At 65.4% G+C, this 113,971-nt stretch carries 102 protein-coding genes; 51 read left to right on the top strand and 51 right to left on the bottom strand.

The window, feature by feature from the left end; genetic code table 11:
• The 13 genes from BLU17_RS23365 to BLU17_RS23415 all read right to left on the bottom strand — a co-directional run.
• Nucleotides 1-164: type VI secretion system baseplate subunit TssG (locus BLU17_RS23365; protein WP_425434136.1), on the bottom strand; the 164-nt coding region annotated here is incomplete at its 3' end.
• Nucleotides 165-312: 148 nt separating this feature from the next.
• The gene (gene tssL, locus BLU17_RS23370) at nt 313-1,608 is read right to left on the bottom strand and encodes a type VI secretion system protein TssL, long form (protein WP_092002001.1); all 1,296 of its coding nucleotides are present in this window, start codon (nt 1,606-1,608) and stop codon (nt 313-315) included.
• A 93-nt stretch (nt 1,609-1,701) separates the two neighbouring features.
• A complete protein-coding gene (locus BLU17_RS23375) occupies nt 1,702-1,956 on the bottom strand; it encodes a PAAR domain-containing protein (RefSeq protein ID WP_092002004.1) in 255 nt (84 codons plus the stop codon).
• A 49-nt stretch (nt 1,957-2,005) separates the two neighbouring features.
• Entirely contained in the window at nt 2,006-2,377 is a 372-nt protein-coding gene (locus BLU17_RS23380) for an ankyrin repeat domain-containing protein (RefSeq protein WP_092002007.1), read from the bottom strand.
• A gap of 124 nt (nt 2,378-2,501) precedes the next feature.
• Nucleotides 2,502-2,966: a DUF6714 family protein gene (locus BLU17_RS23385; protein WP_092002010.1), complete on the bottom strand. Its 465-nt coding sequence runs from the start codon at nt 2,964-2,966 to the stop codon at nt 2,502-2,504.
• Entirely contained in the window at nt 2,963-3,205 is a 243-nt protein-coding gene (locus BLU17_RS33290) for a hypothetical protein (protein ID WP_176929178.1), read from the bottom strand. Before BLU17_RS33290 ends, BLU17_RS23385 begins: the two co-directional genes overlap by 4 nt.
• Nucleotides 3,124-3,624, bottom strand: a complete 501-nt coding sequence (locus tag BLU17_RS34285) for an RHS repeat-associated core domain-containing protein (RefSeq protein ID WP_342713857.1) — start codon at nt 3,622-3,624, stop codon at nt 3,124-3,126. The genes BLU17_RS33290 and BLU17_RS34285 overlap by 82 nt, the downstream gene beginning before the upstream one ends.
• Before the next feature lie 29 nt (nt 3,625-3,653).
• Complete coding sequence (locus BLU17_RS32610) at nt 3,654-3,896, bottom strand: hypothetical protein (RefSeq protein WP_143189326.1); 243 nt, start codon at nt 3,894-3,896, stop codon at nt 3,654-3,656.
• 8 nt (nt 3,897-3,904) lie between these two features.
• Nucleotides 3,905-4,543, bottom strand: a complete 639-nt coding sequence (locus BLU17_RS23395; protein ID WP_245746990.1) for an RHS repeat-associated core domain-containing protein — start codon at nt 4,541-4,543, stop codon at nt 3,905-3,907.
• A gap of 18 nt (nt 4,544-4,561) precedes the next feature.
• Nucleotides 4,562-5,707: a Wadjet anti-phage system protein JetD domain-containing protein gene (locus BLU17_RS33925; protein ID WP_245746991.1), complete on the bottom strand. Its 1,146-nt coding sequence runs from the start codon at nt 5,705-5,707 to the stop codon at nt 4,562-4,564.
• Entirely contained in the window at nt 5,704-9,405 is a 3,702-nt protein-coding gene (locus tag BLU17_RS23405) for an SbcC/MukB-like Walker B domain-containing protein (protein WP_092002017.1), read from the bottom strand. Before BLU17_RS23405 ends, BLU17_RS33925 begins: the two co-directional genes overlap by 4 nt.
• On the bottom strand, nt 9,402-10,073 hold the full coding sequence (locus tag BLU17_RS23410) for a DUF4194 domain-containing protein (RefSeq protein ID WP_092002020.1): 672 nt from the start codon (nt 10,071-10,073) through the stop codon (nt 9,402-9,404). Before BLU17_RS23410 ends, BLU17_RS23405 begins: the two co-directional genes overlap by 4 nt.
• Nucleotides 10,070-11,497: a Wadjet anti-phage system protein JetA family protein gene (locus tag BLU17_RS23415; protein WP_092002023.1), complete on the bottom strand. Its 1,428-nt coding sequence runs from the start codon at nt 11,495-11,497 to the stop codon at nt 10,070-10,072. The genes BLU17_RS23410 and BLU17_RS23415 overlap by 4 nt, the downstream gene beginning before the upstream one ends.
• A gap of 523 nt (nt 11,498-12,020) precedes the next feature.
• Here BLU17_RS23415 and BLU17_RS23425 point away from each other — a divergent pair.
• From BLU17_RS23425 to BLU17_RS23435, 3 genes are read left to right on the top strand one after another with little or no spacing between them, the layout of a single operon-like run.
• Complete coding sequence (locus BLU17_RS23425; RefSeq protein ID WP_060293093.1) at nt 12,021-12,221, top strand: ribbon-helix-helix domain-containing protein; 201 nt, start codon at nt 12,021-12,023, stop codon at nt 12,219-12,221.
• 14 nt (nt 12,222-12,235) lie between these two features.
• Complete coding sequence (locus tag BLU17_RS23430) at nt 12,236-14,890, top strand: TrlF family AAA-like ATPase (RefSeq protein ID WP_092002255.1); 2,655 nt, start codon at nt 12,236-12,238, stop codon at nt 14,888-14,890.
• A gap of 2 nt (nt 14,891-14,892) precedes the next feature.
• Nucleotides 14,893-16,137 carry an RNA-binding domain-containing protein gene (locus tag BLU17_RS23435; RefSeq protein WP_245746993.1) on the top strand — a complete coding sequence of 415 codons (1,245 nt, stop codon included), beginning with the start codon at nt 14,893-14,895 and terminating at the stop codon, nt 16,135-16,137.
• A 319-nt stretch (nt 16,138-16,456) separates the two neighbouring features.
• Here BLU17_RS23435 and BLU17_RS23440 read toward each other — a convergent pair whose 3' ends face one another.
• From BLU17_RS23440 to ribA, 6 genes are all read right to left on the bottom strand, one after another.
• Complete coding sequence (locus tag BLU17_RS23440; RefSeq protein WP_245746994.1) at nt 16,457-17,002, bottom strand: DUF6880 family protein; 546 nt, start codon at nt 17,000-17,002, stop codon at nt 16,457-16,459.
• Between the two features lie 110 nt (nt 17,003-17,112).
• Complete coding sequence (locus BLU17_RS34435; protein ID WP_342713852.1) at nt 17,113-18,321, bottom strand: DEAD/DEAH box helicase family protein; 1,209 nt, start codon at nt 18,319-18,321, stop codon at nt 17,113-17,115.
• Nucleotides 18,322-18,372: 51 nt separating this feature from the next.
• Nucleotides 18,373-18,663, bottom strand: a complete 291-nt coding sequence (locus BLU17_RS34440; protein WP_342713853.1) for a hypothetical protein — start codon at nt 18,661-18,663, stop codon at nt 18,373-18,375.
• A 24-nt stretch (nt 18,664-18,687) separates the two neighbouring features.
• Nucleotides 18,688-19,476: a TOTE conflict system archaeo-eukaryotic primase domain-containing protein gene (locus tag BLU17_RS34445; RefSeq protein ID WP_342713854.1), complete on the bottom strand. Its 789-nt coding sequence runs from the start codon at nt 19,474-19,476 to the stop codon at nt 18,688-18,690.
• A complete protein-coding gene (locus tag BLU17_RS33545; protein WP_245746995.1) occupies nt 19,469-19,921 on the bottom strand; it encodes a hypothetical protein in 453 nt (150 codons plus the stop codon). The genes BLU17_RS34445 and BLU17_RS33545 overlap by 8 nt, the downstream gene beginning before the upstream one ends.
• A 597-nt stretch (nt 19,922-20,518) precedes the next feature.
• Nucleotides 20,519-21,166, bottom strand: coding sequence for a GTP cyclohydrolase II (gene ribA, locus BLU17_RS23455; protein ID WP_092002029.1), 648 nt, complete (start codon nt 21,164-21,166; stop codon nt 20,519-20,521).
• 280 nt (nt 21,167-21,446) lie between these two features.
• Here ribA and BLU17_RS23460 point away from each other — a divergent pair, with 280 nt between their 5' ends.
• Entirely contained in the window at nt 21,447-21,890 is a 444-nt protein-coding gene (locus tag BLU17_RS23460) for a CBS domain-containing protein (RefSeq protein WP_092002032.1), read from the top strand.
• A gap of 323 nt (nt 21,891-22,213) precedes the next feature.
• On the opposite strand, the gene BLU17_RS23465 is transcribed toward BLU17_RS23460, so the two are convergent.
• Together BLU17_RS23465 and BLU17_RS23470 are read right to left on the bottom strand one after the other, a co-directional pair.
• Entirely contained in the window at nt 22,214-22,558 is a 345-nt protein-coding gene (locus tag BLU17_RS23465; RefSeq protein WP_092002035.1) for a DUF4148 domain-containing protein, read from the bottom strand.
• A gap of 183 nt (nt 22,559-22,741) precedes the next feature.
• Nucleotides 22,742-23,356 carry a DNA-3-methyladenine glycosylase gene (locus tag BLU17_RS23470; protein WP_245746996.1) on the bottom strand — a complete coding sequence of 205 codons (615 nt, stop codon included), beginning with the start codon at nt 23,354-23,356 and terminating at the stop codon, nt 22,742-22,744.
• 207 nt (nt 23,357-23,563) lie between these two features.
• Between BLU17_RS23470 and BLU17_RS23475 the strand changes: the two genes are divergently transcribed.
• The gene (locus tag BLU17_RS23475; protein WP_092002041.1) at nt 23,564-23,956 is read left to right on the top strand and encodes a thioredoxin domain-containing protein; all 393 of its coding nucleotides are present in this window, start codon (nt 23,564-23,566) and stop codon (nt 23,954-23,956) included.
• 18 nt (nt 23,957-23,974) lie between these two features.
• On the opposite strand, the gene prpR is transcribed toward BLU17_RS23475, so the two are convergent.
• Complete coding sequence (gene prpR / locus BLU17_RS23480) at nt 23,975-26,026, bottom strand: propionate catabolism operon regulatory protein PrpR (RefSeq protein WP_092002260.1); 2,052 nt, start codon at nt 26,024-26,026, stop codon at nt 23,975-23,977.
• Nucleotides 26,027-26,272: 246 nt separating this feature from the next.
• Here prpR and prpB point away from each other — a divergent pair, with 246 nt between their 5' ends.
• The 4 genes from prpB (at nt 26,273) to prpF (ending at nt 32,352) form a co-directional block, all read left to right on the top strand.
• On the top strand, nt 26,273-27,163 hold the full coding sequence (gene prpB, locus BLU17_RS23485) for a methylisocitrate lyase (RefSeq protein WP_092002044.1): 891 nt from the start codon (nt 26,273-26,275) through the stop codon (nt 27,161-27,163).
• Nucleotides 27,164-27,198: 35 nt separating this feature from the next.
• Nucleotides 27,199-28,371 carry a bifunctional 2-methylcitrate synthase/citrate synthase gene (gene prpC / locus BLU17_RS23490; RefSeq protein ID WP_092002047.1) on the top strand — a complete coding sequence of 391 codons (1,173 nt, stop codon included), beginning with the start codon at nt 27,199-27,201 and terminating at the stop codon, nt 28,369-28,371.
• 133 nt (nt 28,372-28,504) lie between these two features.
• The gene (gene acnD, locus BLU17_RS23495; RefSeq protein ID WP_218137042.1) at nt 28,505-31,102 is read left to right on the top strand and encodes a Fe/S-dependent 2-methylisocitrate dehydratase AcnD; all 2,598 of its coding nucleotides are present in this window, start codon (nt 28,505-28,507) and stop codon (nt 31,100-31,102) included.
• A 59-nt stretch (nt 31,103-31,161) separates the two neighbouring features.
• Nucleotides 31,162-32,352, top strand: coding sequence for a 2-methylaconitate cis-trans isomerase PrpF (gene prpF / locus BLU17_RS23500; RefSeq protein ID WP_092002054.1), 1,191 nt, complete (start codon nt 31,162-31,164; stop codon nt 32,350-32,352).
• Nucleotides 32,353-32,444: 92 nt separating this feature from the next.
• On the opposite strand, the gene BLU17_RS23505 is transcribed toward prpF, so the two are convergent.
• A complete protein-coding gene (locus tag BLU17_RS23505) occupies nt 32,445-33,287 on the bottom strand; it encodes a peptidoglycan DD-metalloendopeptidase family protein (RefSeq protein ID WP_092002057.1) in 843 nt (280 codons plus the stop codon).
• A gap of 671 nt (nt 33,288-33,958) precedes the next feature.
• Between BLU17_RS23505 and opgC the strand changes: the two genes are divergently transcribed.
• Together opgC and BLU17_RS23515 are read left to right on the top strand one after the other, a co-directional pair.
• Nucleotides 33,959-35,056: an OpgC domain-containing protein gene (opgC, locus tag BLU17_RS23510; protein ID WP_092002263.1), complete on the top strand. Its 1,098-nt coding sequence runs from the start codon at nt 33,959-33,961 to the stop codon at nt 35,054-35,056.
• Between the two features lie 124 nt (nt 35,057-35,180).
• The gene (locus tag BLU17_RS23515) at nt 35,181-36,035 is read left to right on the top strand and encodes an alpha/beta hydrolase (protein WP_092002060.1); all 855 of its coding nucleotides are present in this window, start codon (nt 35,181-35,183) and stop codon (nt 36,033-36,035) included.
• Nucleotides 36,036-36,092: 57 nt separating this feature from the next.
• Here BLU17_RS23515 and BLU17_RS23520 read toward each other — a convergent pair whose 3' ends face one another.
• A complete protein-coding gene (locus BLU17_RS23520; RefSeq protein ID WP_092002063.1) occupies nt 36,093-37,160 on the bottom strand; it encodes an AI-2E family transporter in 1,068 nt (355 codons plus the stop codon).
• A 358-nt stretch (nt 37,161-37,518) separates the two neighbouring features.
• Here BLU17_RS23520 and BLU17_RS23525 point away from each other — a divergent pair, with 358 nt between their 5' ends.
• A complete protein-coding gene (locus BLU17_RS23525; RefSeq protein ID WP_092002265.1) occupies nt 37,519-37,809 on the top strand; it encodes a DUF3331 domain-containing protein in 291 nt (96 codons plus the stop codon).
• 162 nt (nt 37,810-37,971) lie between these two features.
• On the opposite strand, the gene BLU17_RS23530 is transcribed toward BLU17_RS23525, so the two are convergent.
• A complete protein-coding gene (locus tag BLU17_RS23530) occupies nt 37,972-38,481 on the bottom strand; it encodes a thioesterase family protein (protein ID WP_245746997.1) in 510 nt (169 codons plus the stop codon).
• A gap of 199 nt (nt 38,482-38,680) precedes the next feature.
• Here BLU17_RS23530 and BLU17_RS23535 point away from each other — a divergent pair, with 199 nt between their 5' ends.
• Nucleotides 38,681-41,260 carry an adenosylcobalamin-dependent ribonucleoside-diphosphate reductase gene (locus tag BLU17_RS23535; RefSeq protein WP_092002066.1) on the top strand — a complete coding sequence of 860 codons (2,580 nt, stop codon included), beginning with the start codon at nt 38,681-38,683 and terminating at the stop codon, nt 41,258-41,260.
• A gap of 10 nt (nt 41,261-41,270) precedes the next feature.
• Here BLU17_RS23535 and BLU17_RS23540 read toward each other — a convergent pair whose 3' ends face one another.
• Nucleotides 41,271-42,182, bottom strand: coding sequence for a LysR family transcriptional regulator (locus BLU17_RS23540; protein WP_092002069.1), 912 nt, complete (start codon nt 42,180-42,182; stop codon nt 41,271-41,273).
• 163 nt (nt 42,183-42,345) lie between these two features.
• Here BLU17_RS23540 and BLU17_RS23545 point away from each other — a divergent pair, with 163 nt between their 5' ends.
• The 3 genes from BLU17_RS23545 to BLU17_RS23555 all read left to right on the top strand — a co-directional run bounded on the left by BLU17_RS23545 (nt 42,346) and on the right by BLU17_RS23555 (nt 46,744).
• Entirely contained in the window at nt 42,346-44,106 is a 1,761-nt protein-coding gene (locus BLU17_RS23545; RefSeq protein ID WP_092002071.1) for an acyl-CoA dehydrogenase family protein, read from the top strand.
• A gap of 11 nt (nt 44,107-44,117) precedes the next feature.
• Complete coding sequence (locus BLU17_RS23550; protein ID WP_092002075.1) at nt 44,118-45,350, top strand: CaiB/BaiF CoA transferase family protein; 1,233 nt, start codon at nt 44,118-44,120, stop codon at nt 45,348-45,350.
• A 77-nt stretch (nt 45,351-45,427) separates the two neighbouring features.
• Nucleotides 45,428-46,744: an MFS transporter gene (locus BLU17_RS23555; RefSeq protein ID WP_092002078.1), complete on the top strand. Its 1,317-nt coding sequence runs from the start codon at nt 45,428-45,430 to the stop codon at nt 46,742-46,744.
• A 40-nt stretch (nt 46,745-46,784) separates the two neighbouring features.
• On the opposite strand, the gene BLU17_RS23560 is transcribed toward BLU17_RS23555, so the two are convergent.
• From BLU17_RS23560 to BLU17_RS23570, 3 genes are all read right to left on the bottom strand, one after another.
• Nucleotides 46,785-48,830: an EAL domain-containing protein gene (locus BLU17_RS23560; protein ID WP_092002082.1), complete on the bottom strand. Its 2,046-nt coding sequence runs from the start codon at nt 48,828-48,830 to the stop codon at nt 46,785-46,787.
• A gap of 223 nt (nt 48,831-49,053) precedes the next feature.
• Nucleotides 49,054-49,986, bottom strand: a complete 933-nt coding sequence (locus tag BLU17_RS23565; RefSeq protein WP_092002085.1) for a 2-hydroxyacid dehydrogenase — start codon at nt 49,984-49,986, stop codon at nt 49,054-49,056.
• A 66-nt stretch (nt 49,987-50,052) separates the two neighbouring features.
• Entirely contained in the window at nt 50,053-51,030 is a 978-nt protein-coding gene (locus BLU17_RS23570; RefSeq protein ID WP_092002088.1) for an AraC family transcriptional regulator, read from the bottom strand.
• A gap of 200 nt (nt 51,031-51,230) precedes the next feature.
• Between BLU17_RS23570 and BLU17_RS23575 the strand changes: the two genes are divergently transcribed.
• Together BLU17_RS23575 and BLU17_RS23580 are read left to right on the top strand one after the other, a co-directional pair.
• Nucleotides 51,231-52,283, top strand: coding sequence for an NAD(P)-dependent alcohol dehydrogenase (locus BLU17_RS23575; RefSeq protein WP_092002091.1), 1,053 nt, complete (start codon nt 51,231-51,233; stop codon nt 52,281-52,283).
• Between the two features lie 274 nt (nt 52,284-52,557).
• Complete coding sequence (locus BLU17_RS23580) at nt 52,558-53,514, top strand: LysR family transcriptional regulator (protein ID WP_092002094.1); 957 nt, start codon at nt 52,558-52,560, stop codon at nt 53,512-53,514.
• Between the two features lie 11 nt (nt 53,515-53,525).
• Here BLU17_RS23580 and BLU17_RS23585 read toward each other — a convergent pair whose 3' ends face one another.
• Nucleotides 53,526-54,167, bottom strand: coding sequence for a C39 family peptidase (locus BLU17_RS23585; RefSeq protein WP_245746998.1), 642 nt, complete (start codon nt 54,165-54,167; stop codon nt 53,526-53,528).
• Between the two features lie 326 nt (nt 54,168-54,493).
• Between BLU17_RS23585 and BLU17_RS23590 the strand changes: the two genes are divergently transcribed.
• On the top strand, nt 54,494-55,348 hold the full coding sequence (locus BLU17_RS23590) for a helix-turn-helix domain-containing protein (protein WP_092002100.1): 855 nt from the start codon (nt 54,494-54,496) through the stop codon (nt 55,346-55,348).
• A gap of 28 nt (nt 55,349-55,376) precedes the next feature.
• Here BLU17_RS23590 and BLU17_RS23595 read toward each other — a convergent pair whose 3' ends face one another.
• Both BLU17_RS23595 and BLU17_RS23600 read right to left on the bottom strand, forming a co-directional pair.
• A complete protein-coding gene (locus BLU17_RS23595) occupies nt 55,377-57,263 on the bottom strand; it encodes an ATP-binding response regulator (protein ID WP_176929181.1) in 1,887 nt (628 codons plus the stop codon).
• Nucleotides 57,264-57,273: 10 nt separating this feature from the next.
• Complete coding sequence (locus BLU17_RS23600) at nt 57,274-57,483, bottom strand: hypothetical protein (protein WP_143189327.1); 210 nt, start codon at nt 57,481-57,483, stop codon at nt 57,274-57,276.
• Nucleotides 57,484-57,710: 227 nt separating this feature from the next.
• Here BLU17_RS23600 and BLU17_RS23605 point away from each other — a divergent pair, with 227 nt between their 5' ends.
• On the top strand, nt 57,711-58,655 hold the full coding sequence (locus tag BLU17_RS23605; protein ID WP_092002105.1) for a phosphoribosyltransferase: 945 nt from the start codon (nt 57,711-57,713) through the stop codon (nt 58,653-58,655).
• An 11-nt stretch (nt 58,656-58,666) separates the two neighbouring features.
• On the opposite strand, the gene BLU17_RS23610 is transcribed toward BLU17_RS23605, so the two are convergent.
• A complete protein-coding gene (locus BLU17_RS23610) occupies nt 58,667-60,343 on the bottom strand; it encodes an ATP-binding domain-containing protein (protein WP_092002108.1) in 1,677 nt (558 codons plus the stop codon).
• A gap of 214 nt (nt 60,344-60,557) precedes the next feature.
• On the opposite strand from BLU17_RS23610, the gene BLU17_RS23615 reads away from it, so the two are divergent.
• Entirely contained in the window at nt 60,558-61,184 is a 627-nt protein-coding gene (locus tag BLU17_RS23615) for a glutathione S-transferase family protein (RefSeq protein ID WP_092002110.1), read from the top strand.
• 94 nt (nt 61,185-61,278) lie between these two features.
• Complete coding sequence (locus BLU17_RS23620) at nt 61,279-61,875, top strand: Fur family transcriptional regulator (RefSeq protein WP_092002111.1); 597 nt, start codon at nt 61,279-61,281, stop codon at nt 61,873-61,875.
• A gap of 126 nt (nt 61,876-62,001) precedes the next feature.
• On the opposite strand, the gene BLU17_RS23625 is transcribed toward BLU17_RS23620, so the two are convergent.
• The 3 genes from BLU17_RS23625 to BLU17_RS23635 all read right to left on the bottom strand — a co-directional run bounded on the left by BLU17_RS23625 (nt 62,002) and on the right by BLU17_RS23635 (nt 65,067).
• The gene (locus BLU17_RS23625) at nt 62,002-62,412 is read right to left on the bottom strand and encodes a response regulator (protein WP_092002114.1); all 411 of its coding nucleotides are present in this window, start codon (nt 62,410-62,412) and stop codon (nt 62,002-62,004) included.
• Nucleotides 62,413-62,693: 281 nt separating this feature from the next.
• Entirely contained in the window at nt 62,694-64,229 is a 1,536-nt protein-coding gene (locus tag BLU17_RS23630; protein ID WP_092002117.1) for a cryptochrome/photolyase family protein, read from the bottom strand.
• Between the two features lie 136 nt (nt 64,230-64,365).
• Nucleotides 64,366-65,067: a TetR/AcrR family transcriptional regulator gene (locus BLU17_RS23635; protein ID WP_245746999.1), complete on the bottom strand. Its 702-nt coding sequence runs from the start codon at nt 65,065-65,067 to the stop codon at nt 64,366-64,368.
• A 98-nt stretch (nt 65,068-65,165) separates the two neighbouring features.
• Here BLU17_RS23635 and BLU17_RS23640 point away from each other — a divergent pair, with 98 nt between their 5' ends.
• Nucleotides 65,166-66,698: an MDR family MFS transporter gene (locus tag BLU17_RS23640; protein ID WP_092002123.1), complete on the top strand. Its 1,533-nt coding sequence runs from the start codon at nt 65,166-65,168 to the stop codon at nt 66,696-66,698.
• A 108-nt stretch (nt 66,699-66,806) separates the two neighbouring features.
• Here BLU17_RS23640 and BLU17_RS23645 read toward each other — a convergent pair whose 3' ends face one another.
• Nucleotides 66,807-68,225 carry an aminotransferase-like domain-containing protein gene (locus BLU17_RS23645; protein WP_092002126.1) on the bottom strand — a complete coding sequence of 473 codons (1,419 nt, stop codon included), beginning with the start codon at nt 68,223-68,225 and terminating at the stop codon, nt 66,807-66,809.
• Nucleotides 68,226-68,340: 115 nt separating this feature from the next.
• On the opposite strand from BLU17_RS23645, the gene BLU17_RS23650 reads away from it, so the two are divergent.
• The 4 genes from BLU17_RS23650 (at nt 68,341) to kch (ending at nt 72,122) form a co-directional block, all read left to right on the top strand.
• A complete protein-coding gene (locus BLU17_RS23650; RefSeq protein ID WP_092002128.1) occupies nt 68,341-69,264 on the top strand; it encodes a DMT family transporter in 924 nt (307 codons plus the stop codon).
• Between the two features lie 135 nt (nt 69,265-69,399).
• Nucleotides 69,400-69,942 (top strand): GNAT family N-acetyltransferase, encoded by a 543-nt coding sequence (locus BLU17_RS23655; RefSeq protein WP_092002131.1) that lies wholly within the window; start codon nt 69,400-69,402, stop codon nt 69,940-69,942.
• 129 nt (nt 69,943-70,071) lie between these two features.
• A complete protein-coding gene (locus tag BLU17_RS23660; RefSeq protein ID WP_092002133.1) occupies nt 70,072-70,944 on the top strand; it encodes a mechanosensitive ion channel family protein in 873 nt (290 codons plus the stop codon).
• Nucleotides 70,941-72,122 (top strand): voltage-gated potassium channel protein, encoded by a 1,182-nt coding sequence (gene kch, locus BLU17_RS23665; protein WP_092002136.1) that lies wholly within the window; start codon nt 70,941-70,943, stop codon nt 72,120-72,122. Before BLU17_RS23660 ends, kch begins: the two co-directional genes overlap by 4 nt.
• Before the next feature lie 29 nt (nt 72,123-72,151).
• Here the strand turns inward: kch and BLU17_RS23670 are convergent, their stop codons facing one another.
• Entirely contained in the window at nt 72,152-72,721 is a 570-nt protein-coding gene (locus BLU17_RS23670; protein ID WP_092002139.1) for a putative glycolipid-binding domain-containing protein, read from the bottom strand.
• Nucleotides 72,722-73,043: 322 nt separating this feature from the next.
• On the opposite strand from BLU17_RS23670, the gene BLU17_RS34600 reads away from it, so the two are divergent.
• The 5 genes from BLU17_RS34600 to BLU17_RS23690 all read left to right on the top strand — a co-directional run bounded on the left by BLU17_RS34600 (nt 73,044) and on the right by BLU17_RS23690 (nt 77,109).
• Entirely contained in the window at nt 73,044-73,307 is a 264-nt protein-coding gene (locus tag BLU17_RS34600) for a hypothetical protein (RefSeq protein ID WP_092002142.1), read from the top strand.
• A 317-nt stretch (nt 73,308-73,624) separates the two neighbouring features.
• The gene (locus BLU17_RS23680; RefSeq protein ID WP_092002145.1) at nt 73,625-75,082 is read left to right on the top strand and encodes a cytochrome ubiquinol oxidase subunit I; all 1,458 of its coding nucleotides are present in this window, start codon (nt 73,625-73,627) and stop codon (nt 75,080-75,082) included.
• Nucleotides 75,083-75,119: 37 nt separating this feature from the next.
• Complete coding sequence (gene cydB / locus BLU17_RS23685; protein WP_092002148.1) at nt 75,120-76,124, top strand: cytochrome d ubiquinol oxidase subunit II; 1,005 nt, start codon at nt 75,120-75,122, stop codon at nt 76,122-76,124.
• Nucleotides 76,099-76,257: a hypothetical protein gene (locus BLU17_RS33295; protein WP_176929179.1), complete on the top strand. Its 159-nt coding sequence runs from the start codon at nt 76,099-76,101 to the stop codon at nt 76,255-76,257. The genes cydB and BLU17_RS33295 overlap by 26 nt, the downstream gene beginning before the upstream one ends.
• A 72-nt stretch (nt 76,258-76,329) precedes the next feature.
• The gene (locus BLU17_RS23690; RefSeq protein ID WP_092002150.1) at nt 76,330-77,109 is read left to right on the top strand and encodes a hypothetical protein; all 780 of its coding nucleotides are present in this window, start codon (nt 76,330-76,332) and stop codon (nt 77,107-77,109) included.
• A gap of 21 nt (nt 77,110-77,130) precedes the next feature.
• On the opposite strand, the gene BLU17_RS23695 is transcribed toward BLU17_RS23690, so the two are convergent.
• Nucleotides 77,131-77,808 carry a methyltransferase family protein gene (locus BLU17_RS23695; protein WP_092002272.1) on the bottom strand — a complete coding sequence of 226 codons (678 nt, stop codon included), beginning with the start codon at nt 77,806-77,808 and terminating at the stop codon, nt 77,131-77,133.
• Between the two features lie 59 nt (nt 77,809-77,867).
• The gene (locus tag BLU17_RS23700; protein ID WP_092002152.1) at nt 77,868-78,734 is read right to left on the bottom strand and encodes an arylamine N-acetyltransferase family protein; all 867 of its coding nucleotides are present in this window, start codon (nt 78,732-78,734) and stop codon (nt 77,868-77,870) included.
• A gap of 306 nt (nt 78,735-79,040) precedes the next feature.
• Here BLU17_RS23700 and BLU17_RS23705 point away from each other — a divergent pair, with 306 nt between their 5' ends.
• The 6 genes from BLU17_RS23705 to BLU17_RS23730 all read left to right on the top strand — a co-directional run bounded on the left by BLU17_RS23705 (nt 79,041) and on the right by BLU17_RS23730 (nt 86,926).
• Nucleotides 79,041-80,555: a carbohydrate porin gene (locus tag BLU17_RS23705; protein WP_092002154.1), complete on the top strand. Its 1,515-nt coding sequence runs from the start codon at nt 79,041-79,043 to the stop codon at nt 80,553-80,555.
• Nucleotides 80,556-80,664: 109 nt separating this feature from the next.
• Complete coding sequence (locus tag BLU17_RS23710; RefSeq protein WP_092002158.1) at nt 80,665-81,825, top strand: NHL repeat-containing protein; 1,161 nt, start codon at nt 80,665-80,667, stop codon at nt 81,823-81,825.
• Between the two features lie 2 nt (nt 81,826-81,827).
• Nucleotides 81,828-83,126, top strand: a complete 1,299-nt coding sequence (efeB, locus tag BLU17_RS23715) for an iron uptake transporter deferrochelatase/peroxidase subunit (protein WP_092002161.1) — start codon at nt 81,828-81,830, stop codon at nt 83,124-83,126.
• A gap of 32 nt (nt 83,127-83,158) precedes the next feature.
• Complete coding sequence (locus BLU17_RS23720) at nt 83,159-84,178, top strand: iron ABC transporter substrate-binding protein (protein ID WP_092002164.1); 1,020 nt, start codon at nt 83,159-83,161, stop codon at nt 84,176-84,178.
• A gap of 55 nt (nt 84,179-84,233) precedes the next feature.
• Nucleotides 84,234-85,880 carry an ABC transporter permease gene (locus BLU17_RS23725; RefSeq protein WP_092002275.1) on the top strand — a complete coding sequence of 549 codons (1,647 nt, stop codon included), beginning with the start codon at nt 84,234-84,236 and terminating at the stop codon, nt 85,878-85,880.
• A complete protein-coding gene (locus BLU17_RS23730; protein ID WP_092002166.1) occupies nt 85,877-86,926 on the top strand; it encodes an ABC transporter ATP-binding protein in 1,050 nt (349 codons plus the stop codon). Before BLU17_RS23725 ends, BLU17_RS23730 begins: the two co-directional genes overlap by 4 nt.
• Here the strand turns inward: BLU17_RS23730 and BLU17_RS23735 are convergent.
• Nucleotides 86,914-87,783: a LysR family transcriptional regulator gene (locus BLU17_RS23735; protein WP_092002171.1), complete on the bottom strand. Its 870-nt coding sequence runs from the start codon at nt 87,781-87,783 to the stop codon at nt 86,914-86,916. The genes BLU17_RS23730 and BLU17_RS23735 overlap by 13 nt on opposite strands.
• 121 nt (nt 87,784-87,904) lie before the next feature.
• Here BLU17_RS23735 and BLU17_RS23740 point away from each other — a divergent pair, with 121 nt between their 5' ends.
• Nucleotides 87,905-88,831 carry a DMT family transporter gene (locus tag BLU17_RS23740; protein WP_092002174.1) on the top strand — a complete coding sequence of 309 codons (927 nt, stop codon included), beginning with the start codon at nt 87,905-87,907 and terminating at the stop codon, nt 88,829-88,831.
• Nucleotides 88,832-88,851: 20 nt separating this feature from the next.
• Here BLU17_RS23740 and BLU17_RS23745 read toward each other — a convergent pair whose 3' ends face one another.
• Nucleotides 88,852-90,153: an MFS transporter gene (locus tag BLU17_RS23745; RefSeq protein WP_092002177.1), complete on the bottom strand. Its 1,302-nt coding sequence runs from the start codon at nt 90,151-90,153 to the stop codon at nt 88,852-88,854.
• A gap of 280 nt (nt 90,154-90,433) precedes the next feature.
• On the opposite strand from BLU17_RS23745, the gene BLU17_RS23750 reads away from it, so the two are divergent.
• Genes BLU17_RS23750 through mdcH form a run of 8 tightly spaced genes read left to right on the top strand, consistent with a single transcriptional unit; the run spans nt 90,434 to nt 97,356 of the window.
• Nucleotides 90,434-91,138 carry a GntR family transcriptional regulator gene (locus tag BLU17_RS23750; RefSeq protein WP_425434135.1) on the top strand — a complete coding sequence of 235 codons (705 nt, stop codon included), beginning with the start codon at nt 90,434-90,436 and terminating at the stop codon, nt 91,136-91,138.
• On the top strand, nt 91,122-92,795 hold the full coding sequence (gene mdcA / locus BLU17_RS23755) for a malonate decarboxylase subunit alpha (protein ID WP_092002183.1): 1,674 nt from the start codon (nt 91,122-91,124) through the stop codon (nt 92,793-92,795). The genes BLU17_RS23750 and mdcA overlap by 17 nt, the downstream gene beginning before the upstream one ends.
• 6 nt (nt 92,796-92,801) lie before the next feature.
• On the top strand, nt 92,802-93,764 hold the full coding sequence (locus BLU17_RS23760) for a triphosphoribosyl-dephospho-CoA synthase (RefSeq protein ID WP_092002185.1): 963 nt from the start codon (nt 92,802-92,804) through the stop codon (nt 93,762-93,764).
• A complete protein-coding gene (locus tag BLU17_RS23765) occupies nt 93,752-94,054 on the top strand; it encodes a malonate decarboxylase subunit delta (protein WP_092002189.1) in 303 nt (100 codons plus the stop codon). The genes BLU17_RS23760 and BLU17_RS23765 overlap by 13 nt, the downstream gene beginning before the upstream one ends.
• Entirely contained in the window at nt 94,051-94,932 is an 882-nt protein-coding gene (locus BLU17_RS23770) for a biotin-independent malonate decarboxylase subunit beta (RefSeq protein ID WP_092002192.1), read from the top strand. Before BLU17_RS23765 ends, BLU17_RS23770 begins: the two co-directional genes overlap by 4 nt.
• Nucleotides 94,929-95,744 carry a biotin-independent malonate decarboxylase subunit gamma gene (gene mdcE, locus BLU17_RS23775; protein WP_092002195.1) on the top strand — a complete coding sequence of 272 codons (816 nt, stop codon included), beginning with the start codon at nt 94,929-94,931 and terminating at the stop codon, nt 95,742-95,744. The genes BLU17_RS23770 and mdcE overlap by 4 nt, the downstream gene beginning before the upstream one ends.
• A gap of 44 nt (nt 95,745-95,788) precedes the next feature.
• Nucleotides 95,789-96,421 (top strand): malonate decarboxylase holo-ACP synthase, encoded by a 633-nt coding sequence (locus BLU17_RS23780; RefSeq protein WP_342713856.1) that lies wholly within the window; start codon nt 95,789-95,791, stop codon nt 96,419-96,421.
• Entirely contained in the window at nt 96,418-97,356 is a 939-nt protein-coding gene (gene mdcH / locus BLU17_RS23785) for a malonate decarboxylase subunit epsilon (protein WP_092002202.1), read from the top strand. Before BLU17_RS23780 ends, mdcH begins: the two co-directional genes overlap by 4 nt.
• Nucleotides 97,357-97,494: 138 nt before the next feature.
• Here the strand turns inward: mdcH and BLU17_RS23790 are convergent, their stop codons facing one another.
• Together BLU17_RS23790 and BLU17_RS23795 are read right to left on the bottom strand one after the other, a co-directional pair.
• A complete protein-coding gene (locus BLU17_RS23790) occupies nt 97,495-98,091 on the bottom strand; it encodes an alpha-ketoglutarate-dependent dioxygenase AlkB family protein (protein WP_092002205.1) in 597 nt (198 codons plus the stop codon).
• Between the two features lie 90 nt (nt 98,092-98,181).
• Entirely contained in the window at nt 98,182-98,505 is a 324-nt protein-coding gene (locus tag BLU17_RS23795; RefSeq protein ID WP_092002208.1) for a hypothetical protein, read from the bottom strand.
• A 431-nt stretch (nt 98,506-98,936) separates the two neighbouring features.
• On the opposite strand from BLU17_RS23795, the gene BLU17_RS23800 reads away from it, so the two are divergent.
• Nucleotides 98,937-100,094 (top strand): metallophosphoesterase, encoded by a 1,158-nt coding sequence (locus BLU17_RS23800; protein ID WP_092002212.1) that lies wholly within the window; start codon nt 98,937-98,939, stop codon nt 100,092-100,094.
• A gap of 93 nt (nt 100,095-100,187) precedes the next feature.
• The gene (locus BLU17_RS23805; RefSeq protein WP_092002215.1) at nt 100,188-101,279 is read left to right on the top strand and encodes an AI-2E family transporter; all 1,092 of its coding nucleotides are present in this window, start codon (nt 100,188-100,190) and stop codon (nt 101,277-101,279) included.
• Between the two features lie 21 nt (nt 101,280-101,300).
• On the opposite strand, the gene BLU17_RS23810 is transcribed toward BLU17_RS23805, so the two are convergent.
• The 6 genes from BLU17_RS23810 to BLU17_RS23835 form a co-directional block, all read right to left on the bottom strand.
• A complete protein-coding gene (locus tag BLU17_RS23810; protein WP_092002218.1) occupies nt 101,301-102,740 on the bottom strand; it encodes a heavy metal sensor histidine kinase in 1,440 nt (479 codons plus the stop codon).
• Nucleotides 102,737-103,426, bottom strand: coding sequence for a heavy metal response regulator transcription factor (locus BLU17_RS23815; RefSeq protein WP_092002221.1), 690 nt, complete (start codon nt 103,424-103,426; stop codon nt 102,737-102,739). Before BLU17_RS23815 ends, BLU17_RS23810 begins: the two co-directional genes overlap by 4 nt.
• Before the next feature lie 228 nt (nt 103,427-103,654).
• Nucleotides 103,655-105,193, bottom strand: a complete 1,539-nt coding sequence (locus tag BLU17_RS23820) for an efflux transporter outer membrane subunit (RefSeq protein ID WP_092002224.1) — start codon at nt 105,191-105,193, stop codon at nt 103,655-103,657.
• The gene (locus BLU17_RS23825) at nt 105,190-106,437 is read right to left on the bottom strand and encodes an efflux RND transporter periplasmic adaptor subunit (RefSeq protein ID WP_092002227.1); all 1,248 of its coding nucleotides are present in this window, start codon (nt 106,435-106,437) and stop codon (nt 105,190-105,192) included. The genes BLU17_RS23820 and BLU17_RS23825 overlap by 4 nt, the downstream gene beginning before the upstream one ends.
• Nucleotides 106,438-106,456: 19 nt before the next feature.
• On the bottom strand, nt 106,457-109,684 hold the full coding sequence (locus BLU17_RS23830) for an efflux RND transporter permease subunit (protein WP_092002230.1): 3,228 nt from the start codon (nt 109,682-109,684) through the stop codon (nt 106,457-106,459).
• A 232-nt stretch (nt 109,685-109,916) separates the two neighbouring features.
• Nucleotides 109,917-110,960 (bottom strand): LysR family transcriptional regulator, encoded by a 1,044-nt coding sequence (locus tag BLU17_RS23835; RefSeq protein WP_092002233.1) that lies wholly within the window; start codon nt 110,958-110,960, stop codon nt 109,917-109,919.
• A gap of 208 nt (nt 110,961-111,168) precedes the next feature.
• Between BLU17_RS23835 and BLU17_RS23840 the strand changes: the two genes are divergently transcribed.
• Together BLU17_RS23840 and BLU17_RS23845 are read left to right on the top strand one after the other, a co-directional pair.
• Entirely contained in the window at nt 111,169-111,876 is a 708-nt protein-coding gene (locus BLU17_RS23840) for an MgtC/SapB family protein (RefSeq protein WP_092002235.1), read from the top strand.
• Nucleotides 111,877-112,062: 186 nt separating this feature from the next.
• Nucleotides 112,063-112,314 carry a GlsB/YeaQ/YmgE family stress response membrane protein gene (locus tag BLU17_RS23845; RefSeq protein WP_092002239.1) on the top strand — a complete coding sequence of 84 codons (252 nt, stop codon included), beginning with the start codon at nt 112,063-112,065 and terminating at the stop codon, nt 112,312-112,314.
• 82 nt (nt 112,315-112,396) lie between these two features.
• On the opposite strand, the gene scpC is transcribed toward BLU17_RS23845, so the two are convergent.
• Nucleotides 112,397-113,923 carry a succinyl-CoA:acetate CoA-transferase ScpC gene (gene scpC / locus BLU17_RS23850; RefSeq protein ID WP_092002242.1) on the bottom strand — a complete coding sequence of 509 codons (1,527 nt, stop codon included), beginning with the start codon at nt 113,921-113,923 and terminating at the stop codon, nt 112,397-112,399.
• Between the last annotated feature and the right edge of the window lie 48 nt (nt 113,924-113,971).

Consider the following 113,971-nt stretch of genomic DNA (forward strand, 5'->3'; position numbering starts at 1 on the left):
TCGCTCGGTGCGAATATCAGGCTTGGCTTCTGGCCGAGACTAAAGGGTTCTGCCGACGGCAACTGCGCCTTGCCGATCGGATCAATGCGCGGATTCGCGCCGATGCGCCGCATCAGGCTCAGGAAACCGAAACGCCACGGCTGCTGTTGCAGCCGCTCGATCATGTCGGCCGACAACGACAGCAAGTCTTCGGGTAGAACCCCGATCGGCGAAACTTGTTCCATCAACTCACCTCGTAACCAGTGGCACGACAAGACCGTGCGCGAACTGCTGACTGTTGCCGTTCGGGGCGGAGTTTTGCGGGCTTCGCTGTCATGGCGTCACCAGAATTTCGACACGGCGGTTCTGCGCACGGCCCTGCGGTGTGCTGTTGTCTGCCACCGGATCAGCATCCCCCTTGCCGACAACTTCGAGACGGCTGGCTGACACGCCGTCGGATTGCAGCATCTGCATGACCTGTGTCGCGCGATCTTCGGAAAGTGCCTGATTCGACGCAAACTGGTTGCTGTGGATCGGTTGGTTGTCGGTATAGCCCTGCACCGTCACCTTGCCCGGCACCTTCGCGATCTCGCCCGCGATTTTTGCGATCAGCGGCCCCATCGACGGTTGCACCGAAGCCCCACCGGGCGCAAACATCGCGTCGCCGCGGAAGGTCACGGCACTGTGATGCGTATCCTCATCCACGCTGACCGTACCGGCTGCGATCTCATTCTCGAGCAACGTTTTCAGATGCAGGACAGGCGGTGCGGGCGGTGGCGTCATGCGCACGATGTCGCCGATCTGCTTCTGGATTTCCCCGGCTCGCGTCACCAGTTCGTATTTGTAGTAGCCCCACATCGCGAGCAGGACAAGCGACAGCAGAGTCACCGTGATCCATACCGGGAAGTCATAGAAGGAGGCACGCTTCGGACGCGCGGTGCTTTTCGCGTTGGGCGACAACGCGGCAGGCACCGGCTCGCGCCCCGCCATGACCTCGTTGTAGATGCGCTGGCGCACCGCCTCATGGCGGCGGTGGCCATCGCTGCCGTGGGCGTAGCGGCCAAGGAAGCCAAAACTAAGGATGCGGTAAATCACCTCAAGCAGGTCCCGGTGCTCGTTCGAACCCTGCATCAGTCTGCCGGTCAGCAGATAGACCTTGTCCCCGCCCTTGGTGTCTTCGTGAAAGATGGTGGCGAGTGCATTGCCAGCCCATGTGCCGACATTATTCTGGCCGCCATGATTCGAGAGCGCACGCATCGCGACCTCATCGAGTGCCGTACACAGGCAATAGCGCGCGGCGAGCGTGTGGTCGCGCCGGATACTGGCCTGCTCGCAGAGCCGCTGGAACGCCCGGACTTCTGTTGCGATCACGTTGCGCAACAGATCGCCGGTGAGCTGGTCCAGCTTTTCGGGCATGTCTGCGAGTGCTCTCAGCAACGGGCGGGCGGCTTCGAGCAACGGATTGCGGTCGAGCCGGATTTTTGCCAGCCACTCAGCATCTGGCTCCCCGGGCGGAACCGAAAAGGCCGGTTCAGACCGGGCAGGTTCACCGGGGGTGGGGTCCACTTTCGGAACGGGAGGGGGAAGCTTGCGCGGTTCCGCGCCGGGCTCTTGGGGAACGTCGTTCATTCAGATTTTCGTTTGGGTCGCATTCTGAGGCATACAATGCCGTTGCAATGTATGTGGTCAACGGCGTGGCCATGTCGGCGGGTGCGGACTAACTCACACGGTCGGGCCTGCGCCGGGCACGATGAGCGTCGCGCCACAACTGGTGCTGCTGCCATGATGGGCAACCTGTCGGCCGTTGATCGTGGGCATCGAGCCGGACGTAATCACACCGGTTCCGTGCATGGGGCACACGGTCTGATCGCCCACGCAGGCGGCGAAGCGGCCATCAATGACCGCTCCGGCAGCGCAGGAGACGACAGCGCCGCCGTGTGTGGTTGGAGTACCCAAGGTTGCTATAGATGTTGACATTTCAATTGGAAATGGGAGGAACGGTGAGCGTGAATCATTCAGCCACCAACTATCTCTTAAAGAGGCGAATTACCTCTTCACGACCACTGAGTTCTGCAACATCCATCGGCGTCTGATCAAACTCATTGCGCAAATCTGTTCTCGCTTTAAGTTTAAGTAATAGTTTCACAGCTTCAACCTGCCCCATCATGGCTGCCTGATGAAGCGGTGTATTACCGAGGTCGCCGATAATGTTGATGTCCGCGCCCGCACTCACTAGAAGTTGAATATCGGCAATCGCGCCCGTCCGAGCAGCCAGATGCAGCAACGTATCGTCAACTGCACCACGCTGGTTTGGATCGGTTATTTCAACTCCCAAAAACTCTGGGTGTCCTCGATATTTCTCGATCAGAGATGCCAACTGCCTAATTTTTTTGGACATTTCTGAGTGCACTTTCTGTTATGTTCGTCTTTTAAATTCTGGAGCCGGTTTTTCCAACCTGCAATTTTTTCGGTATGCCGTCGTACGGAGCGAAGTGCTGAGTGCTCCGCGTCGGAAAAGTCGATTAAAACTTCTCCCGAAGAAGCCTTGCGGCCTCTGCCGCCAGATCAGGATTCTGGTATCCCCATTCAATTCGGCTCATCTCATCGAGAAATTCTACGACAATGTCGCGCTGGTCCTTTGAGTACGTCCTCAGGATTTCTTCCCGCCAGTTGTCGGCTCCACCTGTTGCCACTCTGTGCAATTTGTAAACGAGAGAGTCTGGGATATTGTCTGCCTCGTTGTAGTCGCAAATTGCCAGCTTCACGAACAAAGGTAGAAAGAATACGAACGCTTCGGGTTCCATGAAAGAGAGGCAGGCGGACTCGTCGCACTCGTAGTCCTCCCTCAATTCCTTAAGTGTTGTCTCGAAGCGTTTCCTTCCTCGGAAAAAATCATCCACAGCACACGATTCGATCCCCGATCTGTTGGTGATCGCCTTACCCATGGGGAAGGGGTCATTGGAAAACAACGAAAAATCCAGGCTCATTTCAGCAATCCCTCACACTTCACAACATTCGCCCAAGCTTCAAGTGCTTCGTTGCGATGGTTAGCATCTCCGCCTGCAAAGCATTTTTTATTGATTAAATCTCTTGCCATGGCGCATTCACGATTGTTCTGTTGCATCTGCAATATTGTCGGCTGATTCATGTTGGCTTTACACGCCCTCGGCCGTTTGCATGCTCGGTTAACTTCGTCTTGAAGACTTCGCTGCTGCCCGGCGAGCAATTGCCTGGAGGTTGTAGCGTGTCTGCGATCGGGCTAACCTTGTTTCCGGCTTTGTCCGTAGATATGGAAGACGCCATCCAGACCATCACCCCGATACCTGCGGCTGCTCCCAGCACACCGCCGATAATCGTGCCAACTCCCGGGACAATGGAGCCTCCAGCAGCGCCTAATTCAGCGCCAGCAACAATCGCGGCCAACCCCACTGGGTCGATAGCCGTCGTGGGCCTGTTCTCCGCATAGGCATAGCTATTTGGCCCACCCAACAAGCCAATTGGATTCTGGTTAATGTAACGCCCTGCTTGCGGGTCATAGTACCGGAAACGGTTGTAGTGCAGCCCGCTCTCTTCATCGTAATACTGGCCCGGAAACCGGATCGGGTTGTCGATTTCGTGCTTCAGGTAGTGCCGTTCCTGCCATATGCACTCTGATCAGCCGCCCTCTGGTGAGGCTAGCGCCTTACTATAGTTTCATCCTCTGTTTCATAGTGAATTAATCCATATTTTTTAGTCTTTACCAATATCCCGCGTGAGGGAATGCCGTCAACCGTAGAGTCATCATTTGTGATCCAATCTTCATACCCGGATATACACAGCTTCCTGTCGAAATCGCAAACAACGGTCCCCTCAGCACCATCCTCAACAGAAACGGAATCTCCAATTTGAATCTCATACCCAGTTTTGGTGTATTTCATAGCCAATCTCAATTGACAAATTCTTCCACAGGAACCATGGCGCTGGTCAGTTGCCCAGGCTTGAGAACATATTTTTGCTTTGCCCAGAAACATTGACAGTTGTTTGGATTCTGGTTTGCCACGAATATATTGTGATGCGAGCCGTAGACTCCATGCTGCATCTCGTTGTCCGGAATGACGTCTAGCGGACGATATCCAACGGTCCCTCGCGCGACGATCCGTCCGGTCACCGTCTTGCAGGGGGGGCAGGCTTTCTTGTTTGATGGGCAATCGACTTTTGTTTCCGACGACTCAATCACCTTTGACGCGAACAACAACACGCCGAAACCAATCAATCCACCAACTATCGCCCCCGCCGCCGCGCCAATGGGACCGCCAATGCTTCCGATTTCAGCGCCAGTGCCTGCTCCCGCCGCGATGGTTGCAAGGCCGAGCGGGTCTATCGCACCGGCAGGCTGATTGTCCGCGTAAGTATAGCTATTTGGCCCACCCAACAAGCCAATTGGATCCTGGTTAATGTAACGCCCTGCTTGCGGATCGTAGTAGCGGATGAACCGCCGCGCACCGTCTTGTCGCGTGAACTCATCCAGATCGTCGCGCCACAAGCGGAAGCGCAAGGTCACTGAAGAAGTGGCCGACTTGACCACGATGGTGAGCTTGTGGCCCTACGGCATGAATAGTTCTTGGTCTACAAAACGGCGTGTCTCACCGAGCGCAGGCACGAGCTGGCCATCGGCGTACGCGCAACCGGTTTCCGCGAGGATCTTTTGCCCTTGCTTCTCGGCTGCTTCCGGCGAGTGCCCATGGCCCTCTCGAAGAACCTGCAACATGGCCGCATAACCAGTTTGCCACGCAGTCAGCCCGGAGAAACTGGCTCTCATGGCTGCGAGGATTCGCATACCAGCCCAGTCCAGGTCACCCCAAAAGTACGCCGGCCGCGTTTCTTTCCCGAAGAGCCAAGACTTGAATCCGTCACGCAGGTCGCGCGTGTCGCCGCCTTGATCAGAGAAAAACAGCGAGCATCCCTCGGGCGTACGCAGCCGCTGAGCGCTACCCTTAAAGCCGGATGCGAACGCCAAGGCCAGCCCCTCGAAGGCAGCGCTACCAGACCGCATCGCCCGGTCGTAGGTCGTCAGGTTTTCGATGAAGAGAACGCCGCGGAAGCCTGCTGGCGGTAGGAACACTTGAAGCTGCACCGGCGACTCCGGGAAAGGGCAGTCATCAAGCTCGAGCAGCGCGGCAACCAACGCCTGGCGCTTATCCAGAACCTTGGACATGCCCCAGAACAGCCGGGAGGAGACCTCGCGAAGAAGCAAGGGCTCGTGCTTCAACACCTGAAGTTCGTTCAGGCGGGCCACGACCTCGGACATCGCTCGGTCAGGCATGTCGATACAGAATTCACTGACCTGACGCTTGACCTCATTCGAGGCGGCCAAGTCAGCGAAGACAGCTTCCCGCCAGAGTTCCGCGGGGCTGCGGACCCGCTCTAGACGACCAACGGCCGCGCGCAGTGCGGGTTCGTCAAGAACGGTGACACGCGGGGCCCGGTCGTAGCCGGAGCGCTCCTTTGCAACGTCCTCAGGCTTGACAGCCAGCCAGCCCCAATGCACTAGCTCGCCAAATTGCTCCCAAAGCATCTCTTTGGTGGACTCGAACGGCGCCTCATAAAGAGCCGGCCAAGTTTTGGGGCCAAGAGCCACCGATTGTGCGCGCGTGCCTCGCTGGTCTGCGCTGTCGAGCCTGTCAACCAGCAGATTGAGCAGCCGCTGCATGTCGGCACCCTGCAGCCACAGAGGCGCTCGATCGATCACGGGACTGTCTCCATGGAACTGGCCGGCGCCGCATCGGCAAGGGCATCTGACAAGAACAAGTCGCCAGGTGAAGCCTGCGGGACTTCCGACGGCGCCGGCTCCTTCGCCTCGAATGCCAGCCTCGCTTGCTCCCGGACCTTCTCGCGGTGTGCCTCCCACATCTCACGCATACGGTCCTTTTTGAAGTGGCGCTCGTCGCACTCAATGATGAAGTCCAGCTCGCCATTCATCTCGTCGACGCCGGCCCTGCTGTAACTGAATTCACGATCGAACTCCGGTCTCAAGCCGCCCGCGCCGCGAGTTGGCATGGCGCTAATCAGTTGGAGGCCCAGGCTGTCGCGCAGATACCGAAGCACCGCTCGGGCGCGCAGCTCGTCCATTCGGGAGAACGATTCGTCGCTCACCAGCAGCTTCAGACTCGGCCCCTTGTCAAAAAGCTTCATCCGGTTCGTCACTACGGCGGCACGAACGATGTATGCCGGCGTCTCCAGCTGGCCGCCGGAGCCCGTTCCCCAGATGGACAGTGCGATGCGGCCACCGCTATCAGACTCATTCCAGATTTCGTAGCGGCGATAGTTCCGGTAATCCGCGATGCGCAACAGGTCTCGCTCGGCGCGCTCCTGGTCCTTGTCCAGAAGCAGCTTCACCAGCCGGTCGCGTACTGCCCGATGCTTGTCGCTCAGCGTTGTCTCTGCAAACAGGTCGACCGTGTCCGGTGAGTCAGCCAGCTCCGCCACGGCCTTGAAAAAACCGTAATAGTCTTCGAACTCTGGTTCCCACCTGGACCAGTCGATAGTAAAGCGGTCGGTGCCGAACTTGAGATTCTGGAGCTCTGCGTTCATTTGCCGCAAGGTCCGGATGCCGTCGTCGACCTTGGCTTTAATTTCGACGCAAAACTGTTTGGTAAAAACGTCGTGGAAGGACCGCTCTGCCTTTCCCACCTCATTGCGGTTGTTGTACAGTCCCACGCCCTCGAGGTCAGCGTGCATCGCGCCCACCGCGCGCCCGAGCTGCGCCAACGGGCCATAACAGGGGTCGAAGCCATCTCCTTCGTGCAGATAGGGTAGGTGCACTTGAAAGCGCTCCTCCGTCTTGGCTTTAATGTTGTGCTCGCTCAATTGTTCACGAACTTCGCCCACACGCAGAGCTGGAAGGCTGCCTAGCTGATCACGGCGAGTCGTCACCTCCGCCACCGTTGCGGCGGACAGCAGGCCCTCGACCTGTTCCGACATGACCGTGTAGGTGCGTTCGGGGTTCACTTCGCAGAGCTGTTTCAGTCTCCCTATCTGCCGTTGGAGCTCGCGCAGTCGCTCGTCGCGGCGGCCGGTAATGCCCTTGATTACCTCCTCAGACTTCTCTGTCCTCTCCTGTGCCAGGTGAATGGCCCGATGCGCGTCGTTGCGGTCCTGGTCGACGTCGCCGAGTTGCCGCTGCAACTCGGTCAAGCGGGTCCCCAGTTCGTTCACTTCGCGCAGGTCCAGCTGGTTCAGTGCACTCTGAGCCTGGTCAATCTCCCCCGCGTAATTGAGCAGGGGGTCGGGGTCGAAGTTGGGCTCGCGAACGGCTGACAGCAGTGACCTGACATCGGAGAGCGTCTTCTTGAGCGCCTGAAAGTCGGCCAAGCGGCCTTCTGCCTCATCCAGCTGAGCGGTCGTTCGTCGGAGCGCGTTCTCACGGGCCGCACGTCCAAATACCAACTCATAACGCTCAGTCACGAACATGGTGCGCGAACCACTGCCCTTCCCGTCCATCGTCAATCCGCGAGCAACGTCACGTAGCTGGTTAGATGTGTCGACCTTGATGACAGAGCCATACTGTTCGACGAGGTACGCCCGCGCGATGGGATGATTGGTGTGCAACTCGTGGATGATGGACTCACGTGGCACACGGCTCATGTCAGCCTTGTCCAGGCAACGCTTCCCCTGCACCACCTTCGCCTTCGAGCCCCATGTGTGCAGGAAGTCGATGGTCCTTGCCTCCCACTCGGGCTTGACAATGAGGTTGAAGCGGGCGTTGCCCATATAGCCTTCGATGGCCGGCTGCCACTTCTCGGACGCCGGCTCGACGAGATCGCACAGCACCAGCACCGATGCCTCGGGCAGCGTTTCCCGGATGCGGGCGACGGCCATTGCTGTCGGCGAGTCGTAGTTGCCGCCCCCGGATGCCAGCCGTGCCTTGGTGCTCGCCAGGTCTCGAACCGTTCTCTGCTCAGTCTCGATACGAGTGGTCAACGACGCTTCATCGGCGGCGATGGCCATAGAGACACTGTCCACAGGGCCTACTAAGGTCTTGAACACCTCAGCAAGTCCCTGGTTGAGCCCCTCGAACTGGCCGGAGAGTTCCAGGAGTTCGTCAGGTACGAACGACGGCGCCTGCAACACGCGGTGCACGGCGCGCACAAGATCCGCCAAGTGCTCGAGTTCGGTCTTTGCAAACGCCCTGGCAACAACCTCGACGGCCGGCAGGAGTCGGGTGAATTCCTTGGGCACCACCTTGCCCGCAAGCTGCCGAGCCACCTGGTCGAGATTCGCCGCGGACCGGAGTCCCTTGGCCAGCTCGTCCAGTACCTTGCGCGCGTTGCTCGTTGCGTTTCGCAGTTGAAGCTCCAGCCGCTCCTTGACACCGTGAGCCTCGATGCCTTGAAGGGTTGCAGTCAGCTGGACGCGGCTGCGGTCGAGGTTTTCCCATTGCCCGGTGAGCGTCCGGATGAGAGCGAGGTTGCGCGTCTCAATTTCGCCATCGGCGGCAATCTTCCGACGTTCTTCCGCCACCCGCGTTTCGTCATCGCGCAGATGAATCTTTGCCCAAAGGAGGTCGTACTGCACCTGCTGCTCGAAGGCCACGGCTGTTTCGTCAATGGCCCCCTTCAGCAGCTTCAGTCGGTTGACAGTAGCAGTCAGGCGCTCGCCTTCCTCCCGCAGACTGGTCACCTGGCGCATCAGCTCGCTGATGCGCGAGATGCTCTCCTGCAGCAGCTTGCCGTCGAATTCAAGGATGTCGTCGCGCACCAGATCATGCACCGAGCCGATGGGCTTGTAGGCAATGGACTGGCTCCACGCCTTGGCAGCGTTGGAGGTCTCATCCCACGTCACCGACGTGCGACCGCGGAACCGACCATACAAAGCGCAGAGATAATCCTTCTTGTGGCTACCGAATGAGGTGACCTTGCGGTAACGCGACTTCAACCGCTTGACCAGATCCTCGACCGCGACCCACTCGCTGTGACTAGCGTCCTTCAGGAAGTCGGCGACGCTCAGGGCTTCCTCATCAACGATGATGAGTTCCAGTCGTTCAAGGCGGGCGACCCGGCGTTCTCCCTGCCCATCCACCCGGGCGGCTGCGGCGACGACCGCGGTGAACAGCTTGGCCGTCGGCTCACCATCCTCAGGGCGAAAGATCGCGGCCACACAGCCGTGGGCGCCATCAGGACGCGAGAACAGACTGTACTCAGCACCACAGATGAACGACTCCAGCGTGCGCCGGGTCTTGCCGCGACGTTGAGTGCCGTGAGTCTCCTCCTGGCCCGGGTTGTAAGCCACGATGCCTTGATAGGACGCCGTCATCACGGTCTGCAAGCCGTCAAGCATGGTCGACTTGCCAGCGCCGGTGGGGCCGGTGAGCAACGTCATGTTGCCCAGCTCGTAGTCGCCGGGAGGCAACTGCCCCCAGTTGACGAGCACCAAGCGGTCCAGCTTCATTCCGCCTCCTCTCCGACAGTCGTCTCCTGCTCGACAATGCCATCCGTATCGAGCGCGGCGGTCATCGCATCATTGGAGACGATGCCCAAGATCGTGGGCCGGATGGCCAGAAGCGCGTCTTCGTCGGCGATGCTGAAGGTCGTCGAGTAACTCAGCAGCCGATGCTTGCGCAATTCTGCCAGCAACTGCATCTTTTCGGTGACGCCGTTCGGCAACGAACGCTTAAGTTGAGCCTGCAACGCCACCGCTAGATCCTCGAAGCTGATGAGCACTTCGCCCTGGGGCTGGATGTCACCTGAATTCAGCTTGTTCTGGTACAGGAAGCGCAGCGCCAAGGCTGCGGCGACGAAATCGGTCGAAACGCGAGCGCGCAGTGAAGGCACAGGCTCAAGCGTGTCCTCCGGCAGTCCGTCGACCACGGCGCCTGGAGCATAGAGACGGTAGAACTGATTCGTCGTGTCGTGGTGAAGCAGGAAGCCGGCGAGATCGAAGTAGTCTTCTAACAGTTGTTGGATGCGCCTGGCGTCGTCGTACAGCGCCTGCTCGGTGCGGTCCTCGTCGCGGACGATGACGCCATAGGAAAAAAGCCGAATGACCAGTTCCCGGAAGCGCTCCTGCTTCATGTTGATCAGCGCCAGTTGGTCGCGAATGACGGAGGACAAGTTCATTTTTTCAGTTCAATTTCGTAGTCACTGCCGGAATAAGCCGGATTATCTAGGCGCGTGGGCAGCCTGCGCACCAGGAAGTCATCACCACTGGCCCGCGCAGCTTCGACAGCCTGCATAGCCTTGAGCACATCTTCCGCGCTTTCGGCTGGAAGGGCTGAGAGCCTCACGGGATGCCGGAAGATGCGCAGGTCCGCGCGGAGGCCTTCGGCCACAAGTTCGTTCGGGAGTGAGAAAGCCTCTGCCTCTGCGCGTGCGAGAACGGCGGCGAGGCGTTCCTCTCGCGTAGTCCGCGGTCGAATGGTCACGGTGACAGCCTTACGGCGCTGCGTCGCGGTACGCAGCTTGAAGCTGGCCGGGTCGAGCAGCCGGACCTCAGCATTGGTGAGGTAAGCGCCGTAGTGCCGGAGAAGCCGGTCCTGCTCCTCCCTGTCTTCAGCCTGCGACACGCGCTGGATGCCCTGCAAATAGGCATGGCGGGTCTGACCTGCTCGCAGCATCAGCGATTGCATCGCCAACCCGTTGATGCGCTTCAGGTAGGTCTCCATCGCCTTGAGGAAGCCGGGCTGCTTGGTCTCACAGGCGGCGTCGACGATGGCCTCTATGCGACCGAGGAGCCACTCGTAGACCGAGGCACCGGTGTGCTCCTTCACTGCCCAGTGTGCAATGTCGTGAAGCTGCTCGTCCATTCGGCTGAACTTCGTGTCGTTTACCTGGCGAAGCCTGTCCAAGTTTTGGCGGATGGCCTGCCGGTTTAGCATCGCGTTGTCCGCGGTCAACTGCTTGGAGTACTCCCGCTGGAACCGGTCGAGGAACTCGACGAACTCGCCCCACTGGCGCTGCGCCGATGCCGCCTGCATCAGGTGGCGCACAAGCTCCTGGAAATAGTCGATGCCCTCAGTCAGGTCCTCGATGACCTTCTCGGCGTATTCATAAGCGTCGACCAGGTCATGGGCGTCACCGCGAGGCTGCAGGGCCGCTTCCAAGGCGTTTCGGCAACCGCGCATGTTTCGCTGCCGGCTTCGGCTCGGGCGGTCCAGCGTCCACAGCGCCTCGGCGAAGAGCTTGCCCGGGCGCGAGAACCGGAACGCCGTGACCAAGCCCTCTCGGTCGGCGAACTGTTCGAGCCAACCGTCGGTAAGCAGCGTCCTCATCACGAGGTTTGTCAGTTGCAGAGGCTCACCGTCAGCGATACTGAACTCGTCAGCTTCTGCTTCTGTGATCAATCTGTCGGGGTTATCTCGCACGACTGCCATGAGCAGCTCGCGCAGCGAATCTCGCGTCATCGTATGCGCGTAGTCAGCGGCCGGCCCGTGCAGGCGCTCGTACAGGGCACGAAGGCAAGCGACGACGAACTCCCTACGGGAGCTGTTCAGGGGCCGGAAGAAACGCTTGCGCTCAGCCTCGAAGAACGAGGGTTGACTCATGGAATGGTTGCCCCGGGGTATGGTGCCATGCCGGCCATGGCTGCTCAGCTCCCACTATGATAAAGCTCAATAGCCGCTGTCACGAACGGTAACTCCCGTTGGGTCCTATGTGGTCGCTGTCGAACACGAACATCTCGTCTGCCTCGATGATCTTGGCCCAGGCCTCGGTGAACCAAGGGTTAGTGCGGTGTCCCGACGCGAGGCATCTTGTTTCTTGATACTCGCCGCCATGCTCCATGTTGTACTGATTCAATAGCGAAAGAAGGTAGCTTTCCGTGACTCCGGGTTTGGCATGCTGGCGCATCTGGCCTATCGCGGGGCTCGATGCTCAATCTGCGGCGTTATCGGTTCTAGGCGGCCTCGCCATCGCGACTTTTGCCCGCCGGGTCAACGCAATGCATCCACAGTTTTGCTCCGGTCCCGCCGCGGCCCGACGCACCCATCTTCTCCTGCGATTCCAGCGCCCGGTGCAGCACATTTGCAGTAAAATTATGCGACCTGATGCAAGTTGCAGCAATCAAAAATGACCCGTCCAATCGACCCGGAAATCAAACGCGTGACCGTCACGCTGCCCAAACACCAACTCGATGCTCTGCAGGCGATTGCGCAGCAGGAGGATGTTAGCGTTGCATGGCTCGTGCGCAAGGCCGTGGATAAACTTCTGCGTCAGGGTCCGGCAGCCCCTTTGACCAACTACCGCTCGGAAGGCAAGGCGCGCCCATGAAAAACGAGGTTCTCATGCCTGCCCAGTACACGATGGCGCGATTCTGGCGCTGCGCCCTGCAGGTCAATCCGTCGGGCTACCAGGCACGATATCGCGGCAGCGACCACGGGCTGAGCGAAGCTGACTACAACCAGCAGTTGCTTGACCAGTGTTTCGCCCGGGGGATAAGGGTTGTCGGTCTCGCCGACCATGGCAACGTGGATGCTCTCGATGGTCTGCGAAACTTTCTCGAGCCGCAAGGCATCGTCGTCTTTCCCGGGTTCGAGATCGCCTCGAGCGAGAAGATCCACATGGTGTGCCTGTTCCCGGAGGGTACTACCCGGGATCAGCTTAACCGCTATCTGGGCAAGCTCGATCTCACCCAAGTGCAGGACACCGTGGCACCATCACGCAAGACTTGCCTAGATCTTGCCCAAACCATTTTTGATCTCGGTGGGTTCTGGTATGCCGCACATATGACGGGGAGTAACGGCCTGCTGCGGCTTAATCAGGACGGCGGAGGCCTGTCGCACGTTTGGAAAGACGAAATGCTGGTCAAGGCGGGACAAATACCGGGGCCGACCACTGACCTGCCTGTCAACTACCGCGACATCATCCTGAACCGGAACCCGGATTATCGCCGCGTACATCCCATCGCCGTGCTTAACGCGAAGGATGTCGCCAAACCGGAAGATCTCGCCGTCCCAGGCGCGACCTGCTGGATCAAGATGACGCGACCGGGCTTCGAAGGCTTCGTGACAGCATTCAAGGATCCCGAGTCACGCATCCGGCTCGGTCAGTTGCCCGAAGCTCACTACTCGCGAATTGAGCAGATCAATTTTCATGGGGGATACCTCGACGGCATCGCAATAGCCCTATCTGCGCACCTGAATACCGTGATCGGCGGTCGCGGAACCGGTAAGTCCACGCTGATCGAATGTCTGCGGTACGCGCTCGATCTGCCACCGCGTGCCGCCACGGCACGCCGGCAGCATGAGGACATTGTCAAGGCCAATCTCGGCGCAGGTGGTCGCATCGAACTGTCGATATGCTCGCACGCACAGAACGGTCGCGGATATCTCATCTCCCGCCGCTATGGAGAACCACCCGTCGTCAAGGATGACGATGGGCAGATGTCGACCCTGCAGCCGCATGACCTACTGCCCCGCATCGAGATCTACGGCCAGAACGAGATTTTCGAGCTCGCACGCGACCCTGCCAGCCAGACGGCGATTCTCAACCGCTTTATGCCCAGCGGCATTGCATTGACGGGCGAGCTTCACGCGGTCGGCAGGCGACTGGCAGAGAACCGGGAAAAACTGCTGGCAGCCGCCCGGCAGAAGGATGATCTGCAGGCCCAGGTCGCACGTCTGCCCAAACTCATGGAGCAGGTCCAGCAATTCCAGTCACTCGGACTCGAAGACAAGCTCGCGCTGGTGCCAAAACTTGAGCGCGAGCGGCAGCTTTCCCTGCGGGCAAGTGAAGAAATGGATCGCGTCGCAGAAGGTCTGTCCGTTCTCGAAGGTAACCTTCCAGACACTGCCTTCCTCAGCGAAAAGGCTCTGGAAGGAATGCCGCATGCGGACATACTCGGCCGGATTCGCCATGCACTTGATACCCTGCGAACGCAGATCGCACAGCAACTGGTGAATTTGCGCACACTCCATGGTGAAAGCAACGTAGCCATCAGGGCGCAGCAGACGGAACTCAATGCGCGGCTCGCCGAAGAGTCGGCGAGCCTCGAAAAGGTTTTTGCCAACCTGCCCGCCTTTGCTGGCAAACCAGGTCGCGATGTCGGGCGCGCCTATCAGGAACTGCTGCGCGAAATCGAAACTATCCGCCCGGGTGAAGCCCGCATGGCGACAGTCGACAGACTGCTGGAAGAACTCGAAGCCCAGCGACGTAACCTGCTGGACGAATTCGCCCAAGTGCGCGACAGACGTAGCGACGAACTACGCACCGCCGTCAAGAAGCTCAATCGCAAGCTTGATGGCAAACTACGGCTGAATCTCAAGATTGGTGGTCAGCGTCGGGCGCTGAAAGAACTGCTGCTGCAGCTACCCGGTCTCGGTGAAAAGAAGCTCGCTTGGATCGACCAGTCCAGTGATGAGCTGACCATCCCTGCCCTCGTAAAGGCCATCCGGGAAGGGGAATCCGCGCTCAAGACGTTGACCTACGACTGGGGCATGCAGAACTCAGTCGTCGAGGCCCTCGCGCGACTCGACCGTGGCCGCGTACTGGAACTCGAAGAGATCGACCTACAGGACAGAATCCTGATCGAACTGAATGTCGCCCATCAGGGCGAAATATTCAAGCCGCTGGATCAGCTATCCACGGGACAGCAATGCACGGCAATCCTGCACCTGCTGCTGCTCGACAACGATGATCCGCTCATCATGGACCAGCCCGAGGACAACCTGGACAATGCATTCATCGCCGAGCGAATCGTGACTCAGTTGAGGGAAGCCAAGACTGAGCGCCAGTTCCTCTTTGCCACCCACAATGCGAACATCCCCGTCTTCGGCGACGCAGAGTGGATCGGGATATTTTCGGCATCCGAGGCGCAGGCACAGATGTCCCCTGATGCGCAGGGTTCCATTGACGTCCCGCAGATCCGCGAGCGCGTGGCCAACATTCTGGAAGGCGGTCGCGAGGCATTCTCCCAGCGCAAAGAGAAATACGGATTTTAGGAATGACCATGCTCAAGACGGAATTGCTGGAGATTGTCGCCAACGGAGAGAATTCCGGCGTCGAATTTAAGCGCGACGACCTGCGCCCCGAAGCGCTTGCCCGTGAAATTGTCGCGATGGCAAACCTGCGCGGCGGCATGATCCTGCTGGGCGTAGATGATGACGGAACGATCTCCGGCATCCAGCGCGAGGACCTCGAAACCTGGGTCATGAATGCGGTGTTTGCACACGTGCATCCGATGCTGCTGCCCTTCTATGAAGTGGTGACCATGGACGACGGTCTTCGTGTCGGTGTCGTGTCCTTCACGATGGGCACAAGTAAACCCTATGTGCTTCGCCACAATAACCGGGAAGATATCTACATTCGCGTCGGCAGCACGTCCCGGCTCGCGGATCGTGAGACCCAAGCCCGCCTCTTTGCAACGGGCAGCCTCTTTCACAGCGAAACCTTGCCGGTATCCGGCGCCGCACTCGACGCACTCGATCGCGCGCGGCTCGAAGATTACCTCCTGACTTTTGCCGGTGACCGTGAATTACCGCAGACCGATGACGCGTGGCTGCAGCGCCTGGTAGGGCTCGGTTTCATGACCGACGTCGAGGGCCGTACACCGGTCTGCAGCATCGCCGGACTGGTGCTGTTCGGACGGTCACCGCGCCGTTTTCTGCGCCAGGCTGGCATCCGCTGGATGGTGTTCAATGGCATCGACAAGGGCTACCAGGCACTCGACGACACGCTGCTGGATGGTCCACTCGTCGGGCGGTTTGCACGCCGCGAAGGTGGCGGACTCGGCGAAGTCGTCGAAAACGGTCTGATAGAAGATCTGCTGGACCGTATGCAGGGTCAACCTCTCGTCAGTACCGAAGGGGAAGACCTGGGAGACGGGCTGCGGCGCGAGCGCATCTGGCACTACCCACCTGATGCGCTTCGCGAGGCGATTGTCAATGCACTCGCGCATCGCGACTGGACTCGCAATCTCGAAGTCGAGATCGTTGCCTACACCAATCGCCTGGAAGTACTCAGCCCGGGCGCCTTACAAAATTCGATGACCGTGGAAAAGATGCTTGCCGGACAACGCTCGCCCAGGAACACCACAATCGTCGGCGTACTGCGCGACTACGGCTACGTGGACGCGAGAGGTATGGGCGTGCGCAACAAGATCGTCCCGCTGGTGCGGGCCGCAGCCGGCATCGAACCCGCCTTCGAAGCAACGGAAGACCATGTGCTGGTGGTCTTGCCGCGTGCCTGAGTAGCCCCGACAGGCATTTTTTTACCCGTTGCCTACAAAATGTATGGCGGATACTGCGATCAAGCAAGCTCGTGCACGGGGCACGTTGGATTATGCTAACCCCGCCGCCGCAATTGAGATTGCCGCACGTCGAGCGCGTCCATCTCGCTGCTTGGGGCAGCCATCGATGCGACAATCGCCGATCGGTCTAGGTTACAGATGGGGAATCGAGTTCGCGTAAGGTGCGCCGCAAGGCATGGCCCCGCTCGCTGTTCGGGCTTCCGTGCGACTTGAGCGGCTCGTCCAGCAATCGCTGAAGCAAGTCCTTGATCTCGGAAACTTAGGCGGACGCACATGACTGAGCGGCAATAGCCCGAATCAGGGCACCATACTCTCCGTAATGGTTGGAACTCGTTGCAGCGACAGTTTTCTTCGCAAACACCTTGGGCTCGATATCTGCGTCGACGCTCATCTTGACCAGATCGGAGCAGGCCTGATCGAAAACGAGGCTGACTTCCCATCCCTCTTCCGTCGTGCGCTCAAATATAGTTCCGGCCAACGTGAAGAGTTGCCACATCAGATCCGGCGCAAGCTTCGGCGCAGCCGGGCAAACATTCGAGACAATGGCAACCCGCATGGCGTCGAGTTCCCGTGCAGATTCGCCGACCTGCTCTGCGTCGAGGAGCGACGTTTGTTCGCCTAATTCGCTGATCCATTGGTGAACGGCGTTGGGCATGCTTTCGCCTTTTTGCGCGGACAGTTCGAATTGCAAGCGACGCCGCATGCACGAATTCGTCATCGCCACCTCAGCCAGCAATGTCGCCAGGCGTTCTGGTCCGAGGGCTACCAGGCTGTTGACATTGATCGGATTCTCATCATTCGACATCGCTGCTCCTTCTGAATGAAAACCTCTGAGACCGCGATCGGCCGGAATAGTCCGCCCCTCCCCCCCGGTACACCGAATCCAATCGGCAAACCGCATCTCCATATCGACGATCATTCTCCGTTGGTCGAAGGACTGGTTATGCGATAGCCCATCGCCCTATAGCCTCGTTGCCGCTTATCCCACATCCGCAGCAGAACTGGGTAACCTGCGTCGACGAAATCGATAATGCGCACGTCGGTCTTATCCGCATGCTCGCGATGCAAGCGTCCAGCGTATTGCTGCAGGGTACCTTTCCACGAAACCGGCATTGCAAGTACTAAGGTGTCGAGCGGCGGATGGTCGAAACCTTCGCCGACCAGTTTACCTGTGGCCAGCAGAATGCGAGGCGCATCGGAGGGCAAGGCCTCCAAGTCGGTTATCAGCGCCGCTCGTTGCTTCTTGGACAGCCGACCATGCAACACAAACGGTGCAGGCACCACGCCTTCGAGCGCGCGAAAGATGGCGGCGATATGCTCGGTACGCTCGGTCAGCACAAGAACCTTACGACCACCTTTGACGGCCGCGCCGATCTCGGCGGCAATGGCCTCGGTTCGCGTCTGGTCGTTGGCGAGGTGCCGAAACACCTCTTGAATGCCTGCATCAGCCGGCAAATCGATGGAAGCAGACACCGAGCGAGGCACCACCTCCAAGTCGTGAGGCGCACCGGTCGGCTTGGCTGCTGTGTATCGGATCGGTCCGCATTGCATGAAAATAATCGGCTGCTGCCCGTCGCGGCGAATGGGCGTCGCGGTGAGGCCCAGCACGAACTTCGCCTTTGTTCGCTTCAGGATGGCATCGAACGACACGGCACCGACGTGGTGACACTCATCCACGATCACGTGCCCATAGTTCTCCACCAATGGCTTCACCTCGCCCTGCCGCGACACCGACTGCATTACCGCGATATCGATCACGCCCGTAGGTCTGGCCTTGCCGCCACCAATAGTGCCAACGACGCCTTTGCCGGCACCCAGGAATGCCTGCAGGCGCTCCTGCCATTGCTTGAGCAATTCAGCGCGATGCACAAGAACCAACGTATTCACACCCCGACGGGCGATCGTCGCAGCGGCCGTGACGGTCTTGCCAAACGCTGTCGGTGCGCAAAGCACACCGGTATCGTGGTTCAGCATTGCCGAGACTGCCGCCTCCTGATCGAGACGCAGCGCACCAGTGAAACTGACATCAATCGGCGTGCCGGCGAACCGTTCGTCGGTCAAATCGCAGCGGATGCCGTTACCTGCCAGCAATTCCGCGACGGCCCCGAAACAGCCACGCGGCAAACCGATGTGCTGCGGATAATTCTCGGCGCACCCAATGACGCGGGGCTTATCCTACACCGACATCCGCATCGCTTGCGCCCGATAGAACTCGGGGTTCGGAAAAGCCGCAAGCCTGATCAAGCGGTTGGCCAGAGACTGCGGCAACTGCGCCTTCTCGAAATAGACTTGGTTGGCGAGCGTCACCGTCAACGACTCCGGCATCTTCCCGGCCAGTTTCATCGTGGGCGTGCTGCTCCGATTCCACGGCGTGAGCAAGTCCTCATCGTCAATGAACGTGACATCCAACGGATGGGTACTTCCGATAGCTCGCAGAATTGTCGGCTCGATATCTTCAGGTGCCATCGGCTCGATCGAGGCGAGGAACGCCTATTGATCAGTATAGGGATGCAGATCGATATCGACGAATACACTGCATCCGCTCTCACGCGACCGTTTCTGCAACGGCAACGCGATCAGGTTGCCGAAGCCGCCCTTTGGCATCGTGTCCTGATTCGGGAACAAGCGATCATAGGACGAAAGCTGAAGCTGCCGAGTACGCGAGCAGGTGTGACTGATGACGGCCGACCCTAAGCGGCGCGCATCGCGGGCCGACACCTTGGCTGAGAAGAAGATCCACGCGTGCGCCCCTCGCCCTGAGCGCGAAATCTCAAACGCCACGGGCACGCCCAATTCATGGCAGGACAGCACGAACGCCCGCGCGTCGTCCCGCCACTCGGCCTCGTCGAAGTCCACTGCCAGAAAATGGCAGGTGTCATCCTCAAGCAAAGGATAAACGCCGACGGTGTGCCCGCCAGCAAGATGATCGTAGATGACCGCGTCGGAAAGCGGTATCAGGATGCGGTTGCCGCAATCGCCGCACTTGATGCGCGGCTTCACGCACACTCCAGCGCGCCACTCATTCGCACAAGCCGGCGTGTAGCCGGACTTGCCGGTGGTCTTGCTCTCCCATCGCACCGGATATACGTCGGTGCGGCCACGAAACAACTTGCGGAAGAGCGTCAGTTTTTCATCGGTGGACAAGCGCGAAAACTCCACCGTCTTGGGGAGGTTCACGGTTTGAGGTGGCAGACGCCATTCGATGCCGTGGGCATCCAGTAGCGCGATCAGACGAGCGTTCTCCGCTTGCAATGCCGCCAAGAGATCGCGGTCAGTCATCGACCTCATGCTCGGCAAGCAACTCGTCCATGGCGTCGCCGACGCCATACCCAAAGTTGTGGCTCATGCGACGGACTCCGTCCAACCGAGCAAGAAGTGGCGGTCGGCCGCCGTCAGGTAGTGCGCTGACGGCCTTTAGCGCCTGATCGAACATGCGAACAAGCGCGTCAAAGTAGCCCTCATCCTGCAAGCCGACGTCATCGCTGAAACCAGCGGCGCACTCACAGTAGAAAATCATCAGCTCCGCCAGCCCCTCGGGCTGGCCGATGGCTTTCTTGTAGTCAGAGATCGCCTTCTTAGCCTTGGCGACTGAGGTGTCCTGATTCTTGAACACATCCGGCCACAGCCAGCGATCGACCACGGCCTTGTAAGGCTTCAGCACATCGCCGCCCGGCGCGAACCGTGCATGGAGAAAAGCCTGGTTCTCCTTGCTGGCAGCGTACAAGTCCTGAATCAGTCCAAGCAGGCCTGAACGATCGAAGTCAGTGAGTTTCGACTTGACGTCAGTCCATGTCGGTTTGGCTTATTGGATGCGCTCAATACTCAAACTCTCTTGTGTAGGCTGGGTGCTGGCTCCGGACGGATTCTACTCGCAACGAATCGGACGTGAGTCCGTACAGCGTCGGTTGATCTCCAGTCCGCGGAATGCAATGAGCCCTTCGTCAACGAGCAGCGTCCTGGCGATGCGCGGAAGATAGCCGATCCGATTCTCGGCGTAGGTTTTTTGGAAAAAAGGAAACATGGCGTAGGTTTTTGTTCAACGAGGAAAAAACCTACGCCAGCGTCGTCCACAAAACATAGGAGCGTGGACGGAAATCCATCGCCCAAGCGCTTAGATCTGAGCAACGGACCCTTTCAAATCAATCGACTACGAACGACGAGCGCGCCGCTTTTCACGAAGCGGGCATTACTCTCGGTCATTATTGTAGGAATGGGAAACGCTCGTGCGTCCAGATCACCCACATTGAAGAAAATCGTTATAAATCAAACAACTACGGCGCAACATCCAAGCCCAGATGGACTGTTTCCATCCAAACCAACACTACTCGTTCTCTTCGAAGTAGTGCCCGAATTTCGCCTGCTTGGTCCGAATATACCGTTCGTTTTCCTCGCGCATGGGAATCGCGAGCGCAACGCGCTCGATTACGGGCAGACCGTGATGCCTGAGCGTGTCGAACTTCTTTGGATTGTTGCTCATCAGCCGCACCGACGAAACCTTCAGGAGCCGCAGGATCGCCGCCGCCGAATCGTATTCGCGCGCGTCGTCGGGCAGGCCCAGATCGAGGTTCGCCTCGACCGTGTCGCGGCCCTGTTGCTGCAACTGGTACGCGCGGATCTTGTTCGACAGGCCGATGCCGCGGCCTTCGTGGCCGCGCAGATAGAGCAGCACGCCGCGGCCCTCGGCCGCGATGTAGCGCAGGGCGAGGTCGAGCTGCTCGCCGCAGTCGCAGCGGTACGAGCCAAGCACGTCGCCGGTCAGGCATTCGGAGTGCAGACGCGTCAGTACGGGCTCGCCGCTTCCCACGTCGCCCATGACGAGCGCGAGATGCTCGGCGCCGCCGTCCTTCACCCGGTACACATAGGACTCGAACGTGCCGTAACGGGTCGGCAGCGTAGCGGTCGCGTCAAGCACGACGCATTCGTTGGCGTTATCGCCGTCCGCACAGGACGACTCAGGAAGCGTAGGCATGGTCTGGAGCAAAAGACTGGCAAATACCGGCGGGGGCCGGGTCGAAGTTCGGAACCGGAGTTTACCGCCATTTGGCCCGCCCCGCCGCCCGGCCGCTTCGAGCGTTCCCGCCGGCCATGTACCCGCCGCATACATGGTGCGACCCCGCGCATACCCCGACGACGCGCGGCACGTCATCCGCCTATACTGGAATAGCTTTCCAATGGCTTGCCGGGCAGCGCGCCCGGCAAGCCGCGCCGCGCAATGACTGGAAACCAGCAGGACGAGGAGGCGTCGCCCTATGACAAGCGTTGCACAGGTACTGAAATCGAAGCCGGAGCAGGTGGTCTATACGATCGAAGCCTCCGATTCCGTCTACAACGCAATTCGCCTGATGGCCGAAAAGCAGATCGGCGCGCTGCTCGTGACCGACGGTTCGGCGATCGCCGGGATCGTCACCGAGCGCGACTACGCGCGCAAGATCGTGCTGATGGACCGGTCGTCGAAAACGACCGCCGTGCGCGACATCATGAGCACGCACGTGCGCTTCGTCGAACCCGAGCAGACGACCTACGACTGCATGGCGCTCATGACCGAGCGCCGCATGCGCCACCTGCCCGTCATGGACGGCGGCAAGCTCGTGGGCATGGTGTCGATCGGCGACCTGGTGAAGGAAATCATCGCCGAGCAGAAGTTCACGATCGAGCAGCTCGAGCACTACATCACCGGCGGACCCGGCTCCTGACGCCGAACGAGGAATGCGAAAAAACGCCCAATCCCTACGGGGGGTTGGGCGAAGCCACCTTTCGGCGGCGGAGGTTCCACGCATGAAAATTCGCGCGTTGGGTTGCGCGGGGCGTGCGGCAAAAGCGGAAGTCGTATCCGCCTTCGCCTGAATCGGTCAGAACCTTGCCGGTGTGTTCCTGCCCCATGCGCCTGACTCCCGCTAACACGGACGCCAGCGCGATGGCCGTCTTGCGGCCGCCGGTTGCACGAATGCTAAACGGGGCACCGCAGTCACACTGCGCGCCCCGTTTAGCCTAGCCGCACTCCGCGCTCAATCGGCACTTAATTGCCGAAATACACCGACTGGGACGGGCGCACGGTGGGCGGCTGGCCGCCCGACTGCGCCGATCCCGCAGTCGCGGGGCCGTAGCCGCTCGTGTCGGCGGCCGGCGCCTGCGCGACGCCTTCTTGCTGGGTCACGCGTGCTTCGGCAGCCTGAATGTCGCTCGGATAGGTGGCATCGTCAGCCGTTGCGGGGTTGTAGCCGGCTTTTTCGAGCTGGATCAGTTCGGCCTTCACTTCGGCGCGGGTCTTCGGGCCATTGTTCTGGACCTGCGCGAACGACAGGGCCGGTGCCGCCGCCAACGCGGCGATCAACGCGGCTTGAATCAGGGTACGGGACTTCATGGTCATTACCTCCATCACTTGTTTTATGCCAGCGCCGGGTTTCGCATCGCCGGACCGATGATTTCAGTCTATTGAGACGAGAGACCAGGGGAAACCCTGAATTGGAGAAAATACAGTTTCAGCGGAGGCAACAATGCTTCGCGCATGGCGGCGGTGCGCCACAGAAACGCGCCGCGCGATTCCTCAGAGCGCGACGATGCCGCCGTCCAGCAGCTTGCGAGGCCCGCTCACGAAACGGCTGCCCAGTTCGTAGAAGCGCAGCGGCCGGTCCATTTCACGCGACAACCCGATTCGCGTCGTCACGCCCACCGGCCGCGCCGGTTCGTCCGCATACCCGATCCACAGCCCGTGTCCGAGGCACAGGTCGACGCCGTCGAACGCCGCGCCGATGCCGTAGGCCTGCGTGAGCCGGCCCGGACCGCGCGCGAGATCGCGCAGCGGAACGCCCGGGCGCTGCGCCGCCATCGCCGCGCGTCCTTCGAGCGGCTCGACGGCGCGAAACAGCACGCCCGCGCCCACGTCCAGGGCCTCGCTCGACATGTTGAGCATCCACGCGCTGCCATAGGTGAGACGCACGTACGCATGGCCGCGCTCGAGGAACATCGAAGTATTCCAGGCGCGCCGCCCAAGGTAGGCGTGGCTCGTGGAGTCGCCCACGGGATACGCCTCGACCTCGACGAGCCGCCCCGCCATGCGCCCTCGCGAGAGATCGCGCACGAGATACTTGCCGACCATGAAGCGCGCCAGCTCGGCGGTATCGAGCGGCAGGTCGTCGCGGCGCAGCGGCAGAATGGTCATCGAAGGGGTCTCGTGTTGGACTGGGTCGGCGTCGCGCCATGGCGAACCGGCGGAGTGTAGCGCCGCCACCGAACGCGCTGCGCATGGCTGCGCCCGCCTCGCGCATTGCGCTACCATCGTTCAATACCCGCGCGACAGGCTCGCGCCACCTCATGATCCGGTGCGCGTCGAGCGGCAGGCGGCGCGCTTTCACGAAGGAGCCGCACGATGAACGAACAAAGCGCGATTCAATTCCTCTCCAACGTCCGCAAGCCGCTGCTCACGCTTCACAAGGCGATTCTCGACCATGAGCGCGCCGGGTACGAACGCGAATTTGGGCCGGTCACACCGGCAGCATTCCTTCAAGTGCTCATCAACGGCTCGGGCTTTCGCTGGCTCATGCCGCTTTCCACGGTCATCGCCAACGTGGACGAAACGCTCGACGCGAAAAACGCCAGCGCAGAAGACCGCATCGGCGCCGTGCAGGGCGTGGCCGCGCTCTTTTCCGGCGAGGAATCGGCTGAGTTCTACGAGCGCTACCAGGCGTTGTTGCAGGCGAGCCCCGAGATTCTGCATCTGCATGGGACCGTCGCGCCGCTTCTCAACGCGCTGAAGAACTGACGAGCCGCGCGCGGCGCTTCAATCGCGCGGCGCTTTGCGCGGCGCGGTCGAAACGCCCGCTTCGCCCGCCGCCGCCTTGTTGCGGCTCGCCTTCGCGGCGGAAAGGCGCCGCCAAAGCGTCGTCTTGCTGATGCCGAGCATCTCGCACGCACGATCGCGGTCGCCGTGGCAAGCGTCGAGCGCGGCGCGGATTTCGTCGGCTTCCACGTTGAGGCTGCGCTCGCGCAGCGTCAACGCGCTTCCGGCCGCCGCGCCGTCGTCGCCCGCGTTGTCGCCCGTCCTCGCATGGCGCGGCTCGAACACCTCCGGCGCGATCGAGCGCAGCACCTCCGGTGTCAACACGTCGCTTTCCGAGTCCGCCAGCTCCACCACCATCCGCTCGACCACGTTTTGCAGCTCGCGCACGTTGCCGGGCCACGTGTGGCGCGCCAGCGCGCCGCTCAACAGCGCGAGCGCGCGCGCCGCGTCATCGGGCGTGCGGATGCGCACGGCCACGCGCGGCTCGCGGCGCGAGGCCTGGAACAGCAGTTCGCCGGCAAGCAGCGCGACGTCCGCGCCGCGTTCGCGCAGCGGCGGGATCGCGAGATTGAGGATGTTCAGGCGATAGAAGAGGTCGGCCCGGAACTCGCCCGCCTCGATCTGCTCGGTGAGCGCGCGGTGCGTGGCGGCGACCACGCGCACGTCCACGCGCGTCGGCTCCGTCGCGCCGAGGCGCACCACTTCGCGCTCCTGCAGCACGCGCAGCAAGCGGCTCTGCAACGGCAACGGCATCTCGCCGATTTCGTCGAGAAAGAGCGTGCCGCGGTGCGCAGCCTCGATGAGCCCCACCTTGCCGCCGCGCCGCGCGCCCGTGAACGCACCCTCCTCATAGCCGAACAGCTCGCTTTCGAGCAGCGCCTCCGGAAACGCGCCGCAATTGATGGCGACGAACGGGAAATCGCGCCGCGCGCTCTCGCGATGAATGCCCTGCGCCACCATCTCCTTGCCGGTGCCGCTTTCGCCGCGGATCAGCACGGTGGCGTCCGACTTCGCATAGCGCCGCGCAAGCTGGCGCACGCGCTCGATGCCGGGCGTTGCGCCGCTCAGATCGTCGAGGCGATAGCGCGCGACGAACTGCTGCGTGCGCTGGCGCGAGCGCAAGGTACGGTCGAGCCGCTCCACCGCGCGCGACTCCTGGAACGTGAGCACGGCGCCCGTCGTCACGCCGTTGTCGACGAGCGGTCCGCGATGCACGACATAGCTCACGCCGCGCACGGTTTCGAGCGATTCGCCGTCGGCTTCCGGTAACGAGAAGGCGATGTCGGGCGCGAGCGCCGCGAGAGACTGCCCGGCCGCCGCCGCGGGATCGATGCCGAGCACGGCCGCGAGACGCTGGTTGATCGCCTCCACGCGGCCACGGGCATCGAGCGCCACCACGCCGTCGCGCAGATGCTGGAGCACGCTGTCGAGGCGCTGGCGGCGCAGCGTTTCGCGCCATGTGGCCTGCACGAGTTCGAGCGCGTTGTCGAAGGCCGCGCGCACCGAAGGCCGCGAATAGACGAAGAACGGCACGAGCCCGAGACGCGCCGCGAGATCGTTGACGAGCCCGGGACCCACGACCGCGCCCACGCCACGGTCGCGCAGGTCGAGCACGCAGGCTTCCGCGTCCTGGACCGTGCGGTACTGGCCGAACACCACGTCGAGGCCATAGGCGCTCGCGAAGCGGCGCACCTCGACGGGCGTCTCACCATAGGTGACGAGCGCCACGAGGTCGGCTTCGCGCCGCGCGCGGGCGAGCGCCTGCATCACGTCGAAGCCGGTGGGCTGCAGGAGCACCACGGGCAAGTCGATGCGCGCCTTCAGGTAGGTGCCGTTCGAGCCTGCCGCCACGACCACGTCGGGCCGCTGGTTCGGCCCCGCGGCGGCGATTTCGGCCACCGCCTCCTCGAAACCGCGCGGCACCACGCGCAGATCCGCAAGTTCGTCGTATTCTCGGGCGATATCGCGAAAAAGGTCGCGCAGGCGGCTGATGCCCATCGCCCAGACACGCGGGCGCATTGCAGGAGAAGCGGGAGCGGGAAAACGGTTCATGATGTCCAACGATGCGGCCACGGCGCGGTAAAGGTACGGCCTGGTCGCGGCCTGAAAGCCGGACGTCAGCCCGATTCCGCATTATCGCGCGATGATTTCATTTTTGAAACTGCGATTTCATTCCGGAAATACGGGGGTGCAACAAACCCCGGAAAAACCGGCGCAAAATCAAGGCGTTAGCGAGGCCGAAGAGACCTGGCACGCTACCTGCAGTATGAACTGGCGACTCAATCGGAGACTTCACGCATGAACACCAAATCCCCCGCAAGCGCCGGCGCGAAATTCCGCGCCGCCGTCGCCGCCGAGCAACCGCTGCAGGTCGTCGGCGCCATCACCGCATATGCCGCCAAGCTCGCGCAGGCGACCGGCTTCAAGGCCGTTTATCTGTCGGGCGGCGGCGTGGCCGCCAACTCGCTCGGCGTACCGGATCTGGGCATCAGCACCATGGACGACGTGCTGATCGACGCACGCCGCATCACCGACGCCGTGGACATCCCCCTCATGGTCGACATCGACACCGGCTGGGGCGGCGCCTTCAACATCGCCCGCACGATCAAGTCGTTCATCAAGGCGGGCGTCGCGGCCGTGCACCTCGAAGACCAGGTGGGCCAGAAGCGCTGCGGCCATCGCCCGAACAAGGAAGTCGTCGCGACCGACGAAATGGTGGACCGCGTGAAAGCGGCCGTCGACGCGCGCACCGACGACCAGTTCGTCATCATGGCGCGCACCGATGCCGCCGCCGTGGAAGGCATCGACGCGGCGATCGAACGCGCGATGGCCTACGTGGAAGCGGGCGCGGACATGATCTTCCCCGAAGCGATGAAGACGCTCGACGACTACCGGCGTTTCCGCGCAGCCGTAAAGGTGCCGATCCTCGCGAACCTGACCGAATTCGGCTCGACGCCGCTCTTCACGACCGACGAACTGAAGAGCGCCAACGTGGACATCGCGCTCTACTGCTGCGGCGCGTATCGCGCGATGAACGCGGCCGCGCTGAACTTCTACGAGACCGTCAAGCGCGACGGCACGCAAAAGGCCGCCGTCTCCACGATGCAGACGCGCGAGGACCTCTACAAGTACCTCGGCTATCACGCGTACGAAGACAAGCTCGACGCGCTCTTCGCCGCGAAGAAGTAAATCCGTCCAGACACATACATAGAGAGGAAGACATCATGAGCGAAGCAGAAAACAGCACGCAATCCACAGCCGCAGGCGGTTTCAAGCCGAAGAAGTCCGTCGCGCTTTCGGGCGTGGCGGCGGGCAACACGGCGCTGTGCACCGTGGGCCGCACCGGCAACGACCTCCACTATCGCGGCTACGACATTCTCGATCTCGCCACGGCGTGCGAATTCGAAGAAGTCGCTTACCTGCTCGTGCACGGCAAGCTGCCGAACACGGCCGAACTGGCCGGCTACAAGGCGAAGCTGAAGGCGCTGCGCGGCCTGCCCGCCAACGTGAAGACGGCGCTCGAAGCGGTGCCCGCCTCGGCTCACCCGATGGACGTGATGCGCACCGGCGTCTCGGTGCTCGGCACCGTGCTGCCCGAAAAGGACGACCACAACCTGCCGGGCGCGCGCGACATCGCAGACCGCCTGATGGCCTCGCTCGGCTCGATGCTGCTGTACTGGTATCACTTTTCGCACAACGGCAAGCGCATCGAAGTGGAAACCGACGACGACTCGATCGGCGGCCACTTCCTGCATCTGCTGCACGGCCGCGCGCCGTCGAAGTCGTGGGTCGACGCGATGCACGTGTCGCTCAACCTGTACGCCGAGCACGAGTTCAACGCCTCGACGTTCACGGGCCGCGTGATCGCGGGCACGGGTTCGGACATCTACTCGGCCATCACGGGCGCCATCGGCGCGCTGCGCGGTCCGAAGCACGGCGGCGCGAACGAAGTGGCGTTCGAAATCCAGTCGCGCTATGAAAACGCCGACGACGCAGAAGCCGACATCCGCGCGCGCGTGGAAAAGAAGGAAGTCGTGATCGGCTTCGGTCACCCTGTCTACACGATCTCGGACCCGCGCAACAAGGTCATCAAGGAAATCGCGAAGAAGCTCTCGAAGGAGCAGTCGAACATGAAGCTGTTCGACATTGCCGAGCGCCTCGAATCGACGATGTGGGAAGTCAAGAAAATGTTCCCCAACCTCGACTGGTTCAGCGCCGTGTCGTATCACATGATGGGCATTCCCACCGCCATGTTCACGCCGATCTTCGTGATCGCGCGCACGGCGGGCTGGAGCGCGCACATCATCGAGCAACGCATCGACAACAAGATCATCCGCCCGAGCGCGAATTACACGGGTCCGGAGAATCTGAACTTCGTGCCGATCGGCAAGCGCTGATCGAAGCATGCCAGTCGTCCGGACGGAACATGACGTCCGGACGACTGGGAGTCGGCGGCGCGTGCGCGTAACGTGAGGGCATCGCTCACGGCGCACCCCGCCGCAACCCCACTACACCATGGGTCCCCAAGCCGTGAATACCGCCTACCGCAAGTCCCTCCCCGGCACCCGGCTCGATTACTTCGACGCGCGCGAAGCCGTCGAGGCCATCCAGCCCGGCGCCTACGACACGCTGCCTTACACCTCGCGCGTGCTCGCCGAAAACCTCGTGCGCCGCTGCGACCCGGCCACGCTCACCGCCTCGCTCAAGCAACTCATCGAGCGCAAGCGCGACCTCGACTTTCCGTGGTTTCCCGCGCGCGTGGTCTGCCACGACATCCTCGGGCAAACCGCGCTCGTCGATCTCGCGGGCCTGCGCGACGCCATTGCCGACCAGGGCGGCGACCCCGCCAAGGTCAACCCGGTCGTGCCGGTGCAACTGATCGTCGACCACTCGCTCGCCGTGGAATGCGGGGGCTTCGACCCGGACGCGTTCAGGAAGAACCGCGCGATCGAAGACCGCCGCAACGAGGACCGCTTCGACTTCATCAACTGGACGAAGAAAGCGTTCGAGAACGTCGACGTGATCCCGCCGGGCAACGGCATCATGCACCAGATCAATCTGGAGAAGATGTCGCCCGTGATCGGCGTCAGCGGCGGCGTGGCCTACCCCGACACCTGCGTGGGCACCGACAGCCACACGCCGCACGTCGACTCGCTCGGCGTGATCGCCGTCGGCGTGGGCGGCCTCGAAGCCGAGAACGTCATGCTCGGCCGCGCCTCGTGGATGCGCCTGCCCGACATCGTCGGCGTGGAACTCACGGGCAAGCGCCAGCCCGGCATCACGGCCACCGACGTCGTGCTCGCGCTCACCGAATTCCTGCGCAAGGAAAAGGTCGTGGGCGCATACCTCGAATTCCGCGGCCCCGGCGCGTCGAGCCTCACGCTCGGCGACCGCGCGACGATCTCGAACATGGCGCCCGAGTACGGCGCCACGGCCGCGATGTTCTTCATCGACGACCAGACGCTCGCCTATCTGCGCCTCACGGGCCGCGAGGAAGAGCAGGTGAAGCTCGTCGAGACCTATGCGAAGACGGCGGGCCTCTGGGCCGACACGCTCGCGCACGCGCAATACGAGCGCACGCTCACCTTCGATCTTTCGAGCGTCGTGCGCAATATGGCCGGCCCGTCGAATCCGCACAAGCGCCTGCCGACCTCGGCGCTGGCCGAACGCGGCATCGCGGGCAAGTGGGAAGACGTGCCGGGCCAGATGCCCGACGGCGCGGTCATCATCGCCGCCATCACGAGCTGCACGAACACGAGCAATCCGCGCAACGTGATCGCCGCCGCGCTGCTCGCGCGCAACGCGAACGCGCGCGGCCTCACGCGCAAGCCGTGGGTGAAAAGCTCGCTCGCGCCGGGATCGAAGGCCGTCGAACTCTATCTGGAAGACGCGAAGCTGCTGCCCGAACTCGAAAAGCTCGGCTTCGGCATCGTCGCGTTCGCGTGCACCACGTGCAACGGCATGTCGGGCGCGCTCGACCCGAAGATCCAGCAGGAGATCATCGACCGCGACCTGTACGCTACCGCCGTGCTGTCGGGCAACCGCAACTTCGACGGCCGCATCCACCCGTACGCGAAGCAGGCGTTCCTCGCCTCGCCGCCGCTCGTCGTCGCGTATGCGATTGCGGGCACGATCCGCTTCGACATCGAAAAGGATTCGCTCGGCACCGACCCGGACGGCAAGCCCGTGTACCTGAAGGACCTCTGGCCGACCGACGAGGAAATCGACGCCATCGTCGCGCAGAGCGTGAAGCCTGAGCAGTTCCGCAAGGTCTACGAGCCGATGTTCGCGGCCACCGCCGCGAGCGGCGAGACGACCGACCCGCTCTACGACTGGCGCCCGCAAAGCACCTACATCCGCCGCCCGCCGTACTGGGAAGGCGCGCTGGCCGGCGAGCGCACGCTCAAGGGCCTGCGCCCGCTCGCCGTGCTCGGCGACAACATCACGACCGACCACCTCTCGCCGTCGAACGCGATCCTGCCGAACAGCGCGGCCGGCGAATACCTGGCGAAGATGGGCCTGCCCGAAGAGGACTTCAACTCGTACGCGACGCACCGCGGCGACCACCTCACGGCGCAGCGCGCGACCTTCGCGAACCCCACGCTCATCAACGAGATGGCCGTGGTGGACGGCGCCGTGAAGAAGGGCTCGCTCACGCGCATCGAGCCGGAAGGCAAGGTCACGCGCATGTGGGAAGCCATCGAAACCTACATGGAACGCAAGCAGCCGCTCATCATCGTCGCGGGTGCGGATTACGGCCAGGGTTCGTCGCGCGACTGGGCGGCCAAGGGCGTGCGTCTCGCGGGCGTGGAGGCGATCGTGGCCGAAGGTTTCGAGCGCATTCACCGCACGAATCTGATCGGCATGGGCGTGCTGCCGCTGGAGTTCAAGGCGGGCACGAACCGCACCACGCTCGGCATCGACGGCACGGAAACCTATGACGTGACCGGCAAGCGCACGCCGCGCGCCGACCTCACGCTCGTGATCCACCGCAAGAACGGCGAACGCGTGGAAGTGCCGGTGACGTGCCGCCTCGACACGGCCGAAGAAGTCTCGATCTACGAAGCGGGCGGCGTGCTGCAGCGCTTCGCGCAGGACTTCCTCGAGTCGTCGAAGACGGCGGCCTAAACAGGAACGGGCGGCGCGGGGGTGACACCCACGCGCCGCCCTTCGCTTCAGGACAACACATGGCACACGTACCCCAGATCAAGATTCCCGCCACCTACATCCGCGGCGGCACCAGCAAAGGCGTGTTCTTTCGTCTGCAGGATCTGCCCGAGGCGGCGCAGCAGCCCGGCGCCGCGCGCGACAAGCTGCTCATGCGCGTGATCGGCAGCCCCGACCCGTACGGCAAGCAGATCGACGGCATGGGCGGCGCGACGTCCAGCACGAGCAAGACCGTGATCGTGGCGAAAAGCAGCAAGCCCGGCCACGACGTCGACTACCTGTTCGGCCAGGTCGCCATCGACAAAGCCTTCGTCGACTGGAGCGGCAACTGCGGCAACCTCTCGGCGGCCGTCGGTCCGTTCGCGATCAGCGGCGGCCTCGTCGATGCGAGCCGCGTGCCCGACAACGGCGTCGCCGTCGTGCGCATCTGGCAGGCCAATATCGGCAAGACCATCGTCGCGCACGTGCCGGTCACGAATGGCCAGGTGCAGGAAACCGGCGACTTCGAACTGGACGGCGTGACGTTCCCCGCCGCCGAAGTGCAGCTCGAGTTCATGGACCCCGCCGCCGAGGAAGAAGGCGCGGGCGGCGCGATGTTCCCCACGGGCCATCTCGTGGACGACCTCGAAGTGCCCGGCGTCGGCACGCTCAAGGCGACGATGATCAACGCGGGCATCCCGACGATCTTCGTGAACGCCGAGGCCATCGGCTATACCGGTACGGAACTGCAGGACGCGATCAACAGCGACGCCGAAGCGCTCAAGAAGTTCGAGACGATCCGCGCGTACGGCGCGCTGCGCATGGGCCTCATCAAAAACCTCGACGAGATCGCCACGCGCCAGCACACGCCGAAGATCGCGTTCGTGGCGAAGCCGCAGGCCTACACCGCATCGAGCGGCAAGCGCGTGGAAGCGGGCGACGTCGATCTGCTCGTGCGGGCGATGTCGATGGGCAAGCTCCATCACGCCATGATGGGCACGGCGGCCGTGGCAATTGGCACGGCGGCGGCCATTCCGGGCACGCTCGTGAATCTCGCGGCGGGCGGCGGCGAGCGCCAGGCGGTGCGCTTCGGCCACCCGTCGGGCACGCTGCGCGTGGGTGCCGAAGCGAGCCTCGAAAACGGCGAGTGGCTCGTCAAGAAGGCGATCATGAGCCGCAGCGCACGCGTGCTGATGGAAGGCTGGGTGCGAGTGCCGGGCGATTCTTTCTAGGCATCCCGAGCGCCACGCGTCAAACAAAACAAGGCCGCCCCGGCGCATCGCAGCGCCGGGGCGGCTTTTCGGCTTTCAGACGAGCAAAGCGCTCAGCTTTGCGGCGACGACGGCAAATACGGCATCGGATCCACCGGCTTGCCGTCGCGACGTACCTCGAACAGCACCGCCACGCGGTCGTTGTTTTCGCTGCCCATCTCGGCGATCTGCTGGCCCTGGTGCACGGTGTCGCCGGTCTTCACCAGCAAGCGACGGTTGTGCGAATAAGCTGTCAGGAAGTCCTTGTTGTGCTGGACGATGATCAGGCTGCCGTACTCGTTCAGGCCCATGCCCGCGTACATGACCTTGCCGTCGGCGGCGGCGATCACCGGGTCGCCGGCCTTGCCCGCGATCTCGATGCCGCGCGTCGCGCCCGGCGCGAATAGCTCGACCACACGGCCGTGCGCGGGCCATACGAGCGTGACGCTGTTCGCGTGGCGCGCCACCTCGGCGGCGACCTCGCGGCTTCCGGCTGCGTTCGCGGCCGAGTTCGCCGCGCCGCCGGCCTGCACGGCGATCGTCTGCTTCGAAACGAGCTTGATCGACTGGCCCGCACGCAAGTGGCCGTTCGGCTTCAGGTGATTCCAGGCGCTCAGGTCCTTGACCGAAGCGCCGTGCTTTTGCGCGATGCGCTGGAGCGTGTCGCCACGGCGCACCCGCACATACGTCGTTTTCGTGACCACACGCGTCACGGGCGCAGTCGCGACCGGTTGCTCGCTCGCGGCATTCGCGCCCGCGGCATCCGAAGATGGGCTGGCCGCTGCCGCCGTATCGGGCTCCGGCTGCTGTTGCTGCTGGCCCATATCGGCGCAGCCTCCCAGCAAGACCGCCATTGCCAGCACGGCCCAGAATCCCTTGAGACCGTTGGTGCGCTGACCGATCCGATCTTCGAACATAGCGTTACCTCCCTGGTGCTCGCGGCTGCGCGAACCCGCGAACAGAGGCCCCGGACGGTGTGCTGCGTATGCCGCGCTCCCGCTTCCCGAAGCCCGTCTCGCTTTCGGGCCGCGTCGATCCGCATCTAAATTGATTGCATTTCGAACGATAAACATCTAACGCACGCCATCGTCAACTTAACGAACGAACGTGCCATCTCAAAATCGATCCGGCATTGTAAAGCGCAATCCCCCTCGATCAGCCCAGGGACAACACTCTGATACAAATGTTAATTACGCGAATTCGTGCCCCATTAAAACGCTGAAAAGGGCGCAAAGAACGCTCTGCGCCGACCCGATCACGCCCCTTTCCGGCTTATCGGCATGCCTCACGGAAACTTGAAGCGCAGGCGTGCGCACTGAAAGCCATTTGAAATTGCGGTAGTATCGCCCCCGTCAAGCGCAAGCCCCGGCTTACGGGAACCCTTGCATATTCATCAGGTCTTTTCCTGGGCTTGTCATGCGGCCACTCCGGCGGCCGCTTCACGGTTCCAGCCCCGGCGACTCGCGAACTCCCCGAATTCTGATTTCCTGGTAGGCACCCCCAGCGTCCGCCCGTCCGGTCCATCGGCAGCATCGAGCTGCCTTGCATGCTTCATGCGCCCCGTGCCGGCCTGGCCTGCTGCTTCAACATGTCACAGTCATCCAAGCGTCTAGTCGAACTCGATTTCTTCCGCGGCCTCGTCCTGCTCATCATCGTCGTCGACCACATTGGCGGCAGCATCCTCTCGCGCGTCACGCTGCACGCCTACGCGCTGTGCGACGCCGCCGAAGTGTTCGTCTTCCTCGGCGGCTTCGCCACGGCCACCGCGTGGGCCGCGCTCTGCGCGCGCCGCACCGAGGCCGCTGCCCGGCAGCGCTTCATCAAGCGCGCATTCGAGATCTATCGGGCATTCGTCGTCACCGCCCTTTTGATGCTGCTCGTCACCGCGCTCCTCGTCGCGTGCAACGTGGACGCGCCCAATCTCGCCACCACCGATCTCGACGATCTCACGCTCGCGCCCGCCGCCGCGCTGCGCGACATCGTGCTGCTGCGCCGTCAGCCGTATCTGGCCGGCGTGCTGCCCATGTACGCCTGCTTCGCCCTTGCCGCCCCGCTCGCACTGCCGCTCGCCCGCGCGCGGCCGTGGCTGCTGCTGGCCGCGAGCCTCGCGCTCTGGGGCGTCGCACCGCACGCTGCGCCGTGGCTGCCGCACGTCGAAGACGTGCAATGGGACTTCAACCCGTTCAGCTGGCAACTCATGTTCGTACTGGGCGTGATCGCGCAGGCGCAGCCCGTGTTCCAGCGCGTGAGCGCGCACCGTCTCGGCTCGCTCGTCACGCTCGCCGCGCTCATGGTTGTGGCCGGCGCCGCCATCTATCGCCTGCAGCTCGGCAACGTCGTGCTCGACGGCGACTTCAAGCGCAACCTCGCGTGGTTCCGCGTGCTCAACTTCGCCGGCATCGGGTGGCTCGCGGCGCACGTCGTCCGCCTCGGCTGGGCGAAGCGGCTCGCGCTTGCGCTGCCGTGGGTGGGCCTCGTCGGACGCAAGGGGATGCTCGCGTTCGTGGCTGGCGCCGTGATTTCGCTCACGGTCGACTCGGTGCTCTACTGGTACACCGACGGCTATCTGGACGTGCCGGCCGGCCTCGTCGCCGACGCCGTGGCGATCGGCGCACTGTTGCTCGTCGTGCGCGCGTCCGACCCGCTCAGGCGACTGCTGCCCTCGCGCGCCAAAGCCTCCGCCTGATACGCACAGCGCGCCTCGCCGTCGCCTGCGCGCCACCGTGCGCAACGGCTTCCGGCGCGCACGGACGGCTGCTAGCATGATGACCCCGCGCCGCCGGCGCCCTCCTCGACCCGACGCACCTGCCATGCGCAGATTCCTTCGAACCGCGCTGCTCCCGCTCGCGCTCTCGTACGCGGCGCTCGTCACGCCGGCCGCGCCAGTTGCGGCGAGCACGATCGCGGTCCGCACGTTCCATGCGCGGGCGCTCAATCGCGACTGGCCCTACGTGGTGTACCTGCCGAACGGCTATCGCGCGGACCAGGGCCGCTATCCGGTGCTCTATCTCCTGCACGGCAACAACGGCGCGCCGATGGACTGGGTCACGCAGGGCCAGATCCAGACCACGGCCGATACGCTGATCGCCCGCCGCGAAATACCGCCCGTGGTCATCGTGATGCCGCAAGGCGGCACCGACTGGTATGTCGATCGCAAGGAAAAGATGGAGACGGCGTTCTTCCAGGACCTGCTGCCCGAAATCGAGACGCACTTCACGGTGGCCGAGGGTCGTGACGGACGCGCGATCGGCGGGGTGTCGATGGGCGGATTCGGCGCGCTGCGCTACACGCTGGAGCACCCGGACATGTTCTGCGGAACGCTGCTGCTCTCGCCCGCGGTCTACGCGGGCGACCCGCCGCCGAGTTCGGCGGCGCGCTCTGTGGGTGTGTTCGGCGATCACCAGTTCGACGCGCAAATCTGGCGCACGCTCAACTATCCGGCGCTCTGGCGGCCGTATTTCGCCCGGCCCTGGCGCGTGCCGTTCTTCATCGCCGCCGGCGACGACGACCTCGTAATCCAGGCCGAGGCGTCGCTGCTCTACACGCGGCTGCGCGAGGCGGGCAATCCGGCGGCGCTGCGCATCGTCGACGGCGGGCATGTGTGGCCGGTCTGGCGCGAGCTGCTGCCGGCCGCGCTCAAGTACACGCTCGCCTGCGTGCGCTGAGCGGGTCGCGAGGCGCGCCCGGCGCGGTCGGGCCGCCCCGCCTGCAACCGGAAACGCTCACTCGGCCCAGTTCGCCCAAAGCACCATCAGCACGGTCATGAGCGCCGGGCCGATGAAGATGCCGATGAGCCCGAAGGTCGTCGCCCCGCCCAGGATGCCGAACAGCACGAGCAGGAACGGCAGGCGCGTCGAATTGCCGATCAGCACGGGCCGCACGAAATGCTCGGCGACGAACACCACCACGACGCCCCAGACCGCGAGCACAGCGGCCGCGACCAGCGAGCCCTGGATGACGAGCCACAGCGCCGCGGCGCAGAACACAATGGGCGCGCAGAACGGCAACATGGCCGCGATGGCGGTGACGGTGCCGAGCAGCGCCGCGTGCGGCACGCCGGTCGCGATATACGCCGCAGCCAGCAGTATGCCCTCGCCCAGCCCGACGACCACGAGCCCCGTGACCGTCGCGCGCACGGCGGCGGCCATGCGCTGCAGCAGTTGCGCGCCGTCGGCGCCGAACGCACGGCGCGCGCCGCGCATTACCGTCGCGGAAAGGCGCGGGCCCGCCTGGAAGATCACGAACAACGTGACGAGCATGAAGCCGAACGTCATCGTGGCGTGGGCGGCGCGCGCGCCGAAGTGCCGCCCGAACGAGACGATGGTGTCGCCATGAAGGCTCTTCATCGCCGGGGAAGCTTTGAGCGGCTGGGCCAGGTTCGCCTGCCACCAGTCGCTCACCTGGCGGCTGCCCACAGGCAGGCGAGCAACGAAGTCGGGCACCGGCACGCCATTCTCCTGGGCGTCGTGCAACCAGAGGTAGAGCTCGTGCGCCTCGCCGCCGGCCCGGATCGCCGTGACCGCGATCGGCAACAGCACGAGCAACCCGACCGCGACCGTGAGCAACGTGGCGATCAGCGTCTTGCGGCCCCTGAACCACGCACGACGCTCGATCGCCTGATAGGCAGGCCACAGCACGATGGCGAACACGCTCGCCCATGCAATGGCGGGCAGGAACTCGCGCACGATCCACAGCGCCAGCAGCACGAGCGTGGCGAACAGCACCGCGGAAGCGGCGCGCTGGATTTTCTGTTCGTTTGCGGAGTTCGGAGCAGGCGGACGATGAATCATGTAACCTCGGGAAAATTCAAAAACAGGCGCTCGGATTGAGAGGCGCCGCAGTGCGGCAACGATGCCGCGCCGGCCAGCTTTTCTTCAGATCCCCATCCGCGCCGGCCGTTCCGTCCCTTCCTCGAAGGCCCCTCCAGGCGGCCGTTTTCGCTGCCTCCGATGTCTCGCCATGCACAACAGTGCGTTGCACAAATTCGAGATGTCGCACCCGATCGGCCGCAAACCCCCATTCCTTCGTGAATCGCAACGTCTCGCAGGGCAATTGTTGCCGATTATGGAATGGTGTTTCAACGGCGACACAATGGCACTTGTCAGCGCGCAGGACTACATTCGCGGCAACCCACTTTCGGAGCCGACAATGAAGAAAGAAGCGTGCCTCTCGCTTGACGGAGCCAACGGTGAGCGCATCGAAATACTCGAACAGACGGACACGGCGCTCGTGATCCGCTGGGTCGAACCGGGGCGCTGTCATTATGGCGAGCAGCGCTGGCGGCGCCGCTCGGCGCATTCGTCGGGCACCTGCGCCGTGTCGCGCCGCAAGATCCGCCGCGGCGACGCCGTGTTCAAGCCGGCCGAACGTCCTGCGCCGCTGAACGCCTCCGTGATGATCGCGGCCGAAGTGTTCGGCGACCTCATCGCAGCAGACTGAACGACCCCGCAACCCGACGCCGCCTCGCGAAGCCGACGACCCGGGACGAAAAGGGCCGCAAAGGCTCGGCGCAGTGTACCGAAGCCTTTGTGCGCCTGCACGCGCGACGGCGTTTGCGCCCGGAAGCCACACCCCCATCGCGCAGATTGTGCGCCCGGCGCCTCACCGGCCCGCGCGAGGCCCGAGGGCGATGACCCGCGCGGCATGGCGCGGCGTGAAGTCCGCCGACGCGGCGCATAACGCCGCCACGCGCGCGAGCACGTCGGCGTCGAAGGGCGCAGCGCGCGGGCCCGAGCGGTCCACATGCAACAACAGTTGCTCGCTCGCCGAAACGGGCACCGCGCCCTGACCGGCGAGGTCGTCGGCGAACATCTCCAGATACACGCGCACGCGCTTCGCATCGTGTTCGATCACCCGGACTTCGACGCGCACCGGCACGCCCTCCTTGATCTCGTGCAGATAGTTCAGGTGGGCCTCCAGCGTGTACATCGAGCGGCCGCGCGCCTCGCGCTGCGCCGCGTCGAGCCCGATGGCGTCGAGCAGCGCGTCGGTCGCGTAGCTGTAGATCAGCATGTAAAAGGCGTCGCGCAAGTGGCCGTTGTAATCGACCCACTCCGCGCGCACCGTGTCGCGGTAGATCACGGGCGCCGCCTGCGCCATCTCGTTCGTCATCCTCTCTCCTCGTTGCGAGCGCGCCTCTACGGGCGTAGCAGTGTAACCGCAGACCCGCACCCGGCGCCGCCATGTCCACACGCACCGTCTGCGCCCATGCGCCGCCGTGCACGCCGCCCGCCGCTGGGGTAAGGTTGAGCGATCGCGGCATCGCCGCCGCGCGTCAACCGCCGCCCGCGCGGCGCTTTCTGAGGCCGACATGGCAGAAAACACGCCCCCGCTCCCGTTTCCCCCGCAGCAGTTTTCGCTCGACGTGATGCTCGAAAAGTACGCGAAAGGCGACGAGCAGACCGCCGACGACATCTATCGCCGCGTCGCGCGCGGCGTCGCGCAGGTCGAGCCGCCCGAACTGCGCGCCGAGGTCGAGGCGCGTTTCGTCGACAACCTGCGCAACGGCGCGCTCGGCGCGGGCCGCATCATGAGCGCGGCGGGCGCCGGCATCGAAGCCACGTTGATCAACTGCTTCGTGCAGCCCGTGGGCGACAGCATCCAGGGCGTGGACGATCAGGGCCGCCCCGGCATCTACGTCGCGCTGCTGCAGGCCGCCGAGACCATGCGGCGCGGCGGCGGCGTCGGCTACAACTTTTCGGCCATCCGGCCGCGCGGCGCGTTCGTGAAATCGACGGGGTCGAGCGCCTCCGGCCCGTGCAGCTATATCGACGTGTTCGACGCCTCGTGCCGCACCGTGGAAAGCGCGGGCGCGCGGCGCGGCGCGCAGATGGCCGTGCTCGACTGCGATCACCCGGACCTGCCGGAATTCATCGAGGCCAAGCATTCGAAGGGACGCTGGAACAACTTCAACGTCTCGGTCGCGGTAACCGACGAATTCATGCGCGCCGTGGAAAACGACGCGCCCTGGCAACTCGTGCATCGCGCAGAACCGTCGCCCGCGCTGCGCGCCTCGGGCGACCTGCATCGCCGCGACGACGGCCTGTGGGTCTACACCGAAATGCGCGCCCGCGCGCTGTGGGACGCCATCATGCGCTCGACCTACGACGTCGCCGAGCCGGGCGTGGTGTTCATCTCGCGCATGAACGAGGACAACAACCTGCGCGCGATCGAAGCCATCCGCGCGACCAACCCGTGCGGCGAGCAGCCGTTGCCCGCCTATGGCTGCTGCAACCTCGGGCCGCTCGACCTCTCGCGCTTCGTGATCGAGCCGTTCGCGCAGTTGCGCGGCGGCGAACGCAAGAGCGCGGACTTCGACTGGAACGCGCTCGCCGAGCGCACGCGCACCCAGGTGCGCTTTCTCGACGACGTGCTCGACGCGACGCTCTGGCCGCTGGCCGAGCAGCAGGCGGAGGCGGCGGCCAAGCGGCGCATCGGCGTGGGCTTCACGGGGCTCGGCGACACGCTCGTGATGCTCGGCCTCCGCTACAACTCGCCCGAGGGCTGCGCATTCGGCGCGCGCGTGGGACGCACGATGCGCGACGCCGCCTATCGCGCCTCGGTCGAGCTCGCGCGCGAGCGCGGCGCGTTCCCGCTCTTCGACGCCGATACCTACCTCGAAGAAGGCACGTTCGCCTCGCGTCTGCCCGACGACCTCAAGGCTGAGATTCGCGCGCACGGCATCCGCAACAGCCATCTGCTGTCGATCGCGCCCACGGGCACCGTGAGCCTCGCATTCGCCGACAACGTGTCGAACGGCATCGAGCCCGCGTTCTCGTGGACCTATCAGCGCACGCGCCGCATGGCCGACGGCAGCCGCGAGACGTTCAATGTCGAGGACCACGCCTGGCGCGTATACCGCGAGCTGGGCGGCGACGTGAACGCGCTGCCCGCGTATTTCGTGAGCGCGCTGGAAATGAGCGCGCAGGAGCACGTGGCGATGATGGCGGCCGTGCAGCCCTATGTCGACACGTCGATATCGAAGACCGTCAACGTACCCGCCGATTATCCGTTCGAGGACTTCGAGAATCTCTATCTCGACGCATGGCAGCGCGGCCTTAAAGGTCTCGCGACCTACCGGCCGAACGAAACGCTCGGCGCGGTGCTGCAAACGCTGCCGCCGGTCGCGACGACGCCCGACGACGCGCTCGGCGACGCGCTGCTCGACCCGCTGCGCGTGGCGATCGACCATCGGCCCAAGGGCGAGCTGCCCGCGGTGATCGAGAAGATCGAGTACATCACGCAGACGGGCAAGGTGTCGCTCTATGTGGCCGTGTCGTTCCTCGAAGTGACGGGCCAGGTGGGCGGCGAACCCGTGACGATCGAGCGGCCCATCGAGTTCTTCATTCCCGTGGGCCAGCGCGACGAATCGCAGCAATGGATCACGGCGACCATGCGCTCGCTTTCGCTCGCGGCGCGCGGCGGGTTCGTCGCGCGCAATCTGCAGGACTTGCGCAAGGTCTCGTGGGACCGCGGCCAGGTGCGCTATGGCGAGACGCAGCGCCTGGATGGGCGTCGCATACCGCTGTGGCACGACTCGGAAGTCGCGGCCATCGCCTATGCGATCCAGCAGATCCTGCACCGTCGCGGCTTTCTCGACGCCGAGGGCCGCCAGGTGCCGTCGAGGCTGCTCGCGCAGCGGCGCGACGGCGCGCTTGCCTCACCGTTTGCCGGCGACGCCCAGACAGCTAGCGTGGACACGACGCGCCCCGCGCGGCATCACGGCGACCCGGTGCTGAAAAGCGACAACGCGCTGCCCGCCGACGCGCGGCACGCCGTTCCTCACGCGATGCTCGGCCGCAAGTGCGGCTCGTGCGGCGCAAATGCCGTAATCCGCAAGGACGGTTGCGACTTCTGCACGGCTTGCGGAGAAATCGGGTCTTGCGGTTGACGTTTCGACCTCATTTGCGAGGCGGGGCGGCGCCGGCCCCGCCTTCCTCGCGCCCCGCGAGACAAGACGCAAACCCCTGCGCCAGCGCATTGGCCTCGCCGGCGCGCACGAGCCTGAGCACCTGCGATTCGTAAGGATTGCTGGCCAATGGCCGGAACACCACGCGCGCGCCGCCGGCGGCCCCGAGCGCGGCCGGCACGAGCGCAATGCCCATGCCGAACTCCACCATCGTCACGACGGTTTGCCAGAGCCGCGCCTCGTGACGGATCTGCGGACTGAAGCCCGCCTCCACGCAAGTCGCGATGATCTGATCGTGATAGTGCGGCGACACCGAGCGCGGAAAGAGAATGAACGGCTCCCGCGCGAGCGTCGCGAGTTCGATGCGCCGCTTGCGTGCGAGCCGATGCCCCTCCGGCAAACAGCAAAGGAAGGGCTCGGAAAACAGCACATCCGACCGCACTTCCGCCGGGAAACGCCCCCAATGCGCAAAGCCAAGATCGATTTGCAAACGCTGCAGCGCCTGTACCTGCTCGGCGGTGTTCATTTCGCGCAGCACTACCTCTACGGCCGGATGATCGACTTCGAAACGCCGTACCGCCTCCGGCAGCCCGCGATAAAGCATCGAATTGACGAAGCCGATGCGCAACCGCCCCGCAAGCCCATGTGCGGAGCGCGCCGCGATGCACCGGACCTCCTCGGCCTGCTCCAGCAGCCGCCGCGCTTCTTCCAGCAATACATTGCCCGCATTCGTCAGCGCGACGGCCCGGTTCGTGCGCTCGAGCAACTGCACGCCTAGCTGCTCCTCGAACTTGCGGATATCGAAACTCAGCGCCGGCTGCGAAATGAAGAGCCGGCGTGCGGCGCGGCCGAAATGCAGTTCCTCGGCGACGGCCACGAAATAGCGCAGTTGCTTGAGCTCCATGGCGGGTCCTTCTGCCGGGTTATCGATAGATGGTGCTTATCGTACATGAGATCGGTTGTATTGGACCGTTATCGATGCCGCGCCTAAGCTACGCCGAATCGCACTGCCGCCCGCTCGCAAGAGCCGAGGCCGCAGGAACCAATCCAAACCGGAGACACCCCCGATGAGCGATCGTCCCGCCTTCGCCACAGCGGCTTGCGGCTCGGCTAACATTCCCGACAGCCGCGGCATCAACTTCTACACGAGCGACCCCGGTTTCGCGCCCCTTCTGCGCAGCTACCTCGGCGACGCCGCTTTCGGCGCGATCGAAACGCAACTCGTCGCGCTCGGCCAGCGCGCCTCGGACGAACTCGACGCGCTCGCCCTCGTCGCCGACAAGCATCCGCCCGCGCTCGAGCAGCGCACGCGCCGCGGCGAAGCGACCCAGCGCATCGCGAAGCATCCCGACTACGTCGCGCTCGAACGCGTCGCTTACGCGGAGCTCGGGCTCGCGGCCATGAGTCATCGCGAGAACGCGCCGGCGCCGCTCGTCAAATACGCGCTCACCTACCTGTTCGTGCAGGCGGAATTCGGCCTGTGCTGCCCGGTGAGCATGACCGACTCGCTCACGCGCACGCTGCGCCGCTTCGGTTCGCCCGAACTCATCGCGCGCTATTTGCCGGTGCTCGCCTCACAGGACTTCGACTCGCTCTATCAAGGCGCGATGTTCATGACGGAGCAGGCGGCCGGCTCCGACGTCGCGCGCATCGCCACGCGGGCGGTCCGCACGCAGGACAAACGCGGCGAGGACGTCTGGCGTCTCTACGGCGACAAGTGGTTCTGCTCGAACGCCGACGCCGATCTCGCGATGGTGCTCGCGCGCCCCGACGACGCGCCCCCCGGCATCAAGGGCCTCGCGCTCTTCCTGCTTCCGAAGACGCTGCCCGACGGCACGCGCAACACGTATCGCATCGTGCGCCTGAAGGACAAGCTCGGCAGCCGCTCGATGGCAAGCGGCGAGATCGTGCTGGAAGGCGCGCAGGCGTATCTGATCGGCGAAGTGGGCCGCGGCTTTCATCAGATGGCCGACATGATCAACATGTCACGGCTTTCGAACGGCGTGCGCGCGGCCGGTCTCATGCGCCGCGCGGTGACCGAGGCGCTGCACGTGGCGCGCAATCGCGAAGCCTTCGGCCGCAAGCTGATCGAAATGCCGTTGATGCAGCGCCAGTTGCTCAAGATGATGTTGCCCGCCGAGCAGGCGCGCTCGATGTTCATGCGCATCGCCATGCTGCTGGCGCGCGCCGATCAAGGCAATGAGATCGCGGCCAGGTGCGTGCGCATCCTCACGCCGCTCGTCAAGTTCCGCGCCTGCCGCGACGCCCGCCGCGTAACCGGCGACGCCATGGAGGTGCGCGGCGGCGCGGGCTATATCGAGGAATGGAGCGACCCGCGCCTCGTGCGCGACGCACACCTCGGCTCCATCTGGGAAGGCACGAGCAATATCGTTGCGCTCGACGTGGCGCGCGCGGCGAAACGGGAAGGCGCGCTCGACGCGCTCGCGCGGTACGTGCACGCGGAGCTAGACGAAAGCGGGCTGCCGGAAACGAGCGCGGCGCTGCTGGGCGGCGTGTTCGACCGCGCCGGCGAAGCGCTCACGAGCGTGGCCGAATGCGGCCGCGACGAATCGGTGCGCCAGGCCGCGAGCGCGCTTTATCACGCCACCACGGCGGCCTTCATGGCTTGCGAGGCGGCACGAATTTCTCGCAGCGACGCCGACTACCGCCGCCTCGCGCTCGCGCATCTGCTCGTGCGTCACAAGCTGCTTCCGCGCGATCCGCTAGCGTTGGACGAGCGCGATTCACACGCCGCAACGCTGCGCGCGCTCGTGGACGAGCGGGCGCTGCAACTGGATCAGGCCATGCAACTGATGCCCGCACGGTGAGGCCGCACACGATGAATATCATCAAGGATGCCGAATCGATCAAGGTGACCGGTGCGCTGCACGGCCTGCGCGTGATCGACCTGAGCCGCGTGCTCGGCGGCCCGTACTGCACCCAGGCGCTCGCCGACCACGGCGCCGAGGTCATCAAGCTCGAACCGCCCGACGGCGACGAAACGCGAGGCTGGGGCCCGCCCTTCGTCGGCCACACCGCCTCGTACTACGTGGGCGTAAACCGCAACAAGCGGGGCATCGCCGTCGATCTTTCGCGTGAAGAAGGCCGCGCGATTCTCTGGCAACTGCTCGAAGGCGCCGACGTGCTCGTCGAGAACTTCAAGCCCGGCACGCTCGCGCGCTGGGGAATGGATTACGAGCGCGACCTGCGCCCGCGTTTTCCGCGCCTGATTCATTGCGCGATTTCCGGCTTCGGCGCGGACGGCCCGCTCGGCGGTCTGCCCGGTTACGACGCCGTAATCCAGGCCATGGCGGGCCTCATGAGCGTGAACGGCGAGCACGACGGCCCCGCGCTGCGCATCGGCCTGCCGATCGTCGACATGGTCACGGGGCTAAACGCGCTCGCCGGCATTCTGCTCGCGCTCGCCGAACGCGAAAAAAGCGGCCTCGGGCAGTCGGTGGACATCGCGCTCTACGATTGCGGGGTGTCGCTGCTGCACCCGCATCTGCCGAACTATTTCGGCAACGGGCGCACGCCGCAGCGCAGCGGCAACGCGCACCCGAACATCGCGCCCTACGACAGCTACGCCACGGGCGGCGCGCCCATCTTCCTCGCCGTCGGCAACGACCGGCAGTTCGCCAAGCTCTGCGCGCACCTGGGCGTGCCCGATCTCGCCGCCGACCCGCGCTTCGCCGACAATCGCAGCCGCTGCGCGCACCGGCCCGAACTCAAGGCAGCGCTCGAAGCACGGCTCGCCGCGTACGACTGCGAGCCGCTCGCGCGCGACCTGATCCAGGCCGGCGTGCCGTGCGGTCCGGTGCAGACCGTCGATGCCGTAGCGGCGCATCCCCATACGCGGCACCGCCGCATGATCGTCGAGATGGAAGGCTATCGCGGCACCGGCGCGCCCGTGAAGCTCTCGCGAACGCCGCCGACCTATCGCACGCGCCCGCCCGCACTCGGCGCCGACACGCGCGCGGTCATGGACGCACTCGGCATCGACGCCGCGACCCAGCAGCGGCTTTTTGAAGCCGGCATCGTCAAGGATACCGAAACGAGTGTAAGCGCATAGCGTTTCATCAAACCGCAACGTAACACCGGAATACAGACCGGCCCAAGCCGGCTCAACCCGAGATCAAGGAGACACGCATGACCAGCCAAACCGGCACCGCCGCGCGCCAGCCCGCCCGCGCCTCGCTCGCCGCCTTCGTCGGCACCACGATCGAGTGGTACGATTTTTATATCTATGCGACCGCTTCGGCGCTCATTTTCGGCAAGCTGTTCTTCCCTTCCCATGAGCCGTTCTACAGCACGCTCGCTTCGTTCGGCACCTTCGCCGTGGGCTTTTTCGCACGACCCTTCGGCGGCCTTGTGTTCGGGCATCTGGGCGACCGTATCGGCCGCAAAAAGGCGCTCGTCGCCACGCTTTTGATCATGGGCGTCGGCACCGTCGGCATCGGATTCCTGCCGACCTACGCGAGCGCGGGAGCGCTCGCGCCTGCGCTCCTCGTGCTGCTGCGCATCGCCCAGGGCATTGCGATTGGCGGCGAATGGGGCGGCGCGGTGCTGATGGCGGGGGAGCATGCTCCGAAAGAAAAACGCACCTTCCTCGCCTCCTTCGCGCAGCTTGGCAGCCCTGCGGGACTGATTCTCGCGTTGCTCGCGTTTCGCAGCGTCGCGCACCTTGACCAGGACGCGCTCTTTTCCTGGGGCTGGCGCTTGCCGTTCATCGCGAGCGCGGTGCTGCTCGTGGTGGGCCTGCTGATCCGCTCGGGCGTGAACGAGTCGCCCGAATTCGAAGCCATCAGAACACAGCGCCGCACCGCTTCGATGCCGATTCTCGAAGTGCTGCGCGACTCGTGGCGCGTAGTGCTGCTGTGCCTCGGCGCGAACGTGATCGGCGTGGCGGGCGCGTGGTTCGTCAACACTTTCATGCTGAACTACACGACGCAGACCCTCGGGCTCGACCGCGGCCTGATTCTCGACTGCCTGTTCGTCGTCGCGTTCATCCAGCTGTTCACGCAGCTCTTTTCCGGCTGGTTCGCGCAGCGTGTGGGCGCGGGTCGCTTCCTCGTCGTCGCGGCCGCGCTCGCGATGATCTCGCCTTACCCGATGTTCGTGCTCGTTTCGACGGGGCGACCGGTAGCGATCGTGGTTGGCATTGCGATCGCGGTGATGTGCATGTGCAGTTCCTACGCGGTCATGGCGGGCTTCATGACGAATGCGTTCCCGGTGCGCGTGCGGTATTCCGCTATTTCGGTTTCCTATCAATGTTGCGCGGCGCTTGCCGGTGGTCTCACGCCGCTAATCGGCACGCTGCTCGCGCACGACTACCCCGGCGCGTGGTGGCCGCTCGCGCTGTTCTATAGCGCCCTCGCGGCCATCTCGCTCGTCTGTATCGCCGTCCTGCAGCGCAAGCAGTCGTCGGCCACGCAAGCCGATGTCGCATTGGCGTTGCCGGAATAGCGCTGGCGCGTAGGGGCGAGCGGCGCTCTGCCGCCCGCCCCTACGCGGTCGCGGCGATGGCCTCGATCAGCCCGCGCAGCGCATTGCGCCATGCTTCGCTGTTGGGGCCTTCGGTCAACAGCGCACCCACAACCTCTCGACGCAACGCGTCGCGCTGCTGTCCGGCGGGCAGGATGCCGTCCAGTCCGGACAGCGATTGCGCGATCGGGACACTGTCGCCTTCGCCGGCGTCCCGCGTCAACGCGTGCAGTACCTCTTGCGCCGCCTCGGGAACGGCGGCGATCATGAGCATGCGCTCTTCCCAGATCAGGAAGCGCGCAAGACGTGCAAGCAGGCTCTCGTCCCAAGGGTCGCGTTCGGCATTCGCAAGCGCCAGAAACGGCGGCGTCCGGTCGAGCCATTCGAGCAGGCGCGCGCCTTCCATCGGCTTCGCAATGCAATAGCCCTGCGCGCCATCCACGCCGAGAATGGCGAGCGCATGGAGCAGGTCGAGCGTGTCGATGCCTTCGGCGAGCACGAGCCTGCCCAGCGAATGCCCGAGGCGCGTCAACTGGTAGATCACGCGGAGCGTGTCCAACGCGTCGCGGCCGCTCACCTTCACCATCTCGCGGTCGAACTTGATCCAGTCGAACGGCAGCTCGCGCAGGCGCGCGAGGCCGCTATGCCCCGCGCCGAGATCGTCCTGAGCGAGCAGTACGCCGAGGCCACGAAACTTCGCGAGAATCGCGCGCCGCCCATGGCTCAGCGAAAATGATTCGTTCTCCAGAACTTCCAGCGTGAGCTTGGCCGGCGGACAAGCGTGCGCCGCAAGCGCGGTGCGGGTGGCCTCGAAATAGCGGATGTCGTTTAGCGCCGCCGGCGGCAGATTGATCGACACCTCCAGTTGGTGGCCCTCGGCGCACCAGCGCGTGCGGTCCGCGAGCGCCTCGTCGATGCCGCGCGTGAACAACGCCAGCAGATCGTCAGAGGCAAGCGCCGAGAGAAACTCGTCGGGCACCAGAAGGCGCTCGCCGTCGCGCAGGCGCGCCAGCGCTTCCACCTTGACGGTCTTGCCCGTCGCGAGATCGATCAGCGGCTGATAGTGCATTTCCAGCGCGCCGGTACGCACGAGCGCCGCCCGGTGCTGCCGCACGCTTACCGGCACTGCGGCGCTCATGCCGTCGTGGGCCGGAATGCGCGTCGCGGCGCACCCCAGCAACGTCTGCAGGAGGTCGACAAAGGCCACCTGATCCGGCCCGACGAAGCCGCCCGGAAACGCACTGTACAGACTCAGCACGGCGAGCGGCGGCTGGCCGGGCGCCGCCAGCGGAATCGCCACCGCCGAGCGCACGCCCTCGCGCGCCGCGAGACCGCGCCAGGCCGCGACCAGCGGATCGGTCTGGTAGTTGACCACGCGCTCGGGCTTGCCGCTGCGCCACGCGCGCCCGATGGCCCCCTGCCCCTGCGGATGATCGGCGCGCACGCTGATTTCCTGGTCGTGCGCGGTGAGCACGTTCAGCATGCTGCCTGTCTTGCCGCCCGTGCCTGCCTCGAAGTGAAAGATGCCGGCTTCGTCGGGGCGGCCGATGGCGCAGGCCGCGACTTCGTCGTGCGCCGCCAGCGTTGCGATCACCTGGTCGATGAAATTCGTGTAGCTGCCCGCTTCCCACACGAGGCGCGTGATGCGCAACAGCGCTTCCTGCTGCGAATCCTGCACGCGCTGATAGGCCTTCAGTTGCCACGCGAGATCGGAGGTGAGCCGGCGCGCGTAAAGTGAGAGTTGCTGCGCGCTCACGGCGCGGCCGACCGCCGCGTACAGCAGTTCCTGAAGAATGCCGCGGCTGCGCACGAGCTCTTCCTTGTCGAGCCCGACGATTGCATGGATGCGGCCGATACGCTGCGCCATTTCCGCTTGATCGTGCGCGGTCAGGCGAAGATCGGCGAGCGCGAGGAGGTTCTCGATCTGGCGCGCCTTCAAATGCGCGAGTTCCACGCCCGAGAGCATTTCGAGAATGCGACGGGACTTGGGCAGACGGCCCAGCTCCTCGTAAAAGCGGTTCACCACGTGGGCTGCATGCGCATGCAGCGCCCCGATCAGCGTATCCATTTTCGAGCCCTCGAAATCCCCGCCTGGTTTTCGTGCTCATGTGTGGAGGGCACGCTCTCGCGCCAGGTTCATGGCCGTTCTCGCCGTTCGCAGCCGCGCCAGCGGCGACTCTCGCTCGCATAGACCGGATGATACGGCATGCGCCGACGTCCCCCTTGCGCGGTGGCAGACACAAAACGGCAATGAAGTTGGCCGTGACCGCCGAAAAGACGACGGCGCGCGTTCAAAGCGGCGTGAGCAACGCCTCGCCCGCGAAATGCCGCGCCGCGTTTTCGGCGAAATGCCGCACCGTGGCCGCGCGCACGTCGGGCGACGAGCCAGCCACATGCGGCGTGAGCACGACGTTGTCGAGCCCGATGAGCGCGGCGGGCGGCTGCGGCTCGCCTTCGTACACGTCGAGTCCCGCGCCGCCCAGCGCGCCGTTCTTCAGCGCCACCGCGAGCGCGGCCGTGTCGACCACACTGCCGCGCGATATGTTGACGAGAAAGCCCTGCGGCCCGAGCGCGTCGATCACGGCGCGATCGATCAGATGCTTCGTCTGTGCGCCGCCCGGCGTCGCGATGACGAGAAAATCGCTCCACTGCGCGAGCGTCAGCACGCTCTCGAAATAGCGCGCCAGCGCGTCTTCGCGCGGCTGGCGGTTGTGATAGCCGAGCTCCATGCCGAAGCCCGCCGCGCGCCGCGCCACCTTCTCGCCGATGTGCCCGTAGCCGACAATTCCGAGCCTGCGTCCCGTCACCGTCGGGCGCATCGGCAGCGCATCGCGCCAGACGCCCGTCCGGCACGCCGCGTCGAACTGCGGCACCGCGCGCACCGCGGCGAGCAGCAGCGCGAGCGCATGATCGGCCACGCAATCGGCGTTGACGCCCGCGCCGTTGCACAGCGCGATGCCGCGCTCGCGCGCGTAGTCGAGCGCGAGATTTTCGTAGCCCGCGCCGAGCGCGCCAGCGAGCTCGAGCGCGGGCAAGCCATCGATTTCTTCGGCAGTGAGGCCGGTCGTGCCGTTCGTGAGGACGACGCGCACGTCCTTGCCGCGCCGCGCGAGCGCTTGCGCACGCGCATCCGGATCGGGCGCGTAAATGACCTCGAACCGCCCGTCGAGTTCGGTGCGGTCGCTTTCGGTCAGCGGGATCAGGACCAGCAGGCACGGCTTCATGGCGTTGTCATCCTCCGGTCATTGCTTCGACGTACGAAGCGGGCGCCGCAGCGGGCGCGGGAAACATCACACTGCCGTCACGTAGCGCGGCGCAACGGTCTCCACCCGCGGCGCGGCTGCCTGCGCGGCGGCGCGTGCGCGGCGCATTTCGTCGGCGGGGCTCATGCCGAACAGGCGCTTGAACTCGCGGCTGAACTGCGACGCGCTTTCATAACCCACGCGGGTTGCCGCCGCGCTCACGTTCATGCCGTCGTGCGTGATGAGGAGGCGCGCATGATGCAGGCGCGTAGTCTTCACGTACTGCATCGGCGATGTCGAGGTGACGGCCTTGAAGTGCGCATGAAAGACGGCAAGGCTCATGCCCGCTTCGGAAGCGAGCGTTTCGACGTCGAGGTCGCCGTGGTAGTCGGTGTGAATGCGCCGCAGCGCCTTCGCAATACGCCCGAATTGATGCTGATGCGTGAGCGCCGCGCGGATCGCGTCGCCCTGCTCGCCCATGAGCACGCGATAACAGATCTCGCGCACGATCGACGGCCCGAGTATGCGCGCCTCATAAGGCTGCGCGAGCGCTTCGAGCAGCCGCAGCACGGCGTTCGAGAGCGTTGCGTCGAGCGGCGTGGCGTAGATGCCCGACGGCTCGGACACGGCGCGGCGCGGGTCGTCGAGCGCCATGAGCAGCTCGGCGACCGTCGTGAGATCGATGCGGATCGATATCGCGAGGATCGGCTTCTCCGGGCTCGCCTCGGTTTCGCACTCGAAGGGCATCGGCACGGAAAGGACCAGATATTGCTGCGCGTCGTAAATGAACACCTGGTCGCCGAGAAAGCCGCGCTTGCGCCCCTGGCAAACAATGAAGATGCTCGGCTCGTACATGACGGGCTGGCGCGGATGGCTTTCGCTCCCGCGAAAGAGCCGCACGCCTTCGATCGGCGTGGCGTGCACGCCGTCGCGCTGCGTGATCTGCATGAGCAGGTCGACCGTGCGGGCCTGGGCGGCGGCCGCCGGCGCTATGGCCGGCGCCGCAAGGGTTTTGACGTAGACCATTGCGGTTGTACCCCAAAAGAATGGATCAGGCAGAGAAACAGGCTTGCCAATCTATCACCGAACCCGCAGCCGTGCGGCGCGCCAGGAGAATCAGGCAAGTCTTCGATAGATTCAGGTATTCCCTGGGTGGGCCCCGATCCTTACGATGGGAACCCTGCCGCAACACCCATGCAAGACCCCTGCACCATAGGAGCCAACCCATGTACCCAACTTACGGATATGCCGCCCGCGACGCCGCTTCGCCGCTCGCCCCGTTCGAATTCCAGCGCCGCGATCTGCGCGAGCTCGACATCCGTATCGACGTGCTGTTCTGCGGCGTGTGCCACTCCGACCTGCATCAGGCGCGCAACGAGTGGCGCAACACGATGTACCCCGTCGTGCCGGGCCACGAGATCGTCGGCCGCGTCGCCGAAGTCGGCAAGGGCGTGACGAAGTACAAGGTGGGCGAGCTGGTCGGAGTGGGCTGTCTCGTCGATTCGTGCCGTACCTGCCCGAGCTGCGCCGAAGGCCTCGAACAGTATTGCGAGAACGGCTTCGTCGGCACCTATAACGGCAACGACCGCGTGAGCGGCGACGTCACCTACGGCGGCTACTCCACGCAGCTCGTGGTGGACGAAGCCTTCGTGCTGCGCGTGCCCGAAAACCTCGATGCGGCCGCGGCCGCCCCGCTGCTGTGCGCGGGCATCACGACGTATTCGCCGCTGCGCACGTGGGGCGCGGGCCCCGGCAAGAAGGTGGGCATCGTGGGCCTTGGCGGCCTCGGTCACATGGGCGTGAAGCTCGCGCATGCCATGGGCGCGCACGTGGTGCTGTTCACCACGTCGCCTTCGAAGATCGAGGACGGCAAGCGCCTCGGCGCCGACGAAGTCGTGATCTCGAAGGACCCCGAGCAGATGAAGGCGCACGCCAACAGCTTCGATCTGATCGTCAACACGGTGGCCGCGCAGCACGACCTCAATCCGTTCATCGAGCTGCTGCGCCGCGACGGCACGATGACGCTGGTGGGCGCGCCCGAGCACGATCACCCGTCGCCGCAAGTGTTCAACCTGATCTTCAAGCGCCGGCGTCTCGCGGGCTCGCTGATCGGCGGCATTGCGCAAACGCAGGAAATGCTGGACTTCTGCGGCAAGCATGGCATTACGTCGGACATCGAAATGATCACGATGCAGGACATCAACAACGCCTACGAGCGCATGCTCAAGAGCGACGTGAAGTACCGCTTCGTGATCGATCTCGATTCGCTGCGCAAATAAGCGGCCCCGCATTCCGACCGCACGCCCTGCCCCGCCGGGTCGTCCGTTCCGGACGGCCCGCCAGCCCTTCCGCTTCGAGGCCTCTTTTTTCGGCCTTGCGTAGTCGAGCCGGCGCCATGTGCGCCGCCACACAACTGTCATCGACGTTTGACTGCCGCGCGTCGCTTTCCGCGAGACGCCGGCGCCGCGCAGCGCTTCACGCACTACGCGGCTCACCTGTTCCTGTTGCAGCGCGGATCTCGTTCAAAAGCCCGAAAACCGAAGGAGTTCGCCCGTGATCGACCGCATCCAGGCGATGCGCACGTTCGTCCGCATCGTCGACACAAACAGTTTCACCAAAGCCGCGCAGTCGCTCGACATGCCCCGCGCCAGCGCGACGACGCTCATGCAGAACCTCGAGTCGCTGCTCGGTACGCAATTGCTCGTGCGCACCACGCGGCGTCTTTCGCTCACGCCCGAGGGCGCCGTGTACTATGAGCGCGCCTCGCAGATCCTCGCCGACATCGACGATGCGGAAGCGAGCGTGCGCCAGTCGCCCGACGCGATCGGCGGCCGGCTGCGCGTGGAAATGCCGGGCCTGATCGCGAACGCGATCGTGCTGCCCGCGCTCGACGACTTCCACGCGCGCTATCCGCAGATCGACCTCGTGATCGGCGTGAGCCTGCGCAACGTCGACCTCGTCGGCGAAGGCGTGGACTGCAGCATCCAGCTCGGCGCGCTGCCCGATTCGGGGCTCGCGGCGCGGCGTCTCGGCGTGCTGGGGCACGTGACCTGCGCGAGCCCGGCCTATCTCGCGCAGCATGACGCGCCCGAAACGCTCGACGACCTCGCGCGGCATCCGGTCGTCAATTTTCTCTCGCCGCTCACCGGCCGCCCCTTCGAATTCGACTTCGAGGTGGACGGCAGCCCGACCAAGGTGAAGGTGGACGGCTTCGTGCATGTTTCCGACGAGTTCGCCTACCTCACCTGCGGATTGCAGGGCTACGGCCTGATTCAGCCGCCGCTGCTCGCCGCCCAGCCGTACCTGGACAGCGGCGCGCTCGTCGAGGTGCTGCCGCAGTGGAAGCCGCTGCCGACGCCGGTGTCGGTCGCGTTCGTGAAGTCGCGCCAGGTGTCGCCGCGCGTGCGGGTGTTCGTCGACTGGCTCGCGGCGCTATTCGACGACGCGGGCGCGCTCAATCGCGATCTCTCCCGGGTGCGGCAGTTGTTGGGCGGCCTGCAGCCGGCTTGAGCGCCGCGCGCTCAGCGCGGCCGCGTGAGCGCCATCCCCCGCCGCGCATGAAATCGCGCCACGGTCGCATAAGGCAGCCACGCATCGGACTGATACGGCGCGATGCCGGAAGGATTGTGGAACCACACGCCGCCGTCGTCGCGCCCGTGCAGCAGGATCAGATGGCCGCCCCGGCTCGCGCTGGCCCGCTCGGGGTAGCGAATCTCGGCGCTCACGGAAACGATCGCCAGCGTATTGGCGTCGAGCCGCGCGGCGCTCGCCTCGATGCCCTCGTCGGTCATCACCTCCACGCGCACACCGAATGCGGCCTCCACCCACGCGGCAAACGGCCGGTAAATCAGGCCGTCCACGCCGCCATCGTCACGCATGCGGTAAACGCCGTGGCGCAGCGCCGCTTCGAGCAGTTGCGCGCGCGGCGCATGCGCGATGCCCCAGTAGTCGAGCGCCGATTCGAGACAGGCGAGACCGCACAGGCGCTTCGCCCAGAAACGATAGTCGTCCGCATCGGCAAAACCGCTCGCGCGCCACAGCGGGTCGTCGCACGGGTCCGCGCCGCGCTCGACGATGGGCGCCACCCACGCGGCGCTCCCCCACTGGCTGTAATACGGCACGGCTCGATGCCGCCACGTCGCGTCGCTGCTCACGTCTTCCACGCAATATCCCCCGTCGCAGTATGGTTGATTCGACGCATGCGGACGCCAGGCGTTCAAAATGGTGCGTCTTCCTCGCGCGCGCCGCCGCGTCCACCCGCGCCGCCGAATGTCGTAAGCCCGGCGTAAACGGCGCCGGATAATCGCCAGCATTCCTTCCATTCGGTGCCGAATTACATTTCGCTGAAATAGCGCCATCATTTGGCAAATGATGCGTTTAGAATATCGTGCTTCCGTGCGCAGACCGGGCGAGACCCCGTTACATGGTACTCATGGCGCCACGGCACGACGAATCAGAAACCGGATCCACGACTTCCCCCTGAAGCAGTATGTCGAACGTTGCCTACACAACCGACTCGGCCTCGGTCGCGGAGCGCGTACGCGAGCTGATGAGCCGTCATGGCATCGGCAAGCGTCAGCAAACGACCGAGCTGTGCCGGATTCTTGACCTGAGCTTTTCGCAAGGGCACCGCAAGCTGCGCGGCAACAGCCCGTGGACGCTCGCCCAGATCAAGAAAGTGGCCGAAGCGTTCGGCGAACCGGCAGGGCAGCTCTTTGGCGCGCAACTGCTCGATCCCGGCATGGTGGGCGCGAGCGCGCAGGAGGCGGTCCTCTGCGTGAGTGCGGCCGAACTGCCGTGCACCGCGTGGATCGGCGCGCCTGTCGAGGCCGGCAGCCGCCCCGACTTCGTCGCCTACGAAAAGCAGAGCCAGTGGCGCGTCGTGCGCCCGGACGGCGCGCTGTACCAGAACGCGCGCGAGGTCCACAAGATCGAGATCTACCCGCGCCGCGCCGAATCCGACAAGCCGCTGATCGCCGTCGTCGACGACGACCAGTCCTCGGCCGACAACCTGCGCGACTACCTCGAGCACAGCGGCTACGCCGCGCTGGCGCTGTACGGCCTCACGGCGTTCAACGAAGCGCTGGACAGCCAGGTGTTCGACGGCGTGGTGATCGACTGGCTGTTCGGCAACCAGACATCCGCGGAGGCCATCCGCACCGTGCGCGCCTCTGAAAACCCCGACGCGCCCATTTTCGTGCTCACCGGCGAGCTGCTGACCGGCAAGGCCAGCGAATCGGAGATCAGCCAGGTCGTGCGCCACTACAACGTGGCGTGCTACGAAAAACCGGCGCGCATGGCGATTCTCGTCGCCGACCTCTCGAAGCGGCTCAATCGCGGCTAAGGCCGCTCAGCCCCGATTTTCCGCGTCTTCAGGCCGCCGCGCGCGGCGCCGTCAGCGCGCGCTGCAACGCCGCGCGCAGCACCTCGTAGTGCACCGGTTTCGTGAGCCGGTCGAAGAACAGCGCGCCCTCGCCGCCCGGCGCATTGCCGGCATGGTCGGGAAGCACCGCGAGCCCCGCCACGTCGGCGCTCACTGCGATCACGCGAGGCAGCGCGAGCGTGCCCCGCGCCGCTTCGAGTCCCGCCATGAAGGCGTAGCCGTCGCGTCCCGGCATGTGCAGGTCTAGCAGCACGACGTCGCAAGGCACGGTCGCGAGCAGGGCGAGCGCGCTGCCGGTATCGGCGGCCGCGAGCGCGTCGCAGCCCATGTGCGCGACCATTTCGCAGAGCGAATCGCGCACGAGCGGATTGTCGTCGACGACGAGCACCTGCGGCGGCGCAAGCGCGGGCTGCGCCGCTTCGGCCACGGCCGCGGCCAGCGGCGGCACGACCGGCGCGACCGGTATGCGCACCGTGAACGTCGTGCCCGCGCCCACGCGGCTTTGCGTCTCGATCGTGCCGCCGAACAGCTCGACCAGCCCGCGCACGATCGCGAGCCCCATTCCCGCGCCCTCGTAGCGCCGCGAGCGCGATGTGTCGAGTTGCGTGAACTCCTTGAAGATGAGCGGAATCTGCTCTGTCCCCACGCCCGGTCCGGTATCGCTGACGACGATGACGAGCGCGTGGACGCCGGCCGCCTCGGGCGCGTTCGCCGCCGAGGGTCCCGTGGCGGGCGGGAGCGCCTTCAGCGCGAATTCGAGCCGTACCTTGCCGCGCTCCGTGTAGCGGATCGCGTTCGTGACGAGGTTGTTGGCAATCTGGCGAATGCGGTGCGGGTCGGCGCGCACGGGCCGCGCCGGTCCCACCCACGCATGCTCGAACACGAGGCCGCGCGCGCGCGCGGCCTGCTCGTTCTGGTCGACGATGGATTGCAGCAGCTCGCGCGGCGCGAACTCCTCCTGACGCAGTTCGAGCTTGCCCGCGCCGAGGCGCGCGTAATCGGTGAGGTCCTTCATCTGCGCCTCGAGCTGGCGCGCGGCGGTTTCGAGCCGCTGGATCACCTTGCGGTCGGCGTCCGAGTGCGAGTTGAAGCCGAGCAGTTCGATCGACGAGACGATGGCGTGCAGCGGCGTGCGCAGCTCGTGGCTGATCATGCCGAGGAAGGCGTCTTTCGCCATGCTCGCCTCGCGCGCGGCGCGACTGGCCTGGTGCTCGGCTTCGAGCGCCGCGTGCTGCTGGTGCAAGAGGCGCGTGCGCCGGTAGCCGTTCATGACGAGCAGCACAGCCGCCGCCGCCGAAAGCACGAGCAACACGAGCCCCGCCGCGAACAGCTCGCGACGCTTGGCGATGAAGTCGTGCCGGATCGCCTCCCGCTCGGTAATGTCGGCGAAGCGCCGGTTCAGCGCGAGATCGGTGACCTGGGTCCAGTGCAGGTCGAGCGCCGTCAGCATGGGTCCCGCGCGTTCGGGATACTCCGCGAGCGTCGCGATTTCGGCCTCGAACGGCGAGATCGTCGCGTCGAGAATGGCCAGGTCGTCGTCCTGGCGCTTCGCCAGCCCTGGCGAGGCTTCGAGCGAGCGCGTCGAACCCTTCATCACGTTGAGCTTCGAGCGCAGCACTTCGTAGCGCAGTCGCACCTTGTCGAGATCGCGATCGATGCCGTCGGCGTACATCAGCAACTGGCTCTCGAAGCGCGCGTAGGCGATCTGGAGCTGCGCGGCGTCCCAGTACAGGCCGTCGTAGTTGCCGGTGAGACGCTGCACGACCTGCGGGTTGAGCAGATTCGCGTAGAGCAGATAGCCGACCGCCACCACGGGCGGCGCGAGCGCCGCCACCCAGATCAATGCCTGCAACAGACGTCGCCACGGACCTCGCATCACCGGCCACTCATCGCTTGATCGTCATCGACGTGATCTGCCACGCGAATTTCGAGTCGACCGCCGCGCCAACGTGATACGCCGCGCGAGCCGCGTTGCCCGTCGTCGCCTCGCCGGCCACATCGAGCGAAAACGAACGCTCCGGCGCGGCCACGCGCGCAAACTGCGGCCGCGCGGCGCCCCGGCACCGCCCGCCTGGCCATTCCTTGAAATCCCGCATGTTTGCCCGAACCCTTTTCGCGCGATAACCCGCGTCGTCGTGTGTCTTGCGTGTTGTGTCGCGCCGCAGCGCCGCTTCTTCCATCCGTCCGGCAGCAGGGGCCGGCGAGCATAGGCATAATATCGTCAAACCTTGCACTGACAATAGACGTCTCGTTCACGTACACGCGCGTAGGCATACGCACTGTTTACGCCGCGAACACGCGGTACGTCGCCCCTTTTCAACCCATGGATAAACCTGTCGTTCCGCTCACTTACGAACAGCTCGATCACTGGATCGAATCGCTCCGGCCGATGCTGATCGCGGAAGAATTCGCCATCGTGGTCGGCATTCTGCGCGGCGGCGCACCGCTCGCGCTGATGGTTTCGCACGCAACCGGCGCGAGCGTCGCGTTCCTGCGCTACGACCGCGTCACGCGCGAAGTGCGCTGGGATTCCACGTTGCCGCTGCCCGAGCCCGGCTCGAAAGTGCTGCTGTGCGAGGACATCGCGGGGCGCGGCCACACGCTCGTGGACTGCATCGCTTTCCTGAGCGAGCACGGGCTCGTCGTGCGCACGCTCACCGGCGCCTACGACGACCAGAGCCGTTTGCGCCCCGATTATTCGATCGACGCGAGCGCCTATTTCGCGCTCTTCCCGCGAGAGCGCCAGGCCTACACCGACCGTTACCGCGCCGACTGGTCTGGCGACGGCAAGGGCGAAGCCACGCGCATGGCCGACGACCACGAATATGCGGTCTATGCGATTGACCTCGACGGAGTTGTGCCGCCGGACGTTCCGCTAGCGCGCCACGACGAAGACCTCGCTACGGCGTTCGCCGGGCGCGACGCACCGGCGCCGTTCGAGCGCCTGCCAGGCATCGACATGAAGCGCGCACGCGCGATCGTCACGGGGCGCCCGGAAACGGATCGCGAGCACACGCTTGCCTGGCTGGAGCGTCATGGCTTCGGGCATCCCGAACTCATCATGCGCACGCCCGAGCATGACGAAACGGCTGCGGGCGCGGCCGCGCACAAGGCTGCGGCGGCGATTCGCTGCGGCGTCACGCATTTCATCGAAAGCGATCCGGTGCAGGCCATCCTGATCGCCCAGAGCGAGCCGCTTTTGCGCGTGATCTGGTGGAACGCCCAGACGCGCACCGGCACGCTGATCGGCGCCTCGGCCTGGCGCTGACGGCTCGGGCGTCACTGCGGCGCGCGCTGCCCCTCGATGAACCTGGCGGCGCGCGGCGAAGCCACCACGATCAGCTTCATGGCCGCCCGCGTCGCGCCGACGAAAAGCTTGCGCGCGGCGCGCTCGTCGAAGGCCTCGAAGTCCACCTCGGTCAGGATCGCGCACGGCGCGGACTGGCCCTTGAACCGGTAGATCGAATCGAGCAGCACGTCGCCCTCGCGGTATTGCGGGTTTCCGAACAGGTCGTATTGGCCCGTGAAGTGGCGCAGCCGGTGCGGGCCGAGCTGATCGAGCGTCGTGAAAAGCGAGTGCCCGCGACCGCGAAACGAGAGCAAGACGATGTCCTGCTTGCGAAACCCGAGCGAAAGCGCCTGGGTAATGGCGCGCTTGGTGGCGGCGACCACGCCGGGCTCGGCGCCCGCCTCGGGTTCGCGCTCGTCCCAACTCGCCACCGTCACGTCGGAGCCGTCGAACGGACTGCCCGCCGCGAGCTGCGCGATGGCGGGCACGGTCGGTCCGGCCACATCGCGCAGGAACGCGAGAATGTCGCGCGGGCTGCGGTAGTTCGTGTTCTCGCGCAGCACGGTCCAGCCGGACAGCGCGACCGGTTCGCGCACATACAGGTTTTGCAGCGGATCTTCGAGCCACCACCATGCCGCGCCTGGCCGCAACAGGCGCTCCAGCGCGCCGACCCACGCCTGCTGGAAATCCTGCCCTTCGTCCACGATGAGCACGTCGAACCGCCAGCGCTCGTCAATGGGCGTCTCGCCAAAGCGCCGCGCGAGGTCGTCGAACACACCGGGGCCGTCGAAGTCGGGCACGTGGCCGCCGTCGCGCGCCACCCAGTCGCATAGCTGGTGATACGTCGCCACCTTCACGCCGGGCGGCGCGAGCTTCGCAATGTGGTCGGCGAGCGGACGGTTGAAGCACACGTACAGTGTGCGCGCGCTGCGCGCCACCGCGTCCTTCATGACCTGCACGGCCAGTTGCGTCTTGCCCGAACCCGCCGTGCCGATCACGCGCAGCCGGAACGGCGCGAATTCGAGCCGCCGCGCCCATGTGGCGAGGCCGCCCGCGAGCCGGGTGACGAGCGTGCCCGCCGCGCCGACGAGCGCACTGGTATCGGGCGTAAGCGAGAGTTCGTCGGCGAGAAAGTGGTGGATTTTCGCGGCGCAGGGCAGGCGCGGCTCGTCGGCGGGCATGGCCTGGAGCACGATGGCGGCGAGTTGCGCCTTGCGCGTGGCGTCGACGATGCGCGCGGGATTCACGCCCGCGATAGCCGGCTCGCGCACTATATGGTCGGGGCAATAAAACAGCGCTTCGAGCACATAGGTACCCGCGCCGAACGCGGCCGTGAAGCGCCGGTGCAGCCCTTCCACCGTGCGTGCCAGCGCGATCGCCACATTGCGCTCGGTCTGCATGTACGCCTTGACGAGTCCGCTGGGCGTTTCGCGCAGAAAGCCGGTTTTCTGCTCGACGATCATCACGCGCCCGGCCGGGCTGACGATCACGAAATCGGCCTCGCCGAACACCGAGAAGCCTTCTGAGAGGCGCGTCCAGTGCACGCCGTGATAGACGGTATAGCCGTTCGGCAGGCCGCGTGCGAGCGTCGCGAGCGTTTCGCGCTCGCGCGCGGCGGCGCCAGTGGCTTCGAGATGCTGCCAGTCGTCGGGGACAATGCGGGCCATGGGCGAATCTCGGGGCGGGTTGGGTGTGCTCGACGGCCGCGCGGGACGCCAGGGACGGATGCCGCGCGGATCTGGCGCAGCGGAGGAACGCCTCGCGCGGCGCAGCGCCTATTCTACGAAAAGCCGGGCTGCGGAAAAGTCGCGCGCAATCGTGTATCGTGGCGGCCTGCGGCAGGCTTGACCCTTTTTCCCCTTTGCAAGGAGTACGCGCCAGATGATCACGATCTGGGGACGCGCCAATTCGGTGAACGTCCAGAAAGTCCTGTGGTGTTGCGATGAACTCGTACTGCCGTTCCAGCGCCTCGACGCGGGCGGCCAGTTCGGCCATCTCAACGAACCCTCCTACCTCGCCATGAATCCGAACGGCAAGATCCCGACGCTCGTGGACGGCGACTTCGTGCTGTGGGAGTCGAACGCGATCCTGCGCTATCTGGCGATGCAATATGGTCCGTCGAGCCTGCTCTACCCGACCGACCCGAAGGTGCGCGCCTCGATCGAGCGCTGGCTCGACTGGTCCATCGGCACGCTCGCGCCCGCCGAGCGCCCGGTTTTCCTCGGGCTCGTGCGCACGCCGCCGGAAAAGCGCGACACGGCGCAGATCGCCGCCGACCTCGATCAGGTAAGCAAGCTCTGGAAACTGCTCGATCACCATCTGCAAGGCCGCTTTTTCCTCGAAAACGAACGCTTCTCGCTCGCCGATATCGTGCTCGGCTCGTTCGCGCGCCGCTGGTTCGGGCTCGAAGGCGTGGAGCGCGTGCCGCTGCCCAATCTCGAGCGCTGGTATCAGCGGATTGCGCAGCGCCAGGGCTTCCGCAAGTACATCGATCTGCCGCTTACCTGAGTGACGGCCGGGTGGCCACCGGGACGTGCCGGAACGTAATGCGGCTGACAGCAAGCGCGGGCGGGCCGGCGGCGCGCCCCGTATAATCGCAGGCATGAAGACAGCAAAACCGTCCCCGGACGCCGCAGCCTTGCACGGTGAAACGCACGGCGAGGCGCCCGACCACGCCCACTCGCACGACGGCGCCCACGGCGCGTCGCTCGAGTCCGCGCTCGCGATGGCCGAGGCCTATTGCCGCGAACGCGGTGAAAAGCTCACGCCGATCCGCCGCAAGGTGCTGGAGTTGCTGCTCGCCTCGGGCCGCGCGACCAAGGCGTATTCGCTGCTCGACGAAATGCGCCAGATCCATCCGGGCTCGGCGCCGCCCACGGTCTACCGGGCGCTCGATTTCCTGCTTTCGGCGGGGCTCATTCACCGCATCGAATCGATCAACGCGTTTGCCGTCTGTCACGACCTCACGCAGTGCCAGCACGGCATCCTCGTCGTCTGCCAGCAGTGCGGCAACGTCACCGAGCTGAACGAACCGAAGCTGCGCCAGGCGCTCGTCGCGCAAATCGAGGCCGCGGGCTACCGGCTCGCCGGCGACGGCATCGAACTCAAGGGCCTCTGCGCGCAATGCCAGGCTGGCCAGGCCAGCCAGTCGGCGCCGCCGGGCGCCGCTGCGACGCCCGCGACCGCCGCGCAATCCTGACCGGCGGCGCAGCGCTGTTGCCCCGCCTCGACGTGCTGGCAGGCGCGGGCGATACGGCAACGGCGCCGCGGCTCGCGGCGTCGCGCCATCCATACGAACCCGCCTCGCGGCACAACGTGCGCGGCGTCACAGCGACTGGCGCGCGTCGATGGCGTCACTCAGCAGCGCCACGAGTTCCTCGGGCCGCGCCGGCTTGGTCATGAAGTGCTGGAACCCCTCGCCAATGCTGCGCAAACGCCAGCTTTCGTCGGTATGGCCCGTGAGCGCGACCGCGACAGTCGGGGCGTGATCGCCGCGAATCTCGTAGTCGCGCAGACGCTGGATCAGGTAGAAGCCGTCCATGGCCGGCAGGTCGAGATCGCAGACCACGGCGTCGGGGTGGAGGTTGAGGGCTGCTTCGACGCCCGTTTCGGCGTCTTCGACCGCCACGACGCGAGCCCCCTCCGCCTCCAGCAGCGAAGTCAGCGACGCCCGGCTTTGCGGGTCGTCTTCGACGAGAACGATGGTCGTCCGGTCGAGCTTGTGTACTGCATTCATTGTGTGTGCTTACATGCCTTTCTGTCTGTCAGGCCGACCGCGCGAGGCTAAACGCAACGCTTCGGCCTGTCCACGCCAAAAAACGGGCTGCGGCGTCTCGCCCGCTCGCCGCGCAACCGGCGTTGCGCACCTGGCCTGACGCCGGATATACGGCAACGAGCGGCAACGCGGGCCGTCTGGATAGAGCAATCTTGATGCCGTCGGTTCCAGGGCGCGGCGCGCAAGGTCATCCGCGCCGCGCACGATAGCCGGGCTACAAGACAGGCCGATGAAAGCCGCGCTCATGCCCTGCCGCTCTGTTTCGAAGCGGTGCGGCCCTTCGCCCCGGCGGTCTTCGCATAGCCTTCGAGTGCGCGCCGGCGCGCCAGTTCATGCTCGATGATCCGTTGCGGATAATTCTCGCCGAGGCGCACGCCGGCCGCTGCCAGCGATTGCACGCACGCCTTCCACGGCTCGTGCACGAGCGCGTCCGGCAAGCCCGCCAGTTCCGGCACCCATCGCCGCACGTAATTGCCGCGCGGATCGAACTTCTGACCCTGCAGGACCGGATTGAAGATGCGGAAGTACGGCGCCGCATCCACGCCCGAGCCCGCCACCCACTGCCAGTTGGCCGGATTGCTGGCCGGATCGGCATCGACGAGTGTGTCCCAGAACCAGGATTCCCCCGCGCGCCAGTCGATCAGCAGATGTTTGGTCAGGAACGACGCCGCGACCATGCGGACGCGGTTGTGCATCCAGCCCGTATGCCAAAGCTCGCGCATGCCGGCGTCGACGAGAGGGTAGCCGGTCAGCCCGCACTGCCACGCGCGCAGGCTTGCCGGGTCCTTGCGCCAGGGCATGGCGTCGAAAGCGGGACGCAGGTTGCGCGCGGCGAGGTCGGCGTAGTGATAACGCTGGTAATGGCAAAACTCCCGCCAGCCCAGTTCGCTCGCGAACTTTTCCGCGCTTGCCGCGCGCCGCGCCGAGTCGCGCCCTTGCGCGTGCTGCGCGGCTTTCAACGCCGCCCAGACCTGGCGCGGCGAGATCGCGCCAACGGCCAGATACGGCGAGAGGCGGCTCGTTGCGGCGTCGCCGGGTTCTTCGCGCCCGGCGGCGTAGGCGTCGAGGTCGGTGGCGAGAAACGCGCGCAGGCGTTCGAGCGCCGCCTCCTCGCCCGCGGGCCACGCGGCGCGCAGGCCGCTCGCCCAGTCGGGCGCGCGCGGGGCGAGGCCGAGATCGTCGAGCTTCGATGCGCGCCGGGTAAGACGTGCCGGCAGCGATTGAAAAATCATCCGCTCGGGCTCGGACGCGGGCGGCGGCGGATCGCCCCTGCGCAGACAGGCGCGCCAGTAGGCGCCGAAGACCCGGAACGGCTCGCCCGACTGGTTCGACACGGTCCATGGCTCGTTGAGAAGCTGACCGTTGAAACTCTCGACGCGCACGCCGCGCTCTCGCAGCGCGGTCTTGAGCGCACGATCGGCCTCTCGCTGCGCCGCGCCATAGCGACGGTTCCAGTACACGGCCTGCGCGCCGGATTCGGCGACGAGCGCCTCGAGCGTCGCCGCTTCGTCGCCTTGCAGGAGCACCAGTTGGCCGCCGCGCGACGCCAGGGCTGCATCCAGCGCGCGAAGCGACTCATGACGCCACCAGCGCGCAGCGCCGCCCTCCGGGCGCTCGCCCGAGGCATGCGGATCGTGAATCCAGACACAGATCAGCGGAAGGCCGCTCGCCGCCGCCTGCGCGAGCGCCGGGTGGTCGGCGAGACGCAGATCGTCGCGAAACCAGACGATGGCCGGCGCTGCGCCGGAAGAAGCTGAAGAAGCGGAAGAAGAAGCCAGACCGGACCTCGACCGGAAGCGATTGCGCGGATTGCGCGGAACGGCGCGGAAGCCATGCCGCCAAAGTCCCGGAGACTACCACGGCCGCACCGCGCGCCGGCGAAATCCGCGCTTGCGACGCGCTATCGCCCTCCCTTCAGGCCGCGCTGCGCCCCGGCCCCACGCCCTGCGTGATGAACGCGACCGCGTGGCGCGCGATTTCCTCGGCGCCGAGGCGATGCTGCCCCGAATCATCGAGTCCCACCTGGCCGGTCGCGAGCGGCAGCAGCGTGAGGCCCATCAGCGAATGGAGCAGCATCGACGGCTCGAGCGCCCCATTGAGCCGCCCTTCGCGCTGCCAGTGCGCGATGGCCGCGTGCGCTCTTTCATGCCGCCCGCGGCCGACACGCTCGAGCATACGCTGGCGCAGCACGCCGCCCTCGCTGATGACGTCGCGCACCCACAGCGGCGCAAACCACGGATATTGCCGCCCCACTGCCACGAAGCGCTGCGCGAGCGCGGTGAGCGCGGCCACGGGATCGTCGCAATGTGCATCGAAGATATCGCCGAGCGCCTCGCGCAGCGGCACGAAGCGCTCGTCGATCAGCACGTCGATCAACTGGTCGCGCGTCTTGAAGTAGTAATGGACCATGGCGGGCGTCACGCCCGCCTCGCGCGCGATGGCGGCCAGCGACGTGTCGCCGGTGCCCTGGCGCGCAAACAGCGCAAGCGCGGCCTCGATCAGACGCGTGCGCTGCTCCGCGCCGCCCTGGCCGCCGCTCGGCCGACCGGGGCCGCGCACGGGAGCCGGCGCAGGCGCACCGTCTGCACGGGCTTGAGGGCGTTCTGGCGACTTCATATCCGCTTTCATCCGGTAACGTTTTAGATTTTGACCAACTGGAATAATTGCCCTAATATTAATCGCCAAGTTAATTAATTTCAAGACAGATGCACGCGATGGAATCCAGCACGAAACCCCATGCCGGGCAGCGGCCGACTGCCCCGGCCGCCGCCGATGCGGGCGGCTATCCGCCCATCCGGCTGCTGTTTCCCGCGCTCCTGCTCGTCATGCTGCTGGCCGCGCTCGACCAGACGATCGTTTCGACGGCGTTGCCCACCATCGTCGGCGAATTGGGCGGTCTCGACCGGCTCTCGTGGGTCGTCACCGCCTACCTGCTTACCTCGACGATCGTCGTCCCGCTCTACGGCAAGTTCGGCGACCTGTTCGGCCGCAAGATCGTGCTGCAGGCCGCCATCGTGATCTTCCTGGCCGGCTCGGCGCTTTGCGGCGTCGCGCAGAACATGGAGCAGCTCATCGTGCTGCGCGCGCTTCAAGGCATCGGCGGCGGCGGCCTCATGGTCGTGACGATGGCCGCCATCGGCGACGTCATTCCGCCCGCACAGCGCGGCAAGTATCAGGGCATGTTCGGCGGCGTGTTCGGCATCGCCACCGTGATCGGGCCGCTGCTCGGCGGCTTTCTCGTCGAGCATCTGTCGTGGCGCTGGATCTTCTATATCAACCTGCCGCTCGGCGCACTCGCGCTCCTCGTGATCGGCGCCGTGTTCAAGCCGCGCGCCGCGCACGTGAAGCACGTGATCGATTACATGGGCGCGGGCTGGCTCGCGGCCGCCCTCACCTGTCTCATTCTCTTTACGAGCGAAGGCGGCTCGCTCCTGCCGTGGACGTCGCCCACGCTGTGGCTCACGCTCCTGCTCGGCATCGTGGCCGTGGCGGGCTTCGTCCACGAGGAAAAGCACGCCGTCGAACCGATCATGCCGCTCGAACTCTTTCGCGAGCGCACCTTCGTGCTGTCCAGCCTGATCGGCTTCATTGTGGGCGTGTCGCTGTTCGGCTCGGTCACGTTCCTGCCGCTCTACCTGCAGGTGGTGAAGGGCTCGACGCCCTCGCAGGCCGGCATGCAGATGCTGCCGATGATGGGCGGCGTGCTCGTCATGTCGATCATCACGGGGCGCATCATCAGCAAGATCGGCAAATACCGGATCTTCCCCATCGCGGGCACCGCGCTCGTGGCCATCGCGATGATGCTGCTCGCCCGCCTGCAGATCGGGACGCCGGTTCACCGCATGTATCTCTATATGGGCCTGCTCGGCTGCGGGCTCGGCATGGTGATGCAGGTGTTGATCCTCGCCGTGCAAAACGCCGTGGCGTTTCGCCATATGGGCGTCGCCACGTCTGGCGCGACGCTGTTCCGTTCGATCGGCGGCTCGGTGGGCGTGGCTGCGTTCGGCGCGGTGTTTTCGCACGGGCTGCATGCCCGGCTCGAAAAGGTGCTCGCGGCGGATGTCGAGCTGCCGCAACCGCTCACGCCCGACGCAATCCGCCACTTGCCGCCCGCGCTGCACGCGCAATATCTCGACGCCTTCGCCGGCGCGCTGCACACGGTCTATCTCGCGGCCGCGTGCGTGGTGGTGTGCTCGTTCGCGCTTTCCTGGCTGCTGCGCGACGTGCCGCTGCGCAAGCAGCATTGAGCGCCGGCCGCGCACACGCCCTCGCGCAAACGGCCTGTGCGCCCGCCTGGCGCAGGGCGCAGTCAGTCGTGCAGTCAGCCACGTAGTCAGCCCCGCGGTCAGCCGTATTCAGGCTGGCTGCGCCGCACGCTCCATGGCGCGCTGCAACGTCTCGTAGACCTTCGGCCGATTGCACTGCGAAACGTTGAAGCGCAAAAACGCGCCCGCGCTGTGCGACACGCTGAATACGTTGCCGGGCGCGAGCACCACGCCTTCGGCCAGCGCCTCGCGCGCGACCTGAGCGGCGTCGAGCCCGCCGGGCAATTGCGCCCACACGAAGAGGCCCGCCCTGGGACGCGTCCACGCGGCGAGGCCGAGCGCCGAAAGCCGCTGCAACGTTTCGCCCATCGCGTCGGCGAGCTTGGCGCGCAGCGCATCCAGGTGCCGTCGATAGGTCCCGTCCACAAGCAGGCGATGCACGAGTTCGGCCACCAGCTCCCCGTTGCCGAACGACACCGCGAGCTTCAGGTCGACGAGCGGCTCAATCCAGTCCGCGCGCGCCGCGATGAAACCGCAGCGCGCCGCCGCCGACATCGTCTTCGAGAAGCTGCCGATCGTGACGACGCGCGCAAGCCCGTCGAATGCCGCGAGGCGCGGAGCAGGCTCGATCTCGAAGTCGGCGAAGATGTCGTCCTCGACGATCAGGAGATCGTGCTCCCCGGCGAGCTTCAGCAGCCGGTGCGCGACGGTGGGCGCGAGCGTCGCGCCAGTAGGGTTGTGGATCGCCGAATTCGTCACGTAAAGGCGCGGGCGAGCTTCTGCGAGCATGCGCTCGAACGCCGCGAGATCGGGGCCGGCAGGCGTATACGGTACGCCGACCACATGCACGCGATGCGCGCGCAACAGTGCCTGGAAGTTGAAATAGCATGGATCGTCCACGAGCACGGTGTCGCCGGGCTCCAGCAGCAGGCGGCACAGCAGGTCGAGCGCCTGGGTGCCCCCGTCGGTCAGCAGGATCTGCTCGGGTGCGGCTTCCACGCCGTGCTGGCCGAGACGCCAGGCGAGCTGCTGGCGCAGCGCGGGGAGGCCGTGCGGCGAGGCGTAGTCGGTGAGCTGCGAGCGCGGGTCGCGTGCAATGGCGCGCAGCGCGCGCCGCACGGCGTCCTGCGGCAACCACGAGTCGGGCAGCCAGCCGCAGCCGGGCCGCAACGCGCCGGCCTCGGTCTGGAGCGACTGGCGCGTGAGCCACAGCGGATCGATTTCGCGGTCGAGCTGCGGCCCGAGCGCGGCAAGCGCGAGCGGCGGCGCATGCCCGGCCACGAAAAAACCCGCCCCGCGGCGCGCAACGAGCGTGCCTTCGGCGACGAGGCGTTCATAAGCCTCGACCACCGTCGAATTCGATACGCCAAGCTGCTCGCTCATCGCACGGATGGACGGCACGCGCGCGCCGGCGGCCAGCGAGCGCGCGGCAATACGCTCGCGCAGCGCATGCATCACCTGCTCGACGCGCGTCATGGGCGGGGCTTCGGTTCTTGCCATGCCTTTCATCTGTACTGCTCCGTATTCAATACAGTTTGAACGAATTGTACTGATCTGTAGCTTACCTTCGGCGGACGCGGCGCGCATCATCGGGTTCCCGACAACGCCTTCCCTGCCGACGCCCATGCGCAAAACGCTCGACTCCACCACCGACGGCTGGCTCTGCGGCCTCGCCGGCGTGCTCATCTTCAGCGGCTCGCTGCCTGCCACGCGCCTCGCCGTGCTCGGCCTCGATCCCGTGTTTCTCACCGGTGCGCGCGCGACTATCGCGGGCGCGCTCGGCGCGCTGCTGCTGCTCGGGCTGCGCGCGGCGCGGCCCGCGCGAGCGGAGGTCGGGCCGCTCGTCGTGGTCGCGCTCGGCGTGGTCGTGGGCTTTCCGCTTCTCACGGCGCTTGCGCTGCAGCACGTGAGTTCGGCGCACGCGATCGTGTTCGTCGGCTTGCTGCCGCTCGCCACCGCCGTGTTCGGCGTGCTGCGCGCCGGCGAACGTCCGCAACCGACCTTCTGGCTCTTTTCCGCCGCGGGCAGCGCCGCCGTGGTGGCGTTCGCGCTGCGCCACGGCCTCGACGCCTCGCCGCTCGGCGACGCGCTGATGCTCGGCGCGATCGTCGTCTGCGGTCTCGGCTATGCGGAAGGCGCGCGGCTCTCGCGGCATCTGGGCGGCTGGCAGGTGATCTGCTGGGCGCTGGTGATCTCGCTGCCCGTGATGGCGCCGCTCGCGTGGTGGCTGCGGCCCGCGTCGGTCGCCGCCGTGGGCGCGGCCTCGTGGTGGGGGCTCGCCTATGTGTCGCTCTTCAGCATGCTGATCGGCTTCGTGTTCTGGTATCGCGGGCTCGCGCTCGGCGGCATCGCGGGAGTCGGACAACTGCAACTGCTGCAGCCGTTCTTCGGCTTCGTGCTCGCGGCGCTGCTGCTGCACGAGTCCGTGCCGCCCGCGATGATCGCGGTCACCGCCGTCGTGATCGCCTGCGTGGCCGGCGCGCGGCGGTTCGGGCGCGCGACGGCCGCGCCGTCTGCCGGCAACGGCGCGCGAACGCAGCGCGTTTGAACGGCCGATTCGGCGCGCGCCCGCATGTGCCTGCGCGCGAGGGATTTTTGGCGCGCTTCAAAAGGCCGTCTGCGCGAGGCATAGTGAGGGATGCCAACCTGTTGCGCGTCCGTCCGTTACGCGCCGCTCGAATCGATGAACCCGCAATCCCCCGCGCAAGCGCACGTGCGCGATGCCACCGCCGACGACTTTCCCGCCATCGCCGCGATCTACGCGCACCACGTGCTGCACGGCGCGGCGTCATTCGAGGAAACGCCGCCCTCGCTCGACGAGCTGCTGCACCGCCACCGCGCAGTGCGCGAACACGGCTTGCCGTGGCTCGTCGCCGAGATCGACGGCCGCGTGGCGGGCTATTGCTACGCCACGCCCTACCGGCCGCGCCCGGCGTACCGCTACACGATCGAAGACTCGATCTACGTCGACGAGGCCTTTCGCGGCCGTGGTCTCGGCCACACGCTGCTCGCCGCGCTGATCGGGCGCTGCGAGGCAGGCCCGTGGCGGCAGATGATCGCCGTGGTCGCCGACCCGCGCGGCGGTTCGCTCAAGCTGCATGAGCGCCTTGGCTTCGAGCTGACCGGCACGCTGCGCGGCGTGGGCTTCAAGCACGGCGAGTGGCGCGACACGGCGCTCATGCAGCGCACGCTCGGCCCCGGCGCGGATACGCCGCCCAAGGGCTGACGACGCCCCCGAGGACCTTCTGGCATTGCGGCACGCCACGCGCGCGCCGCAAGCGAAACGCCGCTCGTACAATACGTCCTTTCGCAACGGAGCCAGATCCACGGCGCCGAAGACAAGGACTTATCACCCATGGAATCTCTCCTCGCCCACCTGCATCCCTCCAACTGGAACTTCCTGTGGGACGCGCTCTCCGCGCTCGCGCTGCGCGTGTGCGCGGCGGCCGCGATCCTCTGGTTCGGCTGGTGGTTCGCGCGCCGCATGGCCAACTGGATCGCGCGGCGCGGCAGCAGCATCGACCCCACGCTGCGCCCCATCGTGCGCGATACGGCCGTATGGGGCGTGCGGCTCGTCGCCGTGATCGGCGCGCTTTCGCAGCTCGGCATCCAGACCGCCAGCATCGTCGCGGTGCTCGGGGCGGCCGGTCTCGCCATCGGCCTCGCACTGCAAGGCACGCTGCAGAACATCGCGGCCGGCATCATGCTGTTGCTGCTGCGGCCGTTCAGGGTGGGCGACTATATCGATGGCGGCGGCGGCAACGTGGCGGGCACGGTGGAGGCAGTGAACCTCTTCACGACGCGCCTCACGAAACCCGACGGCATCTGCGAATACGTGCCGAACAGCGCCCTGTGGAGCAACTCGATCCGCAATTTCAGCCGCAATCCCACGCGCCGGCTCGACCTGGAAGTCGAAGTGTCTGTGCGCGACGACGTGAACCGGGCCATCGCCGCGCTGCGCACGCTCGCCGCCGACGACCCGCGCGTGCTTGCCTCGCCCGCGCCGCAAGTGATGGTGATGCGCTTCGACGACAGCACCGCCGTGCTCAACGTGCGCGCGTGGTCGAACATCGACACGTTCTGGGACCTGCGCTGGGAGCTGTCGCGCAAAGTGCGCCAGACGCTGAACGACGCGCAGTGTTCGCTGCCGCTGCGCACGCGCGAGCTGCATATCGTGCAGACGCAAGCGGCCGCCGAGGCGCAGCAAGCCCAGCAAGCGCAACAATGAAAACGTTCGCGCGCCGCCTGCGCGGCTACGCCATCGCTCTCGTGCCGCACGGCTACCTGGCCTTGCTGCTGGTCGTAAACGGCCTGATGCTGGTGCGCCCGGTCGCGCAGAAAGCGCTCGAACACGCGCGCGGCAACTGGTTCGAAGACTGGATCACGCTCATCAATGCGTTCGGCGTGCTCGCGCTTCCCCAGGCGGTGGTCGCCACCGGCCTCGCGACGATGTCGATCGGCATTGCATTGCGGGCGCGCATGGCGTGGGTGCTCGCGTTGGTGCTGCTCGCGGCCGCGGCCAGCATTTGCCTGTGGGGCGACTATCGCAGCCATGCGCTCGCCGCCTTCACGCTTGCGCTCGCCTGCGCGCTCATTTACTACTGGCGCCGCTTCGACCGGGCGAGCCTGGCCGCGGGCTCCCTGTTCGCATTCCTTAGCATCGGCTCGTTGATCGTCTACGCGGTGTTCGGCTCGCTCTACCTGGGCGACGACTTCGCGCCGCCGATCCGCAACTTCGTCACGGCGTTCTACTTCTCGATCGTGTCGATGTCCACGGTCGGCTATGGCGATATCGTGCCGCGCTCGGACACGGCGCGGCTTTTCACGGCTTCGATCATCGTGCTCGGCATCACCGTGTTCGCGACGTCGATCAGCGCCGTGATCGGACCCGTGATCGGCGGCCATTTGAAACGCATCGTGAAGGGAGGCATCTCCAACGTGACCCGCAAGAACCACTATCTGATCGTCGGCGCGTCGCCGCTCGCGCACAGCGTATACGCGGGGCTCGTCAAGCGCGGCTACGCGGCGACCGTGATCGTCGCGCCCAACACGCCGCACACTTATCCCGCGCAGACCGACCTCATCGTCGGCGACGCGAGCGACACCGCCACACTGCACAGTGCGGGCGCCGAAACCGCGCTCGCCGCGCTCGCGCTGCGCTCGGACGACGCCGAGAACGCCTTCGTGATTCTCGCGATCAAGGAGCTCGCGCCGAAGGTGCGCACCGTGGCGCTGGTGAACGACAGCCGCAACCTGCAGCGGCTGCGCCTGTTGCAGCCCGACATGGTTTTTTCGCCGCAGTTGCTCGCGGGCGAGCTGCTGGCGCGCACGCTCAACAACGAGACCATCGACAACACGCTGATCGAGCAGTTGCTGTTCGGCAAGGGTGCGGGCAACGCGGCCTGATGCGCGCGTTTTCCGGCTGATGGCCGCTATCAGCGCCCCCGCGGCGGCAGCCGGCGAAACAGCGTGGGATAGTCGATCACGAGGCCGTCCTCGTCCACGCGCAGATTCGCCGTGAAGTCGCGGAAGATGCCCTCGTAGCGATATTCGCGCCCGGGTTCGATGCAGACGTAGGCCTGTTCGACCGGCATTGGCTCCAGCTCGGGCGCGGCGATGTACACGACGCAGATGGGCCTGCGCTCGCCGCGTTCGAGGCCGAGGCGTTTGATCGGCAGCGTGTTCGTGAACGGCGTCGCGGCGATATCGATGTCGATGCAGCCTTCCAGCGCGTGGAGCACGCGCCCTTCGCCGTCGCGCCAATGGCCTTCTCCGTCGCCGCGGAGGACGAGTGCGCGGCCGCCCATCACGCGCAGCGCCGCCCAGGTCACTCGCCAGCGCGCATCGCACTCGATCGCGTAGCACAGTCCATAGGCCTTGCCGTAGCGCTCCCCGACGACCACGCTTTCCACGCGGATCACGTCGCCGTTTGTGCCGTGCTTCGCGTCGAACGCCAGATGCTCGACGCCCTCGCTGGTTTCGGATGCCCAACGCACTTCACGCATCGCCCGTCTCCTGTCGATCAGAGTTAGCGCTTTAGCGCTTACTCTGATCCCATGCAGAGCTGTCGATCAGAGTTGGCGCTTTAGCGCTTACTCTGATCCCATGCAGAGCTGTTGATCAGAGTTGGCGCCAGCTTCAGCGCTTACCGCGGCTCCATGCAGCGCCGGCTGGCTGCCAGCATCGCCGTGCACATATCGTAACGCGGCGGGCAAATCCGGTGCGCACTGGCGCGGCGAACGCCCTCTCGTGCGAAGCAAATAGCAACTATCAACGCTAAAGCACGCGGAAGCGACGCGCATCGCCCATGCTCGCCATGCTTTCCCCATGCCCGCCCATCCGCACGCCGATGCACGCCCCGCGCTCGCCGACACCGCCGCAACCGGCACGCTTTCGCGCAGCCTCGGCCAGATCGCGCTGCAAGCGCAGGCGGGTACGGGCGCGTGCCTGCTCGCGGCGCTCGCGCTCGCCGACTGGCGGCGACGGCCGGCAAGCCGTGGCGCGATCCGCACGGATACCGCGATTACATCGTCATCCTTATCTTTTTCGTTTTGCGGCGTACGCGACGATCGCACGGCAAAGCGCGTTTGAATATCTCCGGGGCAGTTCCACCAGGCCGTCCACGACGACGCATTGACGCACCCCGTCCCTCTGCGCGGTGTATTGACGCACTGCGCTCCCCCTCACGTCCATTCAGTGCATCTCGCGCACTTAATTTAAATTGATCTTTATCAATGCGTTAGCGCATACCTTTGTCGATTTGAGATTGACTTCTGCGACATGCTGGCGCAGTTTGCGGCGCAGCAAAACCACCGCCGTTCCCCTACGCTTACGTCCATCGCACGCAAGAGCAGCCCCCTCTGCCGCGCCGTGCGACGTTTCCCGGTATGCAAGCAACAGGCACGCACATGCACACGTCACTCTCCGCGTTCGACCTCGCCCGGCTGCAGTTCGCCTTCACAGTCTCGTTCCATATCGTCTTTCCCGCGCTCTCCATCGGGCTCGCGAGTTTCATCGCCGTGCTCGAAGCGTGCTGGCTCAAAACCCGCCAGCCGTTCTACAAGGACCTTTGCCTGTTCTGGTCCAAAGTATTCGCCGTCGCCTTCGGCATGGGCGTCGTTTCCGGCGTTGTCATGAGTTACGAGTTCGGCACCAACTGGTCGGGCTTTTCCTCGTTCGCAGGCCCCGTCACCGGGCCGCTGCTGATGTACGAAGTCATGACCGCGTTTTTTCTCGAGGCAGGCTTCCTCGGCATCATGCTGTTCGGCTGGAACCGCGTAAGCCCGCGCGCCCACTTCGGCGCAACGCTCATGGTCGCCGTCGGCACGCTCATCTCCACGTTCTGGATCCTCGCTTCGAATAGCTGGATGCAGACGCCGCAAGGCTTCGAAATCGTGAACGGGCACGTCGTGCCGACCGACTGGTTCAAGATCATCTTCAACCCGTCGTTCCCCTACCGCCTTGCGCACATGGCGATCGCCGCGTTCATCGTGGCCGCGCTCGTGGTCGCCGCGAGCGGCGCATGGCATCTGCTCAAGGGCCGCCGCGACCCTGCCATCAAGAAGATGTTTTCGATGGCGCTCGGCCTTCTGCTCGTGCTGGCGCCGGTGCAGGCCTTCGTGGGCGACGCGCACGGCCTGAACACGCGCGAACACCAGCCCGCCAAGATCGCCGCGATCGAAGGCATTTGGGACACCGAACAAGGCGGCACCGCGCTCAATCTCTTCGGCATTCCCGACATGCAGGCCGAAACGACGCGCTACGCCGTTTCCGTTCCGCACCTCGGCAGCCTGATTCTCACGCATAGCTGGGACGGCCAGATCAAGGGCCTCAAATCATTCCCGGCCGACGAGCGGCCCAATTCGCCGCTCCTGTTCTGGAGCTTCCGCGTGATGGTCGGCTTAGGTCTGCTGATGATTCTGCTCGCCGTGACCGGCTGGGTGCTGCGCCGCCGCGGCACGCTCTACGAGTCGCGCGGCTTTCAGCGTTTCGCGCTCGCGATGGGGCCGACCGGATTCGCCACGCTGCTCGCGAGCTGGGTGACGACCGAGGCCGGCCGCCAGCCCTGGGTGGTCTATGGCGTGATGCGAACGGCGCAGGCGGTGTCGCCGCTCACGACGCAGCAGGTCGGCGTTTCGCTGATGGCGTTCGTGGTCGTGTACTTCCTCGTGTTCGGCACGGGCATCTATTACATGCTCAAGCTGCTGCGCAAAGGCCCCGCCCTGCCCGGCGAAACACCTCGCGAACCGCGCCAGCCGGACCCGCAGCGCCAACCGCACGAGCCGCGTATGGCACACCCCGCGCTCGCCGCGAACCAGACCGCGCGCCGCCCCATGTCCGCCGCCGATCAGCTGATCGACGCCTGACGCTTTCCGCATTCAACGTTACGAGGCTAGCAAGCAAATGGACGTCACCGTCATCTGGGCCGCGATCATCGCGCTCGGTGTTCTTCTCTACGTGGTGCTGGACGGCTTCGATCTCGGCATCGGCATCGTGTTTCCGCTCTTTCCCGACGAGGAGGAACGCGATCTCATGATGAACACGGTCGCGCCGGTATGGGACGGCAACGAGACCTGGCTCGTGCTGGGCGGCGCGGGGCTTTTCGCCGTATTTCCCATTGTCTATTCGACCGTGCTCTCCGCGCTCTACCTGCCGCTCGTGTTCATGCTCGCGTGCCTGATCTTCCGCGGCGTGTCGTTTGAAATTCGCGCGAAGGCCAAACGCACGAAGCATCTCTGGGACCTCGCGTTCATCGGCGGATCGACGGGCGCGGCGCTCTTCCAGGGCATCGCGCTGGGCGCCTTCCTGCAAGGCATCCCGATGGACGACGGTCGCTTCGCGGGCAGCGCCTTCGACTGGCTCACGCCGTTCAGCCTGCTATCGGGCTTCGGGCTCGTCGCCACCTACGCGCTGCTTGGTTGCTGCTGGCTCGTGGCGAAGACCGAGGGCGATCTGCAGCGCCGCCTGCGCAAGCTCGTGTGGCCGCTCACGGTGATGCTGCTCGGCTTCATCGCTCTCGTAAGCCTGTGGACGCCGCTGCAAGACCCCGCCATTGCCGGGCGCTGGTTCCGCTCGGGCCTCTTCTGGCGTCTCGCTCCGGTGCCGCTGCTCGTGCTCGCCTGCGCCGCGTGGATGCGCTGGGCCGTCCATGCGCGCCATCACAAAACACCGTTCATTGCCGCAATCGGACTCGTGCTGCTCGGCTACGCGGGCCTTCTCGTGAGCCTCTGGCCTTATGCGATTCCGCAAGGCCTCACGCTTTGGGAAGCGGCCGCGCCGCGCGAGAGCCAGGTGTTCACGCTCGCGGGCGCGGCGTTCATTCTGCCAGTCATCCTTGCGTATACAGCGCTCGGGTACTGGGTCTTCAGGGGCAAGGTGCGTCATGGCGACACCCATCACTACCACTAATGCGAAGCGCGGCCGCGCGCTGCCCGGCTGGCTCTGGTTCGTCCTCCTGTGGTGCGCGGGCGTGGGCGCGGCGGTGTCGCTCGGCTTCGCGTTCAAGGTTCTCATGAACCTCACGCTGTTCGCCGTGAAGTGACCATCGCAAGCGCACTCGTTTTCGCCGCGCCGCGTTAGACTGCAGGTTGTCTGTAATTCCGGCGAAAACGACATGCAACAGATGACCTTCATGGAATGCGTCAAGCGCGCGTGGTCCAGCGCCTGGCAAGCCGCCGTGCAAATGCCGCTCCTCGTCGCGGGCACCTTCGTGGCCTACGCGGCGCTCGGCTGGTTCGGGCTCGCGGGCCGGCCCGTGCCGGCCGAAGGCGCAACGCCCTCCGCCGGGCTCATCGCACTCGGCAATCTCGCCTCGGTCCTGAACTCGTTCATCTATCTCTGGTTCACGCTCAAGATCTCGCGTTTCGTGCTGCTGGGCGAGCGGGCCACGCCGCTCATGCCGGCCGGGGGAAAGCCTTTCCTGCGCATTTTCGCGGTCGGCCTCATCCTGGCCGTCGCGCTCGGCGCGTTCGCGCTCACGCTATGGTTCGTGCTGAGGCCTCGCTATCAGGGCGGCGCAGCGTTCCTCGTACTGGTGGTCGTCGTGATCTGGATGTTCGTCTCGGTGCGTCTCTCGCTGCTCTTTCCCGCGCTCTCGATCGGCAGCCCGATCGCGTTCGGCGCCGCATGGCGCGATAGCCGAGGGCATTTCTGGAACCTGTTCGGCGTGACTTTCGTTGCGGCGCTGCCGGTCGCCGTGGGCGGCCTGCTCATTCTGATCGGCATGGGCCTTGCGGGCGTCTCGCCCCAGATCGTGCAGAAGCCAGGCTGGCTCACCGCGCTCGCCATCGGCCAGAGCGTCGGCAACATCGTGTTCGCACTGCTTACCAGTGCGGCGCTCGCCTGGCTTTATCGCCGTTATGCCGAAACTTTGCCCGCCCCCGCCGCACCCTGACCTGCAAGACCGGGCCGTGCCCTACCACACGCCCGGCACGAAGCGATAACGCACGCGCGCCAGGTATTCGCGGTAGCCGGGCAAACTCTCCGCAAGCGCCTCCTCCTCGCGCACCGCGCGATAGCCGATCGCCACGACCATGAACGGCACGCACGCAAGTCCCCACCAGGAGCCGAGCATGAGCGGCGTGCCGACAAGAAAGAGCAGCGCGAAGGCGTACATCGGATGGCGCACCCAGGCATACGGGCCGCTGTCGCTGACCGTATGCCCGCGTTCGAGCTGGATCTTCACGACCGGCGCCGCATAGCGGTTCGCCGCGAAAACGGCGCGCGTCGCGTAGATGTCGACGGCTATGGCGATCGCCCCCAGCACGCCGAGCCACAGTGGCACGTTCGACCAGCCCTTGCGCACGGCGTCGATGCCCATCAGGCACAACCACGCGCCAAAGCCCACCGAAACGCACAGCATGAACACGCGGTCCCACGGCTGCTGCTCGCGTTGCGCGAAGGGCGCGAGGCGTTCGGCAAGCAGGCCCGGATCTTCGCGCGCGAGCCACAGACCGATCCAGATGCCGCATACGGCCCACCCGGTCAGCCAGAGCCACGCGGCCGTCCATGCGAGCGTGCCCGCCGAGCCGAACAATAGCGCGCCCATCAGCCCGAACCAGATCGCGACCTCGACGAATAGTTTCGTCATCAACGGTTTCGTCATTAGCGGCCGGCTCACGATGGCCTCCTTGCGCTTGCGCATTCACCCGCTTACCGCTTTGCGCCGCGCGACATCATGCGTGCGTAGAGCGCTGCGGCATCGACGCACTGTGCCGCGTCGCCGCGCGCGAGATCGATGCCGAAGCGTTCGCGCAGGCACTGCGCGAGTTCCTCTGCGCTTGCGATCGTGCGTTCCTCGATAACCCGCCCTTGCGCGTCGCGCTCGCTCAAGTGCTCGTTGAAGAGGATCGCCCGGCCGCCTTCGCGCGCGATGCATGCGATCAGGCTGAACGTAAAAAACGATTCGGGCGACGCGGACGTGTACCAGTTCGCCATTTCGTAATCGACCCATTCCGCCGGCGTCAATTCGAAGCGGTAGAGGTCGATCCACTTCTCGCCGTCGAACAGTTCGAGCTTGCGCCCGTTCGCCGGCGACCTCGTGATCCGCGCCGGTTCATGCGGCGTTTGCTGCTCCGCTTCGGTCGAGAACGAGAGCGGCGCGCACAGCGTCGCGCCGCCGAAGCCGACATCGGCGAGCCACGAATCGCCCTCCGCCTCCACTCGCAACAGCATGTGCGTGCGCGGCGTGCGCGCGCCGGGTTCGCGGCCGTACAACACGCGTGCGGCGAGCGGCGTCACCTCGAAGCCAAGCTGGATGAGTACGTGCGCCAGCAGCGTGTTGTGCTCGAAGCAATAGCCGCCGCGGCGTCGCGCGACGAGTTTCTCGACGACGTCCGGCAGCGCAACCGACACGCGCCGTCCGGCGAGCGGATCGAGATTTTCGAACGGAATGGCGAGCGGATGGAGACGATGCAGGTCGCGCAGTACGGCAAGCGTCGCGGCGCGCGGTCCATCGTAGCCGATGCGCTCGAAGTACCGGTCGAGATCGACTTCGTAGCGCGCCTGGATGTCTGTCATGAGCCCCCTTTATGGTCGGTTCGTTCAGTGTGCGCCCATTCATGCCCGAGATGCCGCGCGACTTCATCCGTCTGACTGAATCGCGAAAAACCAGCCATCTGTAATGCATGGTGCGCCATCAGACAGCAATTCGTAAGGATACAGATGACCCTGAGTAAAACAATTGCGAATCATTCTCGTTTCTGTTGACGCCCGCATTGTCAATGAGTACGATGGCGCCGTCTGGAGATGTCGGGTATTCAGTGGTTCGCGAATAATGAACGCCAAAGCGACAATCACGCAATCATTCAATAAGTAAGGAATACGATGGAATCGACCCGGTTAGTCCGCGGGGCTCCGCTAACCTGCTCGCACAGCGGCGCGCGCCGCCGTGCGACGCGTCGGCGCACACCTGCATTGCGCGCCATCGCGGCGCTTGCCGCAAGCACGACGTTCGCCTGCGGCGCGGCTCACGCACAGAGCAACGCGAACCCCGACGCGGCACCCGAAGCACCCGAAGCCGATCTCGCCATCCAGGCGCAGCCGACGAACTTCTGGACCGGCTTCTGGACGCGCGAGAGCATGCTCGGCGACATGGGCGGATTGCGGCCGTGGCTCGGCAAATACGGCGTGACGTTCCAGCTCACGGAAACGAGCGAGTACCTGGCGAACCTGCGCGGCGGCCTCAGGACCGGCGGCGCCTACGACGGCCTCACCACCGCGACAGTCCAGGTCGATACGAGCAAGGCGCTTGGCATTCCGGGCGGCCTCTTCAACGTGAGCGGACTGCAGATTCACGGCACCAACCTGAGCACGTCGAACCTCGGCACCCTGAATACGGCAAGCGGCATTGAGGCCACGTCCACCACGCGCCTCTGGGAGCTCTGGTATCAGCAGTCGTTCCTCGACAAGCGCCTCGACGTGAAGATCGGTCAGCAAAGTATCGATCAAGAATTCATCACGAGCCAGTATGCGGCGCTCTTCGTCAACACGATGTTCGGCTGGCCCGCGCTGCCCTCGTACGACATGCCTTCCGGCGGCCCCGCCTATCCGCTCGCCGGACTCGGCGTGCGCGTACGCGGACAGATCACGCCTTCGCTCACCGCGCTCGCGGGCGTGTTTGCCGGCGACCCGCTCGGCAACAATCCCGATAACCTTAGTGGTACGAACTTCAATCTGCACAACGGCACGCTCTGGATCGGCGAGCTGCAGTACGCCATCAACCAGCCGGCCGAAGGCGAGCTGGTGAGTGCCGACAACCGCAGGCTGCCGGGTACCTACAAGCTGGGCTTCTGGTACAACAACGGCCCGTTCGACGACCAGCGCTTCGACAACACCGGCCTTTCGCTCGCGAACCCTGCCTCGACCGGCACGCCGGCACGGCATCAGGGCAACTACAGCTTCTACGCAGTGGCCGACCAGATGATCTGGCGTCCCGACCCGGACGAGCCGCGCAGCATCGGCGTATTCGCGCGCGTGATGGGCGCGCCCGGCGACCGCAATCTGGTGAGCTTCGCGGCGAATCTCGGGATCGTGATGAAGGCGCCCTTCAAGGGCCGCGACGACGACAGCATCGGCCTCGCCGCGACGTACATCAAGGTCGGTAACAACGTGCACGACCTCGACCTCGATTCACGCATGGCCTCAGGCGGTCCGTACGGAGTGCGCACGCAGGAGACCACGCTCGAAGCCACCTATCAATATCAGGTCACGCCGTGGTGGCTGCTCCAGGCCGACGCGCAATACACGTTCAACGCGGGCGCGGGCCAGAACCCGCAGGACCCGACCGCGCCGCTGCGCAACACGTTCGTGATCGGCGTGCGGACCAACATCACGTTCTAAGCCCTCGAAGCGCTACCGCCCCATGTCCAACCCCAAGTCCTCGCGCTTTCCCTCACGCAGGGTCGCCGCGCCGCACGCGCGGCGGTCTCGCGAGGCACGGAGATTCTGTATGAAACACGCTACGCGCTCGCTCCTGCAATGCACGGTTCGCGCCACCCGCGCCGCACTCGCGCTTGCCGCCGCGGCCACACTCGGCGGCACGCCGCTCGCCGCCCACGCTGACCCGCAGGGCCTGCTCGAAACCGTCAAGCACCACACCACGCTCATCAACACCGTGCCCGACAACGGCGACCAGAACCCGTACGCGATCTACGTCGCGCCGGTCTCCTCCGGCACGGTAAAGGAAGGCGACGTGCTGGTGGACAACTTCAACAACGCGTCGAACCTGCAAGGCACCGGCAGCACGATCGTCGACTATCACCCGGACACGAAGCAGATGACGCTGTTCGCAACGATCCCGCGCGACCTCAAGGAATGCCCCGGCGGCGTCGGCCTCTCGACCGCGATGACGATGCTCAAGTCCGGCTGGATCATCGTGGGCAGCACGCCGAGCAACGACGGCACGACGGGCACGAAGGGCGCGGGCTGCCTGATCGTGCTCGACAGCAGCGGCAAGATCGCGAAGGCCATCAGCAGTGCGAACATCAACGATCCGTGGGGCAACATGGCCGTGCTCGACAACGGCGATCATGCCACGCTCTTCGTGAGCAACGCGGGCTTCGGCGTGGGCGGCGCCGAGGGCACGCCGCCGGTATTCAAGCAGGCCACCGTGCTGCGCCTCGACCTCGACATCCCGAGCGGCCAGGCGCCGGTCGTGAAGAGCGAAACGGTGGTGGCGAGCGGCTTTGGCGCGCAGGCCGACAAGGGCGTGTTTCTCGTCGGTCCGACCGGCCTCGCGCTTTCGGCCGACAACAAGCTGCTTTACGTATCCGACGCGATCGGCAACCGCATCAACGTGATCGAAGACCCGCTCACGCGCGACACGAGCGCAGGCGTGGGCCGTCAGCTTACCGCCGACGGTCTGCTGCACCGCCCGCTCGCCATGATCGCGACGCCGCAGGGCCACCTGCTCGTGACGAATGCGCTCAACGGCCAGGTCGTCGAGATCGACCCCGTTGCGGCGAAACAGCTTTACGCGCGCTGGATCGACACGGACCGCGCGCAAACCCCGCCGGGCAACGGCGACCTATTCGGCATCGCGTTGACCCCCGCAGGCGACGGCTTCTACTACGTGGAAGACGACGTGAACACTCTCGTGCTGGCGAAATAATCATGTCCTCCGACGATATCCCCAATACCCCATCGCGCCCCGCGCGCCGCGGCTTTCTCAAGGCCGGCGCCGCGCTCGGGGCGAGCCTGGGCGCCGCAAGCGGCCTCGCTAAAGCCGCGGAGGCGAAGCATCACGCCATGGCCACCGACCCGATGCTCGCCGTCGAACCGTTCTATGGCGAACACCAGGGCGGCATCGTGACGCCGCAGCAGGCACACACTTACGTCGCGGCGTTCGATCTCACGACGACGTCGCGCGACGACGTAATTAACCTGCTTCGCAAGTGGACCGAGTCCGCGGCCCAGATGACGCAGGGCCGCCCTGCCGCGTCGCTGGACGGCACCGGCGACGACCACCCCGCGCCCGATTCCGGCGACGTGCTCGGCCTCGGTCCCGCAGGCCTCACGGTGACGTTCGGTTTCGGTCCCGGCCTCTTTACGTCGCAGGAGAAGGACCGCTACGGGCTTGCCAGCAAGCGCCCCGCGGCGCTCGTCGATTTGCCGCGCTTTAACGGCGACCAGTTGATCGCACAAAAGACCGGCGGCGATCTCTTCGTTCAGGCCTGCGCCAGCGACGCCCAGGTGGCCTTCCATGCGGTGCGTCAACTCGCTCGCCAAGGCTATGGAATCCTTAACATGCGCTGGGGCCAGGCAGGTTTCCTCTCGGGGCCGCGCGGACAAACCCCGCGCAATCTCATGGGCTTCAAGGACGGCACCAACAACCCGCCGACCACGGACCCGAAGGCGATGAACCAGTTCGTGTGGGCCACGGCCACCGACGCGCCGTGGATGCAGGGCGGCACGTATACGGTAGTGCGCCGCATCCGCATCACGCTAGAACACTGGGACCAGATGGAACTGGGCTTCCAGGAGCAGGTGTTCGGCCGCCGCAAGTACAGCGGCGCGCCCATTGGGCAGAAGAAGGAATTCGACAACGTCGACCTCGACGCGCAGGACAAGGACGGCAATCCGCTCATTCCCGAGAATTCGCACGTGCGCCTCTCGAACCGGGCGTCGAACGATGGTGCGCAGATCTTGCGCCGTTCCTACTCGTACAACGACAGCACGAACTTCTATATCGAGCGTTGGCCGCCGTGGCGCCAGGAAACCGAATATGACGCGGGACTCATCTTCATCGCCCACCAGGGCGACCCGCGTACGGGCTTCATTCCGATCAACGAGCGCCTCGCGAAGTTCGACATGATGAACCAGTTCACGACGCACGTGGGCAGCGCTATCTTCGCGTGCCCGCCTGGCGCGAAACCGGGCTCGTTCATCGGCGCGGAACTGTTCAACGCCTGACATCATCCGACAACAACGGACAACGAACCAATATGAAACTTTCCTCGATGCGTGCCCCGCTGCGCACCGCCGCCCTTTCGCTCGCGATCGCGGGCGTGTTGCCGCTCGGGGCGCACGCGGCTTCGATCACGCTGTACAACGCGCAGCACGAGCAGGTCGTGAACCAGCTCGCAAAGGACTTCGAGCAGCAAACCGGTATCGACGTGAAGATTCGCAGCGGCGAAGGCCCGGCGCTCGCAGCGCAACTCTTGGCCGAAGGCGGGAAAACGCCCGCCGATGTCTACTTCACCGAGAACTCGCCCGAGCTGATGCTGCTGGAGGAAAAGGGCCTGCTCGCCCCGGTGCAGCCTTCGACGCTCGCGGCCGTGCCCGCGCACTTCAACTCGCCGCAAGGGCAATGGGTGGGCGTGACGGCACGTGAAAACGTGCTCGCGTACAACACGACCAGGGTGCAGCCCTCGCAGCTCCCGCAATCGCTCTTCGATCTCGCCAGGCCGGAATGGAAGGGCAAGGTCGGCATCGCGCCGAGCGACGCCGACTTCCTGCCGCTCGTCGACGCCGCGCTCGCCATGAAAGGCGAAGCGGCAACGCTCGAATGGCTCAAGGGCCTGAAGACCAACGCACAAATCTTCGACGACGACGAAGGCGTCGTGGCCGCCGTGAATCGCGGCGCAGTCGCTACGGGCATCATCAACAATTACTACTGGGACCGCCTGCACGCCGAAATCGGCGACAAGCAAACGCGCAGCGCCGTGGCGCACTTCGCCAATGGCGACGTGGGCGCGCTCGTGAACGTTTCCGGCGCGGCGGTCATGAAAGCGGCGCACAACACGGACGGTGCACAGAAGTTCCTCGCATACCTCGTGAGCGAGCGCGCGCAGAAGCTGATGGCACAGGACCACATCAGCTTCGAATATCCGCTGCGGCCCGGCGTGGCAAGCGATCCGGTCAACAAGCCGTTCGACCAGCTGAAGCCGCCCGCGCTAACCATCCAGCAGCTCGGCGACGACAGCCAGGCAGGCAAGCTGTTGCGCCAAGCCGGTCTTCTATAATTAAAATGGAATCCAAAGCAATATCGTGAGCGAAGCTGTTACCACGACGCAGGGCGTGGCGGAATCGGTACCCGATAACGCCCAGCGCGCATTGCCCCGTCCGACGCGGCGCCACGCGCCGCGCGCGCTTTTCGCGGCCGCCGCGCTCGGCCCGCTGCTGGTGCTGCTGCCGCTCGCGCTGACTTTCTGGCGCGCGCTCTCGTTCGGCTTCGCCGAAGCCGTCGAGCTTATCTTTCGGCCGCTGGTGGGCGAACTGCTCGTCAACACGCTCTCGATCACCGTTTCGGCCACGCTCGCTTCGGCCGTGCTGGGCACCGCAGTGGCATGGCTGGTCGAGCGCGCCGACGTACCCGGGCGGCGCGCGTGGGCACTGCTCGCTGCCGCGCCGCTCGCTATGCCGGCGTTCGTCACGAGTTACGCGTGGGTTTCACTGAGCCTCGATCTGCAGGACTTTCTGGGCGCGTTCATCGTCGTCACGACAGCCTACTTTCCGCTCGTCTACCTGCCCGTGGCCGCCGCGCTGCGCGGCCTCGACCCCGCGCTCGAAGAATCGGCGCGCGCGCTTGGCTGCAACCACTGGTCCGTTTTCCTGCGCGTCGTGCTGCCGCAACTGCGGCCCGCGCTGCTCGGCTCGATGCTGCTCGTCGCGCTGGGCGTGCTTTCGGAATTCGGCGCGTTCACGCTGCTGCGATTTCGCACCTTCACGACCGAAATCTACGCCGAATACCGCACGAGCTTCGATGGCGGCGGTGCGTCGTTGCTGGCCTGCGTGCTGATCGTGCTTTGCCTCGTGTGTCTCGTGCTCGAATTTCGCGTGCGCGGACGCGTACGCTATGAGCGCGTGGATCGCGGCACACGGCGCGCGAGTGTGCGCCATGCGCTCGGGCGCTGGCGCTGGCCCGTCGCCGCGGGTTTCGTCGCGCTCAACGCGGCCACGCTCGGCGTGCCGCTCATCATGATCGGCTACTGGCTCACGCAACCCGGCGCCGCCGCGATCACGCCCGCCGATGTCTCGCCCGAACTGCTCGTTTCGACTACCTTCGCTTCGCTTCGTCTCGGCCTCATCGCCGCGCTCTTCACCACGTTGCTCGCACTGCCGCTCGCGTATCTGCTCGCGCGCTTTCCGGGCCGCGCCGCCACTTTCCTCGAACGCACGGCATTCATCGCGCAAGGGGTGCCGAGCCTCGTCATCGCGCTCGCGATCGTCTCGCTCGCGGTGCGCGCGCTCGAACCGCTCTATCAGGGCACCACGCTGTTGATCGCCGCATACGCGATCCTCTTTTTGCCGCTTGCGCTCGTGAGCGTTCGCGCAGCGCTCATGCAAACGCAGCAGCGACTCGAAGATACGGCGCGCGCGCTCGGCCTCGGCTGGTTCGCGACGCTGCGTCGCGTGGTGCTGCCGCTCGCGGGCCCCGGCCTCGGCGCGGCCGCCTCGATGGTGTTCATCTCGACGGTCACCGAACTCAACGCCACGCTGCTGCTTGCTCCCATCGGCACGCACACGCTCGCCACCCAGGTGTGGACCGACACGTCGACGCTCGCTTTCGCGGCCGCCGCCCCCTATGCCGCCCTGCTTACCGCGCTCTCGCTCGCGGCCTCGGGCCTGCTGTTCGCATTCGCGGGCCGTTCGGCGCTCGCCAGCCACGCAGCGGACCATACGCCGCTCGACGCCGACCGAGCCACTTCATCGCCTCGCCCATGAGCACACTTCGCATTTCCGGCCTTCAGAAGGCCTTCGACGGCCAACTGGTCCTGCACGACATCGATCTTGCCGTGCGCTCGGGTTCGCTCGTCGCGCTGCTCGGCCCTTCGGGCAGCGGCAAGACCACGTTGCTGCGCGTGCTCTGCGGCTTCGAGCGCGCCGACGCCGGTTCGATCGAAATCGACGGCCGGCGTGTAGCGGGCGACGGGCTGCATCTACCCACGGAGCAGCGGCGCATCGGCTACGTGCCGCAGGAGGGCGCGTTGTTTCCGCATCTCACGGTCGCGGAGAACATTGTGTTCGGCCTGCCGCGCGCGCAGCGACGCGCGCGTCATCGCGTGGCGGAACTGCTCGAACTCGTAGGTCTTCCGGAATCCTATGCAACACGCGCGCCACAGCAACTCTCGGGCGGCCAGCAGCAGCGCGTGGCGCTCGCGCGCGCGCTCGCACCTTCGCCGGGACTCGTGATGCTAGACGAGCCCTTTTCGTCGCTCGACGCCGCACTGCGCGTCGAAACACGGGAGGCCGTGGCGCACGCGCTCGCCGCCGCCGGAGCGACCGCCGTGCTCGTCACGCACGATCAGGCCGAAGCGCTCTCGCTCGGCCACGAAGTCGCCGTGCTGTGGCGTGGAAGGCTCTTGCAAAGCACGTCGCCGCAAGCGCTCTATCGGTATCCGGCCACGCGCGAACTTGCGGCTTTCATCGGCGAAGCGGTGCTGCTGCCAGGAACGGTGGCGAACGGCCTCGCGCATTGCGCGCTTGGCGCGCTGCGGATCCAGAACGGTTTGCATGCCGAAGACGGCCTCGTGGACGTGATGCTGCGGCCCGAGCAGATCGACGTGCGGCCGGAAGCCGGGCAACGCGACGGGACGCTCGGCGCCGTCGTGCGCAACATCACGTTCCATGGGCAGGACGCGGCGCTCACGCTGCAGCTCATCGATGCGGACGCAACGGTCCGCGCGCGCGTGCCCGGTTATCGAACGCCGCGCGAAGGCGAGCGCGTACGGCTCGCGGTAGGCGGCGAAGTGAGCGTCTACCCGCGCTGACGCGGCACCGAAAGGTCCTGCACCATCTGCTGCGCGAGGTAGTCGCAGGTTGGCCGGTTCGACTTGACGCTGCGCGCCACCACGATTTCCAGCGGCTCGATCTTCGGCAGGCCTTGCGCCTCGCCGAGAATCGCAAAGCGCGCGGGCACGCTGCAGCGCGTGAGCGCGACGATCGCAATGCCCGCATCCACCGTCGCCGTCAGTCCCATCAAGCTCGCGCTGCTATACGCGGCCCGGTAACGGATGCGCGCGGCATCGAGCGCCGCCACGGTATGCGCGCGAGCCACGCAGCCGTGCTCGTAGAGGCCCACCGGCAAGGGCGACATGGAAAGCGGCGCCGGGTCGGTAGCCGAGCCCACCCAGACCATCTCCTCCATGCGCACGAATTCGCCGCGCATCTTGCGGTCGCGCGTGACGAATGCGATGTCGATCTTGTTGTCCGCGAGCATCGGCCCGAGTGCTACGCTCTGCGCGCACACGATCTCGATCTCCACATGCGGATAGAGCGTCGAAAAGCGCCGCAATACCGGCGGAAGCAACGAGGCCATGTAATCGTCGGGCGCACCGAGCACTACGCGCCCCGTCACCTCGGGGCGCACCATCGCCGCCCACGCCTCTTCCTGCAAGTCGAGCACGCGCCGTGCATATTCGAGCAGCGTATTGCCCGGCCGCGTGAGCGCCAGATTACGCGTGTCGCGCGTGAACAGCGTGGTGCCAAGCATCTGCTCGAGCCGCTTGACCTGCATGCTCACGGCCGCCTGCGAGCGATGCACGGTCACTGCCGCCTTCGTGAAACTGCCGGCGTCCGCGACGGCGGCGAAGGTGCGCAGCAGGTCGATATCGAACTCGGGATTCATGCGGGCTTTGATTAATAAGCTGCGTTGATGGAATTATTCAATTTAATTCGTTTGCTCGCATCTCGCAACTGGCGAATACTGGGTGCGTTTTCAACCTGCTTTCACGCCCCCGCCCCGGCTTATGCAATCCGATCATCACGGCAGCCGCCAGCAAGGCGTCCTCATGCTCGCGGGCGGCGGCCTGCTCATGGGCACGATCGGCGTTTTCGTCGAGGAAGCGCGCCTCGGCGCGCTCACGCTCGTATTCTTTCGCTGCTTCTTCGGCATGCTCGCGCTGGCCGCGTATTGCGCGTATAAGGGCTGGCTCTCGCCACGGCAGTTCACGCGCCGCACGCTCACGCTCGCGATGATCTCAGGCGTACTGATGGTTACGCAATGGGTCGCCTTCTTCGACGCGATCCATCGCACGAGCATTGCTGTCTCCACGGTCGTGTTCCATGTCCAGCCGTTCTGGGTCGTGCTGATGGGTGCCGCGCTCTTTCACGAGCAACTTGGCGCGGACCGGCTGGGCTGGATCGGCATCGCATTCGTGGGGCTCGTACTTGCCTCGGGCGTGCTCGCGGAAAGTCACGTTGCCGATCGCACGAGTTATATGATCGGCATCGCCGAGTCGTTGGGCGGCTCAGTCCTCTATGCGAGCGTCACGCTGATCGCCAAAAGCCTGCGCGACTTTCGTCCACATCTGCTCACGCTCACGCAATGCGCGGTGGGCACGGTATGCCTGCCGCTCGTCGCGGCACGCTTCGCGCCGCTCGAGCTCGCGCACATTTCGGCCGTGCAGTGGGGCTGGCTCGTCGGCATGGGGGTGCTGCATACGGGGCTTTCGTATGTGCTCATCTACGGCGCGCTGCCGATGCTGGCCACGCCCGTCATTGCCGTGCTTTTGTTCGTGTATCCGCTCACGGCGATCGCAGTCGACGCCCTTGTTTACGGGCGCGCGCTGAGCGCCCCGCAACTCGCGGGCATGGCGCTGATTGTGGCGGCGAGCCTCGGCGTGAATCTCGGTTGGCGCCTGTTGCCACCGAAGCTCGTGAAAGCGCGGCGCTAACCCGCGCCGCATCGGGGCATCTACGAAGGCAGCGTTTTTCCCTTCGTTTCCGGCGCAAACGGAATGATCAGGAGTCCGATGACGAACGCCAGCGCAGTAAGCGCGACGGGCGTGCCGAGCGTGTGCATACGCAACACCGCCGCGCCAAGCAGAAAATTCACGCCCGCGCCCACGAAACGGCCGAATGACGTGCAGAATGCAAACGCCGTGGCGCGCACGCGCGTTTCGAACTGCTCGGGCAACCAGAGGCTGAACAGCGCGAAGTTTCCGCCGAAGAAGCCCAGCACGAAGAGCAGCGCGATGAAAGGCACGAGCCCGTTCTCGAGATAGAACGCCCAGCCGAAGCTAGCCGCGATCGTCACCGCCATACCCGCGAAGTAGACGGCTAGCGTCCATTTTCGGCCAATGCGCTCGGCCAGTGGCGGCAATGCAAGGCAGCCCAGAATCGTGCCGATCGACAGAATGCCCGTGGCGATCGAAGCCGTGCGGATTGCTTCGGCCTTGTTCGCGCCCGCCTTCGTCGCGAGCTGGATCACGGCGGAAGGCTCATACACGGCGCCAGCCCAGAGGCCGATGATGGCGATGGTCAAAAGCGCGCTCGCGGTCACGGTGCGCAAGCGGTAAACGTCGCCGAAGATTTCGCGCAGAGGGCGGCCGCGATGCACATGGCTCGCTTCCGACTTCTGCCACTTGTCCGGCTCTTCCACGCGTGTGAGCACGAGAATGGCCACCACGACCGGCACCGCGCCGGTGAGGAACATCGCGCGCCAGCCGAAGTGCACGCCGATCGTATAGTTGAGCGCGGCCGCAATGAAGAAGCCCGTGTAATAGCCGGTCTGCAGATAGCCCGCGCCCATCTTGCGACGATCCTCGGGCCACGATTCGGCCACGTAGGTGCCCGCGAGCGCCCACTCCCCGCCGATGCCCACCCCTGCGAGAAACCGGTAAACGCCGAGCGACCACACGCTCTGCGCGGTGGCCGCGAGGCCTGTGAAGATCGCAAACATGAAGATGGTGCCCGCCAGCACCCGCGTGCGCCCGAAGCGGTCCGCAAGCGGCCCCCAGATGAACGACAGGCCCCAGCCCACGAGAAAGAGCGCGAACAGGATCGAGCCGGCAAGCCCGATGTTCGCCGCGCTCGCTTCGTAGCCCGAGCGCGGCAACAGTTCGGTGAGCGCAGGCGTGAGCACCAGCGCGTAAATGAACGAGTCCATGCCATCGAGCGTCCAGCCCGCCCAGGCGCCCCAAAAGCCGGCGATCTGCGACCGGTTGAGCGGTGTCTTGCGATGAGCCCGCCGCGCTGCATCGGTGATCGAATTCATGATGCTCCTCTCTCCTTTGGTGTCTCGCTCATGGGCGTATTTGTGCATACGCGCGCCGCGAGACGCGGAAATGCAGACCGCTGCCATGCCGGCCGTCTTCAGGAACTCCCTGTATGCCCCCGTTTTCTTGCCCGTCTATAGTCAGTCTTGTGGTTCCGGGTTGCGGGTTTTCGAGGCTTTCGCCCTGGTCGTTTTATATATAATATTTGATCTCATGAGCGACGCAACGAATGGTTTTCCCCTGGAAGGCGCAGCCGCGCCTCGCACCAGCACCTCACGCATGATCGCCGACGCCTTGCGCAGCGCGATCGTCGAAGGCAAGCTCGCGCCCAACGCGCCGCTGCGCCAGGACGCGATCGCGCGACATTTCTCGGTCAGCGCCATTCCGGTACGCGAAGCGCTGCGCCAGCTCGCAAGCGAAGGCTGGGCGAAGATCGAGGTGAACAAGGGCGCGAGCGTGGCCTCGCTCTCGGCCGACGAAGCGCGCGAGATCTATGAGATCCGTTCGGCGCTGGAAAGCCTCGCGCTCGGCCTCGCCATTGAGCATCACACTGCAGCGACGCTGCGCGAAGTCAGTGCGCTCGCCGCCGCGGCGAAGCGCGAACGCGATCCGTCGCTTTACGTCGCGCGCAACGCGGCCTTTCATATGAGCCTCTACGCGCCCGCCGGCCGGCCGCAGTTGATGGAGATGCTCGCAGCCCTTCATCGCCGCGGCGAGCGCTATCTGCGCCTGAAATTCGGCTTTCCCGATTACAAGGGCGAATCCGATTGTGAGCATACCGAAATACTTTCCGCCGTGAAGCGCGGCGACGTACCTGCGGCGAAAAAGCTCGTGGCCGAACACCTGCTCGGAACGGGCGAACTCATCTACCGTTTTCTGACCGAACGTGCCGCGCTACCCCCTGCGCCACCGACCGTCGCCGCGAAACCGCGCGCCGCCTCTTCCCGCTCACGGAGCCGAACCGCCGATGAAGCCTCAAGCTGATACGCAAACTGCGCCTGACTTCGCACCGCGCTCATGGACCACGCGCCGCGACGAAAAGGCCCGCCGCCTTGCCGCCGTTTCAGGCTGGCTCGAAGACGGCGTCTTGCCCACCGCGCGCACGACGGACGCGCTCGAACTGCTGATCCGCTCAGGCGACCGCGTCGCGCTCGAAGGCGACAACCAGAAGCAGGCCGACTTCCTCTCGCGCTCGCTGGCAAAGGCCGATCCCTCGAAGATCAACAACGTTCATCTGCTGATTTCGAGCATCAGCCGCCCCGAGCACCTCACGCTGTTCGAACGCGGCATTGCGCATCGCGTGGACTTCGCGTTCGCGGGCCCGCAAAGCTTGCGCGTCGCACAACTGCTCGAAGACGGGCAGCTCGAAGTGGGCGCGATCCACACGTATGTCGAGCTTTACGCGCGCATGTTCGTGGACCTCATTCCGCAGGTCGCGCTGCTGTGCGCGGAGAAAGCCGACCGCCATGGCAATCTCTACACCGGCCCCAACACCGAAGACACGCCGACCATCGCCGAAGCCGCCGCGTTCAGCCACGGCATCGTGATCGTTCAGGTAAACGAAATTGTTGACGAGTTGCCGCGCGTGGACATCCCCGGATCGTGGGTCGATGTGGTCGTGCAGGCGGACCGCCCGTTCGCCGTCGAGCCGCTCTTCACGCGCGACCCGCGCCATATCGGCGACCTGCAGGTGCTTACCGCGATGATGGTCATCAAAGGCATCTATGCGCCTTACGGAATCGCGTCGCTCAATCACGGCATCGGCTTCGACACCGCTGCAATCGAACTGCTGCTCCCCACGTATGGCGAATCGCTGGGGCTCAAGGGCAAGATCTGCCGCAACTGGACGCTCAATCCGCATCCCACGCTGATTCCCGCCATCGAATCTGGCTGGGTGGAAAGCGTGCACTGCTTCGGCAGCGAGGTAGGCATGGAAGCCTATATCGCCGCGCGACCCGACATATTCTTCACCGGGAGCGACGGCAGCCTGCGTTCGAATCGCGTGCTTTGCCAGCTAGCGGGGCAATACGGCGTCGACCTCTTCATCGGCTCCACATTGCAGATCGACGCCGACGCAAATTCGTCCACCGTCACGCGCGGGCGGCTTGCGGGCTTCGGCGGCGCGCCGAACATGGGCCACGATCCGCGCGGCCGGCGCCATGCGAGCGAGGCGTGGCTCAAGCTGCTCAAGAATACGGGTCCGGTTTCGCGCGGCCACAAGCTCGTCGTGCAACTCGCCGAAACGTGGAAGAAAGGTGGCGAACCCACTTTCGTCGACGAGCTCGACGCGATCGCCGTGGGCCAGAAGAGCGGCATGCCCGTTGCGCCCGTAATGATTTACGGCGACGACGTGAGTCACGTCGTGACCGAGGAAGGCATCGCGCACCTGCATCGTGCCGAAGGCATCGACGAGCGCCGCGCTGCGCTCGCGGCCGTGGCAGGCGTGACGCCGATCGGCTTGCGTGCACAGCAGCAGAAGACCGACGAGCTACGCCGCCGTGGCATCGTGCAGTTTCCCGAGGATCTCGGCATTCTGCGCGGCGCGGCCAGGCGCTCGCTGCTCGCGGCGCGCAGCATCGACGATCTGGTGACGTGGTCGGGCGGCCTCTACACGCCACCCGCACGTTTTCGGAGTTGGTAGAGCGCGATGCGCACACTTCCTGTTACTTCGCATGCCGAAGGATCAGCGAGCCTCGCGCGCAACGATCCGACCCGGGCCGCCTCGTATGACCACGGCTCGGCGCGCGCGCAGCAGCTTGCGCGCTTCGCCCGCGACGCACTGATCGACGAAGCGCGCCTCACGCCCAAGCCCGCGCTTGTGGACGCGCGCGGTAGCGGCGCGCACGACGATCTCGATCTCGCGACGATGCTGCGTTCCGCACATGCGCTCGAACCCACCTTCGAAGCGCTTGCGCGCGCCTCGCGCGGCGCGGCGCCCGGCACCGCGCTGCGCACCGATCTCGCGCGAATCGGCCGCGCCGGCGAGGCTGCGATGATGCGTGCGACGCAAGGCAGCAATGCGCATCGCGGCGCGATCTGGATCGTTGGCCTCCTCGTGGCAGGCGCGGCGATCGTGCATACGCCGGGCAGCGGCGACAGCGCGTACGCCCATGCTGCGCACATCTGCGAAACGGCTGCGCAAATCGCGCGTTTTGACGATCTGCTCGCACAACCCGCGCAAAGCAATGGCGAACGCATGCGTCAGCGATATAACGTGGGCGGCGCGCGGCGCGAAGCGCAGGACAGCTTTCCGCACATCATGCGCGTAGGCCTGCCCGCGCTGCATGCGGCGCGCGCGCAGGGGCGCGACGAAGCCCACGCGCGCGTGGACGCGCTGCTCGCAATCATGGCCTTGCTGGACGACACCTGTGTGCTGCATCGCGCGGGGCTCGCTGGACGCCACGCCGCGCAAGCGGGCGCACAACGCGTGCGCGACGCGGGCGGCGTCGCCACGCAGGCGGGCCGCGCGGCATTCGACGCGTTAGAACGCGCCTTGCTTGCGCTCAACGCATCGCCAGGCGGCGCGGCCGATCTGCTCGCGGCGACGCTCTTCATCGACAGACTGGTTCAGCACCGCATCGGCGGGAGGACGGCTTCATGGAACAACTGACATTCGACTATCCGGCGCGCCGCGCCGTGACAACGCGCGCTCATGTGGGCGTAGTAGGTTCGGGCGATCTCGAAGTGCTGCTGCAGCCCGCTAGCGACATGCAGGCGCGCGTGGTCGTGCATACGAGCGTGGACGGCTACGGCCACATCTGGAAAAGCGTGCTCGATCGCTTCTTCACGCGCTACGACGGTGCCGCGATCATCGAGATCAACGACTTCGGCGCGACGCCGGGCGTTGTCGCGCTGCGGCTCGCGGAAGCCGTCGAAGCGGCACAGGGAGCCGCATCATGAGCATCGCTAATCAAATTGCGCCGGGGTCGCTGCTGCGCGAGAGCTTCATCGAACTGGGGGCGCGCGAGCGCGCCGCCGCCGTGCTCGACACGGGCACGTTCCGCGAGCTGCTCGGCCCTTTCGACCGGCTCGAATCGCCGTGGCTGCCGCTGCAAGACATCGTCTGCCAGGCAGACGACGGAGCGGTCATCGCACGCGGCACCATCGACGGCCAGCCCGCTGTCGTGGCCGCCATTGAATCGGCGTTCCAGGGCGGCAGCATCGGCGAAGTGTCCGGCAGCAAGATCGCCGCCGCGCTCGAACTCGCGCTCGCCGACTGCGAGCGTGGCAAGATCGTGCGGCCCGTCATTCTGTTCGAAACCGGCGGCGTGCGCCTGCAGGAGGCGAACCTCGGCCTCGCCGTGATCGCGGAAATCCAGTCGGCCATCGTCGCATTGCGCGCTCGCGTACCCGTGGTCGGCGTGATCGCGGGCATGGTGGGCTGCTTTGGCGGCATGTCGCTGGCGGCGGCGCTGTGCTCCTCGCTCGTGATGACGAAGCAAGGCCGACTCGGCATGAACGGCCCCGAGGTGATCGAGCAGGAAGCCGGCATCGAGGAGCTCGATTCCAGCGACCGTCGCCAGGTGTGGCAACTGATCGGCGGCGAGCAGCGCGTGCGGACCGGCTTTGCCGATGCGCTCGTCGACGATGCCGTGGACGACGTGCGCGCCGCCGTGCGTGCGGCGTTCGTGCGCGGTGTGCCGAAAACGCATCGCTCGGCAGCCGTCGATGCGACGCTCGCGAAGCTCGCGCAGATCGATCCCGCCAGCGTCACCCCCGAAACGATGCGCGCGGTGTTCACTGCATCGCCGCTGAACCTGCGCGGAGAAACGGCATGAACGACACGACGACAAGCCGCGGCACACGCTGGCTACGCGCCCTCGCGGGTGAAAATACGCAGGGCACGTGCGTGCAATACGCCGACGCGCCGCTCGAGGGCGAGACCGCGCGCTTCATCACGGTTGCGCCCGACCCCGCGAACCGCTTTCCTCGCGCACGGGACAACGTGGTCGGGCTCGAACAGGGCTGGCGCCTCGCGCAGGCCGTGCGCGAGGTGATCGCCGAAGACGCGGCGCCCGGCAAGCGTCGCCCGGTCGTCGCGATCGTTGACGTGAAGAGCCAGGCGTACGGCTATCGCGAAGAGATGCTCGGCATCCACCTCGCCTGCGCCTCGGCCGTGGATGCCTATGCGAGCGCGCGGCTCGCCGGCCATCCCGTGGTGGCGTTGATCGTCGGCCCCGCCATGTCGGGCGCGTTCCTCGCGCACGGCTATCAGGCCAATCGCATCGTCGCGCTCGACGCGCCGGGCACGATGGTGCACGCCATGGGCAAGGAAGCGGCGGCGCGCGTCACGCGGCGCAGCGTCGAAGCGCTCGACGAACTCGGAGAGAAGATCGTGCCGATGTCGTATTCGATGGCCTCGTTCGCCAAGCTCGGACTGCTCGATGAATTGATCGAAGGCGTCGATGCGGATGCGCCCAGCGACGCTCAGATCGCGCGCGTACGCGGCGTGCTGGCCCAAAAGGTGCGTGAAGCGCGCGTCGACAAGAGTGGCCTTGCGCATCGCTTGCAGGGAGAATCGGCACAGCGTACGCGCGCGGCGTCGCTCGAAGTGCGCAAGCGTCTCGCACTACAGTGGGACGCGGACTGATGCGCGTTTGCGCCGTCCCACCGTTCGCTGCAGACGCGCCGCGCGTGGACGATGCGCGCTGGCGTCCGCACGACCTGCTGCGCGTTTCGCGCCTGGCCCCAGCGGACGACGAGCCGGAATGGGTGCGCGATGCGCTCGCGAACGCGCCCTGGGTGGTCGTACGACGCACGCGGGCCGCGGCAGGTTTCGTTGCGGTGGGCGTGCGCGGGCGCACTCGTTCGCAACGCTTCGGAGCATGGCTTGACGATCAGGATATCGAAATATCAAGGAGCCCCGAGGAACTCGTCGACATCGATCCGCTTGATGGACGTCACGCACTGTCCGCGCGCATCGCGCTCCAAACGCTGCGTGAAACCGCTTCGCCGCTGCACGACTTCGTCTGGGGCCCGACTGGCGGCGCCGGTTTCGAACTCGCGACGGGCATCCCCGCCCTGACGGAATCAAGCGATCTCGACATTCTCGTTCGTCTGCCGCAACGCATCGAACGCGCGGCCATCGCCTCGCTTGCGCACGCGCTCGCGCAGATCGCCAGCCGCATGGGCGTACGCATCGACGCGCAACTCGAAACGCCGGCCGGCGGCGTGGCGCTCGCAGAACTCGCGGCACACAAGCCGCGCGTGCTGGCGCGCGCGAGCAGGGGCGCGCAATTCGTCGCGGACCCGTGGAGTCCGCCATGACGCTCGCCCTGCTCTTTCCTGGCCAAGGCGCGCAAAGCCCCGGCTTTCTTCACAAACTGCCGCAGCATGAGGCCGTGGGAGAGACGCTCGACGAAGCATCGAGGGCGCTGGGCTTCGACGTCCTCACGCTCGATAGCGACGTCGCCCTACGGTCCACCGTTGCCGTTCAGGTTGGCCTCACGGTCGCAGGCGTGGCCGTTGCACGCGCGCTCGCGCACGAGGGCCTCGTACCGCAGTTCGGCGCCGGACTTTCGGTGGGGGCTTACGCCGCCGCAGTGAGTTGCGAAGCCGTTTCATTCGGCGACGCGCTACACATGGTGCGCAAGCGCGCCGAACTGATGGAGAGCGCATGGCCCTCGGGATACGGCCTCACCGCCGTTTCGGGGCTCAGCGAAACGCAGGTGGAAACGCTCGCGAATGCGCACGCGCGCGACGGCATGGAGCGCGTGTATGTCGCGAACGTCAACGCGCCGCGCCAGATCGTCGTGGCGGGAGCCGATGCGGCGCTCGACGCCTTCGCCAGTTATGCGCTCGCGGCAGGCGCACGCAAGGCACAACGGCTCGCCATTTCCGTTCCTTCGCATTGCGAACTATTGGCCGACGCCGCCGAAGCGCTGCTCGCGTGGTCCCGCGACATACCGTTTCGCACGCCGCGCGGCGTCTACGTCGACAACCGCGGCGGCCGGCCGCTCCATAGCGCCGAAGCGATCCGCGCCGACCTCGCCACCAACATGCGCTACACGGTGCGCTGGTACGACGCGCTCACGGTGATGATCGAATCGGGCGCGAACGTGCTGACCGAGGCGCCGCCCGGTCAGGTGCTCACCGACATCGCGCGCGAGCACTACCCCGAGGTTGCGGCGTTCGCGGTTTCGAACCTGCCGCTGGGGCGGCTCGTCCCTATCGTGCGGCGTCGGCTCGGCGACGACAGATGATCGCGATGCAAACCCCAATCAACGCATTTATGCGCATAAAGTCTTATAAGTTTTTTACGGCGAAATCCTGCGCATGCGGAAAAGAAGGGTCGCCATAAATATCGGCGATTAACCCCGCATCTTCCGCGAATCCGCACCCTACTCCCGCAAACCCACTGCTACCACGCGAAACGTGAGATTCACGCGTTCGCCGCTAACGCCAGGTTCCTTCGGCACACGATGCCGCCATTGCGCCTGGGTGTCGCCCTGCATCACGAGCAGGCTGCCGCTCGTCAAGCGGAACGAGCGCACCACACCCGTCTTGTTGTGGCGCAAGTCGAAACGCCGCGTCGCGCCAAGGCTCAGCGAGGCAATGACCGGTTCGGGGCCCAGTTCCGGTTCGTGGTCGGCGTGCCAGCCCATGCTGTCCGTGCCCGTGCGGTAACGGTTGAGCAGCACGCTGTTGAAGCGCTCGCCGCAAAGCGCCGAGATGGCATCGCGCAGTTCAGCCACCGTGGCAGTCCAGGGCTGCGGCACGTTGCGGATGCCCGAGTAAACGTAGACCGCGCCCGGATCGCCCTGCCAGGCAGTGAGGCGCGGTTGATCCACCCAGCCGCCGGGCGTGCGGATACGCTCCTGGCGCCAGTCGGCCTCGGCGATGATGTGAGCGAGCGCCTCCGCGGCCGCTTCGGGTGCGAGCCATGACGGATGCCACCCCACGTCGGGTTGTGGCGTATCGTCGAAGAGATCGAACATTACCGGTGCGTCGAACGGGAAGGAACCTGCAGTTTCGCATGGGCGGCCGCGACCGCCGTCTCCCCTCGCGTGCCACGGTGCGGCAGCGAATCAGGTGAGCAGCGCGATGTAGAACACCGCCGCGCCGATGACCGCGCCAATGAAGCAGAAGCCTTCGGCGGGTTCGTCGGTGGTGCGGGAACGCAACCAGGCGCCCACCACGCCGAACAGTCCCGCGATACCCAGCGCGACGAACACCATCACAACGTCGAACAAGGCGCTTCGGCCAATGTCGAGGATATCGATATGCTTGACGGCGATATATAGCGCGACCGCCATGACCGAGAGCCCGACCATGGGCAGCATGACGTGACTGCCCTCGTGCCCGACATGACGACCATGCAGCCCGTGTGCGACCGGCCGGATAATTTTCATGATCCGTCTCCCCCAGGAGCGCCCGAAACCGCGCGGGCCTCGTTTCGAGCATAGTCCATCGCCGGGGCCGATTCAATGGACGTTTAATAAGGCAATCGCCGCCCTGCTCGAACATAGTGCAGCCGGTACGAGCACGTTCGCAATCCAGGGGAAAAGCCAGGTCTATCCTGCATCGCAACAACCCGGCCGCCGCGACGAAAAGGCCTTTTCATACAGCCACGCATGTATGTCGATGCGCGGCGGCGGAAAGCCCCGATGGCGCATCGCAGCATACGCGCCGTGAAGCCGCCTCCGCGCTTCGGCACGAAGTCTGCGGCGCCGGTAGAATGCAACGCAGCCTGCCTGCGCCGCCTTCGTCCCGTTTGCTGCGTTTCGACGTTCGGGCTTCGCGCCACGCACTGCGCCGCTCTCTCCTACCGGTTCGCGCCGCCATGCCCCGACTCTCGTTTCTGGTCCGCTTCATCGCCATCGGCGTGCTGCTGCATGCCTATGTCGGCTTCCGCCTGATTCCCGACCTCCCCGTGGCCACCGCCGGCAAATGGCTCGCCGTGCTGTGGCTCGTGCTCTCGGTGCTGTTCATTCCGCCGGGCATGCTTGCGCGGCGCATCCAGCGTCAGCCGCTCGGCGACCGCCTCGCGTGGATCGGCATGCTTGCCATGGGCTTCTTCTCGTCGCTACTCATGCTGACGGTCGTGCGCGACATCGTGCTCGCCTCGGCCATGACCGTGGAGGCGCTGTGGCCCAGCGCCGTCGATCTCGCGACGTGGCGCACCTTCAGCGCCGCCGCGGTGATCGCGCTTGCGTTCCTCTCCACCGCGTTCGGCTTTTTCAATGCGCGGCGGCGCGCGCGCGTGCGCAACGTCGAGGTGCCGATCCGCGGGCTGCCGGCCGCGCTCGACGGCTTCACCATCGTGCAACTGAGCGACATTCACGTGGGGCCGACCATCAAGCACGGTTACGTCGATGCGATCGTCCGCGCCGTGAACCAGCTCGACGCCGATGTGGTCGCCATCACGGGCGACGTGGTGGACGGCAGCGTCGCGCATCTCGCCGATCACACCGCCCCGCTCGGCAAGCTCAACGCCCATCACGGCGTGTATCTCGTGACGGGCAATCACGAGTACTACTCGGGCGCCGATGCGTGGATCGCGGAGTTCCGCCGCATTGGCCTCACGGTGCTGATGAATCAGCACGTGGTGATCGAGCATGGCGGCGCGCGGCTCGTGCTGGCTGGCGTGACGGACTATACGGGCGGCCACTTCGATCCCGCGCACCGCAGCGATCCGGCCGCGGCGCTGCGCGGCGCGCCCGACGACATCGGCACGCGCGTGCTGCTGGCGCACCAGCCGCGCACGGCCCACGCGGCCGTGGACGCGGGCTTCACGCTGCAGTTGTCGGGCCATACGCACGGCGGCCAGATCTTTCCGTGGAATTTCCTCGTGCGGCTGCAGCAGCCCTTCACGGCGGGCCTCGCGAAGCTCGGCAGTCTGTGGGTCTATACGAGCCGCGGCACGGGCTATTGGGGGCCGCCCAAACGCCTCGGCGCGCCTTCGGAGATCACGCGCGTGCGGCTGGTGGGCGCGCGTTGAACGCCATGCACGACGGGCAGCAAGGCCTTGCCGGTATCATGAAGCGATACCGCCGGTCGTCCTCCTGACGGCGCCAACAGGAATCCATCGCTCATGGAAGGCAACAAGCACCTTTACCAGGCCTCGTTCTATCTGCTGCTGTTCGCGGTATCCGTCGCGCTCTGCTTCGTCCTCGCGCCGTTCTTCAGCACGGTGCTGTGGGGCGCCATTCTCGCGTTGATCTTTCAGCCCGTGCAGCGCCGGCTCGTGGCGCGGCTCGGACGGCGGCGCAATCTCGCCGCGTTCATCACGCTCACGATCTGCCTCGTGATCGTGATCTTCCCGCTCACGCTCGTGGCGGGCACGCTGGTGCAACAGGTCGCGTCGGCTTACCAGCAGGTGCGCAGCGGCAGTCTCGACATCGGTGCGTATTTCAGCCAGATCGTGCACGCGCTGCCGCAATCGCTTCAAAACCTGCTCGCGCGCTATGACCTCATGGATCTGCCCGGGCTGCAGCAGCGGCTTTCGGCCGGCGCCGCGCAGATCAGCCAGTTCGTCGCCACGCGCGCGCTGAGCGTCGGGCAGAACACGCTGCAGTTTCTGGTGAGCTTTGGCGTGATGCTTTACCTGTTCTTCTTCCTCGTGCGCGACGGCCGCGAGATCTCGCGGCTCGTGCGCGACGCCATTCCGCTCGACGAGCAGCACAAGCTGCATCTCATGCGCAAGTTCACGACGGTGATCCGCGCGACCGTGAAGGGCAACGTGGCGGTGGCGGTCGTGCAGGGGACGCTGGGCGGCATCGCGCTCTGGGTGCTCGGCATTCAGGGCGCGCTGCTGTGGGGCTTCGTGATGATGCTGCTCTCGCTGCTGCCCGCCGTGGGCGCCGCGCTCGTCTGGGGGCCCATCGCGATCTACTTCCTTTCGACGGGGGCCGTGGCGAAAGGCGTCGGGCTCATCATCTTCGGCTCGGTGGTGATCGGCACCGTGGACAACGTGCTGCGCCCGGTGCTCGTGGGCAAGGATACGCGCCTGCCCGACTGGGTCGTGCTCATCTCGACGCTCGGCGGCATTTCGCTCATCGGCATCAACGGCTTCGTGATCGGGCCGCTCATCGCGGCGCTGTTCATCAGCTGCTGGGACCTGCTGCGAAAGGATCAGCACAACGTCGAAAACGAGCGCGCCCCCGTGGAAGACGAGCCCGTATAAGGGCGAACCTGAAGAAAGACTTCAGGGCGATACGTGCAGCGGCAACCCCGCGCGGCCCTGACGCACGATGTCGGCAACGGATGCTTCGGCCACGTCGCCGCCATCCACGGCGACCGAGAAGCCAAATGTGTTGACGCCGTCCGCGCTGCGCACGAACACCGTGCCGCCGTGCATTTCCGCCACGGCCTTGACGATCGAAAGACCGAGCCCATGGTTTTCGTGGCTATTCGAGCGCGCTTCCTGAATGCGGTAGAAGCGGTCGAAGATATGCTCGCGCACCACGGGGTCGAGCGGCTCGCCCGGATTCGAAACGGCGATCTCGACGTGGCCGTCCTGCGGCGCGACGGTCGCGCGCAACGTCGTTCCGGGCTGGGAATGCTGGATCGCGTTCACGAACAGATTGCTCACGGCGCGGCCGATCAGCGAAGTGTTCACCCAGGCGCGCGCGTCGCCCTGCACTTCCACGCGCAGTTGCGCCTCTTCCAGCGGCATCTCCAGAAAATCGAGCATGCGCTCGATCTCCGAGCGCAGCGATACTTCGGTGAGTTCCGTCGCCCTTTCGCCGCGATCGCTGCGCGAAAGGAACAGCATGTCGTTGACGATCACGCGCAATCGTTCGAATTCCTCAAGATTGGACTGCAGCGTCTGCTGCAACTGCTCGACCGAGCGGTCGCGCGTGAGCGCCACCTGTGTCTGACCGATCAGGATGCTGACCGGCGTGCGCAACTCGTGCGCCACGTCGGCGTTGAACGACTCGAGACGCTCGTAGGCCTTGTCGAGCCGCTCCAGCGCGCCGTTGAACGACGTGGCGAGTTCATGCAATTCCTCGGGCAGCTCGTCCGCGTGCAGACGCTGGCGCCGGTTCGACGGGCTCAGTTGCGCGGCCTCGCGCGAAAGGCGCGTGAGCGGCGCAAGCCCGAAGCGCGTGACCGCGCGGCTCAGCAAGGCAACCGCGATGGTGGACAACGCGATCAGCAGGCCAAGCGCAATGCCGAAGCGCCGCAGCATGCCTTCGGTGCGCACGCAATCGCTGCCCACCACGAGCTTCACCTCGGGCCGGTCGCCGCTCGCGGGCACCGTGTAGGTCGTCGTGATGATGTCGTAGCTGCAGCCGGGCGGGCGCACGAGCACGTGATTCGGACCCACGTTGCCCGTCACCTTGCCGACGATCGGCGTGCCGAAGCGAAAGCGCGGGTCGGGGCCCTCGACGTAGTAGTGCATGCGGCTGTCGGCGGGCGAAAGGTCGCGCAGCTTTTCCTGCACGAAGGCCCACTTCTGCACGTCGGGTGCATGCGCGACGATCAGGCTCGCAATGCGCGCACGCGTATCGAGCGTCTCGCGCAGCTCGTTGAAGAGCTGGCGCTGCATCAGGAAAAAGAGGCCCGCGCCTGTGAGCGTGAACACGATGAGCGACACCGCTGCGAACATCGCCGAAAGCCGCAGCGAGATCGAGCGCTTCATGACGGCTGGCCTCCTTCCTCGCGCACTTCGAGCACGTAGCCCATGCCGCGTATGGTATGCAGCAGCTTCGCCGCGTGCGGCCCGTCGAGCTTCGCGCGCAGCCGCTTGATCGCCGTTTCCACAACGTTCGCATTGCTTTCGAAATTCACGTCCCAGACGAGCTCGGTGATGAGCGTCTTCGAAAGAATCTCGCCGCGCCGCCGCGCCAGCACGGAAAGCAGCTGGAATTCCTTCGCCGTGAGGTCGAGCCGCACGCCGTCGCGCGTCGCCCGGCGGCTGATGAGGTCCACTTGCAGATCGCCCACCGAAATCAGCGTGGATTCCTGCGCACGTGCGCGGCGCGTGAGCGCGCGCAGCCGTTCGATGAGTTCGAGGAACGAGAATGGCTTCGTGAGATAGTCGTCCGCGCCGTCGCGCAAGCCGTGCACGCGGTCGTCCACGCGGTCGCGCGCCGTGAGCATGATGACCGGCGTGTCCTTTTTCGCGCGCAAGGTGCGCAGCACGCCGAAGCCGTCGAGCTTCGGCAGCATGACGTCGAGCACGATCACGTCGAAGTCGTACTCGGTGGCCATCCAGGCGCCCTCCTCGCCGTCCATGGCGACGTCGACGATCCACCCTTGCTCGGTGAGTCCGCTGCGCAAGTAGTCCACGACCTTGCGTTCGTCTTCGATTACCAATACCTTCATGCCCGCCCTCCTCTTCGCGCGATGCCTTGCGGGTCCGCCCGGCGCCTTTCACTTTCCGCCAGCCGGCCGCCGCGGCTCGTGACCGCGGCTGCGCGCTCTTTTCGCCCTGGTGTCGGGCTCGCTCGAGCCCTCTTGTGTGCCTTGCTTTATTGCCTTGCTTTATTGCCGTGCTTTATTGCCTGCTTGATGCCCTGCCCCGTGCCCGGTTAGCGGCGATTTCATGCGACTTCAGCTTTTGCCCGCCGCCGCGCTCATGTCCGCCCCCGGCACTTCACGGCACGTGCCCGCGCTGCATGCCAGCTCGCGATCGTCGGCGCTCCAGCCGCCGCCCAGCGCCTTCGCGAGAAAGACCACCGTGGCGACCTGCTGCCCGTGAATCTGCACCTCCTGGCGCTCGCTGGCAAGCAGTTGCTGCTCGGCGTTCAGCACGTCGATGAACGCCACGAGGCCGCCCTGATAGCGGTCGTTGGCGAGATCGAACGACTTGCGTGCGTCGTCCACGGCCGACTGGCCGTCGGTCGAGGCGCGCTCGAGCACCGAAAGCCCCGTTACCGCATTTTGCACCTCCTGGAACGCGGTGAGCACGGTCTGACGATACGACGCCTGCGCCGATTCGTAACCGGCCTGCGCGAAATCCACGCCCGCCGCACGCTTGCCGCCGTCGAACAGCACCTCGCTCGCCGTCGCGCCGACGGACCACATGAGGCTCGGCACCGAGAAAAGGCCGCCAAAGCGCGTCGATTCCCAACCGAGCGTGGGCGAGAGCGTGATGTCCGGAAAGTACGCCGAGCGCGCCACGCCGATCTGCGCATTGGCCGCGGCCATCGCACGTTCGGCCGAAGCCACGTCGGGCCGCCGTTGCAGCAGCTCGCTCGGCAGGCCCGTGGGCAGCGCCGGCACCGGCAGCGGCGTGACCTTCGCGGCGATCGAGAACTCCGGCGCGGCCGTGCCGACCAGCACGGCGATGGCGTTCTGTTCTTGCTGGCGCTGATTTTCGAGCAGATGCACCTGCGTTTGCGTCGCGGCCAGTTGCGCCTTTTGCTGCAGCAGCTCAAGCCCGGAGACCGCGCCGAGATCGTGCTGCGCGGTCACGAAATCGAGCGCTTTTTGCTGCAGTTGCGCGGAGCGGTTCACCACGTCGATTTCGTTGTCGAGTTCGCGCATGGCGAAATAATCGGTCGCGAGTTCGGCGGTGAGCACGAGCCGCGCGTTGGCGAGATCGTCGCCTGCCTGCTGCGTCGATGCCTGCGCCGACTCCACCATGCGCCGGATGCGCCCGAACAGATCGAGCTCGTAGCTGACCGTCGCGCCGATGTTGACATCGTTCTGCACGGTCGAGACGTTGGACACCGAGTAGTTCGTGAGCGGCCGGTTCGCGGAGATGCGCTCGCGTGCGAGGCCCGCGTCGAGCCCGACTTGCGGGCTCTGCTGCGACGACACGGAAGCCAGCGTCGCACGTGCCTGGACATAATGCGCGGCGGCCACGCGCAGCGTCTGGTTCCCCGCGAGCGCCGCGGTTTCCAGGCTGTCGAGCTCCGCGTTGCCGAATACCTTCCACCACTGCGGATCGAGCGGCGCATGCGAAGGCTGCGCCGCGTGCCAGTACGAATCGGCGGAATCCACGCGCCAGGCTGCAGGGCTTTCGGTTTGCGGCGCACGGTAATCGGGGCCTGCCGTGCAAGCCGCGAGGCCGAGCGCGCCGAGCGCCGTGAGGAACGCCGACGCCCGCGCGCGAGGGTAGGTACGCCTGCTTTGCCCCGTGCTCACGTCGCGCTCCGCCTGGCCGCCTCGCGCGCCGCTTCGGTCCTGTTCGGCGTGACCACCACGACGCTGTCGCCATCGGCAATCGAGTCGCTCGGGTTCAACACGACGCGGTCGCCGGGCTCCAGTCCGTGGCTGATTTCGAGCGTCTGCCCGAGATCCTGCGCGATTTCCACCGGCTTGAGCTTGACCTTGCCGTCCGCGTCCACGACCGCGAGGCGGGGACCTTCGGCACGGAACAGCAGCGTGTTGCCAGGCACCGTCAGCAAGCCCTTCGAATCGGTCTGCAATGCGGCCTGCACATACGCGCCCGGCAGCAGCTTGCCGTCGCGATTGGGCAGCGAGATTTCGACCTGCAGCGTGCGCGTGGCGACGTCGATGGCCTGCGCCGTGCGCGTGACCGTGCCGTCGAACGTGACACCCGGCAGTTCCTGCTCGGTCACGCTCACGTGCTGGCCGACCGCCACTTGCTGCGCGTAAGTTTGCGGCACGTCGAGGTAGAGCCGCAGCGGGTCCGACTGCGCGATCGAAAAGAGCGCATGTCCGGCGCCGCCGTTGCCCGCGTTCACGAGATCGCCGATGTCGACGTTGCGCTGCGTGATGATGCCCGTGATCGGCGCGACGATGCGCTGAAACGACTTCATTTCCGTCAGGCGGCGCACGTTCGCATCGGCGGCGGCGAGATTCGCCTGATCCTGGTTGAATGCGCCCTGACGGTCGTCGAGTTCCTGCTGCGAGACCGCATCGCGCTGGCGCAACTGCTGGGCGCGATCGAACGAGGTCTTCGCGAGTGCGAGCGTCGAGACGGCCTGATCGCGCTGCGCCTGCGCCTGCGCGAGTTCCTGGTCGATTTCGGGCGTATCGATTTCCGCGAGGACCTGGCCTTGTTGCACGTGCGCGCCGATGTCGGCGTACCGGCGCCGCACATAGCCGTTCGCGCGCGAGTAGATCGGCGCTTCGACATAGCCGCGCAGCGTGCCCGGCAGCACGATGCGGCCGTTCGCGCCCGCCGCGACCGGTTGCACGACGCTCACATACTGCTGCGCGTTCTGCTTCGTGACGTCGGCGAGATGGTGGGCGTTCATGAGGTTGGAGACGATCGTGCGCGTCGCGCCCGCCGCAAGCAGCAGCGCAACCACGATCACCGCCACGCGCGCGCGCTTGCCCGCCTGACCGCGAGCCGGCAGGTCCATGCCCTGCTCGCCGCCCACGGTGATGTCGAGAGAGGAATGGTGGTGAGGTTCGTTCATGTCTTCGGCCAGTTTTGACTTAACGGGTATCGCGCGGCGAGTCTTGGGCGCCTCGTGCGCCGTGCCGCTGCGCTTCGCGCTCGCGTTTCGCGGCGGCGCGGAGAGCGAGCCGCGTATGCACGGTCGCGAACATCAGGGGTACGAACAATAGCGTGGAGACCGTGGCGAACAGCAGACCGCCGATCACCGCACGCCCAAGCGGCGCGTTCTGTTCCGCGCCTTCGCCGAGTCCGAGCGCCATCGGCACCATGCCGATCATCATGGCGCACGCCGTCATCAGCACGGGGCGTATGCGGGTGGCGCCCGCTTCGAGCGCGGCCGCAAGCGGCGTCGCGCCGGCGGATAAACGCTGGCGCGCGAACGCGACCACGAGAATGCTGTTGGCGGTGGCCACGCCCACGGTCATGATCGCGCCCGTAAGCGCGGGCACGCTCAGGTGCGTGCCGGTGATGAACAACATCCACGCAATACCCGCAAGCGCAGCCGGCAGCGCGCTGATGATGATGAGCGGATCGGCCCACGACTGGAAGTTCACGACGATCAGCAAATAGACGAGCACCACCGCCATCGCAATGCCCACGCCGAGCCCCACGAACGACGAACGCATCGTGCCGATCTGCCCGCGCATCGTGATGGTCGTGCCGCGCGGCGCGTGCGCCTGCACCTGCCGGATGATGTCGTTGATGTTCGCGCCCACGGAACCGAGGTCGCTGCCCTCCACGCTCACGAGCAGATCGATCACGGGACGAATGTTGTAATGCGTGACGATGGCCGGCCCGTCGTGCGGCTCGAGCTGCACGAGGTTGCTCACCAGTTGCAGCGGCGCGTTGGGATTCGCCCCGCGCGCGGAAACGGGCGTGCCCATCAGCTCGTTCATGGAAGCTTCGCGATATTGCGGCGTCTGCACCGTGAGCGGATATTCCACGCCGTTTTGCGGGCTCACCCAGAACGCGGGCGAAGTCTGCGTGCTGCCCGAGAGCGCGATCAGCACGTCCTGCGCGACCGTCTGCGGGCTCAGGCTCAGTTGCTGCATACGCGTGCGGTCCATCGCGAGCGTCAACGCGGGCTCGTCGTTGCGCTGCTCGATGTGCGCATCGACGGCGCCGGGCAGTTGCCGCACGCGCTTGAGCAGCGTGCTCGCAAGCGCCATGTCCTGGCCGAGATTGGCGCCCACGACCTGCACGTCGATCGCCGCGGGCTGGCCGAAGTTGAGGATCTGCGTGATGATGTCCGCGGGCTGGAAGAAGAACTCGACGCCCGGAAACCGCTGCGGCAACAAGGCGCGCAGCTTGTCGATATAGATGCGCGAGGGATCGTGATCGGGCTTCAGCGCGATCTGGATTTCGCCGTCGAGCGTGCCCATCGTCCCCGAATTGCTGTATGAAAGATTGATGCCGCTATAGGGCAGACCGAGGTTGTCGACGATCGTTTCCAGCTGGTCGGGCGGCACGACTTCGCGGATCACCTGTTCGACTTCGTCGGCGAGGCGCGCGGTCTCCTCGATGCGAAAGCCCGTTGGCGCGCGCATGTGCAGGCGGATGTTGCCCGCATCGACCGAAGGGAAGAAGTCGCGGCCGAGAAACAGCACGAGGACGAGCGAGAGCAGGCAGAAGGCGAGAAACGAACCGCCGAAAAGCTTGCGGCGCGCGAGCAGCAGGCTCAGCAAAGCGATGTAGTTGGCGCGCACGCGCTCGAATGCGTGATTGAAGCGCCAATGTATGCGCGCGAACAGCGAGCCTCGTGCATGTTCGCCGTGTGCAGCGGGATCGTGGCCTTCGAAGAGCAGCATGGCGAGCGTTGGCACCAGCGTACGCGAGAGGATGTACGACGCGATCATCGCGAACACCACGGCTTCCGCAAGCGGCACGAACAAAAAGCGCGCCACCCCGGTGAGGAAGAACATGGGCACGAACACGATGCAGATGCACAGCGTCGAGACGAGCGCGGGCACCGCGATTTCGCCCGCGCCCTCGAGAATGCCGTCGTGCAGGCCGGCGCCCAGATGCAGATGGCGCTCGATGTTCTCGATCGTGACCGTTGCGTCGTCAACGAGTATGCCGACGGCCAGAGCAAGGCCGCCGAGCGTCATGATGTTGATGGTCTCCCCTAGCGCATAGAGCGCGATGATCGAAGAGAGAATCGACAGCGGAATCGACACCGCGATGATGAGCGTGCTGCGCCAGTTGCCGAGAAATAGCAGGATCATCGCGGCCGTGAGCGCGGCGGCGATCAGTGCTTCGCGCACCACGCCCTGCACGGCGGCCGAAACGAACACCGACTGGTCGAAAAGCGGCTTGACGACGAGGTCGGCGGGCAGCGTGTCGCGCGCCTTCGGCAGCAGGTCTTTGAGTGCGCCCACCACCTGCAGCGTCGACGCGTCGCCGCTCTTGAGGATCGACATCAGCACGCCGCGCTGGCCGTCCTGGCGCACGACGTTGGTTTGCGGCGTGAAGCCGTCGCGCACGTGCGCCACTTCGCCGAGATAGGTCGTGGCGCCGTTCACCGTCTGCACGGGAATGCGGTTCAGGCCCGCGAGCGTGTCGGGCGACGCGTTGGTGTCCACGCGATACTCGGTCTGCCCCAGCTTGGCCGTGCCCGTCGGCAAGATGAGGTTCTGCGCATTGACGGCGTTGACGATGTCGGCGGGCGTGAGGCCCTTCGAAATGAGCGCGCGCGTGTCGATGTCCACCGAGATCACGCGCGTCTTGCCGCCGTACGGGTAAGGCACCTGCGCGCCGGGAATCGTGATGAGCTGCGGCCGCAGAAAGTTCATCGCGATGTCGGCGAGCGCCTGCTCGCTCATCGACTTGCTCGACAGACCGAGCTGGATCACCGGAATGCTCGACGCCGAATAGCTGATGACGAGCGGCGGCGTGGCGCCTGGCGGCATCTGTTTCACTTGCGCCTGTTCCGACGCGACGGCCTGCGCGATCGCCGTTTGCAGGCTCGCGCCCGGTTGCAGGAACAGCTTGATGATGGCGATGCCGGGCAGCGACTGCGACTCGATGTGCTCGATGTTGCTCACCGTGGTCGTGAGGCTGCGCTCGTTGACCGACGTGATGCGGTCGGCCATGTCCTTCGCGGAGAAACCGGTATATGACCAGATGATGCTGATGACCGGAATGTTGATGTTCGGCAGCACGTCCGTGGCCATCGACATGAGCACGAACGGCGTGGCCAGCACGATCATGATGGCCATCACAATGAAGGTGTACGGCCGCTTCAGCGCGAGATTGACAATCCACATGTCAGTGTTTCGGACAGCTCAGGCGAGGGGTTGTGACGAGGACGCATTCGTTCCAGCGGGTGCCGCATGATAGGCAATGGCTGTGGCAGGCCGCTGGCGCCAATATGGCGAAATTGACAGGCAACACGCGAGACGCGCGATGGCGCGGAGAAATCGCTGCTCCAGCGTCGCGAGGCGCGCTCGCCGTCGTGCAACTACGGCTTCGCGCGTCGCGAGCACCTCTGTAACTGCTTCAATTCACGAGGCGCAGACGTTCCGGATCGTGCAATGCGCGTCCGTTGCGGCTGCGACGCGCAGGCGCGCCCTGCGCGCCCGGGGAAGCATCCGCATGACAGCGTTGCGGGGCATCGCACGTGGCGAGCGCCGCTTCCTGTTCGGCGAGGACGAGCGGCACTTTCTCGCGCAGAAACTCGACGAAGGTGCGGATCTTCGCATCCAGATAGCGACGCGACGCATACAACGCATAGATGTTGAGCTTCTGCAGCGTATGGGTGGGCAGTACGCGCATCAGCGTGCCGTCGGCAAGACCGGGCAGCGCCACCGGCACCGGCAGCGGGCCGATACCCATGCCTTCGCGTATCGCAAGGGCAAGCGCTTCGGGGTTGTTCACCTGAAACGGCGTCACGCCGGTATGCCGGAAGGTCTCGCCAAGCGGTCCCTCGGAAACCCATTGGCCGGCCGGCAGGCTCGCATCGGTCAGATGCAGGCAGGTATGCGCCTCGAGGTCGTCGAACGATTGCGGCACGCCGCGCAAGCGCAGATAGCCGGGCGACGCGCAAAGAATGGCGGCAGTGCTGCCCAGATGCTGCGAGATCAACGCGGAGTCCTCGAGTTCGGCGGCGACCACGACGGCCACGTCGAAGCCCTCCTCGATGATGTCGGGCATCTGCTGCGCGATGGTGAGATCGACGGAAACCTCCGGCAAATGCTGCTGATAGCGCGCGATTAGCGGCATCACGTAGTGCTGCCCGAAGCTCGTGCCGCCGTACACGCGCAGCTTGCCCGCGGGATTCGCGTGTGCGGCGGCGGCTTCGGCCTCCGCCTGCTCGATGTCGGCGAGAATACGTTTGCAACTCTGAAAATAGCGCTCGCCGGCCTCGGTCAGCGACATGCGCCGCGTGGTCCGGTTCAGAAGCCGGGTGCGCAGCCGCGACTCCAGATCGGTCACCGCGCGCGAAACCTGCGCCGTCGTCATCGTTTCGCTCGCCGCAGCGCGCGTGAAGCTGCCGGACTCCACCACCCGCGCGAAGACCCGCATATTGCGCAGCGTATCCATCAAAGACTCCCGTTCATTCGCCCAGCCTTCCCATCTCAATACGAACGCATGCAGTTTCGCGCACGAGCCGTGGCCAGATGCTGACTCGAACATGGCAGCGCGGACAGCTTGGCGCGGCGCTCCGTCCCGCGTATGATCCACGGCGCCCCGCTACGCCTTGCGCGAGCGCCGTACACCGAGCAGCCACTCGCGCCTTGATGACAAAACGATGACTCTCGACTTCGTCCTGCGCCTTCTCGCGGCATTCGCCTGCGGCGTCGCCATCGGACTCGAACGCCAGATTCGCCAGCGCACGGCCGGTTTGCGCACGATCACGCTCGTCGCAACCGGAGCGTGCCTGTTCGTCACGCTCGGCGTGCTGACCGGCAATGGCACGACCGGCGTGACGCAAATCGCGGCCTATGTGGTCTCGGGCGTAGGCTTTCTGGGCGGCGGCGTCATCATGCGCGAGAAGGGCGCGATTCAGGGCATCAATACGGCGGCGACGCTGTGGTGCTCGGCGGCCATGGGCGTGCTGTGCGGCGCGGGCCACTATGGTCCGGCGCTGGCCGGGACTATCGTCGTGCTGCTCACGAACACGGCGCTGCGCGAGGTGAGCCGCATCATCAACGCAACACCTGTTTCGAGCGCCGACCTCGTGCGCACCTACGTGCTCACGGTGGTGTGCCGCGAAGAAGACGAAGTGCATATCCGCACGGTTCTCTCGAACTCGGTGTACTCCTCGCCGCTTTCATTTCAAAGCCTCTCGAGCGAGGACATACCCGGCGATCCGCAACGCCTGCGGGTGACGGCGACGATGCGCCTGCATCCGAAGTACCAGTCGAAGCTCGAACTCATGGCGAGCCGCCTGAGCATGGAAAAAGGCGTCTCCAGCGTAAGCTGGACTGCCGCGGAGCCCGAGATCGCGCCGGAATGAGGCTTCTGCGCGGCATCCGCCCGCTTTTCTTACGAATGCATTGCCAATGCGTTGCGTTTCTTTAAACTATCCGCGGCAGTTTTCAGGAACTGTCAATTCTGGCCGCGTTTCGTGGACGCCTTTTCGCCCTTGGACTAAGCTCCAGACACCGTGATTCGTTCACGCCAACAAGGGGAGTCTGTCCATATGCAACACGGCATCATTGCCTGGCTCATCATCGGCGCAATCGCAGGCTGGCTCGCCGGCGTCCTGGTCAAGGGCGGCGGCTTCGGATTGTTCGTCGATATCATCGTCGGCATTGTCGGCGCGTTCATCGGCGGCTGGCTGGCGGGTCTGCTCGGTATTCATATCGGCACCGGCATGATCAGCTCGATCATCACCGCGATCATTGGTGCGGTCATTCTGCTCTTCATCATCCGGTTGTTCAGAAGAGCTTAGCGAATCCACGCAGCAATAAAAAACGGGAGCGCCGTTGCCGGCGCTCCCGTTTTATTTTGGGCGCTATCGGGTTGCGTACGCGTTATGCGTTCGCGGCGAGCCCGCCCGTCGCTTCGGGCAGCATCGAACCCGTCTCGTTGAAGCGCAGATGCATCTCGTACGCGTGCGCGAGATTGTGGGGCGTCTGGCCGCCGATCTTCAGCGCATCGGCATAGTAGTCGCGCAGCAAGTCGCGATAGAGCGGATGCGCGCAGTGCTCGATGACGAGCTTCGCGCGCTCGCGCGGTGCGAGGCCGCGCAGGTCGGCGAGGCCCTGCTCGGTGACGATCACGTCCACGTCGTGCTCGTTGTGATCGACGTGCGGCACCATCGGCACGATGCTCGAAATGCGGCCGTCCTTCGCAATGGCCTTCGTCGCGAAGATCGCACACGACGCATTGCGCGCGAAGTCGCCCGAGCCGCCAATGCCGTTCATCATGTGCGTGCCGCCCACGTGCGTGGAATTCACGTTGCCGTAAATATCGCATTCGAGCGCGGTATTCAGCGCAATCAGACCGAGACGGCGAATCACTTCGGGATGGTTGCTCACTTCCTGCGGACGCAGCACGAGCTTGTCGCGATAGCGGTCGAGCTCGGCGAGCACCTGAGCCTGACGCGGCGCCGAGAGCGTCATCGAAGCACCCGAGGCGAACACCATCTTGCCCGAGTCGATCAGGTCGAAAGTCGAGTCCTGCAATACTTCGGAGTACATCGTAAGCGCTTCGAACGGCGAATCGACGAAACCCGAAAGCACCGCGTTCGCAATCGTGCCGATGCCGGCCTGCAGCGGCGGCAGTTGCGCACTCATGCGGCCGTGCTTGACTTCGTGCTGCAGGAACTCGATGAGATGGCCTGCGATGCGGGCGGTTTCCTCATCGGCGGGCAGCACGGTCGAGGGGCTGTCCGCTTCGTTCGTAATGACGATGGCGGCAATCTTCTCGGGCGGAATCTCGATGGCGGTCGTGCCCACGCGGTCCTCGGGACGCACGATCGGCAGCGGATCGCGATGCGGACGGCGGCCGGGAATCCACACGTCGTGCAGGCCTTCGAGCCCGAGCGGCTGCGCGAGATTGATCTCGACGATCACCTTCTCCGCGAGAATCGCGAAGCTCGCCGAATTACCGACCGAGGTCGTAGGCACGATCGCGCCTGTCTCAGTGATCGCAGCGGCCTCGATGATCGCGAGGTCTAGCTTGCCGAGCAGGTTCGCGCGCAGCATTTCCACGGTCTCGGACAGATGCTGGTCGACGAACATCACTTCGCCGCGGTTGATTGCCTTTCGCAAGGTGGCGTCCACCTGAAACGGCAGACGGCGTTCGAGCACGCCGGCTTCGGTCAGCACGCGGTCCACGTCGTGACCGAGCGAGGCGCCCGTCATCAACGTGATGCGCAGCGGCTCCTTCTCTTCGCGAGCGCGGCGCGCCAGCTCGATCGGCACGGCCTTTGTGTCGCCCGCGCGCGTAAAGCCGCTCGCGCCGACACGCATGCCGTTACGCACGAGTTGAGCCGCCTCGGCAGCCGAAGTGATTTTCCCGCGCAAGGCGGCACAACGAATACGGTCTTCGTACATCAAAGTCTCCACAAACTCTCTGATCGCCTGGTGCCCATTTTCAGGTTT

The organism is Paraburkholderia lycopersici, assembly GCF_900096975.1.
Classification (GTDB): Bacteria; Pseudomonadota; Gammaproteobacteria; order Burkholderiales; family Burkholderiaceae; genus Paraburkholderia; species Paraburkholderia lycopersici.

What these genes read in the sequence shown, in the direction of transcription:
- tssL (WP_092002001.1), bottom strand. Translation starts at nt 1,608, where the DNA reads ATGAACGACGTTCCCCAAGAGCCCGGCGCGGAACCGCGCAAGCTTCCC.
- BLU17_RS23375 (WP_092002004.1), bottom strand. Translation starts at nt 1,956, where the DNA reads ATGTCAACATCTATAGCAACCTTGGGTACTCCAACCACACACGGCGGC.
- BLU17_RS23380 (WP_092002007.1), bottom strand. Translation starts at nt 2,377, where the DNA reads ATGTCCAAAAAAATTAGGCAGTTGGCATCTCTGATCGAGAAATATCGA.
- BLU17_RS23385 (WP_092002010.1), bottom strand. Translation starts at nt 2,966, where the DNA reads ATGAGCCTGGATTTTTCGTTGTTTTCCAATGACCCCTTCCCCATGGGT.
- BLU17_RS32610 (WP_143189326.1), bottom strand. Translation starts at nt 3,896, where the DNA reads ATGAAATACACCAAAACTGGGTATGAGATTCAAATTGGAGATTCCGTT.
- BLU17_RS23405 (WP_092002017.1), bottom strand. Translation starts at nt 9,405, where the DNA reads ATGAAGCTGGACCGCTTGGTGCTCGTCAACTGGGGGCAGTTGCCTCCC.
- BLU17_RS23410 (WP_092002020.1), bottom strand. Translation starts at nt 10,073, where the DNA reads ATGAACTTGTCCTCCGTCATTCGCGACCAACTGGCGCTGATCAACATG.
- BLU17_RS23415 (WP_092002023.1), bottom strand. Translation starts at nt 11,497, where the DNA reads ATGAGTCAACCCTCGTTCTTCGAGGCTGAGCGCAAGCGTTTCTTCCGG.
- BLU17_RS23425 (WP_060293093.1), top strand. Translation starts at nt 12,021, where the DNA reads ATGACCCGTCCAATCGACCCGGAAATCAAACGCGTGACCGTCACGCTG.
- BLU17_RS23430 (WP_092002255.1), top strand. Translation starts at nt 12,236, where the DNA reads ATGCCTGCCCAGTACACGATGGCGCGATTCTGGCGCTGCGCCCTGCAG.
- BLU17_RS23435 (WP_245746993.1), top strand. Translation starts at nt 14,893, where the DNA reads ATGACCATGCTCAAGACGGAATTGCTGGAGATTGTCGCCAACGGAGAG.
- BLU17_RS23440 (WP_245746994.1), bottom strand. Translation starts at nt 17,002, where the DNA reads ATGTCGAATGATGAGAATCCGATCAATGTCAACAGCCTGGTAGCCCTC.
- BLU17_RS34440 (WP_342713853.1), bottom strand. Translation starts at nt 18,663, where the DNA reads ATGGCACCTGAAGATATCGAGCCGACAATTCTGCGAGCTATCGGAAGT.
- BLU17_RS34445 (WP_342713854.1), bottom strand. Translation starts at nt 19,476, where the DNA reads ATGACTGACCGCGATCTCTTGGCGGCATTGCAAGCGGAGAACGCTCGT.
- ribA (WP_092002029.1), bottom strand. Translation starts at nt 21,166, where the DNA reads ATGCCTACGCTTCCTGAGTCGTCCTGTGCGGACGGCGATAACGCCAAC.
- BLU17_RS23460 (WP_092002032.1), top strand. Translation starts at nt 21,447, where the DNA reads ATGACAAGCGTTGCACAGGTACTGAAATCGAAGCCGGAGCAGGTGGTC.
- BLU17_RS23465 (WP_092002035.1), bottom strand. Translation starts at nt 22,558, where the DNA reads ATGAAGTCCCGTACCCTGATTCAAGCCGCGTTGATCGCCGCGTTGGCG.
- BLU17_RS23470 (WP_245746996.1), bottom strand. Translation starts at nt 23,356, where the DNA reads ATGACCATTCTGCCGCTGCGCCGCGACGACCTGCCGCTCGATACCGCC.
- BLU17_RS23475 (WP_092002041.1), top strand. Translation starts at nt 23,564, where the DNA reads ATGAACGAACAAAGCGCGATTCAATTCCTCTCCAACGTCCGCAAGCCG.
- prpR (WP_092002260.1), bottom strand. Translation starts at nt 26,026, where the DNA reads ATGAACCGTTTTCCCGCTCCCGCTTCTCCTGCAATGCGCCCGCGTGTC.
- prpB (WP_092002044.1), top strand. Translation starts at nt 26,273, where the DNA reads ATGAACACCAAATCCCCCGCAAGCGCCGGCGCGAAATTCCGCGCCGCC.
- prpC (WP_092002047.1), top strand. Translation starts at nt 27,199, where the DNA reads ATGAGCGAAGCAGAAAACAGCACGCAATCCACAGCCGCAGGCGGTTTC.
- prpF (WP_092002054.1), top strand. Translation starts at nt 31,162, where the DNA reads ATGGCACACGTACCCCAGATCAAGATTCCCGCCACCTACATCCGCGGC.
- BLU17_RS23505 (WP_092002057.1), bottom strand. Translation starts at nt 33,287, where the DNA reads ATGTTCGAAGATCGGATCGGTCAGCGCACCAACGGTCTCAAGGGATTC.
- opgC (WP_092002263.1), top strand. Translation starts at nt 33,959, where the DNA reads ATGTCACAGTCATCCAAGCGTCTAGTCGAACTCGATTTCTTCCGCGGC.
- BLU17_RS23515 (WP_092002060.1), top strand. Translation starts at nt 35,181, where the DNA reads ATGCGCAGATTCCTTCGAACCGCGCTGCTCCCGCTCGCGCTCTCGTAC.
- BLU17_RS23520 (WP_092002063.1), bottom strand. Translation starts at nt 37,160, where the DNA reads ATGATTCATCGTCCGCCTGCTCCGAACTCCGCAAACGAACAGAAAATC.
- BLU17_RS23525 (WP_092002265.1), top strand. Translation starts at nt 37,519, where the DNA reads ATGAAGAAAGAAGCGTGCCTCTCGCTTGACGGAGCCAACGGTGAGCGC.
- BLU17_RS23530 (WP_245746997.1), bottom strand. Translation starts at nt 38,481, where the DNA reads ATGACGAACGAGATGGCGCAGGCGGCGCCCGTGATCTACCGCGACACG.
- BLU17_RS23535 (WP_092002066.1), top strand. Translation starts at nt 38,681, where the DNA reads ATGGCAGAAAACACGCCCCCGCTCCCGTTTCCCCCGCAGCAGTTTTCG.
- BLU17_RS23540 (WP_092002069.1), bottom strand. Translation starts at nt 42,182, where the DNA reads ATGGAGCTCAAGCAACTGCGCTATTTCGTGGCCGTCGCCGAGGAACTG.
- BLU17_RS23545 (WP_092002071.1), top strand. Translation starts at nt 42,346, where the DNA reads ATGAGCGATCGTCCCGCCTTCGCCACAGCGGCTTGCGGCTCGGCTAAC.
- BLU17_RS23550 (WP_092002075.1), top strand. Translation starts at nt 44,118, where the DNA reads ATGAATATCATCAAGGATGCCGAATCGATCAAGGTGACCGGTGCGCTG.
- BLU17_RS23555 (WP_092002078.1), top strand. Translation starts at nt 45,428, where the DNA reads ATGACCAGCCAAACCGGCACCGCCGCGCGCCAGCCCGCCCGCGCCTCG.
- BLU17_RS23560 (WP_092002082.1), bottom strand. Translation starts at nt 48,830, where the DNA reads ATGGATACGCTGATCGGGGCGCTGCATGCGCATGCAGCCCACGTGGTG.
- BLU17_RS23565 (WP_092002085.1), bottom strand. Translation starts at nt 49,986, where the DNA reads ATGAAGCCGTGCCTGCTGGTCCTGATCCCGCTGACCGAAAGCGACCGC.
- BLU17_RS23570 (WP_092002088.1), bottom strand. Translation starts at nt 51,030, where the DNA reads ATGGTCTACGTCAAAACCCTTGCGGCGCCGGCCATAGCGCCGGCGGCC.
- BLU17_RS23575 (WP_092002091.1), top strand. Translation starts at nt 51,231, where the DNA reads ATGTACCCAACTTACGGATATGCCGCCCGCGACGCCGCTTCGCCGCTC.
- BLU17_RS23590 (WP_092002100.1), top strand. Translation starts at nt 54,494, where the DNA reads ATGTCGAACGTTGCCTACACAACCGACTCGGCCTCGGTCGCGGAGCGC.
- BLU17_RS23595 (WP_176929181.1), bottom strand. Translation starts at nt 57,263, where the DNA reads ATGCGAGGTCCGTGGCGACGTCTGTTGCAGGCATTGATCTGGGTGGCG.
- BLU17_RS23600 (WP_143189327.1), bottom strand. Translation starts at nt 57,483, where the DNA reads ATGCGGGATTTCAAGGAATGGCCAGGCGGGCGGTGCCGGGGCGCCGCG.
- BLU17_RS23605 (WP_092002105.1), top strand. Translation starts at nt 57,711, where the DNA reads ATGGATAAACCTGTCGTTCCGCTCACTTACGAACAGCTCGATCACTGG.
- BLU17_RS23610 (WP_092002108.1), bottom strand. Translation starts at nt 60,343, where the DNA reads ATGGCCCGCATTGTCCCCGACGACTGGCAGCATCTCGAAGCCACTGGC.
- BLU17_RS23615 (WP_092002110.1), top strand. Translation starts at nt 60,558, where the DNA reads ATGATCACGATCTGGGGACGCGCCAATTCGGTGAACGTCCAGAAAGTC.
- BLU17_RS23620 (WP_092002111.1), top strand. Translation starts at nt 61,279, where the DNA reads ATGAAGACAGCAAAACCGTCCCCGGACGCCGCAGCCTTGCACGGTGAA.
- BLU17_RS23625 (WP_092002114.1), bottom strand. Translation starts at nt 62,412, where the DNA reads ATGAATGCAGTACACAAGCTCGACCGGACGACCATCGTTCTCGTCGAA.
- BLU17_RS23635 (WP_245746999.1), bottom strand. Translation starts at nt 65,067, where the DNA reads ATGAAGTCGCCAGAACGCCCTCAAGCCCGTGCAGACGGTGCGCCTGCG.
- BLU17_RS23640 (WP_092002123.1), top strand. Translation starts at nt 65,166, where the DNA reads ATGGAATCCAGCACGAAACCCCATGCCGGGCAGCGGCCGACTGCCCCG.
- BLU17_RS23645 (WP_092002126.1), bottom strand. Translation starts at nt 68,225, where the DNA reads ATGAAAGGCATGGCAAGAACCGAAGCCCCGCCCATGACGCGCGTCGAG.
- BLU17_RS23650 (WP_092002128.1), top strand. Translation starts at nt 68,341, where the DNA reads ATGCGCAAAACGCTCGACTCCACCACCGACGGCTGGCTCTGCGGCCTC.
- BLU17_RS23655 (WP_092002131.1), top strand. Translation starts at nt 69,400, where the DNA reads ATGAACCCGCAATCCCCCGCGCAAGCGCACGTGCGCGATGCCACCGCC.
- BLU17_RS23660 (WP_092002133.1), top strand. Translation starts at nt 70,072, where the DNA reads ATGGAATCTCTCCTCGCCCACCTGCATCCCTCCAACTGGAACTTCCTG.
- kch (WP_092002136.1), top strand. Translation starts at nt 70,941, where the DNA reads ATGAAAACGTTCGCGCGCCGCCTGCGCGGCTACGCCATCGCTCTCGTG.
- BLU17_RS23670 (WP_092002139.1), bottom strand. Translation starts at nt 72,721, where the DNA reads ATGCGTGAAGTGCGTTGGGCATCCGAAACCAGCGAGGGCGTCGAGCAT.
- BLU17_RS34600 (WP_092002142.1), top strand. Translation starts at nt 73,044, where the DNA reads ATGCCCGCCCATCCGCACGCCGATGCACGCCCCGCGCTCGCCGACACC.
- BLU17_RS23680 (WP_092002145.1), top strand. Translation starts at nt 73,625, where the DNA reads ATGCACACGTCACTCTCCGCGTTCGACCTCGCCCGGCTGCAGTTCGCC.
- cydB (WP_092002148.1), top strand. Translation starts at nt 75,120, where the DNA reads ATGGACGTCACCGTCATCTGGGCCGCGATCATCGCGCTCGGTGTTCTT.
- BLU17_RS33295 (WP_176929179.1), top strand. Translation starts at nt 76,099, where the DNA reads ATGGCGACACCCATCACTACCACTAATGCGAAGCGCGGCCGCGCGCTG.
- BLU17_RS23690 (WP_092002150.1), top strand. Translation starts at nt 76,330, where the DNA reads ATGCAACAGATGACCTTCATGGAATGCGTCAAGCGCGCGTGGTCCAGC.
- BLU17_RS23700 (WP_092002152.1), bottom strand. Translation starts at nt 78,734, where the DNA reads ATGACAGACATCCAGGCGCGCTACGAAGTCGATCTCGACCGGTACTTC.
- BLU17_RS23705 (WP_092002154.1), top strand. Translation starts at nt 79,041, where the DNA reads ATGGAATCGACCCGGTTAGTCCGCGGGGCTCCGCTAACCTGCTCGCAC.
- BLU17_RS23710 (WP_092002158.1), top strand. Translation starts at nt 80,665, where the DNA reads ATGAAACACGCTACGCGCTCGCTCCTGCAATGCACGGTTCGCGCCACC.
- efeB (WP_092002161.1), top strand. Translation starts at nt 81,828, where the DNA reads ATGTCCTCCGACGATATCCCCAATACCCCATCGCGCCCCGCGCGCCGC.
- BLU17_RS23720 (WP_092002164.1), top strand. Translation starts at nt 83,159, where the DNA reads ATGAAACTTTCCTCGATGCGTGCCCCGCTGCGCACCGCCGCCCTTTCG.
- BLU17_RS23730 (WP_092002166.1), top strand. Translation starts at nt 85,877, where the DNA reads ATGAGCACACTTCGCATTTCCGGCCTTCAGAAGGCCTTCGACGGCCAA.
- BLU17_RS23735 (WP_092002171.1), bottom strand. Translation starts at nt 87,783, where the DNA reads ATGAATCCCGAGTTCGATATCGACCTGCTGCGCACCTTCGCCGCCGTC.
- BLU17_RS23740 (WP_092002174.1), top strand. Translation starts at nt 87,905, where the DNA reads ATGCAATCCGATCATCACGGCAGCCGCCAGCAAGGCGTCCTCATGCTC.
- BLU17_RS23745 (WP_092002177.1), bottom strand. Translation starts at nt 90,153, where the DNA reads ATGAATTCGATCACCGATGCAGCGCGGCGGGCTCATCGCAAGACACCG.
- BLU17_RS23750 (WP_425434135.1), top strand. Translation starts at nt 90,434, where the DNA reads ATGATCGCCGACGCCTTGCGCAGCGCGATCGTCGAAGGCAAGCTCGCG.
- mdcA (WP_092002183.1), top strand. Translation starts at nt 91,122, where the DNA reads ATGAAGCCTCAAGCTGATACGCAAACTGCGCCTGACTTCGCACCGCGC.
- BLU17_RS23760 (WP_092002185.1), top strand. Translation starts at nt 92,802, where the DNA reads ATGCGCACACTTCCTGTTACTTCGCATGCCGAAGGATCAGCGAGCCTC.
- BLU17_RS23765 (WP_092002189.1), top strand. Translation starts at nt 93,752, where the DNA reads ATGGAACAACTGACATTCGACTATCCGGCGCGCCGCGCCGTGACAACG.
- BLU17_RS23770 (WP_092002192.1), top strand. Translation starts at nt 94,051, where the DNA reads ATGAGCATCGCTAATCAAATTGCGCCGGGGTCGCTGCTGCGCGAGAGC.
- mdcE (WP_092002195.1), top strand. Translation starts at nt 94,929, where the DNA reads ATGAACGACACGACGACAAGCCGCGGCACACGCTGGCTACGCGCCCTC.
- mdcH (WP_092002202.1), top strand. Translation starts at nt 96,418, where the DNA reads ATGACGCTCGCCCTGCTCTTTCCTGGCCAAGGCGCGCAAAGCCCCGGC.
- BLU17_RS23790 (WP_092002205.1), bottom strand. Translation starts at nt 98,091, where the DNA reads ATGTTCGATCTCTTCGACGATACGCCACAACCCGACGTGGGGTGGCAT.
- BLU17_RS23795 (WP_092002208.1), bottom strand. Translation starts at nt 98,505, where the DNA reads ATGAAAATTATCCGGCCGGTCGCACACGGGCTGCATGGTCGTCATGTC.
- BLU17_RS23800 (WP_092002212.1), top strand. Translation starts at nt 98,937, where the DNA reads ATGCCCCGACTCTCGTTTCTGGTCCGCTTCATCGCCATCGGCGTGCTG.
- BLU17_RS23805 (WP_092002215.1), top strand. Translation starts at nt 100,188, where the DNA reads ATGGAAGGCAACAAGCACCTTTACCAGGCCTCGTTCTATCTGCTGCTG.
- BLU17_RS23810 (WP_092002218.1), bottom strand. Translation starts at nt 102,740, where the DNA reads ATGAAGCGCTCGATCTCGCTGCGGCTTTCGGCGATGTTCGCAGCGGTG.
- BLU17_RS23815 (WP_092002221.1), bottom strand. Translation starts at nt 103,426, where the DNA reads ATGAAGGTATTGGTAATCGAAGACGAACGCAAGGTCGTGGACTACTTG.
- BLU17_RS23825 (WP_092002227.1), bottom strand. Translation starts at nt 106,437, where the DNA reads ATGAACGAACCTCACCACCATTCCTCTCTCGACATCACCGTGGGCGGC.
- BLU17_RS23830 (WP_092002230.1), bottom strand. Translation starts at nt 109,684, where the DNA reads ATGTGGATTGTCAATCTCGCGCTGAAGCGGCCGTACACCTTCATTGTG.
- BLU17_RS23835 (WP_092002233.1), bottom strand. Translation starts at nt 110,960, where the DNA reads ATGGATACGCTGCGCAATATGCGGGTCTTCGCGCGGGTGGTGGAGTCC.
- BLU17_RS23840 (WP_092002235.1), top strand. Translation starts at nt 111,169, where the DNA reads ATGACTCTCGACTTCGTCCTGCGCCTTCTCGCGGCATTCGCCTGCGGC.
- BLU17_RS23845 (WP_092002239.1), top strand. Translation starts at nt 112,063, where the DNA reads ATGCAACACGGCATCATTGCCTGGCTCATCATCGGCGCAATCGCAGGC.
- scpC (WP_092002242.1), bottom strand. Translation starts at nt 113,923, where the DNA reads ATGTACGAAGACCGTATTCGTTGTGCCGCCTTGCGCGGGAAAATCACT.